The organism is Bradyrhizobium sp. 76 (assembly GCF_023073025.1).
Lineage (GTDB): Bacteria > Pseudomonadota > Alphaproteobacteria > Rhizobiales > Xanthobacteraceae > Bradyrhizobium.
In genome coordinates, this window is record NZ_JADPIS010000059.1 from 1 (window position 1) to 112,309 (window position 112,309).

At 62.1% G+C, this 112,309-nt stretch carries 113 protein-coding genes; 55 read left to right on the forward strand and 58 right to left on the reverse strand.

Annotated features, from left to right (window positions below):
- Positions 1 to 497 precede the first annotated feature (497 nt).
- Together IVB48_RS12315 and IVB48_RS12320 are read left to right on the forward strand one after the other, a co-directional pair.
- Entirely contained in the window at positions 498 to 908 is a 411-nt protein-coding gene (locus IVB48_RS12315; protein WP_247400143.1) for a hypothetical protein, read from the forward strand.
- Between the two features lie 111 nt (positions 909 to 1,019).
- A complete protein-coding gene (locus tag IVB48_RS12320; protein ID WP_247400144.1) occupies positions 1,020 to 1,514 on the forward strand; it encodes a MarR family transcriptional regulator in 495 nt (164 codons plus the stop codon).
- 151 nt (positions 1,515 to 1,665) lie between these two features.
- Here IVB48_RS12320 and IVB48_RS12325 read toward each other — a convergent pair whose 3' ends face one another.
- The 7 genes from IVB48_RS12325 to IVB48_RS12355 all read right to left on the reverse strand — a co-directional run bounded on the left by IVB48_RS12325 (position 1,666) and on the right by IVB48_RS12355 (position 7,639).
- Positions 1,666 to 1,857: a hypothetical protein gene (locus tag IVB48_RS12325; RefSeq protein ID WP_247400145.1), complete on the reverse strand. Its 192-nt coding sequence runs from the start codon at positions 1,855 to 1,857 to the stop codon at positions 1,666 to 1,668.
- Positions 1,858 to 1,989: 132 nt separating this feature from the next.
- Entirely contained in the window at positions 1,990 to 4,224 is a 2,235-nt protein-coding gene (locus IVB48_RS12330; protein ID WP_247400146.1) for a trehalose-6-phosphate synthase, read from the reverse strand.
- Positions 4,225 to 4,875: 651 nt separating this feature from the next.
- A complete protein-coding gene (locus IVB48_RS12335; RefSeq protein WP_247345243.1) occupies positions 4,876 to 5,151 on the reverse strand; it encodes a DUF5985 family protein in 276 nt (91 codons plus the stop codon).
- Positions 5,151 to 5,408, reverse strand: a complete 258-nt coding sequence (locus tag IVB48_RS12340) for a DUF5985 family protein (RefSeq protein ID WP_247400148.1) — start codon at positions 5,406 to 5,408, stop codon at positions 5,151 to 5,153. Before IVB48_RS12340 ends, IVB48_RS12335 begins: the two co-directional genes overlap by 1 nt.
- Positions 5,409 to 5,410: 2 nt before the next feature.
- Positions 5,411 to 5,782 (reverse strand): hypothetical protein, encoded by a 372-nt coding sequence (locus IVB48_RS12345; RefSeq protein ID WP_247400150.1) that lies wholly within the window; start codon positions 5,780 to 5,782, stop codon positions 5,411 to 5,413.
- A 165-nt stretch (positions 5,783 to 5,947) separates the two neighbouring features.
- A complete protein-coding gene (locus tag IVB48_RS12350) occupies positions 5,948 to 6,454 on the reverse strand; it encodes a PRC-barrel domain-containing protein (protein ID WP_247400151.1) in 507 nt (168 codons plus the stop codon).
- 387 nt (positions 6,455 to 6,841) lie between these two features.
- On the reverse strand, positions 6,842 to 7,639 hold the full coding sequence (locus IVB48_RS12355) for a Crp/Fnr family transcriptional regulator (protein ID WP_247400153.1): 798 nt from the start codon (positions 7,637 to 7,639) through the stop codon (positions 6,842 to 6,844).
- A 73-nt stretch (positions 7,640 to 7,712) separates the two neighbouring features.
- On the opposite strand from IVB48_RS12355, the gene IVB48_RS12360 reads away from it, so the two are divergent.
- The gene (locus IVB48_RS12360) at positions 7,713 to 9,869 is read left to right on the forward strand and encodes an ATP-binding protein (protein ID WP_247400155.1); all 2,157 of its coding nucleotides are present in this window, start codon (positions 7,713 to 7,715) and stop codon (positions 9,867 to 9,869) included.
- Positions 9,841 to 10,515: a response regulator transcription factor gene (locus tag IVB48_RS12365; protein WP_247400157.1), complete on the forward strand. Its 675-nt coding sequence runs from the start codon at positions 9,841 to 9,843 to the stop codon at positions 10,513 to 10,515. Before IVB48_RS12360 ends, IVB48_RS12365 begins: the two co-directional genes overlap by 29 nt.
- A gap of 679 nt (positions 10,516 to 11,194) precedes the next feature.
- On the opposite strand, the gene IVB48_RS12370 is transcribed toward IVB48_RS12365, so the two are convergent.
- The gene (locus IVB48_RS12370) at positions 11,195 to 11,425 is read right to left on the reverse strand and encodes a hypothetical protein (RefSeq protein ID WP_247400159.1); all 231 of its coding nucleotides are present in this window, start codon (positions 11,423 to 11,425) and stop codon (positions 11,195 to 11,197) included.
- A gap of 320 nt (positions 11,426 to 11,745) precedes the next feature.
- Here IVB48_RS12370 and IVB48_RS12375 point away from each other — a divergent pair, with 320 nt between their 5' ends.
- Complete coding sequence (locus IVB48_RS12375) at positions 11,746 to 12,993, forward strand: sodium:proton antiporter (protein WP_247400161.1); 1,248 nt, start codon at positions 11,746 to 11,748, stop codon at positions 12,991 to 12,993.
- Positions 12,994 to 13,045: 52 nt separating this feature from the next.
- Here the strand turns inward: IVB48_RS12375 and IVB48_RS12380 are convergent, their stop codons facing one another.
- Positions 13,046 to 14,863 (reverse strand): chloride channel protein, encoded by a 1,818-nt coding sequence (locus IVB48_RS12380; RefSeq protein ID WP_247400162.1) that lies wholly within the window; start codon positions 14,861 to 14,863, stop codon positions 13,046 to 13,048.
- A gap of 131 nt (positions 14,864 to 14,994) precedes the next feature.
- Positions 14,995 to 16,191 carry an FAD-binding domain gene (locus tag IVB48_RS12385; protein WP_247400163.1) on the reverse strand — a complete coding sequence of 399 codons (1,197 nt, stop codon included), beginning with the start codon at positions 16,189 to 16,191 and terminating at the stop codon, positions 14,995 to 14,997.
- A gap of 230 nt (positions 16,192 to 16,421) precedes the next feature.
- On the opposite strand from IVB48_RS12385, the gene IVB48_RS12390 reads away from it, so the two are divergent.
- Together IVB48_RS12390 and IVB48_RS12395 are read left to right on the forward strand one after the other, a co-directional pair.
- Entirely contained in the window at positions 16,422 to 17,480 is a 1,059-nt protein-coding gene (locus IVB48_RS12390; protein ID WP_247400164.1) for an AI-2E family transporter, read from the forward strand.
- 150 nt (positions 17,481 to 17,630) lie between these two features.
- Positions 17,631 to 18,140: a hypothetical protein gene (locus IVB48_RS12395; RefSeq protein ID WP_247400165.1), complete on the forward strand. Its 510-nt coding sequence runs from the start codon at positions 17,631 to 17,633 to the stop codon at positions 18,138 to 18,140.
- A gap of 484 nt (positions 18,141 to 18,624) precedes the next feature.
- Here IVB48_RS12395 and IVB48_RS12400 read toward each other — a convergent pair whose 3' ends face one another.
- From IVB48_RS12400 to fdhD, 14 genes are all read right to left on the reverse strand, one after another.
- Entirely contained in the window at positions 18,625 to 19,347 is a 723-nt protein-coding gene (locus IVB48_RS12400; RefSeq protein ID WP_247400166.1) for a DUF4396 domain-containing protein, read from the reverse strand.
- A 125-nt stretch (positions 19,348 to 19,472) separates the two neighbouring features.
- Positions 19,473 to 20,255: a Crp/Fnr family transcriptional regulator gene (locus tag IVB48_RS12405; RefSeq protein ID WP_247400167.1), complete on the reverse strand. Its 783-nt coding sequence runs from the start codon at positions 20,253 to 20,255 to the stop codon at positions 19,473 to 19,475.
- A gap of 99 nt (positions 20,256 to 20,354) precedes the next feature.
- Positions 20,355 to 20,564 (reverse strand): glycoside hydrolase family 15 protein, encoded by a 210-nt coding sequence (locus tag IVB48_RS41350; protein ID WP_346658986.1) that lies wholly within the window; start codon positions 20,562 to 20,564, stop codon positions 20,355 to 20,357.
- Positions 20,489 to 22,135 (reverse strand): glycoside hydrolase family 15 protein, encoded by a 1,647-nt coding sequence (locus tag IVB48_RS12410; RefSeq protein WP_247400168.1) that lies wholly within the window; start codon positions 22,133 to 22,135, stop codon positions 20,489 to 20,491. The genes IVB48_RS41350 and IVB48_RS12410 overlap by 76 nt, the downstream gene beginning before the upstream one ends.
- Before the next feature lie 9 nt (positions 22,136 to 22,144).
- Entirely contained in the window at positions 22,145 to 23,206 is a 1,062-nt protein-coding gene (locus tag IVB48_RS12415; protein ID WP_247400169.1) for an SDR family oxidoreductase, read from the reverse strand.
- A 28-nt stretch (positions 23,207 to 23,234) separates the two neighbouring features.
- On the reverse strand, positions 23,235 to 23,615 hold the full coding sequence (locus IVB48_RS12420) for a sensory rhodopsin transducer (RefSeq protein WP_247400171.1): 381 nt from the start codon (positions 23,613 to 23,615) through the stop codon (positions 23,235 to 23,237).
- Positions 23,616 to 23,617: 2 nt separating this feature from the next.
- Positions 23,618 to 24,058 carry a PPC domain-containing DNA-binding protein gene (locus tag IVB48_RS12425; protein WP_247400173.1) on the reverse strand — a complete coding sequence of 147 codons (441 nt, stop codon included), beginning with the start codon at positions 24,056 to 24,058 and terminating at the stop codon, positions 23,618 to 23,620.
- Between the two features lie 24 nt (positions 24,059 to 24,082).
- Entirely contained in the window at positions 24,083 to 25,735 is a 1,653-nt protein-coding gene (locus IVB48_RS12430) for a GMC family oxidoreductase (RefSeq protein ID WP_247400175.1), read from the reverse strand.
- Complete coding sequence (locus IVB48_RS12435) at positions 25,725 to 26,393, reverse strand: gluconate 2-dehydrogenase subunit 3 family protein (protein ID WP_247400177.1); 669 nt, start codon at positions 26,391 to 26,393, stop codon at positions 25,725 to 25,727. Before IVB48_RS12435 ends, IVB48_RS12430 begins: the two co-directional genes overlap by 11 nt.
- Positions 26,386 to 27,195 (reverse strand): hypothetical protein, encoded by an 810-nt coding sequence (locus tag IVB48_RS12440; RefSeq protein ID WP_247400179.1) that lies wholly within the window; start codon positions 27,193 to 27,195, stop codon positions 26,386 to 26,388. Before IVB48_RS12440 ends, IVB48_RS12435 begins: the two co-directional genes overlap by 8 nt.
- Before the next feature lie 136 nt (positions 27,196 to 27,331).
- The gene (locus tag IVB48_RS12445; RefSeq protein ID WP_247400182.1) at positions 27,332 to 28,429 is read right to left on the reverse strand and encodes an enolase C-terminal domain-like protein; all 1,098 of its coding nucleotides are present in this window, start codon (positions 28,427 to 28,429) and stop codon (positions 27,332 to 27,334) included.
- Entirely contained in the window at positions 28,426 to 30,201 is a 1,776-nt protein-coding gene (locus IVB48_RS12450; protein WP_247400184.1) for a thiamine pyrophosphate-requiring protein, read from the reverse strand. Before IVB48_RS12450 ends, IVB48_RS12445 begins: the two co-directional genes overlap by 4 nt.
- Positions 30,202 to 30,381: 180 nt before the next feature.
- Positions 30,382 to 30,741: a hypothetical protein gene (locus IVB48_RS12455; RefSeq protein ID WP_247400186.1), complete on the reverse strand. Its 360-nt coding sequence runs from the start codon at positions 30,739 to 30,741 to the stop codon at positions 30,382 to 30,384.
- 159 nt (positions 30,742 to 30,900) lie between these two features.
- On the reverse strand, positions 30,901 to 31,740 hold the full coding sequence (gene fdhD, locus IVB48_RS12460) for a formate dehydrogenase accessory sulfurtransferase FdhD (RefSeq protein WP_247400188.1): 840 nt from the start codon (positions 31,738 to 31,740) through the stop codon (positions 30,901 to 30,903).
- 261 nt (positions 31,741 to 32,001) lie between these two features.
- Here fdhD and IVB48_RS12465 point away from each other — a divergent pair, with 261 nt between their 5' ends.
- The 13 genes from IVB48_RS12465 to IVB48_RS12525 all read left to right on the forward strand — a co-directional run bounded on the left by IVB48_RS12465 (position 32,002) and on the right by IVB48_RS12525 (position 46,001).
- Positions 32,002 to 34,299, forward strand: coding sequence for an FdhF/YdeP family oxidoreductase (locus tag IVB48_RS12465; RefSeq protein ID WP_247400190.1), 2,298 nt, complete (start codon positions 32,002 to 32,004; stop codon positions 34,297 to 34,299).
- A 27-nt stretch (positions 34,300 to 34,326) separates the two neighbouring features.
- Complete coding sequence (locus tag IVB48_RS12470; protein ID WP_247400192.1) at positions 34,327 to 34,980, forward strand: cytochrome c3 family protein; 654 nt, start codon at positions 34,327 to 34,329, stop codon at positions 34,978 to 34,980.
- Entirely contained in the window at positions 34,968 to 37,823 is a 2,856-nt protein-coding gene (locus IVB48_RS12475) for a 4Fe-4S dicluster domain-containing protein (protein WP_247400194.1), read from the forward strand. Before IVB48_RS12470 ends, IVB48_RS12475 begins: the two co-directional genes overlap by 13 nt.
- A complete protein-coding gene (nrfD, locus tag IVB48_RS12480) occupies positions 37,820 to 39,187 on the forward strand; it encodes an NrfD/PsrC family molybdoenzyme membrane anchor subunit (RefSeq protein ID WP_247400196.1) in 1,368 nt (455 codons plus the stop codon). Before IVB48_RS12475 ends, nrfD begins: the two co-directional genes overlap by 4 nt.
- Entirely contained in the window at positions 39,184 to 39,702 is a 519-nt protein-coding gene (locus IVB48_RS12485) for a DUF3341 domain-containing protein (protein ID WP_247400199.1), read from the forward strand. Before nrfD ends, IVB48_RS12485 begins: the two co-directional genes overlap by 4 nt.
- The gene (locus IVB48_RS12490) at positions 39,699 to 40,229 is read left to right on the forward strand and encodes a cytochrome c (protein ID WP_247400201.1); all 531 of its coding nucleotides are present in this window, start codon (positions 39,699 to 39,701) and stop codon (positions 40,227 to 40,229) included. The genes IVB48_RS12485 and IVB48_RS12490 overlap by 4 nt, the downstream gene beginning before the upstream one ends.
- A gap of 143 nt (positions 40,230 to 40,372) precedes the next feature.
- Positions 40,373 to 41,296, forward strand: coding sequence for a hypothetical protein (locus tag IVB48_RS12495; RefSeq protein WP_247400202.1), 924 nt, complete (start codon positions 40,373 to 40,375; stop codon positions 41,294 to 41,296).
- Complete coding sequence (locus tag IVB48_RS12500) at positions 41,286 to 41,690, forward strand: hypothetical protein (protein WP_247327381.1); 405 nt, start codon at positions 41,286 to 41,288, stop codon at positions 41,688 to 41,690. Before IVB48_RS12495 ends, IVB48_RS12500 begins: the two co-directional genes overlap by 11 nt.
- A 17-nt stretch (positions 41,691 to 41,707) precedes the next feature.
- Entirely contained in the window at positions 41,708 to 42,460 is a 753-nt protein-coding gene (locus IVB48_RS12505) for an SCO family protein (protein ID WP_247400203.1), read from the forward strand.
- A complete protein-coding gene (coxB, locus tag IVB48_RS12510) occupies positions 42,457 to 43,398 on the forward strand; it encodes a cytochrome c oxidase subunit II (RefSeq protein ID WP_247327375.1) in 942 nt (313 codons plus the stop codon). Before IVB48_RS12505 ends, coxB begins: the two co-directional genes overlap by 4 nt.
- Positions 43,391 to 45,064, forward strand: coding sequence for a cbb3-type cytochrome c oxidase subunit I (locus tag IVB48_RS12515; protein WP_247327372.1), 1,674 nt, complete (start codon positions 43,391 to 43,393; stop codon positions 45,062 to 45,064). Before coxB ends, IVB48_RS12515 begins: the two co-directional genes overlap by 8 nt.
- Positions 45,061 to 45,705 carry a cytochrome c oxidase subunit 3 family protein gene (locus IVB48_RS12520; RefSeq protein ID WP_247400204.1) on the forward strand — a complete coding sequence of 215 codons (645 nt, stop codon included), beginning with the start codon at positions 45,061 to 45,063 and terminating at the stop codon, positions 45,703 to 45,705. The genes IVB48_RS12515 and IVB48_RS12520 overlap by 4 nt, the downstream gene beginning before the upstream one ends.
- Positions 45,706 to 45,758: 53 nt before the next feature.
- Entirely contained in the window at positions 45,759 to 46,001 is a 243-nt protein-coding gene (locus IVB48_RS12525) for a cytochrome C oxidase subunit IV family protein (protein ID WP_247400205.1), read from the forward strand.
- A 360-nt stretch (positions 46,002 to 46,361) separates the two neighbouring features.
- On the opposite strand, the gene IVB48_RS12530 is transcribed toward IVB48_RS12525, so the two are convergent.
- Entirely contained in the window at positions 46,362 to 46,712 is a 351-nt protein-coding gene (locus IVB48_RS12530) for a hypothetical protein (protein WP_247400206.1), read from the reverse strand.
- Between the two features lie 538 nt (positions 46,713 to 47,250).
- On the opposite strand from IVB48_RS12530, the gene IVB48_RS12535 reads away from it, so the two are divergent.
- A complete protein-coding gene (locus IVB48_RS12535) occupies positions 47,251 to 48,063 on the forward strand; it encodes a Crp/Fnr family transcriptional regulator (protein ID WP_247400207.1) in 813 nt (270 codons plus the stop codon).
- A gap of 248 nt (positions 48,064 to 48,311) precedes the next feature.
- Positions 48,312 to 49,427, forward strand: coding sequence for a calcium/proton exchanger (cax, locus tag IVB48_RS12540; protein WP_247400208.1), 1,116 nt, complete (start codon positions 48,312 to 48,314; stop codon positions 49,425 to 49,427).
- Between the two features lie 177 nt (positions 49,428 to 49,604).
- Here the strand turns inward: cax and IVB48_RS12545 are convergent, their stop codons facing one another.
- Positions 49,605 to 49,778: a DUF1328 domain-containing protein gene (locus IVB48_RS12545; protein ID WP_247391914.1), complete on the reverse strand. Its 174-nt coding sequence runs from the start codon at positions 49,776 to 49,778 to the stop codon at positions 49,605 to 49,607.
- A 262-nt stretch (positions 49,779 to 50,040) separates the two neighbouring features.
- Between IVB48_RS12545 and IVB48_RS12550 the strand changes: the two genes are divergently transcribed.
- From IVB48_RS12550 to IVB48_RS12570, 5 genes are all read left to right on the forward strand, one after another.
- Positions 50,041 to 50,457 carry a hypothetical protein gene (locus IVB48_RS12550; protein WP_247400210.1) on the forward strand — a complete coding sequence of 139 codons (417 nt, stop codon included), beginning with the start codon at positions 50,041 to 50,043 and terminating at the stop codon, positions 50,455 to 50,457.
- A gap of 337 nt (positions 50,458 to 50,794) precedes the next feature.
- Positions 50,795 to 50,998 carry a hypothetical protein gene (locus IVB48_RS12555; RefSeq protein ID WP_247400212.1) on the forward strand — a complete coding sequence of 68 codons (204 nt, stop codon included), beginning with the start codon at positions 50,795 to 50,797 and terminating at the stop codon, positions 50,996 to 50,998.
- Between the two features lie 218 nt (positions 50,999 to 51,216).
- Complete coding sequence (locus IVB48_RS12560; protein ID WP_346658989.1) at positions 51,217 to 51,519, forward strand: BA14K family protein; 303 nt, start codon at positions 51,217 to 51,219, stop codon at positions 51,517 to 51,519.
- A 68-nt stretch (positions 51,520 to 51,587) separates the two neighbouring features.
- Positions 51,588 to 52,340 (forward strand): PRC-barrel domain-containing protein, encoded by a 753-nt coding sequence (locus IVB48_RS12565; protein ID WP_247400216.1) that lies wholly within the window; start codon positions 51,588 to 51,590, stop codon positions 52,338 to 52,340.
- Positions 52,341 to 52,424: 84 nt separating this feature from the next.
- The gene (locus IVB48_RS12570) at positions 52,425 to 53,807 is read left to right on the forward strand and encodes a DUF2254 domain-containing protein (protein ID WP_247400217.1); all 1,383 of its coding nucleotides are present in this window, start codon (positions 52,425 to 52,427) and stop codon (positions 53,805 to 53,807) included.
- Here IVB48_RS12570 and IVB48_RS12575 read toward each other — a convergent pair.
- Complete coding sequence (locus IVB48_RS12575) at positions 53,770 to 54,771, reverse strand: YihY/virulence factor BrkB family protein (RefSeq protein ID WP_247400218.1); 1,002 nt, start codon at positions 54,769 to 54,771, stop codon at positions 53,770 to 53,772. The genes IVB48_RS12570 and IVB48_RS12575 overlap by 38 nt on opposite strands.
- Positions 54,772 to 54,870: 99 nt before the next feature.
- Between IVB48_RS12575 and IVB48_RS12580 the strand changes: the two genes are divergently transcribed.
- Both IVB48_RS12580 and IVB48_RS12585 read left to right on the forward strand, forming a co-directional pair.
- Positions 54,871 to 57,279, forward strand: a complete 2,409-nt coding sequence (locus IVB48_RS12580) for a membrane-bound PQQ-dependent dehydrogenase, glucose/quinate/shikimate family (protein WP_256468892.1) — start codon at positions 54,871 to 54,873, stop codon at positions 57,277 to 57,279.
- A gap of 93 nt (positions 57,280 to 57,372) precedes the next feature.
- Positions 57,373 to 57,636 (forward strand): ABC transporter permease subunit, encoded by a 264-nt coding sequence (locus IVB48_RS12585; protein ID WP_247400220.1) that lies wholly within the window; start codon positions 57,373 to 57,375, stop codon positions 57,634 to 57,636.
- A 41-nt stretch (positions 57,637 to 57,677) separates the two neighbouring features.
- Here IVB48_RS12585 and IVB48_RS12590 read toward each other — a convergent pair whose 3' ends face one another.
- Together IVB48_RS12590 and IVB48_RS12595 are read right to left on the reverse strand one after the other, a co-directional pair.
- A complete protein-coding gene (locus IVB48_RS12590; RefSeq protein ID WP_247400221.1) occupies positions 57,678 to 58,043 on the reverse strand; it encodes a hypothetical protein in 366 nt (121 codons plus the stop codon).
- A gap of 321 nt (positions 58,044 to 58,364) precedes the next feature.
- Positions 58,365 to 58,649, reverse strand: a complete 285-nt coding sequence (locus IVB48_RS12595) for a helix-turn-helix transcriptional regulator (RefSeq protein WP_247400222.1) — start codon at positions 58,647 to 58,649, stop codon at positions 58,365 to 58,367.
- A gap of 72 nt (positions 58,650 to 58,721) precedes the next feature.
- On the opposite strand from IVB48_RS12595, the gene IVB48_RS12600 reads away from it, so the two are divergent.
- Positions 58,722 to 59,174: a hypothetical protein gene (locus IVB48_RS12600; protein ID WP_247400223.1), complete on the forward strand. Its 453-nt coding sequence runs from the start codon at positions 58,722 to 58,724 to the stop codon at positions 59,172 to 59,174.
- A complete protein-coding gene (locus tag IVB48_RS12605) occupies positions 59,174 to 59,752 on the forward strand; it encodes a hypothetical protein (protein WP_247400225.1) in 579 nt (192 codons plus the stop codon). The genes IVB48_RS12600 and IVB48_RS12605 overlap by 1 nt, the downstream gene beginning before the upstream one ends.
- An 80-nt stretch (positions 59,753 to 59,832) precedes the next feature.
- Here IVB48_RS12605 and IVB48_RS12610 read toward each other — a convergent pair whose 3' ends face one another.
- Positions 59,833 to 60,090 (reverse strand): hypothetical protein, encoded by a 258-nt coding sequence (locus IVB48_RS12610; protein ID WP_247400227.1) that lies wholly within the window; start codon positions 60,088 to 60,090, stop codon positions 59,833 to 59,835.
- Positions 60,091 to 60,436: 346 nt separating this feature from the next.
- Here IVB48_RS12610 and IVB48_RS12615 point away from each other — a divergent pair, with 346 nt between their 5' ends.
- The 3 genes from IVB48_RS12615 to IVB48_RS12625 all read left to right on the forward strand — a co-directional run bounded on the left by IVB48_RS12615 (position 60,437) and on the right by IVB48_RS12625 (position 65,714).
- A complete protein-coding gene (locus IVB48_RS12615) occupies positions 60,437 to 62,713 on the forward strand; it encodes an AAA family ATPase (RefSeq protein ID WP_247400229.1) in 2,277 nt (758 codons plus the stop codon).
- Positions 62,710 to 63,723 (forward strand): 3'-5' exonuclease, encoded by a 1,014-nt coding sequence (locus IVB48_RS12620; RefSeq protein WP_247400231.1) that lies wholly within the window; start codon positions 62,710 to 62,712, stop codon positions 63,721 to 63,723. The genes IVB48_RS12615 and IVB48_RS12620 overlap by 4 nt, the downstream gene beginning before the upstream one ends.
- Positions 63,724 to 65,237: 1,514 nt before the next feature.
- Entirely contained in the window at positions 65,238 to 65,714 is a 477-nt protein-coding gene (locus tag IVB48_RS12625) for a hypothetical protein (RefSeq protein WP_247400233.1), read from the forward strand.
- Between the two features lie 1,056 nt (positions 65,715 to 66,770).
- Here IVB48_RS12625 and IVB48_RS12630 read toward each other — a convergent pair.
- From IVB48_RS12630 to IVB48_RS12655, 6 genes are all read right to left on the reverse strand, one after another.
- Positions 66,771 to 68,405, reverse strand: coding sequence for a hypothetical protein (locus IVB48_RS12630; protein WP_247400235.1), 1,635 nt, complete (start codon positions 68,403 to 68,405; stop codon positions 66,771 to 66,773).
- Between the two features lie 284 nt (positions 68,406 to 68,689).
- On the reverse strand, positions 68,690 to 68,917 hold the full coding sequence (locus IVB48_RS12635; RefSeq protein WP_027568432.1) for a hypothetical protein: 228 nt from the start codon (positions 68,915 to 68,917) through the stop codon (positions 68,690 to 68,692).
- Positions 68,918 to 68,920: 3 nt separating this feature from the next.
- Entirely contained in the window at positions 68,921 to 69,652 is a 732-nt protein-coding gene (locus IVB48_RS12640) for a Crp/Fnr family transcriptional regulator (protein WP_027568433.1), read from the reverse strand.
- 178 nt (positions 69,653 to 69,830) lie between these two features.
- Positions 69,831 to 70,244, reverse strand: a complete 414-nt coding sequence (locus IVB48_RS12645; RefSeq protein WP_027568434.1) for a GFA family protein — start codon at positions 70,242 to 70,244, stop codon at positions 69,831 to 69,833.
- A 58-nt stretch (positions 70,245 to 70,302) separates the two neighbouring features.
- The gene (locus IVB48_RS12650) at positions 70,303 to 70,986 is read right to left on the reverse strand and encodes a class I SAM-dependent methyltransferase (RefSeq protein ID WP_027568435.1); all 684 of its coding nucleotides are present in this window, start codon (positions 70,984 to 70,986) and stop codon (positions 70,303 to 70,305) included.
- A 257-nt stretch (positions 70,987 to 71,243) separates the two neighbouring features.
- Complete coding sequence (locus tag IVB48_RS12655) at positions 71,244 to 72,941, reverse strand: HAMP domain-containing methyl-accepting chemotaxis protein (RefSeq protein ID WP_247400237.1); 1,698 nt, start codon at positions 72,939 to 72,941, stop codon at positions 71,244 to 71,246.
- A gap of 246 nt (positions 72,942 to 73,187) precedes the next feature.
- Here IVB48_RS12655 and IVB48_RS12660 point away from each other — a divergent pair, with 246 nt between their 5' ends.
- Complete coding sequence (locus IVB48_RS12660; protein WP_027568437.1) at positions 73,188 to 73,367, forward strand: hypothetical protein; 180 nt, start codon at positions 73,188 to 73,190, stop codon at positions 73,365 to 73,367.
- Between the two features lie 3 nt (positions 73,368 to 73,370).
- On the opposite strand, the gene IVB48_RS12665 is transcribed toward IVB48_RS12660, so the two are convergent.
- Positions 73,371 to 73,535, reverse strand: coding sequence for a hypothetical protein (locus IVB48_RS12665; protein ID WP_197031174.1), 165 nt, complete (start codon positions 73,533 to 73,535; stop codon positions 73,371 to 73,373).
- 102 nt (positions 73,536 to 73,637) lie between these two features.
- On the opposite strand from IVB48_RS12665, the gene IVB48_RS12670 reads away from it, so the two are divergent.
- Both IVB48_RS12670 and IVB48_RS12675 read left to right on the forward strand, forming a co-directional pair.
- Positions 73,638 to 74,003: a hypothetical protein gene (locus IVB48_RS12670; RefSeq protein WP_027568438.1), complete on the forward strand. Its 366-nt coding sequence runs from the start codon at positions 73,638 to 73,640 to the stop codon at positions 74,001 to 74,003.
- A 303-nt stretch (positions 74,004 to 74,306) separates the two neighbouring features.
- The gene (locus IVB48_RS12675) at positions 74,307 to 74,561 is read left to right on the forward strand and encodes a hypothetical protein (RefSeq protein ID WP_018455390.1); all 255 of its coding nucleotides are present in this window, start codon (positions 74,307 to 74,309) and stop codon (positions 74,559 to 74,561) included.
- Positions 74,562 to 74,600: 39 nt separating this feature from the next.
- On the opposite strand, the gene IVB48_RS41355 is transcribed toward IVB48_RS12675, so the two are convergent.
- From IVB48_RS41355 to IVB48_RS12690, 3 genes are all read right to left on the reverse strand, one after another.
- Entirely contained in the window at positions 74,601 to 74,843 is a 243-nt protein-coding gene (locus tag IVB48_RS41355; RefSeq protein ID WP_018455389.1) for a hypothetical protein, read from the reverse strand.
- A 253-nt stretch (positions 74,844 to 75,096) separates the two neighbouring features.
- Positions 75,097 to 75,804: an outer membrane protein gene (locus tag IVB48_RS12685; protein ID WP_247400239.1), complete on the reverse strand. Its 708-nt coding sequence runs from the start codon at positions 75,802 to 75,804 to the stop codon at positions 75,097 to 75,099.
- Positions 75,805 to 76,094: 290 nt separating this feature from the next.
- Positions 76,095 to 76,490 (reverse strand): hypothetical protein, encoded by a 396-nt coding sequence (locus IVB48_RS12690; protein WP_035961651.1) that lies wholly within the window; start codon positions 76,488 to 76,490, stop codon positions 76,095 to 76,097.
- 100 nt (positions 76,491 to 76,590) lie between these two features.
- Here IVB48_RS12690 and IVB48_RS12695 point away from each other — a divergent pair, with 100 nt between their 5' ends.
- A complete protein-coding gene (locus IVB48_RS12695; protein WP_247287103.1) occupies positions 76,591 to 76,806 on the forward strand; it encodes a hypothetical protein in 216 nt (71 codons plus the stop codon).
- A 72-nt stretch (positions 76,807 to 76,878) separates the two neighbouring features.
- Here IVB48_RS12695 and IVB48_RS12700 read toward each other — a convergent pair whose 3' ends face one another.
- Complete coding sequence (locus IVB48_RS12700; protein ID WP_247287105.1) at positions 76,879 to 77,277, reverse strand: hypothetical protein; 399 nt, start codon at positions 77,275 to 77,277, stop codon at positions 76,879 to 76,881.
- 252 nt (positions 77,278 to 77,529) lie between these two features.
- Between IVB48_RS12700 and IVB48_RS12705 the strand changes: the two genes are divergently transcribed.
- Both IVB48_RS12705 and IVB48_RS12710 read left to right on the forward strand, forming a co-directional pair.
- Positions 77,530 to 78,072 (forward strand): tetratricopeptide repeat protein, encoded by a 543-nt coding sequence (locus IVB48_RS12705; RefSeq protein ID WP_027568442.1) that lies wholly within the window; start codon positions 77,530 to 77,532, stop codon positions 78,070 to 78,072.
- 108 nt (positions 78,073 to 78,180) lie between these two features.
- A complete protein-coding gene (locus tag IVB48_RS12710) occupies positions 78,181 to 79,569 on the forward strand; it encodes a serine hydrolase domain-containing protein (protein ID WP_247400242.1) in 1,389 nt (462 codons plus the stop codon).
- On the opposite strand, the gene IVB48_RS12715 is transcribed toward IVB48_RS12710, so the two are convergent.
- Positions 79,556 to 81,121, reverse strand: coding sequence for a peptidase S10 (locus tag IVB48_RS12715; RefSeq protein WP_247400243.1), 1,566 nt, complete (start codon positions 81,119 to 81,121; stop codon positions 79,556 to 79,558). The genes IVB48_RS12710 and IVB48_RS12715 overlap by 14 nt on opposite strands.
- Positions 81,122 to 81,375: 254 nt before the next feature.
- On the opposite strand from IVB48_RS12715, the gene IVB48_RS12720 reads away from it, so the two are divergent.
- From IVB48_RS12720 to IVB48_RS12730, 3 genes are all read left to right on the forward strand, one after another.
- Positions 81,376 to 82,155: an NAD kinase gene (locus IVB48_RS12720; protein ID WP_007602648.1), complete on the forward strand. Its 780-nt coding sequence runs from the start codon at positions 81,376 to 81,378 to the stop codon at positions 82,153 to 82,155.
- An 88-nt stretch (positions 82,156 to 82,243) separates the two neighbouring features.
- Complete coding sequence (locus IVB48_RS12725; protein WP_027567831.1) at positions 82,244 to 82,789, forward strand: response regulator; 546 nt, start codon at positions 82,244 to 82,246, stop codon at positions 82,787 to 82,789.
- Positions 82,790 to 82,821: 32 nt separating this feature from the next.
- Entirely contained in the window at positions 82,822 to 83,400 is a 579-nt protein-coding gene (locus IVB48_RS12730) for an Hpt domain-containing protein (RefSeq protein WP_027518674.1), read from the forward strand.
- A gap of 138 nt (positions 83,401 to 83,538) precedes the next feature.
- Here the strand turns inward: IVB48_RS12730 and IVB48_RS12735 are convergent, their stop codons facing one another.
- From IVB48_RS12735 to folE, 4 genes are all read right to left on the reverse strand, one after another.
- Complete coding sequence (locus IVB48_RS12735) at positions 83,539 to 84,714, reverse strand: DUF2336 domain-containing protein (protein ID WP_247400245.1); 1,176 nt, start codon at positions 84,712 to 84,714, stop codon at positions 83,539 to 83,541.
- Positions 84,715 to 84,920: 206 nt separating this feature from the next.
- On the reverse strand, positions 84,921 to 85,958 hold the full coding sequence (locus IVB48_RS12740; RefSeq protein WP_247400247.1) for a lytic transglycosylase domain-containing protein: 1,038 nt from the start codon (positions 85,956 to 85,958) through the stop codon (positions 84,921 to 84,923).
- A 130-nt stretch (positions 85,959 to 86,088) separates the two neighbouring features.
- Positions 86,089 to 86,511: a phosphoribosyl-AMP cyclohydrolase gene (gene hisI, locus IVB48_RS12745; protein WP_247400249.1), complete on the reverse strand. Its 423-nt coding sequence runs from the start codon at positions 86,509 to 86,511 to the stop codon at positions 86,089 to 86,091.
- Between the two features lie 26 nt (positions 86,512 to 86,537).
- Positions 86,538 to 87,230: a GTP cyclohydrolase I FolE gene (gene folE, locus IVB48_RS12750; protein WP_247287114.1), complete on the reverse strand. Its 693-nt coding sequence runs from the start codon at positions 87,228 to 87,230 to the stop codon at positions 86,538 to 86,540.
- A 229-nt stretch (positions 87,231 to 87,459) separates the two neighbouring features.
- Here folE and IVB48_RS12755 point away from each other — a divergent pair, with 229 nt between their 5' ends.
- Positions 87,460 to 87,915 (forward strand): iron-sulfur cluster assembly scaffold protein, encoded by a 456-nt coding sequence (locus tag IVB48_RS12755; RefSeq protein ID WP_247362161.1) that lies wholly within the window; start codon positions 87,460 to 87,462, stop codon positions 87,913 to 87,915.
- A 58-nt stretch (positions 87,916 to 87,973) separates the two neighbouring features.
- Here IVB48_RS12755 and IVB48_RS12760 read toward each other — a convergent pair whose 3' ends face one another.
- Complete coding sequence (locus tag IVB48_RS12760) at positions 87,974 to 88,873, reverse strand: hypothetical protein (protein ID WP_247362163.1); 900 nt, start codon at positions 88,871 to 88,873, stop codon at positions 87,974 to 87,976.
- A gap of 253 nt (positions 88,874 to 89,126) precedes the next feature.
- Between IVB48_RS12760 and yidD the strand changes: the two genes are divergently transcribed.
- Both yidD and IVB48_RS12770 read left to right on the forward strand, forming a co-directional pair.
- Complete coding sequence (gene yidD / locus IVB48_RS12765) at positions 89,127 to 89,465, forward strand: membrane protein insertion efficiency factor YidD (protein ID WP_247362164.1); 339 nt, start codon at positions 89,127 to 89,129, stop codon at positions 89,463 to 89,465.
- 91 nt (positions 89,466 to 89,556) lie between these two features.
- Complete coding sequence (locus IVB48_RS12770) at positions 89,557 to 89,769, forward strand: hypothetical protein (protein ID WP_247362168.1); 213 nt, start codon at positions 89,557 to 89,559, stop codon at positions 89,767 to 89,769.
- Here the strand turns inward: IVB48_RS12770 and IVB48_RS12775 are convergent, their stop codons facing one another.
- Positions 89,770 to 90,984, reverse strand: coding sequence for a hypothetical protein (locus IVB48_RS12775; protein WP_027567822.1), 1,215 nt, complete (start codon positions 90,982 to 90,984; stop codon positions 89,770 to 89,772).
- Positions 90,985 to 90,986: 2 nt separating this feature from the next.
- Complete coding sequence (locus IVB48_RS12780) at positions 90,987 to 92,354, reverse strand: amino acid permease (protein WP_027567821.1); 1,368 nt, start codon at positions 92,352 to 92,354, stop codon at positions 90,987 to 90,989.
- Positions 92,355 to 92,683: 329 nt separating this feature from the next.
- Here IVB48_RS12780 and IVB48_RS12785 point away from each other — a divergent pair, with 329 nt between their 5' ends.
- Both IVB48_RS12785 and IVB48_RS12790 read left to right on the forward strand, forming a co-directional pair.
- Positions 92,684 to 94,027, forward strand: a complete 1,344-nt coding sequence (locus IVB48_RS12785) for an alpha/beta hydrolase (RefSeq protein WP_247400251.1) — start codon at positions 92,684 to 92,686, stop codon at positions 94,025 to 94,027.
- 72 nt (positions 94,028 to 94,099) lie between these two features.
- The gene (locus tag IVB48_RS12790) at positions 94,100 to 94,522 is read left to right on the forward strand and encodes a hypothetical protein (RefSeq protein ID WP_247400253.1); all 423 of its coding nucleotides are present in this window, start codon (positions 94,100 to 94,102) and stop codon (positions 94,520 to 94,522) included.
- 35 nt (positions 94,523 to 94,557) lie between these two features.
- Here IVB48_RS12790 and IVB48_RS12795 read toward each other — a convergent pair whose 3' ends face one another.
- Both IVB48_RS12795 and IVB48_RS12800 read right to left on the reverse strand, forming a co-directional pair.
- The gene (locus IVB48_RS12795) at positions 94,558 to 94,947 is read right to left on the reverse strand and encodes a hypothetical protein (RefSeq protein ID WP_247400255.1); all 390 of its coding nucleotides are present in this window, start codon (positions 94,945 to 94,947) and stop codon (positions 94,558 to 94,560) included.
- Positions 94,948 to 95,039: 92 nt separating this feature from the next.
- Positions 95,040 to 96,212: an MFS transporter gene (locus IVB48_RS12800; protein ID WP_247400257.1), complete on the reverse strand. Its 1,173-nt coding sequence runs from the start codon at positions 96,210 to 96,212 to the stop codon at positions 95,040 to 95,042.
- A gap of 186 nt (positions 96,213 to 96,398) precedes the next feature.
- On the opposite strand from IVB48_RS12800, the gene thrS reads away from it, so the two are divergent.
- The 3 genes from thrS (at position 96,399) to IVB48_RS12815 (ending at position 100,469) form a co-directional block, all read left to right on the forward strand.
- Positions 96,399 to 98,480, forward strand: coding sequence for a threonine--tRNA ligase (gene thrS, locus IVB48_RS12805; RefSeq protein WP_247400259.1), 2,082 nt, complete (start codon positions 96,399 to 96,401; stop codon positions 98,478 to 98,480).
- Between the two features lie 93 nt (positions 98,481 to 98,573).
- Positions 98,574 to 99,137 (forward strand): nitroreductase, encoded by a 564-nt coding sequence (locus IVB48_RS12810; protein WP_247400261.1) that lies wholly within the window; start codon positions 98,574 to 98,576, stop codon positions 99,135 to 99,137.
- A gap of 63 nt (positions 99,138 to 99,200) precedes the next feature.
- Positions 99,201 to 100,469, forward strand: coding sequence for a serine hydrolase domain-containing protein (locus tag IVB48_RS12815; RefSeq protein ID WP_247400263.1), 1,269 nt, complete (start codon positions 99,201 to 99,203; stop codon positions 100,467 to 100,469).
- Positions 100,470 to 101,357: 888 nt separating this feature from the next.
- On the opposite strand, the gene IVB48_RS12820 is transcribed toward IVB48_RS12815, so the two are convergent.
- Positions 101,358 to 102,209: a LysR family transcriptional regulator gene (locus IVB48_RS12820; RefSeq protein WP_247400265.1), complete on the reverse strand. Its 852-nt coding sequence runs from the start codon at positions 102,207 to 102,209 to the stop codon at positions 101,358 to 101,360.
- 104 nt (positions 102,210 to 102,313) lie between these two features.
- Between IVB48_RS12820 and IVB48_RS12825 the strand changes: the two genes are divergently transcribed.
- Positions 102,314 to 103,306, forward strand: a complete 993-nt coding sequence (locus IVB48_RS12825) for a zinc-dependent alcohol dehydrogenase family protein (protein WP_247362193.1) — start codon at positions 102,314 to 102,316, stop codon at positions 103,304 to 103,306.
- 79 nt (positions 103,307 to 103,385) lie between these two features.
- Here IVB48_RS12825 and IVB48_RS12830 read toward each other — a convergent pair whose 3' ends face one another.
- Positions 103,386 to 103,967 carry a hypothetical protein gene (locus IVB48_RS12830; RefSeq protein WP_247400267.1) on the reverse strand — a complete coding sequence of 194 codons (582 nt, stop codon included), beginning with the start codon at positions 103,965 to 103,967 and terminating at the stop codon, positions 103,386 to 103,388.
- 3 nt (positions 103,968 to 103,970) lie between these two features.
- Complete coding sequence (locus IVB48_RS12835) at positions 103,971 to 105,044, reverse strand: hypothetical protein (protein ID WP_247362197.1); 1,074 nt, start codon at positions 105,042 to 105,044, stop codon at positions 103,971 to 103,973.
- 242 nt (positions 105,045 to 105,286) lie between these two features.
- Between IVB48_RS12835 and IVB48_RS12840 the strand changes: the two genes are divergently transcribed.
- Positions 105,287 to 106,327, forward strand: coding sequence for a patatin-like phospholipase family protein (locus IVB48_RS12840; RefSeq protein ID WP_247400268.1), 1,041 nt, complete (start codon positions 105,287 to 105,289; stop codon positions 106,325 to 106,327).
- Here IVB48_RS12840 and IVB48_RS12845 read toward each other — a convergent pair whose 3' ends face one another.
- Both IVB48_RS12845 and IVB48_RS12850 read right to left on the reverse strand, forming a co-directional pair.
- Positions 106,328 to 106,756 carry a CBS domain-containing protein gene (locus IVB48_RS12845; protein ID WP_007611784.1) on the reverse strand — a complete coding sequence of 143 codons (429 nt, stop codon included), beginning with the start codon at positions 106,754 to 106,756 and terminating at the stop codon, positions 106,328 to 106,330. It lies immediately after the preceding gene.
- A 189-nt stretch (positions 106,757 to 106,945) separates the two neighbouring features.
- Positions 106,946 to 107,722 carry a rhomboid family intramembrane serine protease gene (locus IVB48_RS12850; RefSeq protein WP_247400269.1) on the reverse strand — a complete coding sequence of 259 codons (777 nt, stop codon included), beginning with the start codon at positions 107,720 to 107,722 and terminating at the stop codon, positions 106,946 to 106,948.
- 525 nt (positions 107,723 to 108,247) lie between these two features.
- On the opposite strand from IVB48_RS12850, the gene IVB48_RS12855 reads away from it, so the two are divergent.
- The gene (locus IVB48_RS12855) at positions 108,248 to 108,802 is read left to right on the forward strand and encodes a PAS domain-containing protein (protein WP_247400270.1); all 555 of its coding nucleotides are present in this window, start codon (positions 108,248 to 108,250) and stop codon (positions 108,800 to 108,802) included.
- Between the two features lie 13 nt (positions 108,803 to 108,815).
- Here the strand turns inward: IVB48_RS12855 and IVB48_RS12860 are convergent, their stop codons facing one another.
- Positions 108,816 to 109,205, reverse strand: a complete 390-nt coding sequence (locus IVB48_RS12860) for a hypothetical protein (protein ID WP_027567806.1) — start codon at positions 109,203 to 109,205, stop codon at positions 108,816 to 108,818.
- 146 nt (positions 109,206 to 109,351) lie between these two features.
- Here IVB48_RS12860 and IVB48_RS12865 point away from each other — a divergent pair, with 146 nt between their 5' ends.
- Positions 109,352 to 109,858 carry a GNAT family N-acetyltransferase gene (locus IVB48_RS12865; protein WP_247400271.1) on the forward strand — a complete coding sequence of 169 codons (507 nt, stop codon included), beginning with the start codon at positions 109,352 to 109,354 and terminating at the stop codon, positions 109,856 to 109,858.
- 32 nt (positions 109,859 to 109,890) lie between these two features.
- On the opposite strand, the gene IVB48_RS12870 is transcribed toward IVB48_RS12865, so the two are convergent.
- Positions 109,891 to 111,876 (reverse strand): DEAD/DEAH box helicase, encoded by a 1,986-nt coding sequence (locus IVB48_RS12870; protein ID WP_247400526.1) that lies wholly within the window; start codon positions 111,874 to 111,876, stop codon positions 109,891 to 109,893.
- Positions 111,877 to 112,309 lie beyond the last annotated feature (433 nt).

Sequence of the window (112,309 nt, forward strand, 5' to 3'; positions counted from 1 at the left end):
ACGGCGCGAGAGGCCGCGGCGGATGAGATTGTCAGTCATGATCGTTTCCTCCGAACATCGTTCTTGTTTGCAGGCAAAGCACGACCTGTCCGGCGGCAGTCGGCCTCGAGGGCCTGCCCGCGCCGGGCACGTCACATCCGCGTGTAGCTCTTGGACGCAAGCATTGCTTGTGAACGCCTTCTGTCAATTTCGTCTTTGGTCGAACGACTAAAATTATCTCGTGAAACCAGATCGTATCCCGACATATATTAGCCTTTGTGAGTACGAGACTGGCGGGTTCGGCGAGAGAAATGGCGCGGCGAACGAGAGTGGCGGGTACCCGGAAGCGACGGTCATGGCCGCAAGGTTCGGAGCGGCAGGACGCGGCGTGGTCGGTGGAAGAGGTGAACGGACAGGGGGCGACACCACAGTCCGGCGATGCCTCGCGCATGCCCGAGCCTCGCAATCGAACGACAGGTGAGCGGGGACCGGCAGTCGGCTCTGTTCAGGCGAAGCGTGTGCCCGGGCCGATGAAGCGGCTGAGCGTGCGTGCCCAGAACGTTCTGAAGGAGCTCGCAGTCGAGCTCAACGGCGAGCAGCCGCCGAAAGGGAACTGGTCGCCATCGCGCGAGTTGCTGCGGGCGCTCACGGCTGAACGTCTCGCGACGGCGCGCAATTGCGGGCCGCATACGATGCGGGAGATCGTGGAATGGGCGCACGGCTGCGGCGTGACTATCAAGCCGGTAATCCCGCCCGGCGGTTCGCTGTCGCAGATGTGGAGCGAGCTGATCGCCAATGCCTCGGCAGGCAGCCTGACCAGCGCCGAGATCGCCGGTGCGCTGCAGCGCTCGATCCGGCGGAAAAGCGTCCGCATCCCGATCGCGTTTCAAATCATCCTGGTGAAGATCCTGCTGTCGAGCTTCGAGTAGGGGCGCAATAGCTGTGCATCCGGAATTCCCGCTGCTTGGTCCGGGCGCTCCTGCTTGGTACTTTGGCTAACGGCTCGCGTTGCCGGGTAGGAAGCACGGAGGCGGCACGGCATGGTTCAGATGAAGAGGACGCAACGGGCGACTGCGGCCAGGTCCGGGCGGTCCTCAGCCACCGAGCCGATGCGTGACTCCGACTATGCTGCGCTTGCGCAGTTCCGGTACGAGATCCGGAGCTTTCTGGCCTTCAGCGAGGCAGCCGCGGCAAAGCAGGGATTGACGCCGACGCAGCATCAGGCGCTGCTTGGGATCAAGGGCTTCGTGCGCCCGGGTCCTGCGACAGTCGGTGATGTTGCGCGCTTTCTGCTGATTCGGCCTCACTCGGCGGTTGAATTGATCAATCGTTTGGCCAAGCTTGGGCTAGTAGGCCGGGTTGCCGACCCGCAGGATGCCAGACGTGTGCACCTCAAACTGACCGGGAGAGGTGAACAGAAACTGCGGGCACTATCGCAGAGAAATCTTCAGGAGCTCCGCCGCGCCGCGAGCCCGGCACTGAATCGCCTGCTGAGGTCGTTTCGGCACTCTGGCGGGCCGAATTCCAACGGCTAAGCCCGCGAGACCAACTCTACTCCTCTTGACTGATGCCTGGATTGCCGGCATGGGCCACGCATCCGCCTCCTGGACGATGGTTTCCAAGCCACGCCGTGACTGATTGCATTTTGGGCCGTTTGGAGGGCCGTCTCTATGTCTCGAAAGGCGACTATCTGGTGAGCATGCCTGAAATCAGGGCCGCAGCGCCGAGGCCAATGAACGACAAGATCATTGGAGGATACAGAACCAGCGCTGCTTCAAAGCGCAGGAACTTCGGTTGCTCGCCGATCCGATTGGGAAGCCCAATGAAGATCAGGATGCCTGCTACCGCAAGCATAGCAGCTCCAATCAGGATGTTCATATTCGCCTTCCTCCACATCACGGAGCAAAAAGTCGCAAGCACGAGAGTGCGACCGAGCTATTCGTTTTGGAAAGAGCGGACAGTACGCTTTCGTACCGATTTTCTTGGAAGACCGCTTTTAAAGAGACTCGCTCAGATCGGCTTCACGCCGTGAGGGGCCTTAGCGGCCAGACCAAGAACCCGCTCGCGGGTGCGACTTCTCGCTGCGTCCACTAGCATCGCGCCCGCCCAGCGATAGACGTTATGTTCCTTCACCTGCTGCCGCATGAGCTTCATGCGCTCGGCCTGCTCCTCCGCCGGCATAGTAAGTGCAAGCTTGATCGCCGATGCCATTTCTCCAATGTCATAGGGATTGACAATGAGAGCCTCGGACAATTCTCGTGACGCCCCAGTGAAGCTCGATAAGATAAGGACCCCAGCATCGTCCTCTCGCGAGCTAACGAACTCCTTTGCGACAAGGTTCATTCCATCGTGCAGGCTGCTGACGATGCAGACATCGGCTCCTCTAAACAGCTGGAACACATCTGACGGCTCGTAGTGCCGCGCGACCAAGTGCATCACGGGTTGGCGACCGTGGTGCCGCTCGTTTATTTCGGCAGCAAGCACTTCCGCTTCCGCCTGGAGCTTCGAATATGAGCTGAGTTTGCTGCGTGTCGGCGCTGCAACCTGGATGAATGCAAGCCGATCTGTCCAGGCCGGATCTCGCGCCAAAAGCGCGTCTACGGCCCGCATGCGATCAAGAATGCCTTTGGTGTAATCGAAGCGTTCAACGCCTACGATCAGCCTCGTATTCTCCGCCAATCCGAACTGGGCAAGGATGCTAGATCGGCATTCCCCGGGAGGTGGTAGCTTTTCCAGTTCTCTTGGCGGCCACTCGATAGAGATTGGATAAGCACGTATTCTGGTCTCATGTCCTCCAAGGCTGACCGCTTGCACTTCGCGATCGATCCTGCTCTCCACGAAGCGATCCACACCCTCGATGAAGTTGTTGCAGTGAAACTGGGTATGAAATCCAACAATGGTGCTGCCGAGCAATCCTTCGATAATCTCCGCCTTCCATGGGCAGATGCTGAATGTTTCCGCATTCGGCCATGGAATGTGCCAGAAGGTTATGATCGTCGCCCTCGGCAGGCGCTCACGGATCATTCTTGGAGCAAGCGCGAAGTGATAGTCCTGGACCAGCACGATGGGGTCCGCGGTCCGCGCCTCGGCAACGACTGCATCGGCAAAGCGCTGGTTGATCTGCCGATACATCTGCCAGTCGCTGGACCTGAACGTAGGGCGCACGAAAACGATATGGCACACGGGCCAGAGCCCTTCGTTGGCAAAACCGTAATAATATCCGTCCTGTTCCTCCTCGGAGATCCAGATGCGCCGAAGCGTGTAGGCCGGACTTGCCTCGGGCACGCGGATCCTATCGTTGTCGTCGACCGTCTCCCGATCGGCGCTGCCGCTGCCGTGTGCGATCCAAGTGCCACCGCAGGCACGCATGATCGGCTCCAGGGCCGAGACCAATCCACTCGCCGGCCGCTGCACTACAGTCCCCGCTTCCGAAGTGTTGTGAATGTAGGGCTCCCGATTGGAAAGGACGAGAACTTCGGCCCCCGGAAGGACGCTTTGCAGCACCTCCTGAAGCGATTTTGGCGTCCACTCGATCTGGCGTGTAAACGTAACTTGTTCGGCGCTACGCAACAGCTTGTGAATTTCTCGATCAATAGACGAGCCACCGAATCGGAGTGGCACTCCCTGAGCACCTCGACGGACCTCTTCGACCGCGCGTCGCAACGCCTTCATCCAGCCGCGCATCATGAGGACGGCGAAAATGATCGTGCCAACGGTCAGGACCAGAACGACGCCGGCAAGCGCTGCAAGCAGATACGCCAGCACCTGGCTAGACCTGGCCGCCGCGAAGCTGAGGTCGGTTAGAATGACGAGGTAGGAACGACCTCGGCTACTCGAGATCGGAAACGCAGCTACAAGAATTCGTCGCCCCCCGCTGGTGATGCTTGCGAAACTGTCGTTCTCGGATTTGGCCGACTTTTCGCAGGAGAAGCTCGCCGGCATCTCCGGTGTTGGCGCGAGCAACGAGCCTCCCGGATCACAAAATCCAACCGCGAGAATCTTCTTGTCAAGCGCCACTCTCTTGAAAAGGTCCGAGAGCCGGTCCCACGCCTGGTCTTCCACATCACGACTAAGCAACGGCTGGATGGCGTTGAAGACCAGCTTGGATCTGGCTTCAACATCGCTGCGCGACCATTGCTGTACGATTCCTCCGGTAAATGGTGAGATACCGAACGCCACGACTGCGGCTACCGCCAGGCCGAAAATGCCATAGCGGAAGAACTCCTTGTACGATATCGGGGTCACTCTGGAGCTACGCCGGCTGGATGGAGATGATTGTTCGAGCCATCGAGCAGACGCAGCCCTCGCAGCGAATTTGGAAACTCTGCCGATTTCGTAAGCAATAATACGCGAACATGCACCAAAGGACGGCGGCTCCTAGATCGGATTGGCGAGCCGCTTCCCCTTCTCAAAGCCCGTACGCTGGTTGTTGCAGGCGAGACAAATCGCGCGTGCCACTTGCGTGCCGTGGATTGCCAGCCGTTCATGCCGATGCGGCGTCTTTTCCTCGCAAGACAGGCAGTATGCTTGCGGAAACACATTGAGTGTCGTTTGACTCGAATTTCTGATCATGAAAGCCCCCTTGCGCAATATCCTTCCGAGGTCGCCCGCGAGCAAGCGGCAGCGGGGCAGATCGGCTGTCTATTGTACGGAAGTGTACCGTGTTTCGTCAGGTAGCAAGCTGTGCGCGCTCCGCTCAAGATCACTCCTGTCCCACACAGCAGCCCACCAAGGTCCGGGTGAATTGGCGCGCGGCGGAGCTGGGACCCCATCGTTCCTCGGCTGGGGTCCGCCTCTCCTGACGGCATGACCTGTCCAAGGTATCTTCGTTCAAGGCGCGAAAGCGGTTGTTCGTGCACAGCATTTTTGCAAGTCAGCGCCTCTTGAATTCGTGCGTCACTTGCGATTCTTCGGCAGCGCGTTCTTCCCGACAATCGAAAGTGCGATCAGACCGAATGTGATCAGGCGCGGGATGAAGTAGACCGGCTCGCTCGCATTCGTCACTTGCACCACCGCCAGGACAAATCTCGCAACGGCGTCGATCACAAAAGCAGCGGCAAAGAACAGGAAAAAGGTGTCGCCCGTCTTACGCCAAAACTTCAGGAAATATATGCTCGCCAGGAGCGATGCGAATGCCGTCGCACCTGAAAGAACGGGATTCAAATGGTCCATCACTCGGCCTCCCAGATCATGCCTATAAGCAGGACCGTCATGGCGAACAGGCCGATCGACAGACGCACGGCGGAGAGATCAATTTGAGGAAACACGATCTTATCGATCCACAGAGCAGCATTTTCGAAAGTCAGACCCGCGAAGCAGACCGCGCTCCAGAGGAGCAATCTCGACCTGTTATCGATATATGCCCGAACGAGCAGCCAGGCACAAAAGCCGCTCGTGATCGCGCAAAGCGTGTAAATCACCGCAGCCATGACTAATCCTTTCGAATCCTGAAGGCGTCTGAAAATGCCTGGATACGGTGTGGGCTGTTGTGGATGATATGTGTGATCGGGATCAGATGCCGCGAATACGCCAAGGCCAAGCGATCGATCACAGCCCGCAATTCGGGCCGCGGCGCAAACGCATAGATCCCTGCCGCGCCGTCCAGGAAGCCATCCCTCGCGAGGGACGCGAGAGCATCGGCCGTCTCGGTCTTGCCCGCGTAAAGGCGTGCAGCGAGCGTTTCTGCGTCAAAACGCTCGCCCGGCCGCTTATGGAAGAACAAAAGGGCTTCGAGCTGCGCCACAGAGCGAATGTAGCGCCGGACAAGCTCCTCTACCTGTTCCGGCAGTGCTTCATCGGACATCGTCGACCTCAGCCAGCGGCACGCAAGCTGATCGATTCAATGCGGAAATTCAAGGCTGCTTTTCCTGCTACTAAATCTAAGCCGACCGGATCCAAGACAACTGCGGCGGCGTCATCTCCGATGACACCGCCGATAAGCATGCTGGAAATACAGACCGAAATCGGCTCAGTACTTGAATTCGGGCATCTTCTTCAGCTGATCCTTGTTGGCGTTCAGCACCACGTGGTCCGGATACCAATTGTCGCTTCGCCGGGCCGACGTTGATGCACTTCCCGTTGTGCTCGTAGAACTTGTAGTGCCGGCCTTTCCAGCGCCATCGTTGGACGCCGTCTTTACCGGTTCCTTGGCGAATTTGAGCTGATCGAACGCCACGGCGACGTTGTGCTCACCCATCCCAAGAAATCCTCCCACTCCGATCACCACGTTGGCAACCCGCCCGCTGGCATCCAGAATCAGATCGTTGACATCCCCGATCTTCTCGTTGCTGTTGTTATAGACGTTCACACCAACGAGTTTCGATGCACGCCATTCGCCTTCCTTGTGCATGGAGGCGGTCGAGGCAGCCGGCTGCATGTTGGGCGCGGCGGTCGTCGCGTTGTTGTGGGGTGACTGCGCCATGGCCGGCGTAGCCAGCAGCATCGCAGAGGCAAGAATGCAAACTGATGTCTTCATGACGATTGCTCCTAGTTCTGTTGATCATCGTCAACTCATCGCACGCCCGCAAGTTTCGTTTCCTGCATGCGAAGGTACGCTGCCGCACGAGACTTATCCTACCAGCTTGAGACGGCCGCGCATCTTCTGACGAAGCATTGCACGTGTCACGGAAGGGTTACATATGATGAACTCGACCATAGCGATAATGTCGTCCCTGGTACGATTGCAGCAAGGGTTCTCGTAAACGGCAAGAAGCCTTTGGGCCTCCTCCAAGGCTCCCACCAGAACTTCGGTATCGGTTCGGATCCGGCTTTCTTGCGATGACATCTCCGCCTCTATCGCTTCAAGAATATCTGGACTCTGTTCGCTGCCGGACACTTGACTTAACGCAGTCGGGAATCGCGTTCACGAATATGCAATGCGGAGGGGCGGCACCGCACAAGGACGGTTGTGGGCCGCCAGGATGATACCCTGACAATCGCAAGACATCGCTTTCAGCCTGGCTTCGTCCGTGACAACGATCCCTGCCCTGCGACATCCAATCACCCCGTCGCGCACCATACTGCCGAGAGCGACCGTAACGCCGGCGCGCCGGACCGCGAGAGCGTTGGCTATGTAACTATGCGTGAAAGGTACCTCGCGAGATCCGAGCCTGTCGCTGGCAACTAGGAGCCACCGCGCGAGGCGCTGGTGCAGCGTGTGCCTGGAGTTGCAGGCTGATAGTTGCGAACTGTGAATTAGGATCGCCTGAACATAGCCTAAAAGCATCTTTTCAAGCTCGACGTCGCTCTTGATCAAAGCAATCAGCTGATCGGACTGGATCCGACTCGCTTGACCCGGCACTCTCACGCTGCAGCGGTGCGGCGACACTTGCATGCCCAGGACCAACGGCACGCCGACGAAATCCTTCATCCCGAGCGTATGGATCTCTACCGGCAGGCAGTCGCCCGCACGGGTCGTGACAGAACACCCGCCGGACTCGATGAAGTACGCGTAGCGAAGAGGAGTGCCGCGATCGTAGAGAATTTGTCCTTTGTTCAGAGACACTGTCTCGCAGCTTTCGAGCAACCGGCACTGCGATGAGGCCGACAGTCGGGAGACGAGTTCGTTGCGGCTAGTGCCGCAGAAGGGCTCGTCAAGGCCGAGCCGCTTCGGGTTGAATTGGTTTTCGATCAACCGCAGCGGCGATGAGGAATGTTCCATGTCAAGCCCAATTCTAGACCGCTACAATGATTGCCTGTACGATGGGATGTATCGAGCGATCCTGGGAGTCAGGGTGACCGATAGTACCGTCGGGAAAAACCTGACAAGAACCAGAAACATCGAGAAAGTGCCAGACGTGGGCGTTTTGCTGTCTCATTTGATACCCACCCGCATGGAGGCGCCCACCTCAATCTCCCGGCGCGCAGCCCGCCGCCCCTTGATCCTCGTCTTCATCGCGGCAGCGATGCCTCTTGCGCTTTTCGCGGGTTGGGTCGTTTTCCTGAACGCCCAGCAGCAGCGCAGGGGTTCTCAGGCTGCCGCCGTGGAGACGCTCGATAGCGTCGTCAACCGGCTTGCCTCCGAGATCAGTCTCCAGCTCGAGATCGCCGAGACCGTCGCGGCTTCCGCAACACTCGACAAGCCGGACCTCGACGCGTTCTATCGAGAAGCGACGCGTATCAACGAAGCACGTCCTCTTTGGCAGACGATTCAGCTCGTCGATCCCGAGGGAAATCAGGTGCTTGATGTCAGCCGTCCACTCGGAGATGGGATGCGCGCCACCGCCGATCGAGAGAATTTCGAACAGATCCTGAAAACGAGAAAGCCGGCGATCGGCGGAATTGGGCCACGTGGTCCCATCACCGGCAAACGCGTGGTGGCCGTCAGGGCCCCCGTTGAGCGCGATGGGCAACTGAAGTTTGTACTCACGGTGGCCCTGGTGCCCGATGCAATAAGCCAGATTTTGAAGAGCGCAGGAGCCCCGGCCGGCTGGGTGGGTTTCGTGGTCGATGCCAAGGGGAACATCGTCGCCCGCACCTTCGGTGAACAATCCGAACTCGGACAATCTGCCAGCGCTACGGTCCGCCAGGCGATAGCCTCAGCGCCAGAAGGAGGCTACCTCAAAACCACGCCCGCCGGCGAACAAGTCGACTCGATCTACAAAGTCATCCCCGGAACCAGCGGATGGTCGGTCCATTTCGGAATACCGACGCAGGAACTGAATGGTCCCGTCCAGCGCTCAGCCATTTTCCTTGCCGGGGGTGGGGTATTGAGCTTCATCTTGGCTCTGACTTTGGCCTGGTACACCATACGCGACATTTCGCTTCGCCGGCGCGAGCAAGAGGCGCAGGCTGCATTGGCACTCAGCGCAAGTGAAGAGCGACGGAGGCTGACGATCGATGCCGCAGATCTCGGCGTGTTCAGCTGTGATTTTGCGAGCAGAGAAGCGATCGTGTCGCCCCGCGCCCGGGAGATGCTCCGGATAGACGGTTCGCGCTCCGAAGGAGATACGATCCTTCCGATAGATCGGATACTGAGTTGTATTGATCCCGCCGACCAGCGGAACTTTGAGGCTTCCTTGCTGAGTTGCCGTTCGGGAAACGTGGCGATTGCTGATTTCCGGACCGCTCCCCCTCACAGCCGATGGCTGCGGGCCAGCGGACGGCTGTCTCGCATCGATGATAAGAACTTGGACGTCGTATATGGCGTCATTCTGGATATCGACGAGACCAAGCGAGCTGAGCTGGAGCGACAACAACTGCTTCGACGCCTTTCCGAAGCGGAAGAAAATGAACGCCGTAGAATCGCAAGAGAGCTTCACGATCAGATCGGCCAGACGGTCACAGGTCTACTTCTCGGTCTGAAGAACCTGGAGCCGCTTCTGGGCACGAGCGCCAAACGCAAGCTCGGATTGGAGAGGCTCAATTGGCTGCAAGGACTCGCGAGAGGGATTGGGCGCGATATCCATCAAATCGCCTCTGACCTGCGCCCGACCGCCCTTGATGACCTGGGACTTTACAAGGCGCTGGAGGCATTCTGCGCGGAGATCCGGCGCCGGTTCGGGATCAGCGTTGATTTTCAGCCTCTGGGCAGAAGAGATCGTCTCGGCCAGGACGTCGAAATCGCGGTTTACCGCGCCGTCCAGGAGGCCGTAAACAACGTGGTCAAACACGCGCAAGCTCGAAACGTCAGCGTGGTCATCGACCGACGCACAACTGAGCTTAGGATCGTCGTCGAAGACGACGGGAACGGCTTCGACTTTCAGGAATTCTCGCAGGGCGAGAGCCGCCACGCAAAATTGGGCCTGTCCGTCATCGAGGAGCGCCTCACGCTGCTCGGTGGATCTTTGGCGATTGAATCTGAACCCGGCCACGGCACCTCTCTTTTCATGAGAATACCGGTGCCAATAGAGGAGATGGGCTATGTGCCCGATCCGGATCACGTTGACTGACGATCATCCGCTTGTTCTGGCCGGAATGAAGGCGTTGCTTCAGGACGTGCATGACATTGAGATCGTCGGGGAAGCAACGGATGGACAGGCCGCCCTAGACATCATTCGCCAGGCCACACCGGACATTGCCATCCTGGACATTTCACTTCCCGGTATCAGTGGCCTCGAAGTTGCTCGCACCCTAGCGACGCAGCTTCCTCAAGTTCGTCTTCTGGCGCTGACCGTGCACGAGGATCACGCCTACGTTCAGCCGATGCTGCAAGCGGGAGCTCGCGGCTATCTGCTGAAGCGCTCTGCGGCCGACGAGCTCGAGCGCGCAGTTCGCGCGATCGCTGGAGGTGGTTTGTATCTGGATCCAGCAATAGCGGAGAAAGCACTACCATCCGCGCAGGGCGCCCACTCGTCTTCCGGCGCTTCCACAGCCGGCGAGCTGACACCGCGCGAGAGTGAGGTTCTCAGATTCATCGCACAAGGCTTCAGCAACAAGGAAATTGCCAATCAGCTAAGCATCAGCATCAAGACCGTCGAAACTTACAAGGCCAGGGCGGTCGAAAAGCTCGGGCTGTTCACGCGTGCCGACATAGTGCGCTACGGCGTGGCCCTTGGCTGGTTGGGCCATTCGGGAAAGAGTGCCGATCAAGTTTGAGCGGGCAGTAGGTGGGCCAAACGGCCCTGCGCCCGGCATGCCGACGTCAGGATTATCCCGACAAGCCCCGCTCATCTCCTGACTGCCCGATGGGACGCCGTCCACTATCTTCGGTGAAGCGGACGAGAGAACCAATGCGGATCGCCAGCCAAAACACCGTTCTTTGCGGCTTCTGCACTCCGCACCTTGTTGGATCGGATCAGGTTTGTGTGGAGGCACACATGAGAAATGTACTTTTTCGAGGACGTGCCGGTCGCCAGCTCTTTGCACAGTATGAGAAACTGCCCGGGCTCGCCACTCGGACGAGCTCGCGGCTAGATGCCCGCACGGCGAGAACCGCGGGCATTTGCCTCGCTTGCATCTATCTCACTTGCCTTCTGTTCTCGGCATACGCGATTGCTTGACCTAGGCGTGTGGCAACCGACATCGAGAAATGACGAAGTCGGATTCATCGTCCCGATCCTTTGCAGGAACTCGCTCGATCATGGATACAGTCGTTGTGCTCCTGGTCCCCGGTATGTTGTTCACGGCTCTTTGTGTCGCGGCGCTTGAGATCGCGGCACGTCGATTTTCCCGGACTGTTGAGCGTCAGCTTCAGATGTAAAGTGCGGCGCACCCATCTCACTGCGCAAAGACTGCTCTTGGTGAGGGCCGCCTCGATCGACGGCCCTCCAAGCGCTTATCGGCAGACACGCACGTGCTTGACGATACGCCGACCATGATAGCCGCGCTTGACTACGGTCCGCACGGTGCAGACCCTCCGATGATGATGATAGTGATAGCCAGCCTGCCTCGTCTCGGATGTTGCCGCGGCGCCGACCGGTGGCGCCATCATCGCATTGGCAGGAACCAAGAACTGAGTGCCAGCAAGCAGAGCAGCGGCCGCAAATCCATAGGCGATTTTCTTCATAGTTTTTCCTTGTCGTACGCCCCCTCCGCACTTCTAGATCGGTCCAATGAATGCGGAGTGAACGATGATACTGACAAACGTCGTCGCGATCTTTCGCCGCAGATGCAGAAAATGGATAGCTGCCCCCGCCGCTGAGAGGAGCTTGGAATTGAGGCTTATCCCAATCCGCTTAGATGTCCCGCAGGAACTGCCGAAGTTGCTTTTGCTTATTCACGTCTCAAAGTCGCTATCTCGAACGCTCTACCGTCACCGGTTAGAGCGAACAGCGGCATCGGAAGGGAGTGAACAGGCACTCTCGCCAGAGCACAAGGGAGCCTGTCGTGCTTTCGCTGATGGATATTGCTACCGTTCTACTCACATTGTCTGCCGCCTTTGGTTGGCTGAATCACAAGTTCCTGCCGCTCTCCCGCAGCGTAGGTCTTCTTTTGATGAGTGTCCTGACGTCGCTGTTGATGATCGGTTTGGATGCAGCGGTTCCCACAGTTCATCTGCTAAACCAACTTGCCGACGGACTCCGACAGATCGACTTTGCCGAAGTCGTCGTCAACGGAATGCTTGCATTTCTGCTGTTCGCCGGCGCGTTGCACGTAGATCTGGACACACTCAGAAGCCGCGCCATTCCGGTATTTATTCTGGCCGTTCTCGGCACCTCAATTTCAACCGTCCTCGTAGGCCTGATGTTCTGGTTCATCTGCGGCCTTGTGAACTTACCCGTATCATTGGGTTGGGCATTCGTGTTCGGCGCATTGATCAGCCCGACTGACCCCGTTGCTGTCCTGAGTACGCTTCGCAACACCAAAGTGCCGAAAGAGCTGCAGATCGAGACGGAAGGCGAGGCATTGTTCAACGACGGCGTCGGGATTGTTCTGTTCACGATCATGCTTCGCTTTGCGAGCACCGGAGACGGCGCTCAAGTTTCGGCTGCCGATGTCACTGAGTTGCTCGTTCGCGAAGCTGGCGGTGGAATAGTGCTGGGCTTGTTGACTGGCTATATCGCGTATCGCGCGATGCGACTCATCGACGACTACGCCATAGAGGTACTGATCTCTCTCGCGCTCGTCACCGGAACATACGCACTTGCGTTACATCTGCACGTCAGCGGACCGCTCTCCATGCTCGCCGCAGGCCTCCTCATCGGCGACCGAGGACCGCGATATGCGATGAGCGAGCGGACACAAGGATATCTCTTCGCACTCTGGAGCCTCATCGACGAAATCCTCAACTCGGTCCTTTTTCTGCTTATCGGGCTCGAGACCTTGATACTGCGCTTTGATCTTCGCAGCCTTGGCCTGGCAGCAGCGTCGATTCCACTCGTTCTCTTCGCCCGGTTTGTCTCTGTTTCAGTCCAACCGTTTTTGTTCGGATGGACTCAACTGCTTTCCCTGCGCAACGCGCCCTTTCTCACCTGGGCGGGCGTTCGAGGCGGGATTTCAGTTGCACTCGCCCTATCAATGCCGGATAGCCCGGCCAAGGCCGCCATGCTCGCGTCAACCTATGGGGTCGTCCTGTTCAGCATCATCATTCAAGGCTCGACCCTAGGCTGGGTGGCAAGGCGGACTGTCGGATAATAAGTCTCGTCTCGAGTTGTCGTTCAAGCGACAAGCCCTCACTTTATCCGTTTCAATCCTCGTAGCTGTCGATGACGGCATCTGCGATAACGCGTTTGGTGAGGACGCCGACGACATCGTTCACGCGCGGGCGGGAGGCAGAGCGGACAACGATTGCCGCGCCGGCCCGATGACGCTTCAACCTAGCAAACACCAAACTCAAGAGGTCCTGATCGCGGCAAATCACCATCCGCCGCTCGACGAATTGCTCGACCGCGACAACTGGGTTGGATTGCGACTCCGCCCATAAGCCGGAACGTGGCGGGATCAGCCCAACAATCCGGCCTTCGCGCTCAACCACGATAGGAAGTGCATCATTGATATCTTCCGCAGCCATAGCCTGTCTTAGTGTCGTACCTACCCCGGCGACGATAAAGCGCCTTTCCATGATGTCCTGGGCCTGCTTCACCAGATAGAGGTTGATATGCCGTTCCTTTGGAATGCGGTGCCCGCGGTGGCGCAACTTGACCGTGTAAATCGTTTCGTTGACGAGTGCACGCCTCACGCCTGCAGCCAACGCTACCGCAACGATAACTGGAACGATGATTGCGTAATCGCGCGTCATTTCGAACACCATCACGATCGCCGTCATGACGCCGCCCGTACCTGCACCAACAATGGCCGCCATTCCAATGATCGCGGCCGAAGATGGCGTCAGCCCTGAGTAAGGCAGGATTGAATTGGTTGCAGCGGCAAAGGCGGCCCCCAAGCTGGCCCCAAGGTAAAGCGATGGCGAGAATATTCCGCCCGACGCCCCGCAACCGAGGCTGACCGTCGTTGCCAACAGCTTCAGCACGAACAGCAGCGCCAGGAGCCCCGCCGCTGTCATCTTTTGGTCCAGTATCTCCTGAATGACGGAGTAGCCCACTCCGTCGACGTAGGAGTGACCAAAGGCATGCGTGAGCATCACCATCAGCAGGCCGATGGACGACATGCCAATGATGTTCTGAACATACTCGTTACCAGACAGCTTCGGAAAGCCATCTTCCATAAAGACGAGCAGACGGATGAACGCCCAAGCTGCCGCTCCAGACACCAGGCCGAGCAGGACGAATGCGACAGCTTCCTGCGCATTGAAGGATGCAACCATGCTGAACTGCATATCCGGAACCGAAAAGGCCGGATCCGGACCGATCAGGATGCGCCCGATCGTCGTCGCAGCGCCCGTGGCCACGACGACTGGAAGGAATGTTCGATTTGAAACTTCCGGCAGAAGAATTTCCAGAGCAAACAGCACGCCGCCCAGCGGAGTATTGAAGGTTGCGGCAATGCCTGCGCCGGCGCCCGCGGAGAGCAGCGTGATCCTCTGCCGGGTCGAAAGCCCGATGAATTGGGCAAAGGCAGAGCCGAGAGCTGAGCCTATCTGAATGATAGGCCCTTCGCGCCCGACCGCGGCGCCGCTCCCGATCGATACTGCGGATGCCAGCGCCTTTACCAAGGCCACCGCGCCGCGAATTTTGCCGCGCTTGTAAAATATCGAGTCCATCACTTCAGGGACGCCATGACCCTTGGCCTCGGGAGCGAAGCGCCGAACGAGGAAGACGACAATGAGGCCGCCGATCACAGGTGCGAGTAGAATAAAGTCGCCAAAAGGGCTGGGACCCTCACTGATGTTCGCGTCATAAGCGACACTCAGCGTGCCCCTGTAAAACAAATTGTGCACTAGCGCGATCAGAACGCGAAAGACGACGGCACCAAGCCCGGTCAGGACACCGATCATCAACGCAAGCGCGCAAAGCACGAGAAGGCTGACCTTCCGCTCTTCAGCAAACCGCTCAACGCTGCTGCCGATCAGGGCTTTTCTTGTGCCGTAAGACAGGACTGAGGCCATTTGGTCACCCGGGCGTACGATACGAGGATACGAACTCCCGGTTCCGAAAAGTGGTTCCTGCGACAAGTTGGGGACAACCACGTCAATCGAGCGTCCACATCCCCACGATCGCACCTCCCTTCTGGTGGGCGTTACTTCATGGCACCCGGCGCCAAGTAGTCAGGAAGTTCCAATTCGTCGGCGATGTCCCGCCCAATTGCGAGCCTCGCCACGCCTGGTATCGAGAAACTTCTGACCACGACGTTGCGGAAGAGCATTCCCCAGCGCGTTCTCGGCGCCAGCGCCCCAGCAAAGCGCTCGGCACCCCGCTGTTTCCGGCCTATATAACTCTTCAACCGCGCCTCGTACGTGGCAAACGCCTCGGAATATCGTCCACCGGCCATGGCAAGCTCGCCGGCCAAAACATAGGCTGAAATCATCGCCAGCGCCGTCCCCTGACCTGCCAGGAGCGAGACGCAGAAGGCGGCATCACCAATGAGTGCTATCCGCCCTCGTGACCAGTTGGGCATCCTGATCTGACTGACGGTGTCGAAGTAGAGTTCACCAGTGCGCTCCAGTTCGGCGAGCATCTGATCGCACTCCCAGCCATCTCCGCCATAGATTTCACGAAGGAGCGCCTTTTGCGAGGCCGGCGTTTCCGGCAACACTGAGTGATGCTCAGCAAATATCAAGAGAAACAACGTACGATCATCACGCAGCGTAAAGCGGCCTACCATGCGGCCCGGTTGACCGTAGATCAAATACACATCCTCGTCACGCGGCCGATAGCCCGGAGCTTCGAAGGCGGCCACGATATACCCCAGATGTCGCTCGAACTGCGTCGGCGGTCCAAAAGCCAACTTCCGAACGGCCGAATGCAGGCCGTCTGCCCCAATGAGAAGGTCAAACCTGCGCCTGCCGCCGTGCTTCAGTTGGACTTCGACGCCATCCGGTTTCTCTTCGACGAGAATGATCTCGTCTCCGAAAATGGCTTCAACGCAGCCGCTGATCCGTTCGAACAGCATGCGCGAGAGGTCACTGCGCTGAAGAGTAACGTATTTTCCATTCGTCAACTCGGCGAAAACGTCGATACCGAAGCCGGCCAGCCGATGGCCAGCTTCATCTGCGATCCGAAATTCCTGAGCGTGGTAGCCGTCGCGGTTGATCGCCGGGATCAATCCCATCCGTTCGGCGATGGTGTAGCCCAGCCCCCAGAAATCGATGACATAGCCTCCGCTCCGCAGCGTGGAGGCGCGCTCGACGAGCGTCGGTTGAAAGCCCGCTGCTTTCAGCCAATAGGCAAGCGTGGGCCCGGCAATTCCAACCCCGGAGATTAGAACGCTGTTCATGCCATCTCCTCAAAAACGAACGACGATCGGCACACGATCCCCGAGCTCGCTCTGGTGCTTCGGTGGTCTTGGGATGAGAATTATTCGCTTGCGTACAAGAACATTTGAGGCCGCGACAGAGTATTACATTCATCGCGACGGGATCGCCGCGATGATGTTCCGAGCACTCTCGCCTGCGCAACTTCAATCTCGAGCTTCGGAGACTGGACTGCTCCGACAAAGGAGACGACTTGGAAAACAAGTTGACTGTTCATGTCCGGCATATCGAGCGCACCCTTCGTGTAAGCGCAATCGCTCTATTCTTCGCTCTTTCGGTCTGGCTGCTTCGCGACATACTGTTGCTCTTGTTCAGCGCCGTGGTCATCGCTTGCGTCTTGCGGGGCGCCAGCGACGCGGTCCGTCGCGTAACGCGCCTCGGGCCATACACGGCTTTGATTTCCGTCGTTCTCGTGACAGGCCTCGCACTCGGTGCGCTGCTGTGGTGGAGGGGCAGCGCCATTTTCAATCAAGCCGACGAAATCAGCCGGCAACTGAGAACCCAACTATCGCGGATATGGGACGAACTGCAAAACAGCTCGTGGGGCTCGATCTTAGCTCAACAGTTGCAGATCGCCGGAAAGTCTCTGCGCACTGGCCTGACCGGCTACGTCACAGGCGTCGTTGGCTCCGTTCTCGGCATAGGTGGCACTCTCGTCGTTACGGCGGCGACAGCCGTATTTCTCGCTGCCTCGCCCCAACTCTATCTTGAAGGCTCGCTTCGTTTGCTTCCAATGGCTTGGCGACCACGCGGCCGCCACGTCGCCGGAGAGCTCGGTGCTACGCTTAGGCTCTGGTTTCTCGGCCAACTCGTCGACATGCTGATCGTGGGCGTGCTGCTCGGATTGGGCCTTCTCCTCATTGGCTCGCCTTTGCCACTATCACTGGCCCTACTGGCGGCCCTTCTGAACTTCGTACCATACATCGGGGCACTTGCAGGAGCAGTGCCGGCGATCCTTGTCGCTCTGGCACAGTCTCCTGTCCTTGCCGCTTGGGTCGCTCTCTTGTTTTTGACGATCCAGCTGTTGGAGGGAAATGTCATCGCACCATGGATTCAGAAACGAACCGTCTCGCTGCCGCCCGCACTTACGATACTTTCCCAAACCGTTCTCGGCACTCTCTTCGGTTTGATCGGATTGATCGTTGCCACGCCTTTGATCGCTGTCCTGCTCGTTGCCGTCCGCATGATCTATGTTGAAGCGTTCCTGGAGCGCGAGAGTAGACCGGCTTCCCTCGTTGAAGAACACCACTAAAAGAGCGGAGGCTGTGTAGTTTGTACGGTGTCGTACACTCGCGACTCCGGCCGGGCACTCGGCGCGACAAAGTGTCCCGAACTCTTGACGCGAGAAACCAACATAGCAGGCTCAAGTTGAGACCGCATTCTGAAGCTAGAGGAGCCACAGATGCGGAGACTTACACTTGCCCTTTCTCTCACCGGCCTCATCGCGATTTCTCCCGTCGGCAGTACCCAAGCTGCACCTTTGACCGCGCTCTCGGCTGCCGCGAGCCCGACGCAGCACACGTCGGCGGTGCAGGATAATCTCACCCAGATTCGCTGGCGTGGCGGCTGGGGGATCGGCGCCGGCCTGCTGGCAGGAGCCTTGATCGGCTCCGCCATTGCGACCCCGTACTATGAGGAATATCCGCCATACTATGGTTACAGATACCCCTACGGCTACCGTGGGTACTATCCGGCTTACGCCTATACACCTTACTGGGGTGGCTATGGTTGGGGGCCGCGACCATACGCCTGGGGCCCGCGCCCCTTGCGCTATAGCTACGGCTGGTCCGCGCCGAGGCCGTGGGGATATACGGTCCGGCGCGCGCACCCCTGGCGTCATAGCTACGGCTGGGCGCCGCGGCACTATCGGCACCACCATCACGGCGTGATCCGTGCGCACCATCGGTGGTGACGCTGCGCCTGTAGCAAAGTGCCCGGCCGCATTCAGTCAGTGGAGAAGCGCGCCGGGCGACGACGAACATTTCGTTGGAGAGGCTGCTGTCGACGTCGGGACAGAACCACCGATCGCAGAACAGGATGTCCGTCAGCCATTCGTAAGACTTCGAGAGGGCAATCACGGTGCAAGATTGGCTGTGTTGACGTCCTGCTTCCGAGTGACGTGCGTACCTACGGCTCGTTCCGCCGAGTATCAAAGCTCGTGCTTCCACAATGCGGGCATTTCGGAATCTTGTGTCCTTTTGTGACGTGAGTGGCCTGATGACATCGCTCACACCTGAAGTCTCCAGTCTCTTGCTGTCTCACCTGCATGCGCCGCCATGATACTTCTCCCTGTTGAGCGCGGGCGCCCCGTTTGGTCAAAGGGTCGCGAGCGGAAAGAGTTGCTAATTGTGTTCGGGGTCGTCAAAGCAACACCCTCAACCGATCGGAGCTTGCTCCTACATGCGTTCTTTGACGCCTGCCTCTACAAGCCACCAATTCACCGGGTAGCTCGTGAAAAATCCCGCGATCATCGCAATCTGCATCATGAACCAAAACTCCGGCATCGACGGCTCGAGCCTCACCCCGAAGAGATTCCTGAAGATCGCGAACTGCGCGATCGCCATAAAGCCGTACATGCCGATCTGCCAAGCAGTTAGGGAGAGAGTGTCTGCCTTCACAGCCTGGACGATTCCTGCGCCGGGTGACAAGTCGCGCATCGGTTTGATCGTGAAGTACTGAAATGCGACGCCGAGCACGAACGCGAACAGGTAATCCACAACCCAGATCGCGAACATCTTCTCTGAAAAAACGCTTTTCCATCCGGCCCAGATCGCAATCACCGGAAATGCAAGCGCAAGGCTTTCAGCGATGATGTCCCCGAGAGTACATCCGGCTCCGCAGTGCATGGCACCTTTTGCCACCATGACAGGAAAAGGAGTGCCCTTCTTGCTATCGGAGTGCTCATTTATCTCAGTCGCATCACGCGCTGCAAGCCGCCCAAACTGGTAGTACATCCACAGGGTCAGTACGGTGCCGAACAGACCGTTGACTGGCCAGACGACGTTCATGATCCACATGCGCTGTGGATGGCGGATCAGGTCGATCGCGATTACGATCGCGCAGACAAGTCCGACAGCCAAACTAGCCAGCGCCATATCTCTAAGCCAAACTGGAATCATGGCTCCTCCGTTGCTCGGAGAAGGAAACGTTCTGAAGATCGCTTTCGTTCAACTCGCGCCTTGGAGTTGGCCAAGATCAAGAGCTTTATCGCGGGCGAGCTCTCTGCAGAACTCGTATTCGACGTTCAATCATCACCACGCAGACGGCGGCCGATCTGCCGATCATACTCGCGCTGTATCAATCCAGAGCACGAACAAGCCGAGTGCTCGAGCTGATCCCGGTCGTGCAGTGTTATCGCGGCCCGGCTGTTGCGGATGATGCCGGCCCGTTCGAAAACTTCGAGACACTCGCTGACGCTTGCTCGACGAATCCCGAGCAATTGAGCCAAGACGGCATGCGTGATCGGCAGCTCGCTGGAACCCATAGCGTTCGCCGCAACGAGAAGCCACCGAGCAAGTCGCTGCTTGACGGAATGGAGCGAATTGCAGGCTCCCGCCTGTGACGTCTGAAACAGGACAAGATTGATGTAAGAGAGGATCACGCCGCGGAGCACCCCAAGATCGTCGAGCGCGGCGAGAAAGGCCCGCGCCGGAATTCGCAGTGCCGTTCCGCCCACCTGAACGACCCGCCGGTGCGGCGGCATCGGATCCTCTGGCGCCAATACGCAAGGCGCCCCGATCATTCCCTCCGAGCCGACCAGCCAAGCCTCCACGAAGCGCCCAGCCTCGACCTTGGCTGAGACGGATACTAGGCCGCTGCCAAGAAAGTAGACGTACTCCATCGGCAAGCGCCAATGGTGGAGGACCTGACGCGGCTTGAGCTCGACATCCGTCCCCATCGACTGAAGCACTGCCAGTTCCGTCTCTGGAATGCAGCGCAACAGCTTGTTACGTGAACCCAGGGGCCGAACGGTGTCTTTAAGCACAATCGACGCCAAATCCGGGCCTGTCGCCTGACCATCCCGCATTGCACTGCTCCCCTAGTCCGGAGACTGATTAGAAAGCGTCCGCCAGTCTTGAGAGAGTACGCGCTCCGGTCGGCAGCGGTTCCCTTTTCGTGCGTGCTACTATTTTCCCTGTGCCTCGCCCCTGTTTAAGGCGCTTCCCTCGAAGCGAAGGGCGGCGCGTACCAAAGCCAAATGGCTCAATCCTTGGGGGAAGTTGCCAGCAAGGCGTCGATCACGAACGTTGAACTCCTCAGCTAGAAGCCCCAGTTCATTTCGCGCATGCAACAGGTGCTCGAAGGTTCTCTCCGCTTCAGCCCGCCTCCCCTGCATAAGCTGGCATTCCGCGAGCCACCCGCTGCACGCCAGGAAAGCTCCTTGACGGATCGCCCCTGATGACCTGCGGTGAACGTAGCCTTCGTGCACGAGGTCGCGCTCGATCCTTTGATGGTGTTGCGGATGCGTTCGTCGGCTACGGGCAAAAAGCCCAGGAGAGGAAGGTTCAGAAGGCTGGCGTCAACCCCATCAGCTCCATAGTACTCCACGAACGTTTCACGCCTGCTGTCGAAAGCTTTTTCGCATATTTCGCGATGCATCCGGTCGCGCAACGCGGCCATCTGCTGGAGAAACGGGCGATCGGCTGCCCGATGCAGATCTGTGCAACTGACGAAACGATCCACTGCAGCCCAGGCTGAGACCTTGGAATAGGTGTAGTGACGCGAATCCCCCCTCAGCTCCCATAAACCGTGGTCAGGTTGCTCCCATACGCGCTCAACGTGATCGACGACAGCTGTGATCAGCTCGCTTTCCCGTTCCGTAGGCGCAATCCCGGCCTTGGCTGCGCCAGCTATGGAGTTCAGAAGTTCGCCATACACGTCAAGCTGACGCTGGGAAGCGGCCGCATTTCCGATCCGCACGGGTCCAACGCCCGCATATCCGGGCAACCAGGACGCGGTCCATTCCTCCAACCGGCGCGAGCCGTCGACCCGGTACATGATCCTGATCTTCTCCGGTTCGGCGCCGGCGGCCCTGAGAAGCCAGTCCCGGAACGCCTTGGCTTCATCACGATAGCCAGCCCCCAGCAGAGCGCTGAGTGTAAAGGTCGCATCGCGCAGCCAGCAATAACGGTAGTCCCAATTCAGGTGCGAACCCTGCGCTTCCGGAAGCGAGGTGGTGGGAGCGGCGATGATGGCGCCTGAAGCTCGAAAGATCATAGCCTTGAGCGTCAAGAGCGAGCGCCTGACAGCCTCAGGCCACCGCGTCTCGATGTCGAACTTCGCAATCCAACCGCGCCAATAGTCTTCTGTCGCATGCAGCGCGGCGCCCGGCGCCAGCGGCGGGGGCGGCAGCGCTGTGGCGCTGCCATAGCGAAGGCAAAAGGCGACCTGCTCGCCTTCTCGCACTTCCACTTCGCCAAGGATGCACGATCCCTGGCGAGAAAGCTTCGCGGGAGAATGCAGCACCACGAGATCCGGTCCCACGAACGCAACCGCCCGATCGTCGCCGACTTCCAGCGCGGGTCTCAAGGACCCATAGTCGAAGCGCAGATCCAGCTCGCTCCGCAGCTCGACTGTTCCAGCGAGGCCCAGCACGATCCGAATCACAGCGCATGCGCCGTCATGAATGGGCATGAAGTCGATCAGCCGGACGCGGCCCGTCGGCACCTCGAAATCGGTCTCCAGAATGAGCGTATCGGCGCGATAGCGGCGGCTGCAGGAAGTGCTGCCACCGGCCGGTGCGAGCTTCCAATAGCCGTGTGACCTCGTGCCGAGCAAAGCCGCAAAACATGCATCCGAATCGAAGCGCGGCCAGCACAGCCAATCAATTGAACCGTTGCGGTGAACCAGGGCGGCTGTCTGGCCGTCCGCGATCATCCCATAATCTTCGATGAGCTTTTCCGCCACCGCCCGTGCTCACCTGGATCGCTGGTTCCGTGCACGGTGTCGTTCGATCCCAGTGTGTCTGCGTTCAGAAGCGCTCGCTTGGGCGGCCAGCGCGACCGCGACGATCCCGATCAATGCCGCAACAGGCCCAAGCCGCAGCAGGCTCGCAGGCGCGACGAAGGCCTGATCGACCGCTTCCGAACCGAAGCTGCCTCGGGTGCGATGCAGGCCGTGCAGTGGCTTGACAAGATTGTCCGGGCGGATGGCATCGATGGCGTGCTCGGTCTGTTGGCCGGCGATACAGGTTCGGGCGAGATAGCGATCCAGCAAAGCCGGCGCGAGCATATTCCCGAAAATGACCTTGAGCGTGCTGAGACCGATCCAGTACTCCCTGGCAGGCTTTTGCACGGCCTTGTAGACCGCATTCGCGATCACCTCGGGCTCCACGACGGGGGCGACCGGCCGGGGCGAATGGGGCATATGCGCTCGTGCCCAATCGAATTGCGGCGTGTTCACCGCCGGCAGCTGAAGCATGGACAGATTGATCCTGCTCCGCTCGTGAATGAGCTCGCTTCGTAGCGAATCCGTGAAGCCGCGAATGGCGTGCTTGGCGCCGCAATAGGCCGACTGCAGCGGGATCCCGCGATAGGCCAAGGCCGATCCGATCTGGATGATGGTTCCCCGGTTGACCGGCCGCATGTGACGGAGAGCAGCCATCGTTCCATGCACGAACCCGAGATAGGTCACCTCGGTGACGCGACGGAATTCGTCCGGCGTCACGCGCCAAACCGGCGAGAACACCGTCACCATCGCATCATTGACCCACACGTCGATCCGTCCGAACGCCCCGGCGATGCGGTCAGCAGCGGCGAACATCGCGGCGGCATCTGCCACGTCGAGCGGCATGGCGATGGCTCGTCCACCCAGATCCTCGACCTCTCGCCTCACCTCCTCGAGCGCTTCGGCGTCGCGCGCGATGAGACCGATCGAGCAGCCCGCGCGCGCGAAACGGTGAGCCGTCGCCCGTCCGACGCCGGCGGATGCCCCGGTGATCACGGCAACAAGAGGCGAGGGTGCAGGCTTCTCGGGCACGTTCCTACTCCGTGGACTCGGTGTTATTTCATGGCTGCGCAGCCGGGTAGGCGATGGTCGACAGCAGCGCCATCGCCGGCTGCCGTGAGTCGAGCCTGGTGTGCTGGACGACAACCGGAGCGCTTGCTTCGATCAAAGACGCGTAGCTGGTGTCGCGCGGAACCGGTGCAGGGTCGCTCAAATCGTTGAAGCGCAGGTGAAGGGTGCGGCGAGCCGGCACTTTCAGGCGATATGGACCGACCGGCTCCCTGTTCTCGAAAAACAGCGTGATCTCGACCTGCACCTCGCGATCCCCGGCGTTCAGGAAGCAGGCCGCCTCGTGAGAGACAAGGTCGTGAGCATCGCTAACGCTGTCGCTTGGGATGTAACCTTCGGGGATCGCCCATACCGTCGAACCGAGACTTGTCATCGTCATTGCTCCAGTTTGATCAGCGCCAGCCCGGTGTCGGGATCGTGCATCTTGTGGAGATGCGCCGGGCTTTCGGTGACGATCATTTCAAGCGTCGGGCGCACCACTCCCGAGCCCAAGTGCCCTGCGAGCGCTGTGCCATCGCGCCGGCCAACGACCAGATGAATGTGAACGGAAGGATCGCCTGAAGGCGCAAGCGCGACATCCCCGACGAGTGATGCAACCTCGACCTGTTCATCGACCCGGTTTTCCAGGTAGGCCTTCTTCTCCCAATCGAAATATTTCAGCGTGAGACTGCTGAATGCCCCAATACCGGTGATTTGAGCTGCAGCAAGCTGCTGCGCTGCTGCGAAGGAACGGATGCTCGCCATCGCCTCATCACCGGTGTCCAGGACAACAGCAAAGGTTCGCTGAGCATCGTCGTTGAGAAGCTTGTGCTGCATCGAGTCCTCTCCCATGCCTGGTGGCTAAAACCTGATCTCTCCCAGCCGCGCCAGCGAGCGGATCCGGTCGGCCGTGCGGCATGCGATCGCCTGAATCGTGAGCGACGGATTCGCGCCGCCAACGGTCGGGAATACCGAGCCGTCACATATCCATAGGTTGGGAATGTCCCAGCTGCGGCAATCCGCGTTGACCACGCTGTTGTCCGGGCGACTGCCCATTCGCGCTGTTCCGTTAAGGTGACAGGTATCGTCGTGCTGGACCCAGATGTCCTTGGCGCCGGCGGCGGTCAGGGCCCGGCTCATGAAGCCGATCGAATGATCGATGAGGCGCTTGTCGTTGTCGCCCCAGGAGTACGTGACGCGGGGAATTCTGATCCCGTATTGGTCTACCTCGTCGGCGAGCGTGACCCGATTTTTCTCCTGAGGCAGCATTTCACCGACGATCTTCAGGCCAACCACGTGGTTGTAGCGCTTCATTTCTTCGACCAGCCGGGCTCCCCACAGTCCATGCGCGCTGGCCTGCGTGTTGGCCCAGAGTTGCGGCAGAGGGCCTTGACTCATGTAGGAGTAGCCGCCGAAGAAGTCCTTGCCTTCGTCCTTATAATTCCAGTGCTCGGTGATCGCGAGAGATGGAGGTCCCTTGTATGAGCGAACCTCCTCGTCCATGACGCCCCAAACCGCCTGGTTCGCCTGAGCCATCAGATTCTTGCCCAGGAGGCCGGAACTGTTGGCCAGTCCCTCCGGAAACTTATCGGTTGCAGAATTCAGCAACAGCCGGGGCGTCTCGATCGCATAACCGGCCACCACCACATTGCGAGCCTTCTGGAAGTGCCACTTATCCTCACGGTGATAGTGCACCCCGATCGCGAGCCCGTTGTCGTCGGTCTCGATCCGTCCGACCATCGCCAGGTCCCTGATTTCGGCACCTGCCGAGAGGGCGCGGGGAATCCAGGTCACGAGCGCGCTCTGCTTCGCGTTGGTCGAACAGCCCGCGACACAGAAGCCGCGATAGACGCAGGGATGCGCCAGCCCGCGCGGAGCAGAAAGGGTGGCGAGCGGCGTTTCCGTCCACGCGATGCCCATCGCCTCGCAGCCGCGGGCCAGCGCGCGGGCTGCAGCATTGAGCGGATGGGCGCGGTAGGGGTAGCGCGGGCGCGGAGGTCCCCACGGATAGTTGATCGGTCCGGATATTTTGAGGGCCTGCTCGACCTCCGTGTAGTAAGCCCACATCTCGCGCCAATCGATCGGCCAATCCGCACCGTAGCCGAGCTTGGTTCGAGCTTTGAACCATTCCGGGCGGAAGCGGAGCGACACCATGGCAAAATGCACCGTCGAGCCGCCAACGGCCTTGCCGCTGTTGTTGCTCCCGAGTCGCAGCGGGTTGTCCCCGTCGACGATGCGATCGTCGGTCCAATAGAGCTTGGTTTGCTCGGATTCGTCGGAGGCGAAGTCCTCCAGAGGACGGAAGTAAGGGCCGGCGTCGAGTGCGACGACCGAGAAGCCGTGTTCGGCCAGCTTGCAGGCCAGCGTTCCTCCACCCGCGCCCGTCCCGACGATGACGAAATCCACCGCTTCGTTGTCGGCGTATTCCCTCATGCTGACCCAGCGGCCCGGCCGGAAAACGTCGGGCGCGCGACCGTTGCGGGCACGGGGACTGTGCCGGGGATCATCGGACATGGCGGTTGATCCTCAAAGCGGTAACCTCATCTCCGGGCTTGGCTTCGGCGGCCTCCCAGGGGTCGCGATCGTCGAAATCGAGACGCACATAACCGCGCGGACTGGCCGGTCCGCCCCAGCCGATCTCATTCCAGGCGGCCGGGTGCGAGTAATATGCCAGAACCAGATCGTGGAGCAGGCGGTGCTTGAAGAACGCGCCGGACGGCATGCCGACCCATTCGCGCGCGTGCAATTCACCGGCCTCGCAGCGTTGCAGCAACGCGTCTTGATCAGGCCCGGCGATCTCGGCGAACCGCAAACCATAGAAACTTCGCGCCTCCGCATTGAAGGCATTGAGCCCAACTCGCCACGCCTCACCATCTCGCGGCATACCGGCTGGGCGATAGCCGTCGAGGACGCCATCTTGCAGCTTTCTATCAAGGAGTGCCGCAACCGGAATACGCGAAGGCCAGCGGGCCTGCGGAACTATTCGGTTCGCCATCGCCGTGACGGATTCGAATTCTTCCGCCGTGAAAAAACGCGGCTCGTTCGCGACCGCAAGCCGATGCGAGATGACGTCCCGCGTCTTGTCATTCCAGGACGGACTGTTCCACTTCGCAAGGACGTCATAGCCGGGGTAAACATTCCCTGGGCCGCGCTGAGAGGTCCTGTCAGCCATCGGACGACTCTTTCATGAGCTCGAGCGCGGCAAGCCCGGCCAGCGCAAGTCCTGCGAAGCTTGGTGGGGCGGGCAGCGGCGGACCATTGAGAATGTTCTGGCTCCAGTTGCGCCAGCCACCCATGTTTCGTGAGATCCCATAGGCGTGCAAGCCGACACCAGCGAATCCCATTACGACGAGCAGCCGCATCCACCACCTGGTGGCGCGGTGCCCGCTCTTTCCGCTCCCGGCGGCGGTGGCGCCGAGCAACCCGGCGCCGATTGGAGGAAGGGTGACCGGAATGGCCATGAGCGGGTTGTGAAAGGCACCGCGAAAGTGCAGCAGACCCGCCTCCCCGCTCGTGCCCAGCAGGCCGAGCGCTGCAACCGTCGCAACGGTCTTGCCGGCCGGAAGGCTGAGCACGCGAGGACGGCGCCGCGGCCCATTGGCGCGCAGCCGCTCCGAGCAGAAGCCCAGCAGGCCTGACAGCAGAATAGCCATGGGGGCCCCGAGTGGGGCGCCATAGAAGAGGTTTTGCCAGCTGAACCCGCCCACCTTCTTGGTGACGTTGTAGATGTGAAAGCCCGTGCCAAGCAGGCCTGTTCCAGCTGCCAGTAGGTAGGAGGTGTCGCGCGCGTTGTGAGCGACGGGGCGCTTGTCGGCCGTGCCATGCAGGCTCATTGCCAAAGTCAGGCCCGCGACGACGATCGGCGTCAGCATGGCTTTGTTCTTGAAAGAGCCGCGGTAGTGCTCCACGGCACTGTCGGCAAGGACCGATGCGGCGAGCGTGCCCGCTGCCCGATTGAGCCGTCGCGCCGCCAACACGTTGTCGGACTCGCGGCGGTCAGGACGTGACAGCGAACGGCCCCCAGGCAATGACCCCCCCTGTGTCAGCGTGCTCCTCTCCTCCGCCACTCTGTTCGGGGTGAGGCCGTGGGCTCTTTGTATTCTCGCGTGCTCAGACCGCATAACGTGCAGCATCCGCTTCCTTGAAGATCAAACCATTGCCCGGCCGGGTCAGGTCGGGCTCGATCGCGCCATTGCGCGCCAGCGGAGCACCATCGAACAACAGGTGCTCGATGCGAACATGGTCGTGAAACCATTCGAGGTGGCGGAGCCGGGGCACCGCGCAAGCTGCATGCAAATGCAATGCAGGCGCGCAGTGGCCAGAGAGGTCGACGTGGTACGCGTCGCAAATCGCGGCGGCCTGCAGAAACCCGGTGACGCCGCCGCAACGTGTGAGGTCCGCCTGCTGCACGTCGACCGCGGACGCTTCCAGCATCCTCCGCACATAGTCGGTCGTATAAGCATATTCTCCGGCAGCCACGTCCATACCTGCGGGCGCGCGCTCGCGGATGGCCCTGAGCCCTCGCAGATCATCCGACGATACCGGCTCCTCGAACCATGTCACGCCCTGCCTTGTGAAAACGCCGGCAAGCTGCAGCGCTTGCTTCACGCCGTAGGCACCGTTTGCATCAACGAAAAGCTCCGCCCGCTCGCCGATCGCGCGCCTCGCGACGTCGACGCGGTGAGGATCGAGCTCCGGCTCCGAGCCAACTTTCATTTTGACATATCTACAGCCTTGCTCCGCGACCCAGCCGGACAGCTGGCGAGTGAGCCCGTCATCGGAATAGGAGGTGAACCCGCCGCTCCCATAGATCGGGACGGCCGGGCGGGAGCTTCCCAGCAATTGAACCAGCGGCACTTGCATAAGGCGCGCCTTCAGATCGTAGAGCGCCGCATCGACGGCCGAAATAGCTGTTGCCGCAAGACCTTCGCGGCCCAGATTACGCACCGACCGCTGCATGGCCAGCCACGCCGCCTGGGGTGCAAAGGCATCCTTGCCCTGGACCGTGCCAGCGAGCTTGCCCGCGACCAGCCCGACCGCACTTCGATCGGTGTAAGTGTAGCCGATCCCGGATTTGCCGCCGCCGACGGCTTCCACAAGCACGAGAGTGGTGGAGCTCCAGCTGATCGTGCCGTCCGCCTCAAGCCGATCGGTCGGGACCTCGAACGCCCGCGCCTGCAACGTTTCGATCGGCACCTCTGGCATCATCCCTTCCCCGGCATCACGCTCGTCAGCAGCTCCTTGGCGCTGTTCTTCAGGACGCTTCCAAGCTCGGGCTCGGAAGGAATCATGCTGACGAAGTTCTTGGCATCCTTCAGGGTGATGTGCGGAGGAAGCGGCGGCACGTTCGGGTCGGTATATGCTTCGAGGACCACAGGACAATCCGCGGACAGCGCCTCATCCCAAGCAGCACCCACGCGGTCCGGATTATCGACAAAGATGCCCTTCAGGCCAATAAGCTCCGCATATCGGTGGTAGGGGAAATCCGGAATGCTCTGCGTTGATAGCGTCTTGCCCGAGCCGAGCTGAATCCGCTCCTCCCATGTGACCTGATTGAGATCGCGGTTGTTGAGAACCAGTACGATCAGCCGAGGGTTCGACCAGTTCTTCCAGTATTTTGAGATCGTGATCAACACGTTGAGGCCGTTCATCTGCATGGCGCCATCGCCCATGCACGCGACCACGGTGCGGTCAGGGTAAGCCATCTTTGCCGCAACAGCGTAAGGTGTTCCCGCGCCCAATGAAGCCAGACCACCGGACAGCGAGGCTTTCATACCGCGCCGCATCTTCAGATCGCGCGCGTACCAGTTGGCGACAGAGCCGGAATCCGCGGTGATGATCGCATTCTCCGGCAAACGCGGCGACAGCTCCCAAAATACGCGCTGTGGATTGAGAGGCTCTGCTGAATCCATTGCCCGCCGTTCGAGGGTCTGCCACCATTCCCGCACCCCCTCTTCGATCTCTTGCCGCCATGCTGAATCCTGCTTCTGCTGCAGAAGGGGCAGCAGCGCCTGCAAGGTCGCCGAGCTGTCCCCGACGATATTGACCTCCATGGGATAGCGAAGACTCAAACGTGCGCCGTCGATGTCGATCTGAACGCCCCGCGCCGAGCCTGGTTTCGGCAGGAACTCGCTGTACGGGAACGACGACCCCACCATCAGAAAGGTGTCGCAGTTCTTCATGAGGTCCCAGCTCGGCTTGGTACCAAGCAAGCCGATCGAACCCGTGACAAAGGGCAGCTCGTCAGGAAGCGCGGCTTTGCCGAGCAGGGCCTTGGCGACTCCGGCCTGAAGGCGCTCTGCGACTGCGATCACGTGGTCGGTCGCGGTCAGAGCACCCGCTCCGACCAGCATCGCGACTTTGCTGCCCTTGTTCAGCACCTCGGCCGCCGCGCGTAGCGAAGCTTCATCGGGACGTTTCGCGGGATCGGCGTAACCGGTCCCGGTATGTGTTGCCCCATGCGCCAGCGGCGGATCCCGGTAGTCCAGTTCCTGCACGTCCTTAGGAAGGATCACGCAAGTGACGGCGCGCTTGTTGTGGGCAATGCGCACGGCGCGATCAATCAGGTGGCGCACCTGCTCGGGTACGCTTGCCTGTCCGACGTATTCTGCCACGTCCTGAAACAGGACCTGCAGATCGACTTCCTGCTGGTAGCTCGCCCCGATCGCGCTCCTCGCCTGCTGGCCGACGAGAGCGACCACAGGTACATGATCCATCTTGGCGTCGTACAGACCATTGAGGAGATGGATCGCGCCGGGCCCCGAGGTCGCGTAACAAAGCCCGACCTGCCCTGTAAACTTGGCATGGGCGGAAGCCATGAAGGCGGCCATCTCCTCATGCCGGACCTGCACGTATTCCATCTTGTCTTTCGCGCCTTCCAGAGCGACGTCCAATCCTCCGACCCCGTCCCCAGGATAGCCAAACACCCTGCTCAAGCCCCACTCGGAGAGCCGGTGCCAAACAAATTCGCTGACGTTCATTGGATTACTCGCTTTCGCGCAGCCGACGTAGCTCAAACGCTTCTGCTATTGGCCGGTTCTCGCGGATCTCTGTACGCTCGCGTACGTCTCCGAGCCTTTATTGGCTCACCATCCCGCGCCAGCAAGCGAAAAACGCCGGCCCGCTATGGACCAGGAGCGATGTTCGTCTAAGATGGAGGACTACTTCGGCGCCGCGTTGTTGTTCGAAGAGCTGGCCCCGGTCGTGCCCTGAGAGTTGGTTGTGGAGCCGGTCGTGGCCGTGTTCATGGCTTCGAACACGGACATGCCATGTGGACCGATCGTCATCACCATCGGATTGCCGTCCTTCGTCTTGGCCTGGACGACGAAGGATTCGGCAACGATCTTGATGTCGGTGAAACCTGCCTTCTTCAGATCATCCTGGATTTTCTGCACCACCGTGTTCTGGCCCGAGTTGGGGGCAGATTGAGAGGATGTCGCCGAATTAGTGCCACCTTGCGCGAATGCAGGACTGGAAGCCGCCGCGGTAAGCAAGACGGCCGCCAAAAGCGTGTTCTTCATTGCTGTCTCCTTTAGTTTTGATGAACACAGCTACAGCGCTGGCCAGCCCCAGACGTTCCGACTGGAGCCCTTTCGGTCACCCGAAGTCGGTACGAGAGCGAACAAACCCCCGGACTAGGATTCCCCAAGGCTCTCCGATGAATTCGGCAGGAAAGTAATTCAGGCGCGGACGGGCACGGCTTTTGAAACCAAGTCTCCCTCTCCGAACCCCAGTCGGCTGGCGTGGCTGAATATCTCGTAGCCATCGTCACGCGCGATCGCGACGAGCGTGACGCCGGCCCTCTCAGCGGTCTCGATCGCCAGCGAAGTCGGCGCCGATACGGCGACGAGGAGCGGCGCGCCCATTCTTGCTGTCTTTTGCACCAGTTCGACGGAGACTCGACTGGTGATGAGTACAGCTCCCGGTGACGTCTCCAGGCCGGCCCTGGCGACCGCTCCCGCGAGTTTGTCCAAGGCGTTATGGCGGCCGACATCTTCCTTTATCGATCGAATAGCATTGCCGTCCCAAAACGCCGCAGCGTGCATGGCCCCTGTCGCCTGGTTGTGATGCTGGAGCGGGCGCAGGGCGCGCATCGCTGACAGGATGTCGAAGGGGCGAAATCCACCCCGGCTGACGATGCGCGGCGGCGGCGGGCAAGCTTGCTCCAGGCTTTCAATTCCGCACAGGCCGCAGCCGACCGGCCCGACCATCGCTCTTCGCCTGGTGGCAAGGCGATCACAATGGGAGTCGTCAAGCCAGATCCGCAACTCGCAACCGAGCTCGAGCTCGACGACGTCAACGCTGATGATGTCGTTGCAACGTTCGACAATGCCCTCGTTTAAGCTGAAGCCGATACCGAAATCCAGGAGGTCGGCGGGCGAGGCCATCATCACCGCATAAGTCGAGCCGTTGTAAGTGAGCGCGATCGGCCGCTCCTCTGCCACCCTGCGCCAGGACCGGATTGGTCGGCTGCCTCGCCAAACCAGCTCCGGCTTGTCCAGTGTGCAGCGATCATCCACGTCCCGCTCCCGATCTGCGTCTGGCAACCTCTTCCGGCGAGCCCGGTTCCAGCTCGAGATTTCTTTGTACGGCAGCGCGCAAACTATCGTCGGCCCGGGGAGACAGAGGCTCAGTTCCGTCCATGGTGTTGAGCACACTGCAAATTTCGCTCGAGCGCAGCTGTGCTTCCTCTGATGTCAAAAACGCGGACCGAGGAACCCGCCTCACCAACATACGTTGCCGAGGCACAGGCCAGCCGGTTCCCGAAGAGAAGCAAGATCATGACGCGAGCACGCGAAACTGGTGACGAGAACACCGAGAAGACGGTGGAATACGACGGTCCAGCTGGCGGATGGGGGTCGCTCAAGGGAATAGCCCGAATCTTCGGCAAGGAGTGGGACTCGCCGGGAGCGTTGAATACGCTCCGTCGCCAAAACAAGCCTAAAGGCTTTATGTGCGTTTCCTGCTCGTGGGCCAAGCCGGCCGACTATCACGCCTTCGAGTTCTGCGAGAATGGCGCCAAGGCTACTCTTTGGGAGCTCACCACGCGTCGGTGCAAGCCCGATTTCTTCGCCAAGCATACACTGACTGAGCTGCGCTCATGGACCGACTACGATCTCGAACAACAGGGCCGCCTGACCGAACCACTGCGCTATGACGGTGCTACTGACTGTTATGTGCCATGCAGCTGGGACGAAGCATTTCAAGCCATCGGCGCGCAGCTGAAGGCACTCGATCCGAAATCCGTAATTTTCTATTCGTCCGGGCGGGCGAGCCTCGAGACATCGTACCTGTACGCGCTGTTCGCGCGGGTCTACGGCAACAACAATCTGCCTGACAGTTCCAACATGTGTCACGAGACGACGTCCGTCGCGCTCAAGAAGCTGATCGGCGCGGGCGTAGGCACTGTGGTCTTCGACGATCTCAGCAACTGTGACGCGATGTTCTTCTTTGGTCAGAATACCGGGTCGAACAGTCCGCGGTTTTTGCATCCGTTGCAGGACGCAGCCAGGCGCGGCGTCCAGATCATCACCTTCAATCCGGTCCGCGAGAAAGGCCTCGAAACTTTCGTCAATCCACAGAATCCGACGGAGATGCTGACCGGCAAGGCGACTCAGATCAGCAGTCAGTATCACCAGGTGAAGGCCGGCGGCGACATTGCCGTCATCATGGGAATTTGCAAGCACGTCTTCGCCGCGGACGACGCAGCCAAACAGCAGGGCAAGAGAGTTCTCGACGCCCCCTTCATCGAACAGCACACCCACGGCTTCGAAGCGTTCGAGGCCAAGGTCCGGGCAACGGACTGGAGCGAGATCGAGACCGCATCCGGTCTTAGCCGGTCGGCCATCGAAGGCGCAGCTCAGGTCTATGTCGAGGCTGATCGCGTGATCGGGATCTACGGCATGGGCCTGACCCAGCACGTGCACGGTTTCGAGAACGTGGCGATGCTGGTGAACATGCTGCTCCTGAAGGGCAACATCGGACGAGATGGCACCGGCATCTCGCCCGTGCGTGGACACTCGAACGTCCAGGGCCAGCGTACCGTCGGCATCTCCGAGAAGCCTGAATTGGTCCCTCTCGACAAATACGCCAAGCAATTCGGATTCGAGCCGCCACGCGACAAGGGCATGAACACCGTTGAGACCTGCGAAGGCGTCCTCGCCGGCAAGGTCAAGGCGTTCATCGGGCTCGGCGGTAATTTCGTCCGTGCCATTCCCGAGCGATCGAAGATGGAACAAGCTTGGCGCGGACTGGAGCTGACGGTCCAGATTGCCACCAAGCTCAACCGCAGCCACCTCGTGCAGGGCAAGGCCGCCTATCTTTTGCCGTGCCTCGGCCGCACCGAAGAAGACGTCCAGGCAAGCGGGCAGCAAGCCGTCAGCATGGAGGATACTTTCAGCTGCATCCAGGGCTCGATCGGGTTGCGCAAGCCTGCGAGCGAGCACCTGAAATCGGAAGTGGCCATCGTCGCAGGTCTCGCCACGGCGACCTTGCCCACGAACCCGAAGCTGAAATGGGACGAATGGGTCGGCAACTACGATCTCATTCGCAACGAGATCGCGGAGACCTACCCGGACCAATTCCACGCTTTCAATGAACGGATGTTCACGCCCGGCGGGTTTTATCGCGGCAACTCCGCGCGCGAGCGGATCTGGAAGACGGAAACCGGCAAGGCGGAATTTACTGCTCCGGAGACTCTCAGCTCCACCGGCTTCGCGGACGCCCCCGGCCGATTCCGGCTGCTCACGATGCGCAGCAATGACCAGTTCAATACCACGATCTACGGGTACAGCGATCGCCTGCGGGGGATCGAGGGCACACGGGATGTGCTGCTGATGAACCCCGAAGAGATTGCACGTGCCGGACTCCAGGATGGGCAGATGGTCTATCTCGTCAGCGACGCAGAAGACGGCATCGAGCGTGAGGTTGGGCCGCTTAAAGTGACGCCGTTCAAGCTGCCGGACGGATGCCTTGGAGCCTACTATCCGGAAATGAATCCCCTGATCCCGCTGTCGCACCACGACATCCATTCGAAGACGCCGGCCGCAAAGTCGGTACCGGTCCGAATCCGCGCGTGAGCAAGGCGTGCGGCAGGGGGTCGATGAATGCAGCTTTTTCGTCCCGGCGCGAACACGATTGCGACGGTGGTGATCGCAGCGATTGGAGCGATGCCGGTGCTTGCGGTGGGACTGTCCTATGAGGTGATGCGATCCCCTTACATCACCAACCAAAACGTCACGCGGAACCAGCCGGTGCCGTTCAGTCACGAGCATCACGTTTCCGGTCTCGGCCTGGACTGCCGGTATTGCCACACCTCGGTGGAGAACGCGCGCTTTGCCGGCATCCCGCCGACCGAGACCTGCATGACCTGCCATTCGCAGATATGGACCAACGCGCAGATGCTCGCGCCGGTGCGCGAGAGTCTTGGCAAGAACCAGCCAATGGCCTGGGAGCGCGTGCACCGCCTCCCCGGCTACGTCTATTTTGATCATTCGGTCCATGTCGCAAAAGGGGTTGGATGCACCACCTGTCACGGCGACGTGGGCGGGATGCGGCTGATGCGCCAAGCCGCGCCGCTGACGATGCAATGGTGTCTCGATTGTCACCGCGCTCCTGAACGTTACCTGCGTCCACGCGAAGCGGTTTTCGATCCAACCTGGCAGACCCCGAAGAACCAGGCCGAGGTCGGGCCCAAGCTTGCCGCACGCTATCACATCAACACGAGGCATTTGACGGACTGCACGATATGCCACCGCTGAAGGAATTGCCGACGCGGCCAAATCCTGCCGGGCGCAGCAAGCTCAATCGCCGTCAGGCGCTCAGCTTGCTGGCGACCGGCATGGCGGGTGGGCTCGCGGCTTGCAGCAAACCCGACGAGCAGATCCTGCCCTATGTCAGGATGCCAGAGCGCATCGTTCCCGGGGAACCGCTGAAATTCGCAACGACACTTCCGTTGGCGGGGATCGGTCGCGGCGTGATCGTGACTTCTATTGACGGCAGGCCGATCAAAGTGGAAGGCAACCCGCGTCATCCGGGCAGCCTGGGTGCCACGGACGTTTTCGCTGAAGCAGCCGTTCTTTCGCTGTATGATCCCGACCGCTCGCGCACGATCCTGCACAATGGCGCGATTGCGCCCCGCGAAGCGTTGAACCGAGCGCTGGTGACCGAACTCTCCGAGACCCGCAGCAGCCAGGGTAAAGGCCTGCGCTTGTTGACCGGGCGAACCACCTCCCCGACTCTGCTGCGCCAGATCGATGGCCTGCTTCAGGCGTTCCCGGCCGCTTCGTGGCACGCGTACGATCCAACGGACGACGATAACGGGCATGAAGGTGGGCAGCTCGCTTATGGCCAGCCTGTGCGCAGCATTGCCGATTTCGCAAAGGCCCGGGTGATCGTCGCGCTCGATGCCGATCCGCTCGGGCATGGCCCCGATCAGATACGGATTGGCCGCGGCTACGCAATTAGCCGCGGCGAGCCGAATGCCTTCTCGCGTCTCTATTGTCTTGAGAGCGCACTCACGCTCACCGGAGCAAAGGCGGACGAACGTCTGGCGCTTCGTCCCGAGGCGATCGAACGATTCGCGGCGAGCCTCGCGCGGGAGCTCGGCGCGAATGCAAGCGCCACCGAACTTGCCGACCGCGAACGTCTGCTGCTTCGGAAGATCACAGCCGACTTGAACTCCCACAAGGGCGAGGCGCTCGTCATCGCGGGCCCGGCAATGTCCAGGGAAGTCCACGCATTGGTGCATTGGATCAATGCCCAGCTCGATGCGCCCGTTCGGCTCATCGATCCCATTGATCGCACGCCATCCGGCAAGCAGGCGGGAACGCTTGAACAGCTCGCTGGCGATCTGGACTCCGGCCGCGTGCGTCAGCTCGTCATGATCGGCGTCAATCCCGCTTATGACGCACCATCCGATCTGCACTTCGGGGCCCGGGCGCAGAAAGCAGCCTTTCGCCTTCATATGGGCGAGTACGCGGACGAAACCGCGGCAATCGCCAACTGGCATGTCCCGCAAAGCCATCGGCTGGAAACGTGGTCGGATCTGCGGGCTGGTGACGGGACGGCCAGCATCATCCAGCCTCTGATCAAGCCGCTCTACGAGAGCTTCAGCGAGCACGAGCTTCTCGCCTGGCTGAGCGGCGCAGAAGACGCGGGCGCTTACGAATTGGTGCGGCAGACCTGGCCGACCGCGGCCGCCGCGGATTTCGAGGCATGGTGGCGGCGCGTGCTGCACGACGGGATCATTGCAGGAAACGGCGCCACTGCTTTTTCCCTCGCTGCTCCGCTCCTGCCGCCACTCGCGGATCCCGAGCCTCACGACAAGCGCGATGACGAGATCAGCCTGGTTCTGCGCCCTGATCCTTGCCTCTGGGATGGCTCATACGCCAACAACGCCTGGCTCCAGGAATGTCCGAAACCGCTGAGCAAGCAGGTCTGGGGCAATGCGCTCGCGCTGCATCCGGATGAGGCAACCCGCCTCGGTGTCACGTCCGGCGACGTCGTCACGGTCGCCGCGAACGGCCGAACGATCGAGGTGCCCGTGATGACTGAACCTGGGATGGCCATGGGCGTCGGCGCGCTCACACTCGGCGGGGGGCGGCAGAATGCCGGCGCGATCGGCAATGGCGTCGGTGCCAACGCCTATACACTCCGGACAGCCGGGAACCGATGGCACCTTCCGCAGGTCTCGATCCAGCCGACGGGGCGCCGTGAGCCGGTCCTTACGACGCAGAACATCGTCCGGACGCCGGAAGATGTGCGCGAACTCTATCCGCTGTCTCAGCTCGGCCAGCCGCTGCCAGGGCCAGTCGACCCGGATCCACCCAGCCTGATGCCGCCGAGCGTGAAGCCCGGCGACGAGCATGCCTGGGCGATGGTGATCGATACTTCGGTCTGCATCGGCTGCAATGCCTGCGTGGTCTCCTGCCAGGCGGAGAACAACGTCCCTGTGGTCGGTCCCGAGCAGGTCGCGATGGGGCGCGACATGCACTGGATGCGCGTCGATGGCTATGATCTTGGCTCGGCGGACAGTCCGCAGATCGGCTTTCAGCCGGTGCCCTGCATGCATTGCGAGCACGCCCCGTGCGAGCCCGTCTGTCCTGTTGCCGCATCCGTTCACGACAGTGAGGGCCTCAACGCGCAGGTCTATAATCGCTGCATCGGCACCCGCTTCTGCGAGGCGAACTGCCCTTACAAGGTTCGTCGCTTCAACTTCTTCGGTTATGCCGATGGCGAGGAATACGGCAATCTCGGCGCGGAATCCTATCGCGGCCAGAAGAACCCGGAGGTGACCGTTCGCGCCCGTGGCGTCATGGAAAAATGCACCTACTGTGTCCAGCGCATCAGCGGCGCACGTCGCGCCGCGGAACGCGAGAACCGGCCGCTCGGTCCAGACGAGGTGCAGACAGCCTGTCAGAACGCGTGTCCGACCCGCGCCATCAGCTTCGGAGACCTGAACCAGGCTGACGCAGAGATCAACCACAAGAAGGCCGACCCGCGCCACTATGCCTTGCTCGGCCACCTCGGCACGCGGCCGCGCACCACTTATCTTGCCGATGTGCGCAATCCCGCACCTTTGAACCCGGAGGGGCGGACATGAGCGAAGTTCTCCTTCCCCAGCATCCACCGGCGCACCGCTGGATCTCGGCCGCGCGGGCGGGCGACGCCTCAGTTACCCAGGCGGTGGCTGATCCGCTCTTCACCGGGTTCGGCAAAACATGGTGGCTGGCCCTCCTGATCACCCTGCCGTTCGTGCTCTGGCTGTTCGTTGCAATCGCGTGGCTGTTCTACCAGGGCATCGGCATCTGGGGCATCAACTCCACCATCGTCTGGGGAGTCGCGATCGCCAACTACGTCTGGTGGATCGGAATCGGCAATGCAGGCACATTGATTTCGGCGATGCTGCTGTTGACCCGACAAAGATGGCGCGCCTCGATCAATCGCTTCGCGGAAGCCATGACGCTGTTCGCGGTTGCGATCGCCGGGCTGATGCCCATCGTTCACCTCGGTCGACCAATCTACGCCTATTGGCTCGCGCCATATCCGAACACCATGGCGCTTTGGCCGCAATGGCGCAGTGCCCTGGTGTGGGACTTCTGGGCCATCGTCAGCTACCTGCTGTTCTCCATTCTGTTCTGGTATGTCAGCCTGATCCCCGACCTCGCGACTATGCGCGACCGCACGCCCCGCCGTGCCGGCCAGCTGCTCTACGGCGCATTTGCGCTGGGATGGCGCGGCTCGGCGCGCGAGTGGTCCCGGTTGCAGACACTGCATACCACGATGGCTGCCCTCGGCGTGCCTTTGGTCTGCTCGGTGCACTCGATCGTCGGTCTCGACTTCGCGGCGAGTCTGATGCCCGGTTGGCAGGAGAGCATCTTCCCACCCTACTTCGTCGTCGGCGCGATGTACTCCGGATTCGCGATGGTCGTGGTGCTGGCGGCGGCGATCCGCTGGGGCCTCAGCCTTCAGGCGATTATCAACCGCCGCCACTTCGAGGTGATGGCCCGCATCCTGCTGATGGCCTCGATCGTCATGTTCTATTCTTATGCGACGGAGTGGTTCATGGGCTGGTACGGCGGTGAGCATGCCGACCGTGACGTGGTTCGCTTCGAGTTCACTGGAACCTACGCGCCGCTGTACTGGGCCTTGCTGGCCTGCAACTGCCTGATCCCGCAGTTGCTATGGTGGCCCTTCGCGCGACGGTCGCTCTTCATTCTGATTCCTGTTGCTGTCGCGATCAACATAGGAATGTGGCTCGAGCGCATCCTCATCGTCTGGAACACGCTTTCGCACGGTTACATGCCGTCCCTGTGGCGGACGTTTCACTTCACGTTCTGGGACTGGAGCTTTCTTGTCGCGCCGCTCGGCCTTTTCGCCTTTCTGTTCCTGATCTTCATCAGGCTGATACCGAGCGTGTCGATGTTCGACATGCGCGAGCTCGCCCATCAGGAGGCCGCGGCATGACGGCTAAGCTTGTGGCGGAATTCCTCGACGGTGAAGCGCTGAAGGCGGCGCTAGAGCGCGTGCGTACCGCGGGACACGCCGCACTCGAAGCATTCGCGCCTTATCCGATCGCAGGGCTCGCCGAACAGCTTGGGCAGGGCCGATCCGCAATTCGCGGTGTGATGCTTGCCGGCGGCCTCGGAGCTGCAGCATTCGCTTTCGCACTGCAATGGTACAGCGCGGTGATCGACTATCCCATCAACAGCGGCGGCCGGCCACTGAACTCCTGGCAGGTGTTCCTGCTGGTGCCGTTTGAGGTCGGTGTCCTCGCGGCCGCGCTCGCCGGCGCCATCACCTTTTTTTGGTCGTGCCGCCTGCCTCGTCTCCACGATGCAATGTTCGAGATTCCGGGCTTCGAACGCGCAACGCAGGATCGCTACTTCCTGCTGGCCGCTTCTGACGGCGACCCGAACGAGCTGAGGACGGTCCTCCGCGACGCCGGCGCCGTCGCGGTCACGGAGCTGCGCACGCCATGACCGCCCGCGCGCTGCCATGGCTGCTGTTGCTATCATCGGCGCTCACCGGCTGTGGCGATCATTCCATGTCTCAGCAGAATCGCTACGGCACGTTCTCGAAGGCTGCGCTGTTCAAGGATGGCACCGAAGCCCAGACCTTACCGCAAGGGGTCGTTGCACAGGGCGATCTCGACCGTTTGCAGCAGATCACCAAGCCGCCCGCGGTCGACATGGCGCTGCTGGCCCGCGGCCGCGAGCGCTACGATATCTATTGCTCCCCGTGTCACGGGTTGTCCGGCCACGGCGATGGCATGATCGTGCAGCGTGGCTTTCCCGCACCCCCGTCCTACCATTCCGCGCGCCTCCGCTCGGCCGATGCTCAACACCTCTTCGACGTGATCACTCATGGCTACGGCGTGATGTATTCCTACGCTGCGCGCGTCGAGCCGCGCGACCGCTGGGCGATCACCGCCTATATCCGCGCGCTGCAGCAGTCGCAACACGCCGACGTCGTCGACGTCCCGGAGCTGAGGAGCAAGCTGCCGTGACCGCCGTGCTCCGCCGCCCTGCCCTCAGAGCAATTTGGACGCCGCGAATTGCAGCGGGCCTCGTGGTGATCTTGCTCGCTTCTGGCCTCGTGCTCGCGGCCGGGAGACTCGGCCCCTATCCGAGCCTGCTCCAGGGCTGGCTCTTGGGATTTGCGATCTGGAGCTGCGCCCCCATCGGCAGCATGACGCTGCTGCTGATTCATCGCTTGACCGGCGGCCGCTGGGGCTTTGCGGCCGGACCGGTGCTGCGACCCCTCGCACTTATGGTGCCCCTCGTCGCCATCGCCTTCGTCCCCGTTCTCGCCGGACTGACTGACATCTACCCCTGGGCCGCGGATGCCAGCCAGATCAGGCCCGACATTGCGCGCTGGTACCTCGGCCAGCCGTGGTTTGTCCTGCGTGCCGTGATCGCATTGATCGGATGGTCCGTGCTCGGAGTGACTTTCGGTCTTAAACTAGGTGGACGGCTACTGGCCGCGCTCGGACTTGCGTTCTTCGGGCTTACCATCAGCATGGTTGCGGTCGATTGGTTCCTCTCCGTCGAACCGCATTACGTTTCCACCGCCTTCGCCTCCATGATTGCAATACAGCAGCTGCTCGCCGCGCTGGCCGTTGTCGCCGTGCTTGCAACGTCGAACGTCGATGGCAAAGCGCTGAGCGATATCGGCAGCCTTTTGATCGCAACGCTGCTGGGCGTCGTCTACCTCGAATACATGACATATGTGGTGGCCTGGTACGGCGATCTACCTCACAAGGCCGAGTGGTTCCTGAGGCGCAGCACGGACGTATGGACCAACATTCTCCTCGTGGCATTCGTCACCGGAGCCGTGCTTCCGTTTGCGATGTTGCTGTTGGAGGACGTGCGCCGCAGCCCTGCAGGCTTGCGCATAGTCGGCTTGTTGCTGTTCTTCGGCACTGTCATGCACTTCGCTTGGCTCCTGGTGCCGGCATTTTCCGCGCAAGTTCATGTTGCACTCACCGCTCTCGGCGCCCTCCTCACCTTGACCGTGGCTTCGGTCCTCTTTGGGCAGGGCACCGCATCCGCAGAGGTGCGCCATGCCGAATGAGGAGATGGGCAGCCGCGCGCTGCCAGAAACGGCCGGCATAGACAACCGCGCCGTTCTCGCCATCGTCGGCAGCTTCTTGCTCTTCGTGGGCGCCGCGATTGCGGGAATTCTGCTGTTCCTGAATAGCGAGGCGCCGGGCGCATTCACGCCCCGCCTAGAAAACCGGTTTCCCTCGCCCGAGCTCCAGACCTCGCCGGAGGACGACCTGACCCGGTTCGAGGCCGCCCAGCGAGCGAGGCTCACCACTTATGCCTGGGTCGATCGCGACCACAACATCGCCCGCATCCCGATCGATCAGGCGATGCAGCTGGTCGCAGGACGGGGCCAGCACGCCTACGACGCCCTTCGACCCGCACCCGCACCTCCGCCAGGTGCGAGTGGAGGCAATCCATGAGGCGGTCCATCTTCATCATGGCCCTTGCGCTCTGGCCGGGGCTCGCGCATGCCGGTTTGACCGAGGAGCAGATCGGGCGCGTCGGGTTCGATCCTCCTCAGGGCGCCCGCGTTCCGTTATCCCTGCAGTTTAGGGCCGTCGGCGGTTACACCGTCACCCTTGGCGATGCGATCGACGGACATCCGACCCTGCTCCTTCCAGCGGACTTCACCTGCAAGCAGATTTGCGGGCCTGCGCTGACGATCGCAAGCTCGGCGCTGCAGCAGACCGGGTTTATCGCAGGACGCGACTACAGCCTCGTCGTTGTCGGCATCGATCCGCGCGACACCATTGACGACGCCCGCCGCTTTACCCAGGGACAGATCGGGGGCACGGGAACATCGGTCCTGACAGGATCGCAGGAGACTGTTGCCGCGCTGCTCGGTGCAATCGGATACCATACCGAAACCGACGATAAGCATAACGCGATTGCGCATCCGGCAGCCTTCGTCACGCTCGCGCCCGACGGACGGGTCGTCCGCGCGCTGTCCAGCCTCGCGCTGCAGCCCGGTGACCTTCGCCTCGCTCTGTTGGATGCCGGTGACGGGCGGATCGGTGGACTCTCCGGACGCATCGCGCTGCTCTGCTATGGATTTGACGCGGTACACGGACTCTACACCCGCAGGATCACAACGGTCCTGCAGATTTTCGGAGCATCCACGGTTGCCATCATGGCCGCCCTCGTCGGGCTGATGCTGGTCCGCAGCAGGCGTCGGGGAGCCTCGGCATGAATTCGTTATTCAGGCTGCCGGAAGCGAGCACACACGCCGTCACGGTTGATCACATCTTCTATCTTCTGCTCTTCCTTTCCGGGGCGACCGTGGTCCTCGTCTTCGGGCTCATCCTGCTGTTTGCCGTTCGATATCGGCGCGGATCTCCCGCCAAGCGCGGCCCGATGCCTGAGATTCTCAGCCGCGAGTTCGAAATCGGTTGGACGGTCGCGACGTTGCTGACGTTCGCCTTCCTATTCTGGTGGGCATCTTCCGCTGACCTCAGCAGCCTTGCCGCGCCCACGGGCGCACTTGAAATCCACGTCATCGCCAAGCAGTGGATGTGGAAGACGCAACATCCGAACGGCGCGCGTGAGATCAATGCCCTTCACGTGCCGCTGGATAAGCCCGTCCATCTCCTGATGAGCTCGCAGGACGTGATCCATTCCTTCTTCGTCCCCGCGTTTCGGGTCAAGAAGGACGTGCTGCCTGGCCGCGACACTGACATCTGGTTTCAGGCCAGCAAAACCGGCACCTTTCCACTGCTCTGCGCTGAGTATTGCGGCACGAACCATTCCATGATGCGCGGCAAGATCGTGATCATGCGACAGGATGACTATGCCAAATGGCTGGTCCAGCAGCCGGAGGGCGACGATCTTGCCCATGAGGGCGCCAGGCTGTTCGTGTCGCAGGGATGCTCGGGCTGCCACGCCGTCTCCTCGAACGTCCACGCGCCGCGCCTGACGGGTCTCTACGGCCGCGCGGTGCAGCTGGCGGATGGACGCACCGTTTCCGCGGACGATGCCTACATCCGCGATTCGATGCTGCAGCCGAACCGCGACGTCGTGGCCGGATTTGAGCCGATCATGCCGAGCTTCAAAGGGCTGCTCGACGACGGAGAGATCCAGAGCCTGACCGCCTACATCCGCTCGCTCAGGGAGGAGCAGCAAAATGACTGACGCCCTGCTCGCAGGGGAGCTGCCGCTTCCGCCACGCCCCGATTATCTCCGCCACGGCTCGACGATCTCGTCCTGGCTTGCCACGACCGACCACAAGCGCATCGCAATCCTTTATGCGATCACCATTACGTTCTTCTTTTTCATGGGAGGAGCCGCAATCACCGCCGTTCGGCTCGAGCTGTTCCAGCCGAACGGATGGCTGTTGACGTCGGACACTTACAACAAGCTGTTCTCGTTCCACGGGATCATCATGGTCTGGTTCTTCCTGGTGCCGTCGATCCCGAATACGTTCGGCAATTTCCTGCTGCCGCTGATGATCGGCGCGCCCGATGTCGCGTTTCCGCGCCTCAATCTTTTCAGCTGGTATTTGACCGTCGCTGCCGGGGCTTTCACCGTTTATGCCCTCGTCGCCGGAGGCGTCGACACCGGCTGGACGTTCTATACGCCTTATTCGTCGATGTTCTCCAACAGCCACGTCTTCGCTGCGGCCGCGGGCGTGTTCGTTGTCGGCTTTGCCAGCATCGCCACGGGAGTGAACTTCATCGCGACCACCCACATGCTTCGTGCTCCCGGCATGACCTGGTTCCGGCTGCCGCTGTTCGTCTGGGCGATCTACGCGACGTCGCTGATCATGGTGCTTGCCACCCCGGTGCTCGCCATCTCGCTCCTGCTCGTGATCGCGGAGCGCGTGCTGGGCTTGCCGATCTTCGATCCGGCTCGCGGCGGCGATCCGATCCTGTTCCAGCACCTGTTCTGGTTCTACTCGCATCCGGCGGTTTACATCATGGTCCTGCCGGCGATGGGCGTCGTGTCCGAAATAATCCCATGCTTCGCGAGGCGGCGAATTTTCGGATACGACTTCATGGTCTATGCCATGCTTGCGATTGCGGGCGTCGGATTCTTCGTCTGGGGCCACCACATGTTCGTCTCCGGACAGTCAGCCCTGGCCAGCCTCGTGTTCTCCTTCCTCTCCTTCATCATCGCCGTGCCGTCGGCAATCAAGGTTTTCAACTGGACCGCTTCGCTGTATCGCGGTCAGATCAGCTTCGAATCGCCGATGCTGTATGCGCTTGGCTTCGTTGGTCTGTTTACGACCGGCGGGCTCTCCGGGCTGTTCCTCGCCTCGATCCCGGTGGACATCCATGTCACCGACACCTACTTCGTCGTCGCGCACTTCCACTACATCATGGTGGGCGGATCGGTGTCCGCCTTCTTTGCCGGGCTCCACTTCTGGTGGCCCAAGGTCACAGGCAAGCTCTATCCGGAGAGCTGGGCGAAGTTCGCGGCCATCCTCATGTATGCCGGCTTCAACATGACATTTCTGCCGCAATTCTTCGCCGGGTACCTCGGCATGCCGCGCCGCTACCATACCTATCCGGCGGAGTTTCAGATCTACAATGTCATGTCGTCTGCGGGAGCGGCGGTCCTTGCCATCGCCTACCTGTTGCCTCTGGGATATCTCACCTGGTCCCTGTTCTACGGCGGAAAGGCCGCGAAGAACCCTTGGGGCGCGACAGGGCTGGAGTGGACCACGGGTTCTCCGCCTCCCCCGAAGAATTTTGACAGGCAGCCCCGAGTAGATCGCGCGCCGTATGACTACCACGCCGAAGGCATGTCGGCTGGAACCGATCCCCCCGAAATGCAAAACGCAAGAGAAACGCGATGAGCGACGAAAGCGCACTGCTGAGAGAACCCTGGTTGGATTTCGGCCGGCAGCGCGAGGCAGGCAAGTTCGGCATATGGGTTTTCCTCGCCAGCGAGACGCTGTTCTTCGGGGCGCTGATGCTGACTTACACGGTTTGTCGAATCGAGCATCCAGAGGCGTTCGCTGCAGCCGGGAGGGAGACAAATATCTGGTACGGCACGATCAATACCGCCGTGCTGTTGACGAGCAGCCTCACCATGGCCATGGCTTCGCAAGCGTCCGAAACGTCTTCGCGACTGCGACGGCTCGTCCTCGTGTGCCTCATGCTCACCGCGTTGCTCGGGCTCGCGTTCATCGTCATCAAGGGCTTCGAGTACAAGGAGGACATCGATAAGCAGCTCGTACCGGGAGCCGGGTTTGCATTGTCTCTGCCAGGAGCGCAGCTGTTTTATGGATTTTATTGGCTGGTCACGGGCGTCCACGCGATCCACCTTTCCATCGGGATTGCTCTCGTGAGCCGCTTGTTCTGGGTGCTGCTCCGGCGCCAACTCCCGGCGAAAGACAATCCCGAGATCGAGGTCACAGCCCTCTACTGGCATCTGGTCGATATCGTTTGGATCTTCCTCTATCCGCTGATCTATTTGCCGGGGCGTGCATCATGAACAGGCAAGGTGAATCAGGCGGTATTGTGCGCCGCCTATGGGCGAGGAACCTCTTGATCTGGGCAGCGCTCCTCGCACTCCTCCTGCTCAGCCTCGTCGTCGCCTATGTTCCCATGGGCCGAATGACGACAGCCAGCGGCATCATCATTGCGGGGGTGAAATCGACCCTCGTCGTCTTGCTCTTCATGCAACTCGCCTCAGCGAAGCCGCTGATCCGGATCGCGGCGATCTCGGGGCTTGTTTTCGTGATCGCGATGTTCGCATTGATCTTCGCTGATGTTCTCGTACGCATCTAACGCACGCACTTTTGGGTACCTTCTGCTACCCCGCACGCATTGAAGCGCTCTGATGCAGCCACCTTCGAACGCAAGCTTGGGAGAGGAGAACTTTCGCTGCGCTCAAAAAGGTGACTGCACCAGTTCGCTCGTGAAGCCATGCGCCTCTCCGTGAGGCACACCGCCGGGGACCATCAGGCGGACGTTGGTGGTTCACGAGTTCTGAAACTCCTTCATATCGAGCCACAGACCGGCTTTGTTTGCTTGCTCTGCTGTGACGTAAGGCAGACCATGATAGCTTAGGTTCGGGCTCCATCGCCCCGTTTGGCCCGGGTAAGGGAAGGCATAGGTGCCCCCCGCCAACGGACGCCTCGCAGGATATCACAACCGCCGCGAGCTTTCCGCCGCTGTCGAAAACGAGGTCGGAGACATAGCCATAGCCTTGACCTGCCTGCGGCCGATGACCTTGGAGACCGAGAATTCGTGCGGCTCTGCTTGGGCCTGATCAGTGTCAACAAAGAGGCCGTATTCTCGCGACCTCAAATCGGAAAAGTCGGCCACGATAGCTCCTTCGTGAAGCGGGCGCAGCACCCGGTTGAAAGGAATTCGGGAGATGAACTCCGGCTCATCCTTCGTTCTGAAGCCTTCGACGAGCAAAGAATCAATCTGCCCGTCGTCTGCCAAGGTCACGTTCCGGACAGCTCCCAAATACTCACCTTTCAACGAGAACACCGCGCTCCCAAGCAGTCGCGAAGCACGGAGCCATTATAGACCGTGTTGACGAACTGCTCGGACTGCGCCGACTGTTCCGTGGCAGTCTGCGTCGCCGTCTCTGCCCATGAGGGACCCAACAGAACGGAGGTCGGGATTGTACCTACGACAATTGCAAGGGTGATCCTGCTCTTTGCGTCCATTCAACGCTCCTGCGATCCACGTGCCAACGATATCATTGCTCGTATAATCATTTCCGAAGCTCGAAGTTCTGGCCGGCCATCAAGCGAATGGTCCGCTGCCGTGTCAACGAAAAGGTGCAGCGATCAATCGGCCTTGGAAAACGCACCGCAGATCCACGCGTGCACATCCTGGCAACGCTATTACATGCCTCGGCCGACGTACTTCGTTCGTTGCTCGCGCATCAGAGGCAGCTCACGATCGAGGCCTTGAGGACCTGGTCAGGCTTCTCCTGACGGGTCTTCACCTAAGCCCGACTGTGAGGAGGCCCGCGCGCGCCCCACATCTTGGTGAATAGCCGTTTCCAAGGAGACGCGAAATGCTCAGCAACGAACTCGAAATCGTCGTGCGGACGCACAGTGCGACGCCGTCTCTGCAACGGTCACGAGAGAGCGATCAAACGCCGCACGCGCACCACGCAAACAACGATCTGATCCGCCGCCTCCCGCAATCATCACGCCGCCGGCTAGTCGAACTCTGCGAGGAGGTAACACTGAGACCAAGGCAAATGCTGCAGGAGCGCAATCAAGCACTGCAGTATGCCTATTTTGTGGAACATGGCGCGGCCTCGCTGACCGCTAGGGCTGGCGACTGCCTCCCCGTCGAGATACAGATTGTTGGAGCGAAGGACTTCATCGGCATCCCCTTGATCCTTGGCATGCGCGTTTCCCCTCACCGTTGCATGGTTCAGGTTGCCGGGAGAGCCTTGCGCATCCAGGTCGATGCTTTGATCGAGTTGGTGAGGGGGGATGTCGAGATCCAGAAGCTGTTGCTACGGTACGTGCAGGCCACCCTGATCCAAAGCTCGCAGTTGGCTGCATGTAACTCGCGTCACAGCTTGCAGCAACGATTGGCGCGGTGGCTTCTCGTTGCAGCGGATAAGTTGTTCTCCCGCGAAATCCCGCTCACGCATCGATGCATCGCACAGGCCCTTGGAGTTCGCCGCGCAGGTATCACGTCGACAATGGGCGAAATGGAAGCGCGAGGCATCATCAAGCAAGGCCGCGCTCAAGTCGCGATTCTGGATCAGTCGCGACTCGAGCAATTGTCCTGCAGCTGCTATCGCGTGATTTTATCCGCACATGAGAACTCCCTTGGTGCAGCCAATGCCCGATACACAAGCAATTGGTGAATGATGGCTCAAGAGAATGAGGGCCTGGGCATCGCAATGCGCTTCCCTTGCCCGGTTGCGTACCGAGTTCAGGCCGGCGCAGCGAACCCTAAGTGTCTCACCTCGTTGCTCGTCGCAAGCTGCCCGGGATTCGGATGCGACGCGCTTTGGGTACAGAAGCCACGCTCTGTCGGCGGCGGAATGGCCCGATCTGTCCGCTAAAATCGAAGGTAGGAGCCTTGCGGGATCGACAGGAGCCAAACGCCAGCTTGCCGAAGTCCAACGTCTCCAGAGCAACGACTATCTTAGGGCAGTACGGTACCATCGCGCGCGTTGCGCCGCTGGTCTTGGTTCTGCTCACCCCGATGGGCGAGTACGTTTTTCACCTTTCTCCGATCTGGATATTCGGATCCGGCGTTCTCGCAACAGCTGTGCTCGCTGAATGGATTCGCGTAGCAACCGACCAGCTATCCTCCCACACCGGTCCTGCCATAGGCGGTCTCCTGACCGTCAGTCTTGGAAGCTTCGCCGAACTCATTCTTGCTCTATTTGTTCTCGCGCGCGGTCATGTCGAGGTGGTCCACGCCCAGATCACCGGGTCCATAGCGGCGACCTGCTTGTTGGGGTTGGGTCTGGCCATCGTCGCCGGCGGGTTCAATCGCGAGCGCCAGAGCTTCACCCAAGCGCGCGCTGGGTTGTTGTCGAGCATGCTCGTCCTGTCGGTGATCGCTCTCATTCTGCCCGCAGTGTTCGACTACGCGGGTCGCAACATCCGTCATGTCAATCACGTGAATGCCTCCGACGAATTGCTTAGCCTGGCTGTGTCCATGGTGCTGCTAGTTCTCTACTCCGGGAATCTTGTCTTCACCCTCATCACTCACCGGAATGTCTTCGCGACCAATGAGGAGGCTTCAGCTAGATCGGCGTGGTCTACAACCACATGCTTGATCGTGTTATTGGCATGCACCGGCGCGGCGGCCCTTCAGAGCGAATTTGTCTCCGGCGCCCTGACCGAAGCGGCCAAATCAACGGGTCTGACACCACTCTTTCTTGGCGTCGTCGTGCTCGCTCTTGTGGGCACCAGCTCGGACATCTTTGCGGCCGTTTGGTTCGCTCGGCGCGACAGGATGGGACTTGTGATGACGCTCTGCATCGGATCCGCCATTCATCTTGCGCTGGTTGTTGCCCCGCTTCTCGTCATTTTCTCATGGGTGATCGGGAAGCCGATGACCCTTGTCTTCCGGAATCCCGTCGACCTCTTTTCAATCGCCGGCACCGCGTTCATCGTGAATGCCATCACGAGAGACGCCGAGACGACCTGGTTCGAGGGCGTAATGCTCATTGGAGTTTACGTCGTGTTGGCCCTTGCATACTTCTTTTCTTGAAATGCAACGCCAGGCGGGCTCAACAGTGGCAACCGTTCAAGCTCCAAAGTAGTTGCGTCTTGGCAGATCGGAGGCGCCGCCGCCCATCGCCCCGCCGTGTCTCCAAGATCGAAGTGGGACCCCTTTCGGAGCAGACCGTCGCGGTTACCGGCCGCGCCGAGCCCCCGTCGATCAGCGCTAAAAAATCACCTCCCCCGCGAAAAAAGCGAGGAGCACGAGCACCAGAAAAATCGCAACAGCTGCGAAAAATAGCCACTTGGCGATAGTGGACGCACCGGCGGCGATTCCGCTGAATCCGAGCAATCCGGCTACGATCGATATCACAAAGAAGATCAACGCCCACTTCAGCATGCCAAGCTCCTGCGGCCTTATCTACAGTTGAGGTATGCACAAGTCTGCAATCCCACCCACTTCGAAGGTGCTCTCGGACTTGCCGAGCGACAATCGTTCTGCCGACAATTGTTCTGGGCATTCGGCGTTCCGATCAGAACGTTCTATGTCCGACAGAAAGTCGGCACGCCTGCGTACGCGCTGCGCCAGAAGCCAAGCGAACTGAAATGTTTGTTCGCGACCGGACAGTCTCCGGGGTGTCGACGTCTTTTTTGATCAGTGAATGGGAATTATCTTCTTAGCTTCAGCAGCGAGGCAGTCCCAGATGCGGTTTCGTTCTGATTGCGTTCTTCCCTGGTTGGCCCTCGCCACCGCACTCCTGCTCGGCCACCCAATCCCAGCTTCCGCACTCGAATGCCCCGTTTACCATCCGAGCGATACCGACGCCGCGATCAAGGAAACAAGAGCACAAACGGAGACCTTCGAAGCTATGCTTGCAGCGCGCGGCGATCGTGCAACACGCAGCATTGTCAGCAGCGTGCGCATGGCTCATCCGAATGCGTCGGCAGCACAGATCACCAATTTTGTATTAACCCTCTACTGCCCTCTGGTGCGACACAACGCAGTTTTGTCCGAGGATCAGAAGCGAGCGCGCCTCAAGTCCTTTTCAGCTGAACTCATGAAGCAAGTCTCGCCGTAGCGTTGCTGCACCCAACCCTACCGGCTGATGTCTGGGCAATCACGGACGACGTACCGGTCCTAGCGAGCCGTGTACAAGCACATGGCGACATAGTCTATCAACCACATCGCGAGCTGGAATCGGCTTTTCAACCACGTATGGGGCAAATCGGCCGGGTATGACTTCGCGGCTGTATCCCGTGTAAATCAGAAACGGGATGCTTCTTTTCAAAAGGATATCTGCGAATTCGAAGGACGCCCGCCCGTGCAGGTCGACGTCGAGAGACGCGGCAGTCGATAGCTGCGCTACCCGCTGCATGGAAAGCAGGGCCCAGCTCGGCAAATGGGCCAATTGTTTCATGACCGCTGCGCCGGATCTCGGTCGCGAGATCGTCGGCGATGAAGTATTCGTCTTCGATTATGGCTATTCGCATTGGGACTCCAATGACGTAGCAGCAAGCCCCTGCGAGATTTTCGCTTATCCTATCGGTGATGCCGCGGTGATCAACCCGGATCCGAATCGTAGACGCATAACTTGGTCCGCTGCCGCACGGGGCCAGTAGTACTTTGACCGCAGCGTTACTCCTGCTGCAGTAAACAGGTGCTCCCGGCCGGGGTACACTTATGTACCAACTGTCTCTGCAACGGCACCGCAGCTCGCGCATTTCCTTCAGGCAAATGAAAACGAGGAGATGAGTTTATGAAAACAAGCGGATGGCACGTCGCCGTGGCCGTATTGGCGCTCGCGATTCCGGTCGGAACTACTGCGCAAGCCGCACCCATGTTGGCTGCGAGCGGGATAGCCAAAAACGACCCGAGCCTGGTGGAAGTTCAATGGAGGCATGACCGTCACCATGCTTGGCATCGTCATAACTGGCGCGACGGCTACAGGCACCGCTATGGCGGCGGCTGGGGTCCAGCGTTAGGCGGCTTCGTGGCAGGTGCGGCGATTGGAAGCGCCGTCGCCAACAGCCGGGCGCAAGCTGCCGAGAACAACGCCTACTGCTCCCAGCGATACAAGTCGTACGACCCGAGCTCCGGGACTTACATGGGTTACGACGGCATACGGCATCCATGTCCCTGAGCAACACGGCGTTCTGCCGGCGCCGGCCATTACGAACGCCATTTGAACTCGAGCAAGGAGATCCATACATGAAAGCGACCTCATTCTTGGCGGTGGCAGCTCTCGTCGGCGCATCATCGCTTGCGATGGCACAAAGCGCTCCGCAAGCTACCGGTCCTGGGGACCATAGCGTCGTGCAGAGCTCGAGCCGCAATCGGTCGGCCGACCAACGCACGGAAAACAGCATGGCAAACAAGGGGGGCAACAAGGGCGACGCGGTCCAGTCCGACGCTAGTCAAGCGAGCGTTCGGCAGCAGATGGTCAGCGACCTGCAGCAGGCAGGTTTCACCGACGTCAAGGTACGGCCGGAGTCGTTCCTGGTGGAGGCCAGAGATCGGTCAGGAAATCCGGTGACAATGTTCGTTGGTCCAAATACTTTCGCCGAGGTGAAAACGATCGGCGCTAACGCGCAGAAGTCTTCTTCGAATACAAACTCGTCCAGCAACAGCGCTAACGCAACTTCGGATCACCCGGGCGGAGCCTTCACTTCGGTGCCGCCGAAGGACGGCCTGAGCTCGCAGTTGATGGGTCTGCAGGTGTACAACAACACCAAACAGGACATTGGCACGATCAAGGACGTCGCGCTAAACGAGAACGGCATCGACGGCTATATCCTCTCGGTCGGAGGGTTCCTTGGCATTGGCGACCACTACGTTGCGGTGCGGCCTTCGGCAATCAATCTGAAGTTCGATCATGCGGCCAACAAGTGGAGCGCGACCATGGACACGACGGCCGACCAATTGAAGTCGGCGCCTGAATTCAAGTACCCCAGCAACGGATAATCCTCTGAGGTGGAGCGGTTCGGCGGAACCGCTCCAGCCTCCCGGCTGTTAGGTCCAGGTTCGACTCGGTCATGCGGCTCAAATATGCTCGCCCGCGCTGAAAAACTGCTGGCCGACCTTGGCGAGACATTCTGGCTGGTGCCCATGCTCATGGTGCTTTCCAGCCTGATCGGCGCCTTCACTCTCGTTCATATTGACCAAAGCGACGCGGTCTCGCTATCAAATCTACAGGGCTGGTTGTACGACGGCGGCGCGACCGGTGCTCGCACCCTGCTCGGCACCGTAGCCGGCGCGACGATCGGCGTAGCGGGAACCGTGTTTTCTATTACAATTGCCGCGTTGTCTCTCGCTGCGGGTCAGATGGGGCCGCGGCTGCTGCGTAATTTCACGCGCGATCGTGGCAATCAATTCACGCTGGGGATGCTGCTCGGCACCTTCTGTTACGCTCTCGTCGTGCTGAGAAGCATCCGGACAGAGCCGGAAGGCGGCTTCGTCCCTCATCTATCATTGAGCGTTGGAATTCTGCTCGCATTGGCTTGCGTGGCGATGCTCGTCTACTTCGTCGGTCACGTCGCCGGCCGGATCAACGTTGAAACCGTCGTCGAACTCGTCAGCGAAGACCTTCGCAGCGCTATGCGCCAGCTAACCGTGCAGGATCCGCAGCCGAAGCCTCCGCCGGGTGAGTACTGGATCGGCTCCCTGCCCCTGAAGGACTCGCGGCGCGGTTATCTGCAGCATCTGGACGAAGAGGGCCTGGCCACCTGGGCGGCCAAGCATAGAGTCACCATTCGGCTGTTGATCGGTCCCGGCGACTATGTTTTTCCGGGGGCGACCGTCGCTCTGGTTAATCCTCCCGTCGACGGTGCCGAAGCGGCTATCCGGAATGCGACGGCGCTGGGCGCAACGAATAGCATTTCTTCCGATCTGCGCTTTGCCGTTCGCCAGCTCGTTGAGGTCGCAGTAAGGGCACTTTCTCCCGGCATCAATGACCCCCACACCGCCCTAGCGGTCCTCGACCGGCTGGGAGCGGCTCTGTGCGATCTTGTACCCCTGCATTTCCCGACGGGAGTGTCAATCAGGGGAAGTCAGCCAGTCCTGGTGGTGCCGCATGTGCAATATGATCAATTGCTCGGAACGATGTTCCATATGATCCGGCAAAGCGCAGGCGCCCAACCTGCAATATCGATCCGGATGATCGAGGTGATGACTCAGGTCGCAAGCTGCGAGCGCGATCCCAACAGGCTTTCGGCACTAGCCCACCACGCTGAGCTCGTCCTTGCGGACGCTCGTCGCATGATTGGCGCTACCAGCGATAGGGAGGATGTCGAACGCCGACATCAGCTGTTTACCCAGATGGTCCGGGCAGGTCCGATGGGGCGATTCACCGAACAGCTCTTGCCTCTGCCGGGCGACGATGATCCGCCAAAAGCTATCGCCGAGACAGCCGCCTTCCGATCTCGGCGTTGAGCTCGGCGCCCGCCAAGATGGAATAGGCCGCGACCCAGAGCCATGTCATCAACACGGCGACTGCGCCGAGCGAACCGTAGGTCTTCTGGTAGGCGGCGAACGTGCTCACATTCGCCGAGAAAGCATATGAACCGGCAATCAATCCGGTCGTCGCCAAAAGCCCGCCGGCCGAAGCAAGGTCCCATCTTGGTTCAGTTCGATTGGGTGCGTAACGGTAGAGCAGAGCGACGATGGCGATGATCATGCCCACGAGCAGCGGCCACCGTATCCGCATCGCGGTAGCCTGCCAGCCGGTCGGTATCGGCAGGTAGCTGAGCAGGAGCGGCATCACCGCGATCAGGATCACGGCCCCACCGGCCAGGACGATCAACGCCACGGTCAGCGACAGAGCAACAACATTGAAGAGAACGATCCCCCTCTCCTCCGGGACCGCGTAAGTTACGTTCAGAGCGGTCATGAGCCTGCCGGTCGCGTACCGCGCACTCCAGATCGAAATCCCGACACTCACCAACAGCCCGACGCTGAAAGGCGGGTGCACGCCCTGCTCGAGCGCCTTCAACCGTTCTGATATGAGCGCGGTCGCTTCCCCCGGCAGGATCACCTGGAGCGCGTTGAGCTGCCGCACGATGTCATTAGTGTCGGCGACAAGCCCATAGAGTGACACCAGCGCGGCTATGGCGGGGAAGATCGAGAGAAAGGAGTAAAACGCAACGGCGGCGGATAGGACCGAAATATTGTGGTCGCCTAGCCTGTGCCAAACGGCCATTGCGACGGAGATGAACCTGTGCACAGGCCCGGAGCTAACGGGGCTCGCCCTGTCGACATTGCGGCTTGCATTTTCGCTCACGTTGATCCCTAGCCAGCCTTCAGGACACCAAAACCCTGGATTACGGCTGACGTTCCCGTGCGGATAATCAAAAGAGCAAATCTGAGGGGCCCCTAAGTCCACTGCTTCCTGAGTCAAAGGGCTCACCCTGGTCCGGAAGCGTACCTGCAAATGCAGGAACCAAAGCGGCGGACGCACCTTGGATCTGAGCAACGAACACGTGACGAGTACCCCGGCATGGCTCAGACATATCGCGCAGCAGATTGGGCGGCATTCATTCTTGGAACCGTCATGATTCTCATCGGCCTCGTGCTCGGGGCCGGCGGTGCGTGGCTACTGTGGCTCGGAGGCTCCTTCTATTACTTCCCCAGCGGAATCATCCTGATCGTCTCGGGTATTCTGTTGACCCGCCGGCGCGTTGAAGGCGCATGGCTTTATCTTCTCCTCTTCCTGCTCACCCTCGCTTGGGCGTTCTGGGAAGTTGGCGCCAATGGTTGGGCGCTGGTGCCTCGGACTGTCGGGCCGGCCATTTTGCTGATCGCCGTCCTGGCGCTCACGCCGAAGCTTCGCCCCATTCGCCACCAGTATGAAGCTGCGGCTACAATCGCTGCCGGGCTTGTACTGCTGGTGGCCACCAGCTTGTTGATGACGGGAGCTTTCCGGCCGGCAAGCGCCGCACCGTCTGTGATGCCGTCGCCGACAGGCGCGATGGCCGATCCTTCGCCTCTGAAGGCGGGCGCAGATTGGCCCGCCTATGGCGGCAGCTACAGCGCGCGCCGCTATTCGGCGCTCGACCAAATTAAGGCGAGCAACGTAGGCAAGCTCACCAAGGTCTGGACTTTCCATACCGGCGACCTGCCGACCAAGAACACGAAAGGCACCTACGGCGCGGAGAACACGCCGCTCAAGGTGGGGGATACACTGTACGTGTGTACCCCCAAGAACCTCGTTCTTGCCGTCGACGCCAAGAGCGGCAAGCAGATCTGGCGATTTGACCCGCGTGTCCCGGACGAGTTCATTCCGTACACCGCGGCTTGTCGGGGTCTCGCCTATTACGAGCTTCCCAATGCCGATCAGGGCGCCGCCTGCGCCAAGCGCATCGTCGAAGGCACGCTTGATGCGCGCCTCATCACGATCGATGCGAGGACCGGCAAGCGATGCGAGGGCTTCGGGTATGACGGACAGGTCGACACCGCGACGGGCGTTGGCCGGCACGATCCCGGCATGTTTGCGATCACCTCGGCGCCGACGATCGTTCGCGGCATCATCGTCATCGGGCACGAAGTGCTCGACGGACAAAAGCGGGACGCGCCCTCGGGTGTGATTCAGGGATACGACGCGCAAACGGGCGCGTTGCGTTGGGCATGGGACATGGTCAAGCCGGATGCAAGCGCGCCGCCGGCGGTTGGACAAACCTTTACCAGGGGCACGCCCAACATGTGGACGACCGCCTCCGGCGACGAGGAACTGGGACTCGTCTATCTGCCGCTTGGGGTTTCGGCCGTGGACTACTGGAGCAGCAGCCGCTCGGACCGCGAGAAAGAGTTCGCGACATCGCTGGTCGCGCTAGATGTTACGACCGGCAAGCCCGCCTGGCATTTCCAGACCGTGCACAATGACGTCTGGGACTACGATCTCGGCTCTCAAGCGACGCTGGTCGACTTCCCGACGGACAAAGGCGAGCCGGTGCCGGCGCTGGTGCTGCCGAGCAAGCGCGGCGATATTTTCGTGCTCGACAGACGCACGGGCAAGCCGCTCGTCGGCGTCGAAGAGCGGCCGGTGCCGCAAGGCGGCGTGGAGCCTGCGCAGCGCGCCAAAACCCAGCCATTCTCGCTTTACCACACCCTGCGAAAGGCCGATCTCACCGAGCAGGACATGTGGGGCATGTCGCCCATCGACCAGATGATCTGCCGTATCCAGTTTCGTCAGGCGAGCTACAAGGGTATCTTCACGCCACCCACGGCCAGCCCGCACTGGATTGAATATCCAGGCTATAATGGCGGCTCCGATTGGGGCGGCATCGCCATCGATCCCGTACGCGACATCATCGTTGCCAATTACAATGACATGCCGAACTATAATCGGCTGGTGCCGCGCGACGAGGCCAATCGTCTTGGTTGGGCGCCGCGGGACCAGGCGCGCGGCGAAATCGGCGGGCAGGAAGGCGCCGGCGATCCGCAGCTCGGTTCCCCGTATGCGATCAACGTCAATGCCGGCTGGCGGCTGCCGGGCACCGGATTGTTGTGCAAGCAGCCGCCCTATGGCGGAATTCGCGCTATCGATCTGAAGACCGGCAGGACGCTGTGGGATCGTCCGTTGGGTGAAGCCCGGACGAACGGCCCGTTCGGGATCCCGTCGATGCTGCCGATCAGAATTGGGACGCCAAATAATGGCGGTGCCGTCGTGACCGCCGGCGGCCTGATCTTCATCGCAGCGACGACCGACAATCTGATCCGTGCCATCGACGTTAAGACCGGAAAAACCGTCTGGAAGGACGTGCTTCCTGCCGGCGGCCAGGCCACGCCGATCACCTATGAGGCCGACGGCCGCCAATACCTCGTGATCATGGCCGGCGGTCATCATTTCATGGAGACGCCGATCGGTGATTCCTTGATCGCCTACTCGTTGCCGAGCACCGGCCGCTGACCGCTGGTCGGCAGAGGCAGCCTCGAGAAAATACGACTTGCGAGGGGCAAGGGCCACTAAGAACGGGGAGAACAGTGCGAAGCTCTCCGCATCATGATCTTCCTAACCTACTTGGTTCCTCCAACCCTGCTGTTCCTGCCATTGTCCCGGATCATCGCCGTGCTCGGTCTGCAAAACTCGATGTGGTCGCTGGTGTTGGTCTACCCGACGTACACGATCCCATTTTGCTCCTGCCTGTTGATCGGATTCTTCAAGGCGCTGCCGGTCGAGATCGAGGAGGCCGCAATCGTCGACGGCTGCAGTCTTTTCGGAGCTTTCGTCAAGATGGCGATCCCGCTGTCGGTGCCGGCAATCTGACGGGGTGATCTTTACGTTCACCTCAGGCTGCAGGAATTTGTCTACGCGCTGACCTTCGTCTCGTCATCCGACCAAAACCCGATCACGTTGGGTGTCTCGACCGACTTGATCCGCGGCGATGTGTTCTTCTGGGGTGAGATCATGGCCGTGCCCTGATCGCCGCGGTGCCGCTGGCTATCGCTTACAATCTGTTTCTCGATCGCTTTATCGCCGGTATCACAGGAGGAGCCGTTAAATTCGCTGACTTCGTACGTCGGATCGACGGTCCTGAGATCACTCGTTTGAGGATGAATATGTGGCCTGCGCGTGGACAAGCTTCTTCGGAAGCTCCGACGGAACGCCTGCAGATCTGCACGTTCGACCAACAAAATACACATCGGCTGTCCGATCCGGCTCGCCTCGCCCATGGCCGCGTTGAGGAGACCAACGCGTTGGCCGCTTGTTTGCCGACGCACAAACCGCAAAAGACGGCAAGAGAACTTGCACGCTCGGGTCGACTTAGCGAAGTTGGGTCAGGTCTGTCGGAGGTCCGCTCATCGCGGTAAAGCGCATCAGATTTACTCGACCCGAGCTGTCGCACTTTGACGCGCAGCGGCCTCCCTTCGACGGCTAACAATTGTGGCAGTACGCAGCCACAAGCTGAATTTTCGACGACCTCGCCGCCAAGGCGACGGATACTAGGAACTCGTGGGCTTGGGCGTCGTGCTTAACGCCTCAACCCGCAAAGGTCACGACGGCGCCTCGTCGCGGCTTTCCTGGATTAAAGGATGCAGCTTGGCGTCCCTCACGCGGATGCCGACGCCCCGCTCGGCGTTGTGTTCGTCCATCAGAAACTCGACACCCATCTCCTGCAGACAATCGACGAGTGCCTTGAGAGTACGGTCGTGGGGAATGCGACCACCATTCTCGATGTGCGCGATCGTTCGCTTCGCCACCTTAGATGCGAGTGCAAGTTCAGCCTGAGAGATCTCCAGCCAGACGCGCGCTGACGCAATTTGCCTTCCGTTAACCATTATTGTGCATTCCTGGTGCACTTGTGCGCCAAATGCGCTAGGGTCCTGTCAACGCAACGAACGAGGACCCTGATGACCTTCCCCCACGCCGACGGCCAGCCGAACGTGATCACCTCTGCGGAGCCCGCTTCCGCCGACGACATGCCCATCACCACCCCCTGCTCCGAGGCTCCTGCCGAATCCGCCGATCGCGCTTCGGTCTACGGACGCTACATCAGCAGCGCGGCCTGGCAAACCAGCCCGGCCCGCCTGGCGGAGCTCGAGGCCTCCGGACACCGGTGCCGGCTGTGCTTTGCCTCACGCCGGGAGGCGAGGCTGGAGGTGCACCACCGCACCTACCGGAACTTCCGCTGCGAACTCGCCGAGGACCTGACGACCCTCTGCCATCCCTGTCACCTCGGCGTCACCGGCATGGAGCGCTTCCGCAAGTACGCGCGGTCACCCTTCAAGCCGCCGCCGCCCACGCCGGCGGCGCCGCCGCCTCCGGCCCTCTTCGACTACCGCTCGCCCCTGGAGATCGCCTAATGAGCATCGAGCACATTTCCCTCCGCCTCGTCGGCATCGGCCCCATGCTGATGCGCAACTCGCGCCTTGGCGATCCTCTCGATCCCTTGGCCAAGCAGATCGCGGCCGTGACCGACAAGCGCGAGAGGACCGAAGCCGACCATCTGAGAGTGGCGGAGTTGGAATTCCACGGTTCGCTGTACCTGCACAACGGTGCCCCTTGCCTGCCGGCAAACATGATCAAGAGCGTCTGCGTGGACGGTGCCAAGGCGACGAAGATGGGCAACACCACCAAGGCCGCCTTCCGTGCCGACGGCCCGGCCCTCCTCGACTACGACGGCCCCAAGACCGCGCCGCAGTTGTGGAAGGACGAACGGTTCCGGTATCGCACGACCGTCCGGATCCGCAGCAGCGGTTCACTCACCGTCAGGACGCGGCCCATGTTCGACGGCTGGAGCGCCGTCATCCACGGCACGTTCCTGCCCTCGCTGCTCGACCGCGAAGACATCGCCGCGTTCTACCGCGTGGCTGGCTTGTACGGCCTCGGCGACTACACCCCCGAGTTCGGCCGCTTCCAGGTCGAGGAAGTGGTCAAATAGCTGCCCGTGCCGGGGCGTGGCCCGGCGAGGCATGGCATGGCCCGCCGTGGATCTTCAGCAGAATGATCCGCGCAACATCATCAATCGCAACGAACGCGCAGCTGGCTCCGCGATCGGTGGAGGTCGACCTGAAGAACTACGACGACAACGAACGGCACGATCCAGCCCGCCGCCACGGCTCCGGCCGAAGAGTTCGACGACGCCTTCAAGGCGGAGGTGACGGCCTTCGTGCACGGTACGACCACCACGATCCCGGAGTGGCGCCGCGCGATCGCCGGCGACACCGCCGCCGCCCTCGCCATGGTGATCGACTGCAAGTCGCCCGACACCATCGGCATCAAGGTCGACTTCGCGAATGACGGTTCTACTGGCCTGCGCCTTCGAGCGACCCGGCTGCAGCGCTCGTGCTCTACATCAAGCTTCGGTAGATGCCGCTCGCGGCCCGGCTTCGCGAGCAGCTCGCCATCTCGTGGCTGGTGGCGAACATGCTGTCGTGCCTCAAGCGGTCCGCGCCGCCTCGGAAGGGGCATGAGGTCTGAGCTTCAGCAGGGCTTGCGACCAGCGCCTCCCCGTTCGCGTCGTCGGTGACTTGGACGCCCCGGCGTCGGGCTGCAAGTCGTTGGCCATCGCCGGCGAACCACACCGACCTCAACCTCAGCCGAACCCCAAGGTGATGACCTGACGATGTCTCCTACCCTGCCGAAGATCGCCGTGGCGCCGGACAGCGTGACCGCCTCCAGCGACACGACGCCGTCCAAAGACGTCGCGGGCATGGGTCCGCTGGAGCTCGAGGTCTATCGGGATGACTGGCGCGCTGCGCAATTCAGGCTGCGCGCCGCCTTCGTGAAGGCGATGAAACGGCGCGGGGCGGTTCCGAAGAAGGCCGGCAAGGCCCGGAAGAAGTCGTCCGAGGCGCCGCCCGACACGTTCTCGCAACTCAGCCGCCGCAGGTTGGTCGAGATGCTGGAGGACGACGAAGTGGAGACGTTGCCGGAGAAGCCCAAGCCCGGTCCTGCGTACCCGGTGATCGCCGCCAAGGTCGCCGCGCGTCTCCTCCTCGCCCGTCTGTTCGACGGTCGCAAAGAGGTGCTCGATCGGTTGAAGCTTGCGGCGCCGGTGGTCACCATCGATGTCGCCGAGCGCGACCTGCTGCACGGAGTGATCGGCAGCTGGCAGGACGTCCTCTTTCCGGAGGGCGTGCGGGTGATGAATACCGGCAACCAGGGCCGGCGGGAAGATTTCGACATGGTCTGCCTGACCATGACGCAGCCTCGCCAGACCAAGGACACGAGCGAATCCGAGAAGAAGGCGCTCTCCGCTCTGTGTTTGGGGCTTCCGTTCATCGCGATCTCGCCCGATGCGGAATCGCACCTGCCGGCCGTGGTGCTGAAGTCGGACCCGATCCGGCTCGTGTTGCCGTCCATCGACGCCCGCATCGTCGCGCTTGCGATCCGCGTGGTCACCGGCAAACCTTGTGGCGAACTTATGGAGGAAGATGCCGCACGGCTGCTAACCGCCACCGATCTCTCGATCGGCATCCGATTCGACCGGTCGCCGGAGGAATGCCTCGCACAGCTCCAACGCCTCGTCGTCCTGAAGCGGGTGCCGGCATCCGTCCGAGACATCTCGCTCGACGACCTGCACGGCATGAGCGAGGCGGTGAGCTGGGCAAAATCCGTGATCACGGATCTGAAGATGTGGAAAGCCGGTATGCCCTGGTCGGCGATCGATGCCGGCGCGTGCCTGGAGGGACCGCCCGGCGTCGGCAAGACGACGCTCCCGATGGCCATGCAACGCTCGGCCGCCGAGCAGGGCATCAAGCTCGAGCTGGCGTCTTGCTCGCACAGCCAGTTTCAGGGCGCAGGCGAAGGTCACCTTGGCCACTTTTTACGTGAGATGACCAATTTTTTTGCTTCCGCCAGGGCAAAACCGCGGCCGATTCTGGTTTTTATCGACGAATGTGATTCTTTCGCCGATAGATCCAAATTGCGACATTCTCACGCGGATTACGTTACTGCTTGCATAAACGGGCTGATTTCGGAGCTAGACGGAATCTCAAGCGGCCGCGAAGGCGCGGCGTCCAGTCGCGAGGGCCTGATACTGCTTGGAGCGTCAAACGATCTCAGCAGATGCGATCCCGCGATCCTCCGTTCGGGTCGGCTAAACCGCATCATCAGGATCGGTTTGCCCGACCTGAACGATCTGGAAAAGATGTACCGCTTCAGGCTCGGCGGGCGGCTCGTCCACGAGGACCTGCAGGAGATCTGCATGCTGTCGCTCGGCAGCACCGGCGCAGACGTCGAACGCATCGTCAAGGATGCGCTGCGCATCGCGCGCCATGCCTCGCGAGATATGATGTTATCGGACCTGCGCGCCGTAGTCTCGCCCGAGGAGGACCGCGACTTCGATACGCAACGGCGGGTCGCGATCCACGAAGCCGGCCACATCCTCATGGACGTGCTCAATTTCGGCGCGCCGGAAGGCGTGTTCGCGAACATCGCGGCCGTCGGCCAGCGCGGCGGCGCCACGGTGCGCACCAAGTCTCCGCCGTTCGCAGGCACCTACTCGGACTATCGTCTTCGGCTGGAAACTCTGATCGCAGGACGCACCGCGGAGAGCTTGCTGCTGTCCGAACATTCGCACGGCTCCGGCGGTCGCAGGGGATCGGATATCCACCTCCTGACCACCACCGCCGCTGCCATGGTCGGCTCCCTTGGGCTGGCCGGTCCTGCACCGCTGCTGTTCTTCGGATCGCTCGACGATACCGAGGAGCTCATGAGCTATCCCGAAGTCAGACGGGCGGCGCACGAAGAACTTCAGAAGGCGGCCGAGAGCTGTCTCGCCAAGCTGACCGCGCATCGTCCCGTACTCGAAGAGATCGTGAAGATCCTGCTGCAAGCGCGCCGCATCGACGGGCTCGCTGTCGCCGATCTCCTCGCAAGGTCGAGGATTCGGTCATGAGCCAGCATTTTCCGATCGACATAAGCGACGGCGACCTGGAGGAGATCGCTGCCTTGCTGGAATCCTCGGGCCGGTTTCGGGTTCTGAGGCGGCTGGCGGAGCCCGCCCCCGCTCCGGCGCCGGCCGACCTCTTTCGACGGGGGCTGTTCGTCGACGTGGAGACGACGGGGCTCGACGCAGGCAAGGATACCGTCATCGAACTCGCCATGGTGCCTTTCGGCTACCGCACCGACGGCGAGATTGTCTGGGTCGGCCAAGCGTACTCGGGCTTGCGCGATCCCGGTTTTCCCATCCCAGAGGCCGTGTCGCGCCTTACGGGCATTACCGACGCCGCCGTGAAGGGCATGTCGATCGACGCCGCCACCGTCGAGGCCGCCGCGAGCGAGTGCGCCGTTGTCGTCGCACATAACTGCGCTTTCGACCGATCCTTTTGCGAGCGACTTTGGCCCGTCTTCAGAGACAAGCCCTGGGCCTGCACGCTCAAGGAGATCGACTGGTCCGCCGAGGGGTTTGAAGGAGCGAAGCTAGGACAGATCGCCGCCGGCTTCGGGTTCTACTTCGATTCGCACAGGGCCGCGGACGACTGCTACGCCGGCGTCGAGATCCTCCGACGGAAGCTGCCAAGGAGCGGCTCGGCGGCGTTCCCGACGCTGCTCGCGTCGGCGCGGAGGACGACCGCACGCATATCGGCCGGCGACACCCCGTTCGCCGCACGGGAAGTTCTTAAGCAACGAGGGTACAGATGGCATCCCGGCTCGCCCGATCGACCGAAATGCTGGTTCGTCGAGCTTGGCGAAGAAGACGTCGTGGCGGAGATCGCCTTCCTTCGGGAGCGCGTCTACAGAAAACCGAATCCCGACATCTCTTTTGTCAAGTTGACCGCCTACGAACGCTACTCGGAGCGGATGCTGAGCGACGATCAGAAAGTCGGTGATCGGGTGAGAAGCCTCTCCGCGAGATCCGGAAAGGCACATCATGGAACCGGACTTCTGGCCAGCGACTTTTTGTAGAAAACAATTGCCGTGAGCACCGCGGCCGGCGGTGAGCTGGAGCAGAACCGCTGAAGGAAAGGCGGCCTCAAACGCGCGCGCGTGGCCCGAGACAAACGTCTCCATTGCGCAAATGCAGCCCCAGCGATACGTCGATGCGTGCTGCTTGCTTGCCCCCCTAACGAGCTACCCGCGAGCAGCCACATCGCCCCTTCCAGGCGGCGAGGATCACGTTCGCACAGACCTTTCATGACGGTCCGGACGGCGAGAGCCTGGCTCTCTGTGGCATTAGCGAGGCGCCGAGGTGAGGCCCACCGCTATTCGCGGGCGCAGCTTGTGGTGTCGAGGACCATATCTGAGTGTTTGGCACGTTAGCGCACCTTCCCTGTGCGGAACGGTTGCCACACGAGGCGATTACCTTCACGCCGGTCGCCACGCGACCGGCAAAAGCGGCCCCGGCCTCAAGTCCCCCGATTGCCCCAGCCGGGGCCGCTCCAGTCGGACAGCACTACAGGACAAAACGATATTTGCCTGATTGTCCGTGCCCCCCTGGTCGACAGTTGGATTGTTGCGCGCGGACGCCTATCACCCCGCAAAAGCAAACGGCTTGAAATTGGTATGCCGATCGAGCCAACATCGGCGCCCAATTTTGTTATGACAATGAAAAAGCGAAAACGGCATTCGCTCCATTCTGCGAAAACTTTGGTATTTAGTACCAAGACGGATAGCGGCAAAGATAAACCGCCAGCCAGAACCGGCAATGCACGCACCACTGACCCAGATCCTCCGGTGCTGCGAGGCCGAACATCAAGCCGTTTCATTCGCAAAGTAGGCCCTAACCTCCCTCCGACCTTCAGCTTGGCCTCTCACGGCATAGCCGCTCGATCATCTGCAGGTCCCGCTTCATGTGCCCGTGACCCGGAACGGCTTCCGCAACAGGTTCGTTGAACAGGCCTGGGTCAGGTGCCGCGATTCACCCGGGATTTAGTCATACAGTCGCTCAACGCTGACCTCCCAACCTGCCGCTACTCTGAGAGCCGTGGGCCAGCACCAACGACCGCTGGGAGCGTCGAAATGTGTTCGGACCGATACCAGTATTGCTTCTCGATTTGTGTCGGGAATTTCCCGACCGGCGGGGTTCGATTGCCCGACTCGCGCCTATAGAAAATCAAAGCCACATTAGTACATGGAGACTCCGAGGGAGGCGGCCAATGCTGTTGATGACAGCTAGTTTGAAAAAGTCGGATAGCCGAGATAACCATGTCCTGCGGACAGTAGTCGTTCAGTCGGAACGGCTCTCTGATGCCAATCAAATGCGACGCGACGTATCCAGTCCAAGGCAACATGTCGCTGGGGGCTTTCAACGATTGCTTGATCTAGCCTGGGAGCAGACATTATTAAACTACACCTCGCGCAAGCGAAAGGCACTGTGGCGAGTGAACCTTTCACGGAAGTAGATCTTCTAGGACGCGGACTCATTGACGCGAGGCCATCACTCTGAAGCAGCCGTTTGCGGTCAACCAAAGGAGCCTTTTATGAGGCAGCTTGGAAGGTATTGCGACTTAGCTACGCTCGGTATCGGCGCTAGTTTATTCTTATCTCCGTGGTTGCTGGGTTTCGGCGCCCCCAAACCGAATTTGCCCACGCAGATTGTTAGTGTGATGGGCGCGGTCATAGGAGTAACCGGAATTGCAGCCGTGATTGCGTTTGAGGTTTGGGAGCTGTACATCGTCATTGCATTCGCCATCGCTTCGATCGCCTCACCTTGGCTGTTCGGCATCACCGAACACAGCGCTTTTCTTGTGCTCATTCTCGCCGGCCTGTTGGCACTTGCAACCTCCGGCGCGCACATCCTTATTATTCGCCGCACGCGCGCAACGACGGATCAGGTCGATTCAAAACTTAGGCCGCGCGGTGAGCGACACAGGACCTCACGCGGTAGGTCAGCTTCTGAGAGCAGCGCTAGGCGACGCGCTATTCTTCACCCGAACTCTCCAGCGGCACAAAAGTGACAAGATTTGACCGGTTCGTTTTGGGACTAATAACTGTTGCCGCAATAATTGCCCCTCCTTCCTATCAACAAAAGATGGGGTCTGTGCCGCTGTAGGTTCGAGAGCGAAGCTGCGTAGGGCTTGCAATCGGTTGTCAACAGTGACCGCCGGCGGGACTCTTCAACATACCTCGAAGCCTCTTATGCAATTTCGCACGCTTTCGTTCCTCCACCTCCGCATGCGAGCGATATGGAAGTGTGCGATAGGCTGTCCTCGAGCACGCGTAGATCGCTGTTGCATCTGGGCACGGCAGAAACGGCTACCCCTGTCCTTCCGATCGATCGTTCTTCGATCTTAGTGGAGGATTTCAATGAAAACCGGCGACCAGTCGAGCTGCTTCTGCAGATCGGCAAGAGCAAGTTGCTCGCAAAAGGCATCGAAGCGATTAATGCGGTCAAGTAGCCTCTCAGGTTGGTGATTGCTTGCCGCTTCTGGCCGTCTCATACGGCTGCCCGCTGTGATCCGCGCTTATATCGCAATCTACTGAAACAGCGCGGTGTCCAGTGCAAAAGCTCCAGCCCCCGCAGCATCCGCCTCGTCTTCGCCCAACTCCGCCCCAGCGGGGCCGTCGCCGCAGCCTGCATGTCAGGCTTCTTCGCGTTTACCTTTGCCGGTGGCGTGGATCTTCAGTTTGTTGAGGTGGATCGCCGACCATGGGAGCCTCGCCAGCTCGCAGGCGAGTACGGCAGCTCCGAGGTGGGGGAGAGAGCTTTAACGCTGGAGCACTGCCCGGAGAAAGGTTCTTCGATACAGACGCCGATGCAGTCCGGCCCGACAAACCTCTGGACGCCCCCGTGAACGCCGACCGTTCGGCTGCCGATGTTGCCTTCAAACCGAAGTGCCTGGGCATCGGGTCCTCGCACGCCTCAGTGATAACGGTGCCGATAGGCAGAGGCTTGACCACTCTTCCGGATGTATCAATGAGACATCCCTCGCGTTGAAGCTTCGATCGGCCAAGTCTGGGAGATCAAGGGGTTACGCTGGATCTGGTAGCGGGGAAGGGACTCGCCCCCGCTCCTAAAGCGAGGCAAGCCCGCCGGCGGCACGTGCCTTGGATCGCCCGTTCGTCTTCTCATCCGACAACCCATTCGCCAAAGCGGCCTTTCGCATTTCAACCGCCTTCGCCAAGCGCGCGTCCCTCTTTGCAGCTTCGTAGGCCGGCAAGACCGCTTCCATCCAGATCAGCATGCCTTCGGCCTTGAACACCACCCGGTCGGCGGCGCTGTAGACGCTCTGGGTAATCGCAGCGACCTCGCGCGACATCTTGTCTGCACCGCTCACGCGATGATCCAAGAGCGCGGATGCATATGCACCTTCACCGAAATTCTCAAAGAAACTCGTGACAGACCGACGCTCATCATGCGGACCAATCCTGTTGGGCAGCCCGACGACGGTGAGCAGATCCGGCCATCCCGGTTTGCGGCCCGCCAAGGCATCAAGCGCATGATTGAGGGAAGAAGGGGTAATCGCCTTATCTAGATGGGCCGGTACGCGATTATCGTTACGTTGTTTGGCGGCGAGAGCGCGCACAAGATACTTGTTGCGATCCTGCGGAAACGCCCAGGTTGAGACCGCGCCCAACTGTTGCTTCGAGTACCGCGCCACTCTCTCGAGGATCTCGATAGCAATAGGCGGAATGCTCAGTTTGATTTCGCGCTTGTTTTTGACCTCATCCGGCTTCCAGGAATAGACGCGCCAACCGACACGTTCCGGCGCGGGATCAGGAACCCAGCGATCGGAGCCCAGGGCGAGCATGTTCACCAGAGCGGAGCTCCGTTGGGGGATCATCCACGAAACCTGCAAGGCACCGAGGACTGCATCGTTATTGTTGCCTCCCAACGGCCTGACGGCCTCCAGAAGCGCAATGAGCATCCCGATCTGCGCCGGCGTCAGATAGCGCCCCGAGCGATCCTCCATTTCGTACTCGTGGGACAACGCCTCCCACCAGGTCGCGGTCGGCTCGAGACCGGTGAAGCGCCGCTTTTGCTTGAGCCCCCAGCGCAGCACCCGTTTTGCGAGATCGACAAATTTCGCTCCAGCCGAGGGACCTGAACCGCTGGCGTCAATTAGATCGCGGACCTCTTCAAGATGCTCAAGGCGAAGCTCCTTTACGAAGCGCTTCTTGAGCTCGGCATTTTCCGGCCGATCTCGCAATCGTGTCTCAAGCTCGGTGATGGACGAAGGCGCAAGCCGCAACTTGGGAGCTTCATTGCGGCCACCGTCTTTCGTGCTTTTCGTTCGCTGCGCATATTGAGTGATCAGCGTCTCGAAGGTCCACAGTTCACCCTTCGAGGCCTCGGCGCGGTCAAGGGCAATAGCGACGGACTTTTCGTCGCCACCCATCAGCCTGGTTTCGATTACCGCGTCCGGATCGCGCCCGTTCTTGATCGCGAATATTGCCTCGGTGGCGATCTTCTTCACCTGGGCGAAAGTGAAGTCTCCCACCGCCCCAAGCCGCCGCTTTACGACGGTGGACTTATGGCCTCGGACACGCGTGCGGGCCTGAACATAATACGCGACCTCCCCGCGCCTGACTCGGATGCTGAGGCCCCTGGGATTATCGATGGCGAACTGACATTCGGCGTCGGCATCGCGCTTTGCGCCGGCCTCGCTCAGCAAATCCTTCGTAAGCGCGTATCGCTTGTTTGCCATTTCCCTGGCCTTTTGGGGATACAAGGGGATACACTAATATGAAGACCCAACGCCCGTCCTATAAGCGTTCAATTTTCGATATCCCAATAACCCATTATACTGTCAACAAATTTGGCGTTTTACATGCCCTTTGGCGATATCTTGTTTACAGACAAGGGGTTTTGTAAACCGAAGGTCGGGGGTTCAATCCCCTCAGCCGGCACCACCGATTTAGCCGACACCGCGGCCTTATAGATCGGGGCACTCCTCAGTCGGACGACGGCTACAATCGATTTCCAAGGCAATCACGTCAGAGTTTTCCGAGCGACCGTTACACTCAACTCGAGCAGCGGGTGCTTCTCGTTCCTGACTGTAATGAGGACCTGCGCCCCCTTTGCCGACGCGACGTCTCTGGCAATCGAGGTCGCCATTGCGATCGCCTCTTTTTCGGCGGCTTCCGGGCCGGGCAAATCCACCCCATCCTCATCGACCGCAGCGAAAAAGTCGTCCTTGATGTCGAAGTAGAACTTCATGGCTCAGAGCGACGGATTGAGATGCAGATAAAGCACGTCGAAGTCTGCTATTTCGCGCAACCTGGCTTCATCAAGGATCGATATTCTTCCCCGCTCCAGGTCCAACACGCGCTGAGCACGCAACTGCTGAACGACGCGATTCATGTGAACCACACTGGTGCCGACGGCGTCGGCGAGGAGTGCCTGAGAGGCCGGAAAATCGAAGGACAAGCCGTCCGCTCGGCCGATCGCCTTCAATCTGGTGTAAAGCTCAAGCACGAGATGTGCCACGCGGCTCGTGGCTTCGCGTTGACCAACGTTGCAAATCCACTCCCGGAAGATCGCGGCGTCGGTCAGTGTATCGCGCCAAAGCGCTTCGGCCACGTTGGGCCGCTTTCTTATAAGTGAGCGCACCGCTGCATGCGGAATGAAGCCGAGAACGCTATCGCCAAGCGTGCTGACGTCATGGTCCATCACATGCAGAAAGAGCCCCTGCAGATCGGGAATGTCGCCGGGTTGGTGAAAGGCCATGATTTGGCGGTGGCCATTGCCGACGATCTTTGATCTCAGGATAAAGCCATCAACGACAAGGCAGCATGCGGAAGGTCGATCTCCGAGAGAAACGACCGGTTGACCGCCAGCCATCCGCTTCACCGTGATTGGCAGATGACGGATAGCGACCTCGTCCTCTTCGTCAATTTCGGTGCTAACCCGCAACCGCGCCAAGAAAGGTTCGAAAATTTCAGCGTTATTCATCGTTTACTCCGATCGGCAAACGAGTTTTTGTCACGTTCGTTCCAACCCGGGATCGCCAGCTATTGTCTCACGCGAAGCAGAGGGACTGCCGCAAATTCCAACCCTCGGCGGAACCAGACGGGAACGGCGTCAATTCATCTCGCCGCGAAGCCTTGGCGCGAAGTTTGACGCGCAACTCTCACTTCGAATGCTTCGGTGCGCTGCTTTGCTGGAAGTGCTCAGCGCCCGGTATTTCCACCCAGTCATGTTTCGACTGTTCGAAAACCGAGCGGATGGGCGCCGGGTAGTTCGGAAGCCCGATCGCGCCAACGGCAACGCCGATCATCGCAGGCAGATTGTCCGCCTTCCAATAGACCGTCGAACCGCACTCGGGGCAAAAATGGCTGCGGACCTTACCGCCGCTTGCGGCTGTCCGGACGTACTCCTTCGACGTTCCCGAGATCGCGACGCCCTCCGCCGGATAGAACGCACCGACGCCGAACGGCGCGCCCGTTCGACGCTGGCAGTCGACGCAATGACAGGCGACGACGAGGCTGGAAGGTCCTGGAAGCGACAGCGCGAGAGCGCCGCACCTGCATTGGGCATCGATCATCGGGATTCACTCCTCCCTCGTTGGTCCTGCTGTTCGGATGGAGCGCAGCGCGATCCCGCTACAATTGATCGAGCCGCCACAGCCCGAGGCTCTTGTCGCGCCAGCCACCACCGCCCTCTTCGCAACGCTCGTTGATCAGCGCGCGCGGTGCCGGCCAATCGAACGGTGCCTTCTCCATGTTCAGCGCCCGCCAGTCGCCGTCCTCGCAATCGCGATTGCCGTCCCATTCGGGGAACGTCGTGACCAGCAGGAAATGCGCGCCGCTGGCGCGAAAGTTCGCGATGGCGCGAACGATGTTGTCGAAGCTCAAATGCACCAGGCAGTCCCGGCACAGAACGATATCCGCGCGCGGCAGTGCATCGCGCGTGATGTCGGCAACGAGAAACCGGCCTGACAACTCGCCGGCCGCGACGCGCTGGCGATTGGCTTCGATCAATGACGGCACGATGTCGATGCCGGTGTAGTCGAGATCCAGCTTCATGCGGCCGATCCAGCCCGCGTCCCCGCAGGGCGCGTCGAGCAGCGAGCGCGCGCCGAGCCGTTGCAACAGCGGAGGAAGCACCTCACGGATCGCGGCGGTCGCGTGATCCTCCGAGCCGAGGCCGGACACCGAGGTCGCCGCACCCCACAGGTTCGTCTTTTCGATGCGCTCGAACCGCGCGGCCAGATCGAGGCCCGCGAAATTATCGCGGTCGGCCACGAACCGCTCATGGGCGAGCACGGGTGGACGCTTGGAGATCATGGACGGGATGTGAATTCCGACGCAGCCACAGTATACAGGCAAAGCGAGCGGTCCGAAACGGTCCGTAAGCGAACCTGCTTACGTCATCGGTCGCGTCTCGCCCCCATGCGCCCCACCACAGCCAAAGAGAAGGCCAGGATCGCCGCCGGCGCGGCGGCGGCCGTCGTCATGACGGCCGTGCTGTTCGCGATCGCAATGGGATTTCTGCTGGCGCTGTAACCGCTAACCGCGCGATCGACGAAAGCCGCCGCGCTGACTTAGGCGGTGCGCACCGTTCGGAGGAATTTTCCGACTTCGTCCTTCAGCCGGTTGCTGTCGGTCGCCAGCATCTTGGCGGTGGAAAGCACCTGCGAGGAGGCCGAGCCGGTCTCGGCCGCACCGCGCTGTACGTCGGCGATGTTGGTGGAGACCTGCTGGGTGCCGTGGGCGGCCTGCTGCACGTTGCGCGAGATCTCCTGGGTCGCGGCGCCCTGCTCCTCGACGGCTGCGGCAATGGTCGACGACACCTCCGACAGCCGCTCGATCGTCGTGGAGATGTCGCGGATCGCGTTGACGGATTCCTGGGTCGCGGTCTGGATGCCGGAAATCTGCTGGCTGATCTCGCCGGTCGCCTTGGCCGTCTGCTCGGCCAGCGTCTTCACCTCGGAGGCGACGACCGCGAAGCCGCGGCCGGCCTCGCCGGCACGTGCCGCCTCGATCGTGGCGTTGAGCGCCAGGAGGTTGGTCTGGCCGGCAATGGTGTTGATCAGCTCGACGACGTCGCCGATGCGCGTCGCCGCAACCGAGAGCTCGCTGACGCGCACCGTCGTGGTGCGGGCCTGGGTGACGGCCTCGCCAGCCATCCGTGCGGATTCCTGCACCTGGCGGCTGATCTCGTTGACCGAGGAGGACAGCTCCTCCGTGGCGGTCGCAACCGACTGCACGTTGCTGGTGGCTTCACCCGAGGCGACCGCGACGACCGAGGTGAGCTCCTGCGCACGCTGCGCAGTGGTGGCCAACGTCGAGGACGACGCTTCGAGCTCGGTGGACGCCGAGCCTACTGTCTCGATGATCTCGCCGACCGCGCGCTCAAAGCCGTCGGCAAGGTTGACCATATCGCGCTTGCGCTGATCAGAGGCCTGCTTCTCCACTTCGACCTGCGAAGCCTTGAGGCGCTCGACCTCGATCCCATTGGTTTTGAAGATTTCGACCGTCCTGGCCATGTCGCCGATCTCGTCGCGGCGGTCCGTCTCAGGCACCTCGGTCTTGAGATCGTTGCGGGCAAGGCCCTCCATGGCGAGCTTGAGGCGGGCAATCGGCCGTGACATCGCATTAAGGCCGATGAACAGCGCGATCGCGATCCCCAGGATCAGGCCGCCGGCGCTGACGCCGATCACGGTCCAGGTCGCGGATCTGGCATCGCGGTTGATGGCGTCCTTGCGCTTGGCGACCGCCTGTGCGGTCTCGCCCACGAACTGGGCAATGCGCCCCAGGGCCGCATCCATCACCGGGTCGCACTCCTTGTGCGCGCGTTCGGATGCCTTGGCGTTCTCTTCCGGGCTGCTTGCGAGTGAGCCTGCCTTCAGCACCGGATCGCAGCCGGCGAACACGGCTTTCAACTGGTCGCCGATGCTCTTGATTTGGCTCGCGCGCGCGGGATCGTCCTGCTCGGCTGCCTCGAGGTATTGGCGGATTTCATCGCGGTTCTGGGTCGCGGTCTTGAGACGGTTGGCGTTGCCCGCCTCCGTCGCCTCGGTGAAGACCGCATAGAGCGCGGCATGATAGGTCTCTGCGCGGCGCTGGGCCCGCGTCAGGTTGAGCGCTGAGGATTGTGCTGCGGAAAGCTCGGCGAAGCCGTCGACCGTTGCCGAGAGCTCGCGCGTGCCGAAGCCCGCGACGGCGACCATGGCAAAGCCCATCACGGCGACGATCAGCGCGACCTTCCACACGATTTTCAGATTGTTCAAAACGCTCATTGCAGCCGCCCCAGTGATTTTCTGCCGATACATATTCCCAGCACCGTGCATTGGAACCAGCTGACGTTAAGATTTGATGCCAGATGTTCCGGGTAGTCTTACGGAAAACTAACTATTTGGGCTTCCGCCGTAAGCTTGGTGTAAGCTTCAGCCTATTCCGGGGTGTGAGCTGGGCTTGGAAAACCGGAACCGGTCGGTGGCGTCGTCCGTTGTCGGCCCATGCGGATCAGGGAAGAAAACCGAAACATGTTTCTGCTGGCGACGGTGACGCTGTGCTGTAGCGCCTTGGCTGGAGCAATTGCGCTGTTCGAACCGGCTCCGGCAAAGCAGCAGGCCCAACGGGCAATGATCGATGTGACCGCTCCGACGCCGGTTCGGGTGGTCGGGGCTCCGTTCGAGCCCAACCTCAATCCGCGGGAGCGCTAGCCCTCACCCCGGCGAGACGTCGGCGCCCTCCTCGGGACGGCGTTTGGCCCGGGCCAACTCCTCAACGAAGGCGATCACCTCCGCCCGTTTGTCGGGCGGCAGCGACAGGAACGCGCGGACGAGCCTCAAGCCCTCGGCTTCGGCTGAATGGTCTGCTTTGACATCCATTCCCCACTGTCGGGCGGCCGGGAAAAATATGCAATCCCCCACCCAACACCTTCTTGATTCGGCCGGCCAGCTTTGCTGGAATGACCCCGACAGGGGTGCACCATGAAGTGGATCACGGAACGCGACGCGCTGATCGCGCAGACAATGGCCTTCGTCCAATCGGTAACCGGCAAAAAGGATGACTTGCATCCACCGGAGATCCCGATGGCGACAGTGGCCGCGTCAGTGCAGATCGTCCCCGTCAACACCGTCGTCGAGAGCAAGCCACTTCCGCCCCAACCCTTGCCTCTCCCATCGCAGCGCGCGGCGAGCCACGACGTCCGCACCGAGATGCAGGCCCGCATCGCCAATTTCCGCAAGCATCAGGAGCGGTTCGAGCGCGAGCGCGAGGAGTATTGCGCGGCCACCCTGACTAAACTGCGCGCCGCTATTCGCGACGCCTCCCCCCGGCCACCGGCTGAAAAGTAGAGCCGGGGCCTCCCGTCGCGGGCTACAGCCAGGACCACACCAGCCAGAGATTGGCCGCGCAGGCGCCGATCAGGGCCAGCGTGAGGGGCAGCAGCATGTGCCCGCAAGAGGTTTTCAGGTCGGTCGTCATGACCGAAAACATCCCCTGATTCCGCCAAATGAGTCCCGGGGATTCTTTTTTTCGGGATTCAGGACTCGTTAAGGACTCAGGCCCCGGCGACCCTGATCACGGCCGCGTGATCGACCGGCAATCGGAACCCCTCCCGCGCAAAATCGTTAACGCGCTTTCCGGGAGCGGGAACAATGCCCTACGCCCTGTTCTGCAACGACGCCCAGATCAGCAAGGCCTATCCTGATGAGTCCGACGTCTGGAGGCTCGCGCAACGAAGTGGCCTCGTCGTGGACGTAACCGCGGATGACAACCGCCCCGGGCCACGCCGGGTGCTCGACAACGATTACGAGATCAAGCCGTGCCGGGCCGCACAGGGCGAGGACCCGGCCCGGAACAAGGCCGAGGCCGATCGCCAAGCGAGGATGGAGCTTGAGCTGAATTCCTGAAGACGGATCAAGGATGGGAAGCCGGAGCTCACAAAAAGCTCAGGGCGTCGCGGTCGCGAGCGAGGCCTGCTCGCCCGCCAGAGCCACGCAGGCCTTCCGGCGATGCAGCCCACGGATCGCGCCGGTGACCTTCAGCACCTTGCCGGAGGAGCACGAGGCGTCCTTGACGAAGGCCACCTCGTAGGGTGCCAGCATCAGAGGCTCGGATTTGAGGATTGTTTGGGCAGCGCACGGCAAACTGACGAAGCACGAGAGCACCACAGCCGACACCAAGATACGCATGTCCGTCGTCCCACCAGCCCGGTAATTCTCATATAACGCGTTCCGGCGCGCGAGTTCCCTAAGCTGCAAAAATTATTTTTGCTTTACCCGAGCTCCATGACGCGCGTGAGAAAGCGCGCGCCAAAACGTTTGCTTGCAAATGACGCGCCAGATGGTTGACGCAATGCAAACAGAAGGCTGGCAACCAGAGCCCGGCAAACGAAAGGCCGGCGGGGGAGCCGGCCTTTGTCAGATCGTGATCGTTGGTGGCGCGTCAGTAGCGCGAGGCTGCCGGACCGCCCCAGCCGAAGCGATAGTTCACGCCGACCTTGACGGTATGCTCGTCCTCCCGGCCGCGGACGCCCACGACGTCAGCCGGACCGGAGGTGATCGTCGTGCTGCCGAAGTTGTAGTACTGGTACTCGGCCTTGGCCGACCAGTTCGGCGCGAACATATATTCGAGGCCAGCGCCGACAGTGTAGCCGTCCTTGCTGTTCCCGGTCGCGGTGAAGGGCTGCGGCACGCCGGCGACATTCACGCCAAGACCGCCATTGCGCCAGGCATAACCGCCCTTGGCGTAAAGCAGCGCCGGTCCCCAGGTGTAGCCGATGCGACCGGTCACCGAGCCGAGCTGGTCGGTATTGGAGGTCACCTGCGTGCCCAGCGGGAACGTGGCACCGCCGTTGTTGGTCGGCAGCCAGGAATACTGCGCCTCGATACCCATGACCCAATTGGGCGCGAACTGGTAGTCGAAGCCGCCCTGGACACCGCCGAGGAAGCGCGCGTCGCTCGACTGGAAGCTGCTGTCGCCGGCAAAGGCGCCGCCGACATGGCCGCCGATGTAGAAGCCGGTCCAGTTGTAGATCACCTGCGGCGGCGTGTAGGCCGGAGCCTTGGTGTAGGTGCGCGCCTGCAGGTCGGCTGCGGCAGCCGGCGCGGCCAGCGCAAGCAGGGCAACCGCACCCAGCAAAATCCTTTTCATGATCATCCCCGTTCTTTCAAATTCGACACTCAGGAAACAACGTGGCGTGAATTGGGTTGCTTCGCGGCGATGCCGGAACGTTGATCGTTCGTTACTGTGACGGAGCGGCAACAGCGCGATTTTGTTCCGTCCCGCAGGCTCATACCGACGGTTTTTTTCCGCTGGAAAACAGAACCTGCTGTAGCGATTAGTCGCAACACAAAACCACTCCGTTCAAGGCTCCCCGAAATGTGATCCGGCAGCTCCGGTTGGCTCTGTCCTATCACCAAGCGATGAAGGTGGGCTTTGCGCTACCGCGTCATCTTTTCAAGTTCCGGAAAGGGTACGTAAACCGCGCCCGCGCACAGCTCGCTGGCGCGATCGACGACGCGGTCCGCCCGGCCGTTGACGAAAATCACGGCGCGTTCCCTCATGGCCTTGTAGGTGCCGTCGGTCTCGCGTGGGGTGAAGTGCAGGCAGCTGACGTAGAACTGCCGACCGCCGACCTCGCGCTGCACCGGCTCGGCCATGCTGGCGTCACGCACGCCGACGGGGTTGTTCAGATAGCTGCGCATCAAGGCCAGCGTGTCGCCGCGGAAATTATCCGGGAACGGTTGTGGACCTCCGGCCTGGGTCCCGTCCATCAGGGTCGGACGGTCACCGTCGCTGCCGAAGCATCCCGTGAGCGCCAGCGGCAGTGCCAGCATCAACGCCAAGCTCACTGCGCGTTCCGCTAGTCGCCGCACCGCTTACGCTCTCCGCTCGATCAGTCTCGGAGACGTTCCAGCCCCAAGGTTGCAATGATGCATGTCTACAGGTGTTTTGCCCGACGAGTCAAACGGCTTCGTAAAATCCGCAGATGAGCCACCGATCAAACCATTGATTTATCTACCACCGGCTACTGTGCATGGGGTTGTTTTCGAGGTTTTGTTTGCGGCCGCCAAACGTGGGACGTTGCTCGCGGGCTTCAGCATGGCCGTACCGGCCCGCCGCCAGCACCTCGAGCTTTCGCGCAAGGCGTGACGAACGGGCCGGGCCTGAATTCCTCACGCGGCGGCTGGGCAATGCTAGAACGCCGCCGCGCAGGATCAGTCGTTAGCTGCGCTTCTCCATCGTCGCCGGCTTGGTCACGTCCGGCTGCGTCGTCAGCGACTTCTTCGCTGAGAGATGCTTGTGGTGGTGGCGATGCGTGCGCACGGTCTTGTGCGCGTCCGGCGTGACCGCGGCGTTGGCGTTCATCGCCTTCGACTTGGCATCCACCTTGGCGTCGGCCTTGACGTCCGAAGCCTTGACGTCCGAAGTCTTGACATCCGAAGTCTTGGCATCGGCCTTGAGGCCGGCGTCGGGTTTCGCGGCGGTGGTGGACACCTTGGTCTGGGCCTGGTCCGCCTTGATCACCGGCGTGGTCGTGGTGGTCTTGCCGGTCTCGGCTGCGAAGGCCGGGGCTGCGATCACGGAAGCTGCAAGCAAGGCTGCGGAAATGGTCTTCAACATGGTTGGTCTCCTCTTGGAAGGATCTTGAGGCGGGCGCCCTCTCGCCAACCCTTTGATCGTAGGTTGGAGCCTAGGGGACGCGCACTGAACCCAATCTGAAGCCCGCCGCAGGCTCCCGTTCATCTGGATGACAAGTTTGTCATCTGCCCGCAGGGCGAATAGACCAGGATGCCGGGAATGTTTTTGCCTGATGGGTGTTCCGGTCTTTGGGCAATCGTGTAGGATCGCCACGTTCCATACGGGAGAACTTAGATGCGAAAACTCTCAACGCTTCTTGTGCCGGGACTTGTCGCCATGACATTGGCGGCCGGGCCGGCTCTGACCAGCGCCTATGCCGCAGGTGGCGACACCCCCTCGTCGCCGCCGGCCTCGGACACCTCGACCAAAAAGGGCAAGAAGAAGAGCTCCTCCGTCAACGATCCGAAATTCCTTGCTGCCTATCGCACCGCCTACACCACGATCTACGACAATCACGACTACACCGGCGCGATCGGCCAGCTGAAGTCGCTCAAGCGCGACGACGTCGCCGACGTCGCCAATCTGATCGGCTACTCCTATCGCAAGCTCGGCGACTACCAGTCGTCGAAGGTCTATTACGAGCTGGCGCTGAAGGACGATCCGAACCACGTCCGCACCTGGCAGTATTACGGCCTCTGGCAGCTCGAGCAGGGCAACCGCGAGCAGGCGCAGTATCACCTGAACAAGCTCGCCTCGCTCGCCGGCACCGACAGCTCCGAATATCGTTCGCTCGCCACCGCGCTCGACAAGCCGACCGGAGCGACTCTCGTCTATTAAGAACATCGCATCTCCGAATGGGACGAACGGGCACAACCTCAGGGTTGTGCCCGTTCTGCGTTCTCGGCTAGCTTTCCCACCAATCTTCCCCTCGCAAATCGGTGCGCAATGGACAATTGGCTGCGATCCGCAATCGAGTACATCGGCTCCTGGATCGAATTCCAGCACACCACAATCCAGCAGCCGGGCGTGATCGTCGCATTCGCCCATCGCGGCGAAATCGTCGCCGAGCACGCGTTCGGCCTCGCCAATCTCGACACCGGCGAGAAGCTCACCCCGCGCCACCGCTTCCGCATCGCCTCGCATTCGAAGAGCTTTACCTCGGCCGGCATCATGAAGCTGCGCGAGCAGCGCAAGCTCCGGCTCGACGATCCCATCGGCCAATATGTCGCCGGCCTGCATCCGCGCGTCGCCGGAACGACGATTGCGCAAGTGCTCTCGCACAGCGCAGGACTGACGCGCGACGGCGCCGATTCCGGCCAGTTCATCGACAGCCGTCCCTATCTCGACGCTAGCGAGCTGCTCGCGGAATTGAAGCTGCCGACCGCGATCGAGCCGGGCACACGCTTCAAATATTCCAACCACGGCTTTGGGCTGATCGGTCTCGTCATCGAAGCCGTGACCAAGGAGCCTTACCGCACCTGGATCAAGCGCGAGATCATCGAACCTGCGGACCTGCGCGAGACCGAGCCGGACGCGCCGCTTCCCAAGGGCGCATCGTTCGCGCGCGGCCACACCCGCAAGCTGCCGTATGGGGAGCGATGCGTGATCCCCGGCGACAATCCCGCGCACGCGATGGCCTCCGCCGCCGGCTTCATCGCGACCGCCGCCGATACCGCCCGCTTCTACGCACAGCTCGCGCCCAATGCGAAAAAGAGCATGCTATCGGTCGCGAGCCGCCGCGAGATGACGCGAAACCATTGGCGCGTGCCGCAAAGCTTCGAGGCCTATTACGGCCTCGGCGTCAACGCCGGCAAAACCGACGGCTGGGATTGGTTCGGCCATGGCGGCGGCTTTCAAGGTTACATCTCGCGGACCTGCTGCATCCCCGCTTGCGAGCTCGCGATCAGCATCCTCAGCAACTCCATCGACGGCGCGGCGCCGTTCTGGATGGACGGCGCAATGCAGATCCTCCGCGTCTTCCAGGCCCGTGGCGCACCCGACAGGCGCGTGCGCGACTGGACCGGCCGCTGGTGGACGATCTGGGGCGCGAACGACCTCGTGCCGCTCGGCAACCGCGTGCTGGTCGCCAATCCCCAGTTCAACAACCCGTTCATGGACGCCGCCGAGATCGAGGTGACCGGTCGCGACACCGGCAAGCTCGCCTGGGCAGCCGGCTACTCCAGCCATGGCGAGCCGGTGCGCCGCGTCCGCAACAAGCGTGGCAAGGTCAGCGACATCTGGATCGCGGGCGCCAACATCAAGCCTGCGGCCGTCGTGGCCCGCGAGATCGCGCGGAGATACAAGCCGCGCAAGCGACGGCCTACTCCCGAATGAGCGTCTCGACCTCGCTCCGAAGCGCCTGTCGCGAGCCGTCGCGCGAATAGAACATGTGGCCGCCGGGATAGACCACGAACTTGACACGCTGTGTTGCGAAGGCCGGCAACTGGTCGAGCACCCGCTTCGATCCGAAATAGGGCGTGGCGAGATCGAACAGTCCGTGCGCGACCAGCACGTTCAGCTTCGCATCCGTGGCGAGGATCTGGCGCAGCTCGGAGACCGACTGCGGCGGGTTGATGCCGCGGCCGAAATCCCAGTGACCCTCGACGGCGCCGTTCAGCACCTCGTAGGAGCCATCGGGCCGCCAATTGAGCTTGTGTGTCAACAGATCGACCGCGGCACTCGTCAGCGGCGCCTGCAGCGCATCGCCGGACGGATCACCGAACCGCGAGCTGCTCGAATCCGGATAGGGATCGAAGCCGCGTACCGAGCCATCGTAGCGCCCCGTCACCTTGCCGTTCTTGCGGTCGAATTCGCGGCGGAATTCGCCGACGTCGAAGCGGCCGGCAAGCCGGCGGCTCACCGCCTGGTCGATGCCGGTGAGCTCGGCGACCTTGTCGGCAAGACGATTGGTCGCCTCCTGGTCCGCCTCGCCCTTGACGAGGTCGGCCAGGAATTCGCCGCGCGCGTAAGCCTCGACGTCGGCGAGATCGGCGCGCTTGACCGGGCCTTTCGCCTCACGGGTCACCGCGACATAGCTCGGCAGCGTCGCGACATATTGCAGGAGGCTGGTGCCGGTGAACTCGCGGAAGTCCAGGAGCGGCGACACCAGGATCAATCCCCTGACGCCGACGCCGTGCTGAAGCTGCAACTGCCGCACTACCTTCGGCCCGCGAATGCCACCATAGCTTTCGCCGGCGACGTATTTTGGCGAGGTCAGCCGGTCGTGCTTCTCGAGCCAGCGGCGGATCACGAGCGCGATCGAATTGACGTCACCGTCAACGGAGTAGAACGATTTGCGCGCGTCATCGCCGGTCGCGACGAACCGGCTATAGCCAGTGCTGACGGGATCGATAAAGACGAGATCGGTGAAATCGAGCCAGGTCTCCGCGTTCGGCTTCACCTCGGGCGAGGCGGACGGCGACAGGGCTTCGCCATCGAGCGGCAGCCGCCACGGCCCCGCTGCGCCGAACTGGAGCCATGCCGACGACGCACCGGGTCCGCCATTGAACAGAAACGTCACGGGGCGCGTCGCCCGGTCGGCGCCGTCGAGCTCATAGGATGTATAGGCGATGTCCGCCACCGGCTCGCCCTTGCCGTCGAACACGCGGATCGATCCGGCGGTCGCTGCGAAATTGAGGGTGCGGCCGGGAAGATCGAGCGTCTGCTTCGTGGTCGAATCCGACGGAAGACGGTGCGGCTCGGCGGCTGACGATGAATTCTGCGACGCGCTTTGTGCGCCGCCGCGACCGCCCTTCTGTCCGGCTGCTGCCGCCGCCTCAGCGCGCGGCTGCGGCGGATCGTCGGCGCGCGCAAATCCTGCGAGCGCGAATGCCGACACCGCCAGCACCAGGGTCGCGCGGCGGAGCGCCGGCATATTCGTGGCCATGATCGTTCTCCCTGCCCGGCGACGACCACCGGTGCGGACCGCAAGGCTAGCGCGAAATTGCGACGGTTTGGGGGATCATGGCTCCAGCGGCGCCCGAAGAGCCCGGTTGGGCACAAATCGAGCCGGTTTCGTCCTCAAATCGGAATGGGCAGTTGCCGGTCTGGTGTGAAGGGCGGTCATCCTCGACAATCGGGGTCGAGATCGTTAGACGAGCCCGGCGGAACTTTCTCCAGCCAGCGGCCCTGCCCGAAGCCATGACCAAGCCAGCGCGATACGACCGGATCGCCTTCGTCGCCAGCCCGAGCAGCGAGGCGCAAGCCGCCTTCGGCCAGCTCACCAGAGACTTCGGCAATTGCGACCCGAAGGACGCCGACATCGTGGTCGCACTCGGCGGCGACGGGCTCATGCTCCAGACGCTGCATCAGCACATGCACACGGGTAAACCGATCTACGGCATGCACCGCGGCACCGTCGGCTTCCTGATGAACGAGTACTCGACGGTCGATCTTCGGGCCCGTCTCGAGGCCGCGCAGGAATCCGAGATCCACCCGCTCCTGATGCGCGCGACCGACGCCAACGACCGCGTTCACCTGCATCACGCCATCAACGAGGTCGCCCTGTTCCGGCAGACCTACCAGGCCGCGCGCCTGCGGATCCTGATCGACGAGCGCGAGCGCATGTCCGAGCTGATCGCCGACGGCATCATGGTGGCAACGCCGGCCGGCTCGACCGCCTACAATCTGTCCGCCCAGGGACCGATCCTGCCGATCAACGCTGCGCTGCTGGCGCTGACACCGATCAGCGCCTTCCGCCCGCGACGCTGGCGCGGCGCGCTGCTACCGAACACGGCTTATGTCGTGATCGAGGTGCTGGAGGGCGACAAGCGCCCCGTGGCGGCGGTCGCCGACCACGACGAGGTGCGCGACGTCCGCCGCGTCGAGGTGCTGTCCGACAGGACCATCTCAATGCGCATGCTGTTCGACCCCGGTCACAGCCTGGAAGAGCGCATTCTGCGCGAACAGTTCGGCTCCTGAGCCGCCTCGCCGGACTGCCGATCGCAACCCTTCATTAACCCCCGGCGAGATATGGTTAACGAAAGTTGACCGCTCCGGCCCGGGCTCCATGTTCCGCATCGATTTCAACAAGCTGCGTTTCCTCGTCTGCGACGACAATCCGCACATGCGCCGCATCCTGCGGACGCTGCTGCATTCCTTTGGCGCGCGTGAAGTCTACGAGGCCGAGGACGGCGCCACGGCGCTGGAAATGTACAGCCATTACGTGCCCGACATCGTCATCACCGACTGGGCGATGCCGATCTTCGACGGGCTCGAGCTGGCGCAGATGATCCGGCAGCCGGAATCCAAGGGCAATCCTTACGCGCCGATCATCATGCTGACCGGCCATTCCGAGAAGCGCCGCGTCACGGTGGCGCGCGATGCCGGCGTCACCGAATTCCTGGCCAAGCCGATCTCGGCCAAGGGGCTCTACCAGCGCATCCTCAACGTGGTCGCCAGTCCCCGACCCTTCATCAAGACCAAGACCTATTTCGGCCCGGACCGGCGCCGCAACATCACCTCCGCCTATATGGGCCCCGAGCGCCGCGTCGGCGAAAAGCACGAGGTGCTGCAGCAGCCCTCGTTGCTCGACAAGGCCCGCTCCTCCATCTAGCGCAACGTCTCTCACGATCGAGGCCGAATATCATGGCGAAGAACAGCGCAAGAGACATCGAGATCACGGCCTTCGCCACGCATCAAATCATCACGCAGCCCAACCCGCTGCGGTCGGTCCTGCGCCGCGTCGAAGACAAGGACATGGACGATCCGGTCGGCCGCGCCGAGCAGGCGCTCGCGGGCCTCGCCGGGGAGTTCAAGGACTGGATGGCGACCGAGATCAACCGGCTGTCGGCCGCCTACGTCGCCATCCGGCACGACGGCTTCACCAAGGACAGGCGCGACGAGTTGTTTCGCGCCGCGCACGACATCAAGGGCGATGCCGCGACCTTCGGCTATCCGGCGGCGGCGGGCGTAGCCGAGAGCCTGTGCCGTGTCATCGAGCACGCGCCCGATCTGGAAAAGGTGCCGGCCGAGCTGTTCACGCACCACATCAACGCCATCCTCGCCATCGTGCACGAGAACACCAAGCTCGACAGTATCAGCGTCTCCGCCGAGCTCAGCCGGCGCCTGCGCAAGGTCGCCGACGACTATCTCGCCGACGCCAACCGCGATCGCCCCGAGCATCTCGAGGTGATCCTGGCGCCGAGCATCGCGCCGGCGGGGTAAGGGCTCGCCTCTCTCCTCTTGTCATTGCGAGCGCAGCGAAGCCATCCAGATTGTCTCCGCGGTGGGATTCTGGATTGCTTCGCTGCGCTCGCAATGACGGAGTTTGCGGTTTCGACCTGCCCTATCTCGGATATCGAATTAGGCCGCGATCAGATCGTCATAGACAGGATCAACCATCTCCTCCGCGACCAGCTCGTCGCAGAACAGCCTTGCCTCTTCGCGCGCGGACTCGGTGGCGAAGCGGCGCAGCAGGACCATCAGCGGCTCGGTCGCGCCGCGGTCGGTCTCGCAATGGGTGAGCACGCGCTCGACCATGCGGCGGCGCAGCCGCACCGCATTGTCGTCGCTGTCGACGAAGCCTTGCTCGTGGCAGGCATCGAGCGCGACCTGGAAGGCCGCAAACGTCGCCTCGGGAAGCCCGGCGCGCCGGAGCAGCGCCTGCAGGCTATTGCCGCCGCGATCGTGCAGCAGCGCGGACACGCGCGCCAGCGGCAGCTCGGCGAGCTCAGCCAGCGCCGCATCGAACAGGCCCAGATTGCTCGACAGCAGCGCGCGCAGAATGAGACCCGCTGTGAGCTGGCCGGTGATGCGCAGGTGCCGAACAAGACCTTCCATGTCTTCGCCGCGTGAGCGCGCCGCGATATTCATGGTGGAGCGGTCGCGCGCCTCGGTCGCGATCCGCTCGGCGCGGTCGGCACTCAGCCAGTTCCGGGCCACGACGAATTGAGCCAGCGTCTCCGAGAGTTTTGCCACCAGCGCAGCGCGCGTGGCGGACGGCAGATCCTCCAGCACCAGCATCGCCTCGCGGATCGCGGCGAGATGGCCGTGACGCTCGACGATGCGATCCCAGGAGAATGGCGCAAGCTCGGCATGAGGATTTTCGATCAGCTCGAGCGCTGCCGCCGCGCAGCCGACTTCGGCAATGGCGGCGCAGACCGATACCGGCAGCGCGATGCGGCGCGCGACCGCGCACTGCACCTCGTCGTTGCCGGTCGCGACGATGTCGACGAGATCGGCGTCGATCAGCAGCGGAGAATGTTCGAGCACGGGCAGCGCGACGGTCGGCTGGTCCGCCGACAGCGCCCGCACGATCGACGCCGGCGCCTCGGTGCTGCGCGCAAACGCCTCGGCCATCGCCTGCCGCACCAGCGGCGAGGGATCGTCGAGCAGCATCAGAAGCGCGCCTTCAGCGGCAATACGGTCGTCATGGGAAAGGTCTGAGATCAGCCAGGCCCGGGCCAGCGCCCGCGTCGCCTCGGCCCGCTCGCCAGCGGGCGCCGTCCTGATCCAATTGATGAACTGCCGAACAATCATGGTGCTTCCGGCTTACGCAACGAAGACGAAGCGGTGACGGCTTGTCACCTGCAACACAAAATAAACCACGACGCTTAACAAAGCGTTCACCATAACTGGCTGGTTTTATTGACGTTTTGTTAAGGGAACAAAGGCGGCCCGTTCACGCGCGGCGACCTGCGCAGCAGCGTTCACGCTGCGACGTGTCCGAGACACGGGCGTGCGTATTAGCTTGAGAACGTTCCGCTGCGATCGCTGAAGAGATCAAGCGGCTGCGGCGGCCGGACGTCGGGCGTTGCCGATGCGACCGAGGTCGCGGGTGCGACCGAGGTGAGCGAGGCATTGTTGCCCCACAATTTCTGCACGGTCGTCGAGACCGGCTGGGTGGTGTCGCCAGGCTGATAGATCGAGCGAAACACCGGCGTGCCCGGTGCATTGTCCGCGACCGTCATTGGCGCTGTCGCGCTGACCGGCGTCACCGCGCGTGTGTTCGGAAAGGTCTGGAGATACGCAGCATTGTCGATCAGCGGCGCGGCAGGCTGTACGCCGTTCGCGCTCGCGACCTGCGTGGTCGATGGCGTGCCGCCATACATCGCCATCGCGCTGCGGGTGGTTTTCGAATTTGCCGCGCCGGCGTAGCGCGCATCCAGCATCGAATAGACCTCGGAGACGCTGCGCGCGCGGCCGTCCTTGGCATAGAAGATCGAGCGATTGGCGGACGCAGCGTTAGGAAACAACCGCGCGCCGACCGCTTGCGGATTGTCCTCGGCATTCGCGATCAGTTTCGCGGCGCCGCCGACGCCCATGAAATGCGCCATGTAGAGTTCGCTGTCGGATGGCCTGCGGCCGAGCAGGCCGGTGAGCTTGAAGCTGTTCGACTGCGTCAGCGCGGCCGCCATGCTGGAGGCGGCCTCCGGCTCGTCACGCAGCTTCATGATCGACCGCTTCATTGCGGGATCATCGACGGTGTAGGTGCCTGACGACGTCCTGGTGATGGCGTCGGAATAATTGCCATAGCCGAGCTGGGTGCCCGCTTCCTTCACCGTGCCGAGCCAGGTCTGGTCGATGAACTGGTAGAGCCCGTGCGCCGATGACGTCGTCGCCCCGGCCGTGGGATCGAAATCAGATTCCATCTTGGCGGTGGTCAGCATGTATTGGAAGCTGACGCCAGCGACGTTCGAGGCCTGCTTGATCGCACCGGCGACGCGTGCCCGCGACGGATCGAGAACCGCCGTCTGAGAGGCACTGGAATTGTCGACCGACATGATGAAGTGCCCGCACCGCACGGCGTTGAGTGCGCCGGAATTCAGCGCCCTGTCGTCTCACCGTGGGACAGGTATGGTTAATGCGAGGTTAATTCGGATCGCCAGCTCCGCCCTGCGCGTGACGGCAGGACTACTTCTTGTACACCGCGTCCGGATCGAACAGCCTGTCCGCATCGACGAAGACGAGCATAGCGCCGCCGTCTTGGGCCTCGACCTTGCGGTAGAAGCAGGACCGGCGGCCGGTGTGACACGCCGCGCCGATCTGCTCGACACGGAGCCAGACCGCATCCTGATCGCAATCGGTGCGGATCTCGACCACGCGCTGGGTCTGACCCGAGGTCTCACCTTTTCGCCACAAGGCCTTGCGCGAGCGGCTGAAGTACCAGGCCTCGCCGGTCGCGATGGTCTTGCGCAGCGCCTCGTCGTTCATGTGCGCGACCATCAGCACGTCGCCGGTGGCGACGTCGGTCGCGACGACGGTCACGAGCCCGGCCGCGTCGAACTTGGGAAGGAAGGCGAGACCTTCCTCGGTTTCATGGGAGTGAGCGGACACAATGCCCTCGCCGGTCTATCGCGAGGTCAGCGCTGCAGGCCTCGCACCAGGGACAGAAAACGAGCCTGCTCCGCCGGATTGTCGCGGAACATGCCGGTGAAGCGGCTGGTGAAGGTGGAGGCGCCATGCTTGGCGACGCCGCGCACCGACATGCAGGTATGCTCGGCCTCGATCAGCACGGCAACGCCGCGCGGCTTGAGGATCTCGTCGATCGCCGCCGCGATCTGCGCGGTCATGTGCTCCTGGGTCTGGAGCCGGCGGGCGAAGATGTCGGTGAGGCGCGCAAGCTTCGACAGGCCGACCACGCGTTCCACCGGCGTATAGGCGATGTGCGCCTTGCCGTAGAACGGCATCATGTGATGCTCGCATTGCGAGGTGAACTCGATGTCGCGCACAAGGACGAAATCATCATAGCCGGCGGTCTCGCCGAAGGTGCGATCGAGTACCTCGGCCGGGCACTGGTGGTAGCCCTGATAGAGTTCGTCGAAAGCCTCGACCACGCGGCGCGGCGTGTCGAGCAAGCCCTCGCGGTTGGTGTTCTCGCCGATATAGGCGAGCAGCGTCTTCACCGCCTGCTCGGCCTCGGCGCGCGCAGGGCGCGGCTGGTCGGCGCGGACGGCGGCGGCGAGGAATTCGGAAGGATCAAGCTCCGCCGGACGGCCATCGGGCTGCCGGTCGGAGGGCTTGTTGGGGCGGATGGATTTGATGGTAGCGTCCATGTCTACTCCGTTCGACGGCCTTGCGGCCGGAGTGTCACCGGCAGACGGGGCGGCGAGCCGCCGGACGCCTGAGAGAACAGTTTCGGCGAAAAGGTCTTCAAATTAACGCCGGCAGCACGGTTCTGGATCACACCACTGCTGCAGCGCTGGACTGTTTTTCCGCCAGTTCCGACCCTATATAGGGCCGTGGACGGCGCACGCCAAGGCCGATCCTGCTGGACTCCATCACATGCTGAACGACATTTATAACAAGCGGATCATCGAACTGGCCGGGAATATTCCGCGGCTCGGACGGTTGTCGGATCCCGATGCCACCGCCACCGCCCACTCCAAGCTGTGCGGCTCGACCGTCAAGATCGACCTCAAGATGGAGGGCGACAAGGTCACCGACTTCGCCCACGACGTGAAGGCCTGCGCGCTGGGACAAGCTTCTTCATCCATCATGGCAAGTCAGATCGTCGGATCGACTGCGAGCGAACTCCGTGAGTTACGCGAAACTGTTCGCAAGATGCTGAAGGAGAACGGCTCGCCTCCTGAAGGCAAATGGGCAGAGATCAAGTTCCTCGAGCCGGTCCGCGACTACAAGGCGCGCCACGCCTCGACGCTCCTGACCTTCGATGCCGTGGTCGATGCCATCGGCCAGATCGAGGCGAAAGCGAAGCAGCCGGCTGCGGCGCAAGGCTGAGTCCGGATGCCGATCCGGGCTCGTCGGTGGGCCCGGGAAATGAAACAGAAATTCGAGGCTACTTCTGCGCCGCCGCAACCGGCGTGGCGACGCCGCCCGTCGGCACCAGGGCTTCCGCCGTCTTGGTCGACTTGGCGGGCTGCGCCGGTTCTGCACCGAACCTTGCCTGGGTCTTCGGTGCAAGCTCCGCCATTGCCGGCGCGGAGATGTCGACATGCGGCAGCACGTCGGCCACGAGATCCGTCGTCACAAGATTGGTGAGCTGGAGCTCGCCTGCATCGAGCTCGTGCAAATCTTCCCAGGGCGGGACGCTAAGCGCGAGCGACAGCAGATCGCCGGCACCGCCCATGTCGAACGTGTATTTGGCGAGCCGGCCGATGTCGCGCTCCACGATCATCAGGTCCTGCGCGCTGTAGCTCGCTGCCTTGGCATCGTCGGCGCGATCGCCCATCCAGATCTGGTGGACCCGGACATGGGCCGCTTCCGGCACGTAGCGCTTCTTGCCGGCCAGCAACAGGAACACGCACATGGATTCGCAATAGGCCTCAGGCGCGACCGCCGGACGGGCCGACTGCCCACTACGGTTCTGAAGGCTGATGCCGACCGTGGTCAGAAGTCCGAGATTGCGGAAGCGCCGGCCGAGCGTGATCGCGTCGTTGACGGAACCACCGCTGGAATCGAGCACCACGGTGGCGCCGCCGAGCTGGCGTCCGCGGGAAAAATCTTCGAAGTCCCTCGGCGTATCGGCCGTGATGATGCCGACCGCACTGACCCACCCCCGGCAATTCGGCTCGCAGGCGACCCAATTGAACTTCATCGGCAGCTTGCGCTCTTCGAGGGCAACACCGGCCCGAGCCGACGACCCGAGCGTCGCGACGGCGCCAGCCAACACGACTCCACAAGCAGCGGTTCCCACCAGCAACCAGCCGCGAAGTTTGAGCGCCTTCAGAAGTTTCAAACTGGTCCCTTCCCCAAGTCCCAAGCTTTAGCCCAAGCCTTACGGCGAGCCGACTCAGCCAAGCCCCGTTCTGACGTTCCAATGAGTCTCACATGAACGTCACAAAAATGGTATCCGGGGGAATACAGCTCGTCCATAGGCACTTGCTGCACTGCTCCCAAAAAGCATGCAAAATATGACGCACAAACAACAGGTTACAGTTCCCTGCGTCGGAACCGCGCAGAACCTCGCCCACGATCTCAGCAAAGCGCCCATGAAGCAATCAACTTGCGAGCACTGTTTCAATCCCGTCGTGGGCGCGCGCCGGCTTCCACGCAGATTCGGCCGCGCGCTGATCTGGCTCTACCGCCACACGCTCTCGCCGCTGGTTGGCTACAATTGCCGGCACCTGCCGACCTGCTCGGTCTATGGCGACGAGGCGATCGAAAGATTCGGGCTGTGGGCCGGCGGCTGGATGACGCTGGCGCGCCTGCTCCGTTGCAACCCGTTCGGCACCTCGGGAATCGACAACGTGCCCCTCACCACACCGCAAGCTTCGCGCTGGTATCTGCCTTGGCGCTACGGCCGCTGGCGCGGCGTCAACGCACCCTGAGCATGATGCGGCGCCTCACCCGTCGCTGCCTTGAGTGGAACCGAAACTCTTTCCTCGCATTGAGGTGATGCTCCTGCGGGAGGAAACAACAATGCGCTGGAAAATCAGCCCTCATTTTCACTTCAGGTCTGGACGGGATTCGCGAGCTGGTTCGCGAGGTCACGATCCCAGAACCCTCGACATGCTCGCTATCATCGGCCTGCTTGTGCTTGTCGTCGGCTCGGGCTGGTATCTAGCGACGAGCACTGCCACGCCGCCCAGTACGACGGCGTTCATCGTGCCGAGCCAGAGCGTGCACTGGTAATCAGCGGGACCAGAAAAAGCGTCCGGGCGGCGGCGGGACCGGCTCGGGCGGACGTGGCCGCTTCGGACGCGGCGGTTTCGGCGGCGGCTCGGCGGACGAGGTGGTCTCCGCGCCCGGCGCCGTCTCGCTTCCCGGCACCTTCACCGACAGCAGCAAGTTCGACTCGTGCATCCGCCAGCGGTAACCGACGCCGAAGTCGATCGGCTGGGCGCGCGTGAACAATGCGGCGTAGCGCTCCTGATAGCGGCCGGGAAATTCGCCGATGGGTCCGAGATAGCGACCGAACGGGAAGAACCGCCATTGCCGCGAATTGTAGCTCGAAAGCGGAATGCCGGAATCGTCCTGGACGATGGTCGCGCTGTTGGCCAGCAACCAATCGCGCGCGACGGTAAAGTTGCCGGAGTGCAGCAGATAGGACGCACTCTTGATCAGGCTGTTGCCGGGGCCGAGCGTCTCGCAGAACTTCAGGAAGCCTGCCGCGCGTGCACCCGAATTGGAGAGATCGGTCGAGAAATAGTACAGCGTGCGCGCCTCGCCGTCGGGGCCTGCAAAGGTGATGCGGGCGCCGCGCGTCGCGTTCGGCCCTGGATTGTCGTTGCCGACATGCACGCCGCCCTTGTCGTCGAGTGCGACCATCTCGACATTGCGGATGGTCTTGCCGGAGCGGACGAGGAAAACATAGAGGATCGGCAAGGTGCCGTTGACCTGGTTGGTGTGCAGGTCGACCTTCATTTGCTTGGTGATGAAGAAGGAAAAACTCAGGATCGAGCCGAGTGAGCGCTCGACATTGTAGAGCGCGGCGCCGACCGAGCCGCGCGGCAATCGCGTCAGGTCAGCGACCGCACCGACCGGCTCCAGCGCGCCAAGCACGTAAGTGCTGGCCTTGGGATAGAAGGCGTTGGCATAGAGGAAGTCGGGACCGCTGAACAAATAAAACATGGTCGGCCTGGGCGCCGCCAGATTGACGTCGGCCCAGTTGCGGATCTTCGAGAGCTGGCGCTGCTCGAGCTGGGCGAAGGCGCCGTCGAAGAACTTTGCGTGGCGCTGCCAACCCGGGTCCTTGGTGAGCGGCACCAGCGGCGAATCCGCCGAAGGCTGCATGCCCGCGAGGAAGCGCGCGGTGTCGTCGAAGGTCGCCTCGGCGGCACGTGCGGACGAGACGGCCGCAGCCAGCAAGGCGATAGCGACGGCCGCAATTCTCATGGGTCGAAACATGTCTATTCGCAATGTGATGAAGTGCCAGCGGCGACCGGCCGCCTGCGGAAAACAGCATAAATCAACAGGCCCGAGAGCATGACGAGCATCCCCGACAGCGATTGCACGGGCCGCTCGGTCAACAAATAGTACATCATGAAGGCGGTCACGAGCAGGAAAACGAGCGGCGTGAACGGGTATCCCCAGGCACGATAGGGCCGCGGCAAATCGGGATCGGTGATACGCAGCTTGATGACGCCGGCGACCGTGAAGAACGAGCAGAACAAGAGCGCGAACTGGATGAAGTCGAGCACGGCCTCGAAACTGCGGGTGAACAGCAGCAGATTGGCGACGGCGAGCTGAAACAGGATGGCATAGGCCGGCGCGCCGCGGACCGATCTCTGCGAGAACACGCGCAGTGCCGGAATGTCCTCCCCCATCGTCATCATCACGCGCGGGCCGATCCACATCATCGCGCTGATCGATGAGATCAGGCCGAAGCAGATCATCGCGCCTACGATCCGGCCCCCGAGATTACCGAAGATCGCGCTGCCGGCGACGCTGGCGACGTCGAGCTGACCCGCGAGTGCGCCGACCGGGGTCGAATGGAGAAACACCGCATTCAGCGCGACGTACAGCACGAGCACGATCAGCGTGCCCGCGAGCAGCGCGCGCGGCAGGTCCCGCTGCGGCATGTTCATCTCGCCGATGATGTAGGTCGCGGCATTCCAGCCCGAGAACGAATACATCACGAACACGAGCCCGATCGCGAAAGGCGCGCTGACGATGTGCGCGAGATCGCCGGTCTGCGGCGTGAAGGCGATCGGCTGCGGCACGCCGACGATGAAGCCGGCAACCAGGAAGGCAACGATCAGCACGACCTTCAGGATGGTCGAGATCAATTGGAAGGTCGAGGAGTGCCTGACGCCGGTCAGTTGCACGAGCGAGACCAGCCACACGACGGCGATGGCAAGCGGGATCGGCGGCACACCGGGGACGACCGATTTGGCGTATTCGCCAAACGCCATCGCGGCGAGCGCGACGGGTGCTGCAAAACCAACCGTTGCCGACACCCAGCCGGCGAGAAAGCCGAAGGCGGGATGATAGGCACGGCCGAGAAAATTGTATTCGCCGCTCGAGCGCGGAAACATCGCGCCGAGCTCGCTGTAGGAGAATACCCCGCACAGCGCGACGATGCCGCCGACGGTCCACAGCAGGAGGATCGAGAAGCCCGAGGGGATGTCCTTGACCTGGAAGCCGAGGCTGGTGAAGACGCCGACCCCGATCATGTCGGCCACGACGATGGCGGTCGCGACCAGAACGGAGACCCCCGACCCGCTTCCGGTCAGCCGGCCGGTCCAGGGTGCAGTACCCGCATCTGATGCCGTCATCGCCGTCCTCAACCTCAGGCGTCACGCCTCGTTGGAAGCATCGTGCAGCTCGGTCCAGTCAATTCAAGCAGGGTTAACAAGGGTTAAATGAGGCGGGGCCACTTCGGTACTCTAGCACCATTAATCCACGATCCGGGCAATAAAGCTTCGTAAACACCGGGACATCCCGCTCCCGTCCCCCACAATCAGGACACGATTGCGTGGTCCCCTTGAGCGTTCCGGATGTGGGGAAGTTTCTCCGGACACTTAACGTCGCCTAAACGCCCATCGGCTCAATTGCCTTAATGATTGCCGATGGACTTGTGGTCATGACTTGGGGTCATGGGTGAATGGTCGGGGCCGTTCCGAAACCGAGAGCTGACATCCGCGCCGACCGGGCCAGGTCCGGCGCGCGCGGTCGTGCGCTCCGGCTTGCCCTGATCTCAGCCTTGGTGCCGTTGTCGCTGACCCTGGTTCAATGCGGCAAGGCGCCCAATCCGGCAGCGCTCGCGGCGAACTCGCAGGCCAACGTCCAAGGCAACGCCCAAGCCAACGTCCAGGTCGTTGCGAAGACAAACCAGCAAGTCGCGAGCAGCGACTCGTTCGAGGATCGCTTCCCGGCCCCCCAGTTCAGGGAGCGCTTCCCATCCGCGAGCGAGGGTTTTCTGCAACGGCAGATGTCGGACTTCTCACCCAAGCGTGCTGTGCAGCAGCAGCCGGAGCAGGCTCCCTACAAGGTCGCTTCGCTCGCGCCGCAGGCCCCCTACCAGCGTCCGCCGCGCGAGGACCTGACGACGCTCGTCAGCATGAAGTCGTCAGCCTTCCCCTATTTCGGCAACAACCCCGCCTCCGACGCGCCGTTCCTCAACATCTCCAAGGGCGACCGCCGCGGCCACCGCAGCTATTCCGGGCGCGTATTCTGGCAGGACGAGACTTACAACGATAATCGCGTCCTGATGCACGTGCCCGAACATTTCGACGTGCGGAAGCCAGGCGTGATCGTGGTGTTCTTCCACGGCAATGGCGCGACACTCGAGCGCGACGTGCGCGACCGCCAGCTGGTGCCGCAGCAGGTCACCGATTCCGGCGCCAATGCCATCCTGCTCGCACCGCAGATGGCGGTCGATGCCGCCGATTCCAGCGCAGGAAAATTCTGGCAGGCCGGCGGCCTCAAGCGCTTCATCGACGAGTCTGCGAACCATCTCGCCCGCCTCACCGGCGATCCCAACAGCGCCCGCGCCTTCGCCAACATGCCGATCGTGATCGTCGGCTACAGCGGCGGCTTCCTGCCGACGGCCTGGAGCCTCGAGGTCGGCGGCATCAGCGACCGTGTCCGCGGCGTCGTGTTGCTCGACGCCGTCTATGGCGAGATGGACAAGTTCGCCTCATGGATCGAGAGCCACCGCTCCGGCTTCTTCGTCAGCTCCTACACCCACTACACCGCGCGGCGCGACCGCGAACTGATGAGCACGCTGCGGCAGAAGGGCATCACGGTCTCCGAAGACATGGACGGCCCCTTACGTCCGGGCAGCGTGGTGTTCGTCGAAACCGGGGACGGCATTACCCATCGCGACTATGTGACGCGAGCGTGGACGCGGGACCCGCTCAAGGACGTCCTGGTGAAGATGTCGGCGACGCCATCACTCGCGCTCACGCGCGTGGCCTCCACCAATCCATCCGCATCGAGCCGGTAGCGATATTGCGCCCGTCGGCATTTGGCTGCACGGCCCGCAACTCTCTCAAGCCTTGATCAAAATGTGATGTTGATGGCCGACGGTCCCGGGGCCGACCGGATTGCTTCCACTGGCAACAATCATACTTTGCCGGCCAAGTCGTATTTGGGATTCTGCGGGGACATGCTGTGCGTCAGGGACTCTAACAAGGTCGACTTCCACACGGTTCACGGCACGGGTTGCGGCGTCGTCTATGTGACCGAGGGCAAGATGCGCGGCGGCAATTCCGCTTTCGCGTTCATCGGCACCTGCACGGGCGAAGGCGACAGCATCAGAGTCAAGATCTCGACTGAGCGCCACAATGACGACCCTTGCTTCAAGGCCTTGTTCGGTCTTGACCGGATCACGCTGACGCTCGCCGGCCGGGAGGATGGCGATAGTGCGGAATTCGAAGGTACCGCACTGCAACTGCCGGGCGTTGCCTTCAGGGCCGTGCTGAGCCGGATCAGCGACTAACCGTCCGGCTCCTGATCCTTCGGGTCTTAACTGCCTCAGGTTTTTGGCAGCTTCGGAATGCTCTCGGCAAAGCCGTTGAAGCAGGCCAGCCGCTCGTCCTCTTCCTTGAAGAAACGGCAATCGGCGTAGCCCTTAGCCTTCGCCGGCTTGGGCTTCGGCGTCGGCGCGATCACGGCGTCGTAGCAATTGAGCCGGTCTTTGGTGCCATCATCGAGGTCGAGGCAGGCCTGGAGCCGCGCCGCGATCGATTGCGGCTTGCCCTTCGCCGCCGCAGCCGGCTTGGCCGCAGCCTCCTTGGTCCCTGCCTTGGTGCCCTTGGGCTTGACCTGCACCAACGGCTTGTCCCCGATCATTGGTGGCTTGTCGGCTTGCGCGAAAGCGGAAGCTGAATAGAGCACCGCGGCAACCGCCAGAATCATCCTCATCTCAGTCAACCCTCTTTGGTCCCCATGACCGGCCTTCTAGCCTCCCGGCGCGCGGTTTGCCAAGCACCTTGCGCACACGGACACGCTTCCGCTCAGGCCGGGGCGGCAGTTGCCGGGCGGGGCCGGGTCAGGACCACCAGGATCAATGCCAGCACGACGAAACCGACCGCGACGAAGCCGAGCGTATGCAGGAGTTCGCGGGCGAACAGCAGTCCGCCGACGGCAGAGCCGACCGCCTGGCCGATGTAGAGGACCGAGGTGTTGAGTGCGACGGTCGCCGATGCCAGCGACGGTGCGGCCGAGACCAGCCGCACCTGCTGCATCGAATTGGTCGAGGCAAAGCCGAGGCCCCAGATCGCGACCGCACCCGCCATCAACGCGAGCGTGCCGGCGCCGAGCGCCCAGCCGGTGATTCCTGCAAGCAGCAGCCAGGTGAACAGCAGCGAGGTGCGATAGGGTCCCGAGGTGTCGACGATGCGGGTCGCGATGACAACGCCGAGGAAGCCGCAGACGCCATAGAGGGCGAACACCATGCCGATCGCATCAGGTCCTGCGCCGGTCAGCTTGTTGAGCAGCGGCCCCATGAAGGTGAACACCACGAACTGCCCGGACATCTGCAACATCGTGATCGCAAGCAGCAGCAGGATCGTCCTGTTGCGACCGACCGCGCTCCAGGTCTTCAGATCCACGGGCGTGCCCTTCAAGCCCGCCGGCAGTCGCATCAGCAACAGCAGGAAGCTGACGCAGCCGAGCGCGCCGATCCCGCCATAGGCCGCGCGCCAGCCATAGCGGCTGGCGATGAAGGTGATCAGCGGCAGGCCGACGGCGGCAGCGAGCGACCAGCCGAGAAAGATGTAGGCAATCGTGCTGCCGCGACGCTCCACCGGCACGATCAACGCCGCCGTACCAGCGGCCTGCGGCGTGTAGAGCGCGCCGACCGCGAGCATCACCAGGCGGATGACGAGGAGGCTTGCATAATCGGGCGCAAAGGCAGAGGCGAGATTGCCAAAAGCGAGCACCGCGAGCGTCGTGGTGAGCAGCGTCCGGCGTTCGATCCGGCTGGTGAGCCAGGCCGTCAGCGGCGAGCCGATGCACAGGATGACAGCCCCGAAGGTGATCAGGAGCGCGGCCGCATGGATGCTGACGTCGAGCCCCGTCGCCAATTCCGGCAGCATGCCCGCCGGTGCCAAGACCGAGCAGCCGGTGACGAGATTGCCGAGCATCAGGGCGGTTGGCGCGAAACGGCCGGCGCGTGCATTTTCCATGCAAACGCATGTAGAGCGGGCTTGCGACCAGTTAAAGGGCGTTGCCTGGAATAGTTCGTGCAGCGCCCCCGCTTTTGCGCGCCGGTTTCTTGGAAATGCCGGATTGCGCAGGCCGAATCGCCTGATATATCGCTCGTTCCCGCTTACCTGCGCTCGTTCGCAGGAGTGAGCCTCAGGAGACACGCCATGACCGACCAGCCCAACGACCAATCCAAGGACCAGTCCAAGTCCGAGCAGCCCAAATCCGAATCCGGCTTCCAGTACAGCCTCAGCAATTTGAGACCCGTGACCCCGCCGGAAAAAATCACCCTCACCTTCCCCGACGGCGCCCGGCGCGAATATGCCAAGAGCATCACCGGCCTCGAACTTGCCAAGGGCATTTCGCCGTCGCTGGCCAAGCGCACGGTCGCGATGGCGCTCGACGGCGTGGTCTCCGACCTCGACGATCCCATCGAAGCCGACGCCAGGATCGAGCTGATCAACCGCGACGATCCGCGCGCGCTCGAGCTGATCCGCCATGACTGCGCCCACGTACTTGCCGAAGCCGTGCAGACGCTGTGGCCGGGCACCCAGGTCACCATCGGTCCCGTGATCGAGAACGGCTTCTATTACGATTTCTTCCGCAACGAGCCGTTCACGCCGGAAGACTTTGCCGCGATCGAGAAAAAGATGCGCGAGCTCATCGCGCGCGACAAGCCTTTCACCAAGGAGGTTTGGGATCGCGAAAAGACGAAACAGGTGTTCCGCGACAAGGGCGAAGCGTTCAAGGTCGAGCTGGTCGACGCCATTCCCGGCAACGAGCCGATCAAGATCTATTACCAGGGCGACTGGTTCGATCTCTGCCGCGGCCCGCACATGACCTCGACCGGCAAGGTCGGCAACGCCTTCAAGCTGATGAAAGTGGCCGGCGCCTATTGGCGCGGCGACAGCAACAACCCGATGCTGACCCGCATCTACGGCACGGCGTTCGCCAAGCAGGAGGACCTCGACGCTTATCTGAAGCAGATCGAGGAAGCGGAAAAGCGCGACCATCGCAAGCTCGGGCGCGAGCTCGACCTCTTCCATTTCCAGGAGGAAGGCCCGGGCGTCGTGTTCTGGCACGCCAAGGGCTGGACCATCTTCCAGCAGCTGATCGCCTATATGCGCCGGCGCCTGGCCGGCGACTATAGCGAGGTCAACGCCCCGCAGATCCTCGACAAGTCGCTGTGGGAGACCTCCGGCCATTGGGGCTGGTACCGCGAGAACATGTTCGCGGCGCAGTCGGCCGGCGAGGAGGCCGAGGACAAGCGCTGGTTCGCGCTGAAGCCGATGAACTGCCCGGGCCACGTGCAGATCTTCAAGCATGGCCTGAAGAGCTACCGCGACCTGCCGCTGCGGCTCGCCGAGTTCGGCGTGGTGCACCGCTACGAGCCGTCCGGCGCGATGCATGGATTGATGCGCGTGCGCGGCTTCACCCAGGACGACGCGCACATCTTCTGCATGGAGGATCAGCTCGCCGACGAGTGCCTGAAGATCAACGAGCTGATCCTGTCGACCTACGCCGATTTCGGGTTCACCGGCGATCTCACCGTCAAACTGTCGACCCGGCCGGAAAAACGCGTCGGCACCGACGCGATGTGGGATCACGCCGAGCGCGTGATGGCGACGGTGTTGCGTGAGATCCAGTCGCAGAACAATCATATCAAGACCGAGATCAATCCGGGCGAAGGCGCCTTTTACGGGCCGAAGTTCGAATATGTGCTGCGCGACGCCATCGGCCGCGACTGGCAGTGCGGCACCACGCAGGTCGACTTCAACCTGCCGGAACGGTTCGGTGCGTTCTACATCGACCACGACAGCGGCAAGAAGCCGCCGGTCATGGTGCACCGCGCGATCTGCGGTTCGATGGAACGCTTCATCGGCATCCTGATCGAGCACTATGCCGGCAACTTCCCGCTCTGGCTGTCGCCGGTGCAGGTGGTGGTCACCACCATCACGTCGGAAGCCGACGAGTATGCCAAGCAGGTGCTGGAGCAGGTCCGGCGTGCGGGACTTCGGGCCGAGATCGACCTGCGCAACGAAAAGATCAACTACAAGGTCCGCGAGCATTCGCTGGCCAAGATTCCGGCACTGCTCGTGGTCGGCAAGAAAGAGGCCGAGACGCAGTCGGTCTCGATCCGCCGGCTCGGCAGCGACGGTCAGCAAGTGACGACGACGGTGGAGGCCATCGCCGCCCTCGTCGACGAGGCGACCCCGCCGGATGTGAAGCGGGCGCGCGGCGCGGCCTGACATCTGAAATCGGTCTAAACTCGCTTTCGGTTGCGGGCGTGCATTCCTATGTGGGGATTGCACGCCCGACGACCAGCCGAAGAGGAAACCGCAGTGCCCGACGCCATCGAACTCCTGAAGACCCGCCGCTCGGTCAAGCCGCGCGAGATGTCCGGACCCGGCCCCTCCCCGGCCGAGCTCGAGACCATCCTCACCATCGGCGCGCGCGTGCCCGACCATGGCAAGCTCGCGCCCTGGCGCTTCATCATCTTCGAGGGCGATGCGCGCCAGCGCGCCGGCGAGGTGATCGCAAAGGTGTTCGCCCGGAAGAATCCCGGCGCGGCGGCGGCCGATGTCGAGACCGAGCGCAAGCGCCTCACGGATGCGCCGCTGGTGATCGGCATCGTCAGCTTCACCAAGCCGCATCCGAAGGTGCCGGCCTTCGAGCAGGAATTGTCGGCCGGCGCCAGCGTCATGAACATTGTCACGGCCGCGACCGCGCTCGGCTACGGCGCCTGCTGGCTGACCGGCTGGTTCTCGTTCGATCGCGACGTGCTGGACGGCCTCGGCCTCAAGCCGGACGAGAAACTCGCCGGCTTCGTCCATATCGGCAAGCCGACCAGGCCGAGCGAGGACCGTCCGCGACCGGTCCTTTCTGAAATCGTGACGCGATTTTAACCGAAGGCGTGTTGACGCCTTCGACGTCTTGCGGCTTTGATCCCGGCAAGGGAGGAAGCCCGGATGAAGCGTCGTGAATTTCTGGTCGGAGCCGCGCTGCTGGCCGGCACGATGGCGCGAAGCCGCGCCGCCGACATCCCCGCGCCGTCGTCCGACGGGCTCGACCGTATCACCGCGTATTTTGACAACGAGGTGACGAGCGGCCGGCTGCCGGGCGTAGTGGTGCTGGTCCAGCAGCACGGCAAGCCGGTCTATCTGAAGACTTTTGGCGTGCGCGACACCAGGACGGGCCTCGCGATGACGTCCGATACGATCTTCGCCATCCACTCGATGACCAAGCCGGTCACGTGCCTTGGCGCGATGATGCTGATCGACGAGGGCAAGCTTGCGCTCACCGACTCCGTGTCGAAATACATTCCCCTCTTTGCCGACACTAAGGTGGGCCTCGAGGTCACCAATCCCGACGGCACGCTGAAGGTGGATCTCGTGGCCCCGGTCCGTCCCGTCAACATTGAGGATCTGCTGCGGCACACTTCGGGCATCAGCTACGACTATATCGGCGGCAAATGGGTTGAGCAGGCCTACAAGGCCGCCAACCTCTTCGGAGGTCAATTCGACAACAGGGAGTTCGCCCAACGAATCGCGAGACTGCCGCTGGCACGGCAACCGGGAACGCTGTGGCGCTACGGTCATTCCACCGACGTGCTCGGCAGCGTCATCGAGATCATCTCGGGCCAGACGCTGTACGCATTCCTCAAGCAGCGCATCTTCGATCCGCTCGGCATGAGCAGCACAAAATTCGCGCTGGCGACCGAGGACGAGCTCGCGCGGATGGCGCGGCCCCTGCCGAACGACAACATCCTGCTCGCCGCCGAGCGCGAGCGCCTCGACCATCCCGAATGGCAGTCCGGCGGCGGCGGCCTGCTCTCGACCGTCACCGACTATCAGCGCTTCTCGCAGATGCTGCTCAATGGCGGCGAGTTCGAGGGCAAGCGCTATCTCAGTCCTGCGGCCTTCAAGGCCATGACGACCGATCACGTCGGGCCGGGCTCGGGCGTCGGACGCGACTATTTCTATTTTCCGGGCGACGGTTTCGGCTATGGCTATGGCCTTGCGGTGCGGACCGATCCCGGCAACGCCAAACCGCCGCCGCCGGGCTCGCTCGGCGAGTTGAAATGGGACAGTGGCAGCGGCACCTATTTCGGCGTCGATCCCAAGCTCGATCTGGTCTACCTGCTGATGCAGCAGACCCAGAACGAGCGCAGCCGCATCACGCCCGCCTTCAAGGCGCTGGTCTATGACTGTTATCCGTCCGAGTTACGCCGCCCGTGAGGCGCGCTGGTCGAAATCAGTGAGCAGCTTTGCGATCTCGGCGGCGTACACTTCCATCATCCTCGTCATTGCGAGCGCAGCGAAGCAATCCAGAATTTTTCCGCGGCGGCAGACTGGATTGCTTCGCTCCGCTCGCAATGACGGAGTCTGTGGGTGGCAGGGTCGCGCGTCCATTCGCATTCCGGATCGCAGACACACCTTCGCATCCTCGCGGCGTGTTCGCCCGAGCTTTGCTTCGTCGTCTCACCCTCAATTGAAAGTGGGCGCAGGGAAGACCGGGTGCCGGCTGGCACCCGCGGTCCACTGTGCGAAGGTTGTCGTAAACAAGATTGCACAGCGGCATACAGGTGAAGCCAAAACATCCGGCCTTCCCTGCGCAGTGGCTTTACGGCTTATGTCGCGCTCTCCCCGGGGAGCGATGCACTATTGCCCCCGTCGCCTTGCGGATGGCTGATGCGTGTGCCCGGTTGGGCAGCCCACATCACCGCAACGCTTGACGCACAGACCCCGGGCGTCAGGACCACACGATTTCGCCGTACGCCGATCACACCGGTCGTGTGCGCGAGGCCTTCGCCCACGGTTGCCCGCCCCTGCGAAGCCGTTCGCGCCGATGTCACCCACGTCCACCGCCGTCCGGCCCGCGTTCGTGACGATCGCGATACGCCCCTCTTCCTTGGGCCGGGTTACGGCGAGACATACGCCGTTTCCGAATTTCGGTAAAGCGGAATATTTTTGAGGTCAGGAATTGACCGCCAGCTTTGGTGTTTCGCCTGACGGGCGCCGCAAGGTCTTGTAACCCGGATGAGCCCAGCGCAATCCGGCTCGCGCCGCACCGGTCCCGGGGGTATTGCTGCGAACGCCCTGGTCACAGCAGGGTATCAAAAGCAATCACCCCGCCAATCGCTCGATCACGAGATCGAGCAGCGCGCGCAGGCGAGCGAGGCGCCTGAGATCGCGGTGGTAGCCGACATAGGTGTCGCGGCCGGGTGGCGTCGCGCCGATGTCGAGTGCGACCAGCCGGCGGTCGCGGTCGCCGAGGGGACGCGGCAGCACTGCCAGCCCGCCACCGCTCGCGCAAAGCTCCGCCTGCGCCTGCCTATTATTGCTGCGCGAGGCGATTTGCATATTCGGCAGCGTGCGCTTCAACCAGAGGGCATCGGGCATGTCGGCGAATTCGGCGTTCATGGTCACAACACGGATACCGCTTCCGTCGCCGGCGCGTGGCGGCTTGCTGCCTTTCTTGCCGTAGAGCGCGTAGGGAATATGGAGCAGCTTCCGGGAGATCACTTCAGGCTCGTCGAACGGTTTGATGCGGAAGACGAGATCAGCCTCGCGGCGCGGCAGACTGTAGAGGCGCGCATCGGTCAGAAGCTCGACGGTCACCTTGGGATGGCGCTTGCCGAACGCGGCAATCAGCGGCGAGAGTATCACCGTCCCGAACCAGTCCGACGACGACAGACGCAGCAAGCCATCGAGCTGCGTCTCCGCGCCGGATGCACGCCGCTCCAAGGCGAGCGCCTCCTCTTCAATCCGCTCGGCATGGCGCAGCACAGCTGTGCCCTCGTCGGTCAGCACGAAGCCATCCGCCGTGCGCTGGAACAGCGTTTGTCCGAGCGACTTTTCGAGCGCCCGAAGTCTCCGTCCCATCGTCGGCTGGGTCTGGCCGATCTTCCGTGCGGCCGCGCCGAGAGTGCCTCCGCGCGCAATCGCCAGGAAGATGCGCAGATCGCTCCAGTCCACCGGAAGCCTCCTCATACAAAAACGCACGACAATCGTACATTCTCATTCCTTCCCATGCAAAAAATCATGGGCATATTGGAGGCCGACAACGGAGCAAGACGATCATGACGAGACAATCGACGATGCGCGCGGCCGTCCTGGAGACCCACAACGCGCCGCTGCGCCCCTCAACCGTCCCCACGCCCGAGATCGGTCCGCGCGAGGTGCTGGTGCAAATCCGCGCGAGCGGGGTCAATCCGCTCGACACCAAGATCCATGCGGGCGCGGCGGCGCATGCGCGCCATCCGCTGCCTGCAATCCTCGGGCTGGATCTCGCCGGTGTGATCGAACAGACCGGGCGTGACGTCTCGCGGTTCAAGCGGGGCGACGAGGTCTATGGCATGACGGGAGGCGTCGGCGGTGTGCAGGGATCGCTCGCCGAATTCGCCGCTGTCGACGCCGACCTGCTGGCGTTGAAGCCTGCCAATCTCAGCATGCGGGAGGCAGCCGCCCTGCCCCTCATCTTCATCACGGCCTGGGAAGGACTGATCGACCGCGCGGCGCTGAAGGCCGGACAAAAGGTGTTGATCCATGGCGGCGCAGGCGGCGTTGGGCACATGGCGATCCAGATCGCGCGCGCGTTCGGAGCAGAAATGTTCGCGACCGGCTCGGCATCGCAGCGCGCCACCATCGAAGGCTTTGGCGCGACCTTCATCGATCGCGATACCGCCATCGCGACTTATGTTGCAGAGCATACGGGCGGCCGCGGCTTTGACGTCGTCTACGACACCGTGGGCGGCCAGGTACTCGACGCTTCCTTCGAAGCCGTGCGCCGCTTCGGCCATGTCGTGAGCGCGCTCGGATGGGGTTCGCACGCGCTTGCGCCGCTCTCGTTCCGCGCAGCCACCTATTCCGGCGTGTTCACGCTGCTGCCGCTGCTCTCAGGGGAAGGCCGCGCGCATCACGGAGAGATCATGGCGGAGGCCACGCGCCTGGTTGAGGCCGGCAAGCTCTTGCCGATGCTCGATGCCCGGCACTTCACACTGGAGAACGTCGATGACGCCTATGCGCTGATCCGCGATCACGCGACGCAGGGCAAGCTCGTTGTGGACATCTGACAGCGGTCGCAGAGAAGTCTCGTCGCCGGATGAAGCGAAGCGTAAGCCGGGCTGCGGAGACCCGCACGCGCAGTCGCGACTAGTCCTCGCTGGACGTCGCCAAGCGATTGCGCAGATGGGCCTGCGACAACAGAAAGAACAATGCGCGCTCGCCATGATATTTCGCGGACGGCCGGGTGCGCTCGAAGCCATCGGCGAATTTCTTGCCGGATTGGTCGCACACCTGCCACCGCCAGCCGAACCGCTTACGCCTGGTGAGGATCACTTCGAACATACCGACGAGCTTGGTCCCCTGCTCCTTGCCGGTCTCGCAGACGCACGAGCCCGCTCCGGCCTCCTCCGTTGGAGGGATGCCCGACATATAACGCAGCAGGATGGAAAGCGAATAAAATTGATTATCGGAAATAGGTATCTTGCACTGGCTGTGAGGAAGTCGCGGCGCCGCTGGAATAAGCCGGCGATGCCGGTGTTTGTCGGTCCTGCTTGGTAGCGCTGACAAAGCTATTCGAATCGCAACACCAAACGGAGCAGCGGAGAGCATCCGCTTTCGCACACGTGACGAGATTGGCGGTAATAAGATATGGGAGATCCGTGCGCTGAATGAGACGTGTTCGCCAGACACGAAGACCAGCGTCAGGCCGCATGCGGTATCACCGCTCAAGCACTACCGCGCGACGACTTCCACTTCGCCGTCGACGCCGTTGACGACGTTGAAGCCGCGCTCGTAGACCTTGCCCTCGTTCTTGGCGATGGCGCGGTATTCGCCTTCGGAAAGCACGACGCGCGGGAAGGCGCCGATCGATTCCTTGATGACGTCGCCGCCCGGGGTCAGCACCGACCAGGCGGTGTTGGCGAGCGCCTCGCCGCCCCTGTCGCTGACCAGCTTGAGCGTGATGACGGCGGCGCGGTGGGTGATGGTGACGTCGGTGAGCTTGCTGGCCTGGACGCGGATGTCCGAGCGCACCACCGAATTGGCATCGCCGTAGTTCGAGATGATGTAGTAGGTGCCTTCCGGCAGCAGCACGACGTCACCGGCGGCGACGTTCGGCACCAAGGAGGCGCGCTCGCCGGATTCGAACTGGCTGCCCTTGTAGATCGCGAACGAGATCTGGTTCTGCGGAATGCGGCTGGTGCCGACGCGGCCCTCGATGCGCAAGCCGCCGGCGGGCAGCACGAAGGACTCGCGGTCGGTCTCGGCCTTCAGGCTGACGGTGCGCACCGCGCTGACGAGGCCAAAGGCGACATGCACGACGTAATTGCCGGGCGGTAGCACGATGTTCGGCGTGGCATTGCGGTCCTCGCGGATCAGCTTGAAGGTGCCGTTCTCGTCGGGACGATCGGCAAATACGCGCCAGACCAGGCCGCTGGTAATCGGCGGGGTGTCCTTGCCGTATTTCGCCGTCAGCGACAGCACGCCCTGTCCGGGCACGGCCGCGTTGAGCGGCGCGGCGGACGGCACGGTCGTGACCGCGGGCGGCGGCATGCTGGGCGTGGTCGGCTGCAACAGGGTCGGCGGCAGGCTCGGCGGTCCGGCACCCGGGCCGGAGGGCGGCGCCAGACTGACCGCGCCGCCGGGATCGGGCACCGAAGCGGGCGGCACCGGCGGTGGACGATCGGAGAAAAGCTGCGCCTGCGCAGCATTTTGGCCAAGGGCATAGAGGCAGGCAGCAAGGACCAGCGCCGGCAGCAGCGATGCGCTGCGCCGCCATCCGATGATGCCGTCACCCCCGAGAGTCATGCCATCTGCTTTTCACCGAAAACGCGGCAAATTCAAGCCTCCGAAACCCCGAGAAATACGGCCTGATACAGCTTTTGGAACCCGGTTGACGCCTGCGTGATTACCCCAGGGGCAACCGCGCCTCGCCATACTCCTGCCCCGTGCCCTTCCCAAACCGGCATAAACCATGCTTCGGCCCGGTTCTGGCGGAGCGCGACTGCGGTGCCTAGTCTGATGGCGGGTCCCGGCGTAGGAGAGTTTCGGTGCTGGACATATTGAAGGGTCGGGGTTCGAACAGCGACAAGGTCGCCGAGAAAGTCGGCCTGGGCAGCATCCGCCGGCCGGTCATCGGCCTTGCGCTTGGCGGCGGCGCGGCGCGCGGCTTCGCCCATATCGGCATTATCCGGACCCTGCTCGCCAACGGAATCGTGCCTGACGTCGTGGTCGGCACCTCGATCGGCGCGGTGGTCGGCGGCCTCTATGCGGCCGGCCGGCTCGATACGCTGGAAGAATGGGGCCGCAGCCTGCAAGGGATGCGCAACATTCTCGGCTACCTCGACATCCGCCTCAACGGCTCCGGCCTGATCGGCGGCGAGAAGCTGGCGACCCGGCTCGAGGCTGCCTGCGGCCAGAGCCAGATCGAGGACCTCCCGGTCAAGTTCGCCGCCGTCGCGACCGAGGTCCGCACCGGCCACGAGATCTGGCTGACGCGCGGCCGCGTGGTCGACGCGATGCGCGCCTCCTATGCGCTGCCCGGCATCTTCTCTCCGGTCCTGATCGGCGATCGCTGGCTGGTCGACGGCGCATTGGTGAACCCGGTGCCGGTCTCGGCCGCGCGCGCGCTCGGCGCGGAAATCGTCATCGCCGCAAATCTTTCCAGCGACATCTTCACCTATTCGACGACGGTCTATTCGCACGGCGCGATACCTGAACCGGTGATCCCCGCGGCCGAAGAGCCGGCGTCAAAGCGGCGCTTCCCGAGATTCTTCTCGCCTGAGAAGACGGTGAAGCGCGAGTTCTTCGGCGGCGGCAGCGCCCGGCCCGGCCTCTCTTCGGTGATGGTCGACGCCTTCAACATCATGCAGGACCGCATCACCCGGGCCCGCCTCGCCGGCGATCCGCCCGATATGCTGATCACACCGCGGATCGGTCAATTCGGCTGGTTCGATTTTCACCGCTCCGAGGACCTCATCGCCCTGGGCACCCGCGCTGCCGAGCGTGCGCTGGAGTCCATCCAGGAGGCAATCCACGAGCTGGCGCCCGCGCCGGAGGGCGCCGCGCCCAAAGCCGACCAGCAGGCCTGATCAGGCGGTCTTGATGTAATCGCGCAGAGCTTCCTGCTCGGACTCGTATTCCTGCACCCGACGCTTGACGATGTCGCCGATCGAGATCAGGCCGACCACCTTGCCGTTGTCGACCACGGGCAGATGGCGGAACTTGCCGGTGGTCATCATCTCCATGAGCTCGGCGACCGTGTCGGTCTCCTTGCAGGTGACGACCTTGCGGGTCATGACCTGCGAGACCGGCTCCTCCAGTGCGCCGGCGCCGCGTTCGCCGATCACCCGCACGATGTCGCGCTCCGACAGGATGCCTTCCAGCCGGCTCTGGTTCATCACCAGCACCGCGCCGATCTTCTTCTCACCGAGCAATTTGACCGCGACCGCCAGCTTGGCGTCCGGCTCGACGCTCATGATCTGGTGGCCCTTGGTGTTGAGAATCGAACGTACCGTCATTGTCGCCTCCCTGAATCGAAACCGTCCGCTGTTCGCGGTCCGGACTTGTTCTTCGAGTCTTCAACTAACAGTTTCAGCGCCGGTTTCACGCTCAGGCGCTTTGCGAAGCATCGCCGCTAGCGGCCTGTCGCTTCGGAACATTCTTCTCGGGAATGATGGATGAATTCGGGCGGCGCCGCAAGCGCCGCTTCAAATACGGTCTGAAATGTCCTGTGATGACGCATCCGCAGCATCGCTTCGCGCGCGCGGCACGGGATCGAACAGCGTGAACAGCAACAGGCCGGCAAGGAAGCCGCCGATATGCGCCTGCCAGGCAACGCTCGTGGTCTCGCTGTCAACGCCGATCGCGCCGACGCCGAAGACGATGTTGACGCCAAACCAAACCGCGAGGAAACCGAGCACTCGCCCGTCGCGCAACGCGCGCGACAGCGGCAGCGCCGGAACTCTTGCGGCGGTATCGGCATCCGATCGGCTGAAAGACAGGAAGCTGCCGCGAACGAAGGCGAAGCGGATCGCCGCCGCCATCGCGCCGGACACCGAGGCCGAGGCGCCGATCATCGGCGCCACCGCGTGCTCATGGGTGACGCGATGGGCGAGCGCGCCGGCCGCCGCCGTCACCGCCAGGAACAGGAAGAACCTGATGGCGCCAAAGCGCCGCGCCAGCGCGCTGCCGAACGGCAACAGCCACAGCACGTTGAAGCCGAGATGGGTGAGATTGGCGTGCAGCAGCGAATAAGTGACGAAGGTCCAGACCTTGGCGCCGGCCCCACCGGGAATCTCCAGATTGAGTAGCGAGGAATCGTAGCGCTTGGGGATGAAGCCGAAGACGTCGATGGTCCAGTTCTCGAGCTCCGGCGGCAGCAGCACCCGCAGATGGATCACCGCGAGCAAGAGGATATAGGCCGTCAGCGCGAACGGCAGCGTCAGGATCGGCTCGCGCGGAGCCTCCTCAACGACGGCCGGCACCTCCAGCGAAGCATCTTGCGACGGAGGATCTTGCGGCGGAGAATTTGGCGGGGAATCCAAGGCGGCTTCGCTTTCAGGCGCGATCGGAGCGACAGGCGTAACGACAGGCCTTGGAGATAGTCGCCTTTGCCCGCCCTGCGCAAGTGCACAAAAGGAAAAGGCAGGGCCCTGGGAAAGCCCTGCCTATCCGTGTCGGACTTCCGGTACCCAGAGAGACGGGAGTATCCCCACCCCTCCCCGCGGCCGGTGACCAAACTGTTTGACGCCTGTGTACAGGCCTCGCCGAGAACCTGGAGAAAAGCGGCGAAACTTGCGACCGCGATCACCATAGCAGCGGGGCGGCGCACGGAAAGGGCATAGTTAATTTAACGTTAACGACGCAAAGGCAGCGCCAGGGACGCCGAAAACGCCGCTGCGGCATGGACGCTGCAAAGCCCCTCCTGCACAACAACACAGGGATCGCGGCTGCACTGAAGCGGGACAGGTTTGTCCCGCAAGGTTGCGCCCCGGGGTAAGCGTTCAGTCATGAAACATCCGTCGAGCCGCGAGTTCTTCGCATATTGGAACGAGAAGCGCGGCACTGCGCGGGCGCCAGACCGGGCCGATATCGATCCGGCCGCCGTGCGCGGCCTGCTCGGTGACATCTTCGTGCTGTCCTGCGAGCCCAATCTCGGCTTCCCGTTCCGCGTCGCGGGCACGCGCGTCTGCGCGCTCGCCGGGTGCGACCTCAAGGATTCGAGCTTTGCGGCGCTGTTCAACGAAGCCAGCCGCCGCGAGATCGAAGAGATCACGACCATCGTCGCCGACGAGAGCCTCGGCGCAATCGCCGGCGTCACCGCCACACGCGAGGACGGCAGCAAGGCCTATCTCGAGCTGCTGCTGCTGCCGTTCAACGCCCGCCCGCATACACCAGTGAGCGTGACAGGCGTGCTCGCGCAGTTCGACGACGAATGCGGCGCGCTGGGCCCGTTCGCCCTCACCTCCTGGCGCTATCTGCACCAGCCGGAAAAACTGCTGCCGCGTGCGATCCGCAAGCTGCAGATCGCACGCGGGCTGATGGTGTATGAGGGACTGCGCTAGCAGTGCACCCTGCTCACGGCATCGCCAGATGCCACGCGCCGTTCAGAAAGCCGTCGCCAGTGACGTCGCCGGGCTTGGTGTCCTTGGCGAAGGTGTAGAGCGGCTTGCCCTTGTAGGCCCACTGCTTCGAGCCGTCGTCGCGCGTGATGACGGTGTAGCCGTCGGCGGCGGCATCGCTCGCCTCGGCCTTCAGCACCGGCCAGTTGGTCGCGCACGGACCATTGCAGGCCGACTTGCCGTCCGCATCCTTGTCGAAAGTGTAGAGCGACATGCCCTTGGCGTCGGTGAGCACGTTGCCCTTGTCGGTCTTGCCGGTCTTTGTCGGCGGCGCCGCGAAAGCGGCGGGAATCATCGCCAGCGATATTGCGAGCGTGAGCGCGAGGCGGATCGAGGATGTCGTCACGGTCTCTCCTGTCATGCAATGGGCTTGCATGGGTAGGACGCCGCGCGAGCCGCCGTATTCCTGAGATGGCGGCAAGGATTTTTTTCGCTGCACGCATCGTCACATCGGAATAAACTGGGATGATGGAGACGGAACGACGGGTCGACATGAGCAAGCCGCATTGGCGTCCCGCGCACGCCTCCGATCTGCCGGCGATCAGCACGATCGCAGCGCGGATCCATCCTGATCTGCCTGAACGCCCCACGGTGTTCGCGGAAAAGATGCGGCTCTATCCCGATGGTTGCCGCGTGCTTGCCATGGACGACGGGATCGTCGGCTACGGTCTCGCGCATCCCTGGATGCAGCACCGGATTCCGCCGCTCGACGGCTTGCTCGAGCAATTGCCCGGCGATGCGGACTGCCTCTATTTGCACGACGTCGCGGTGCTGCCCGACTTTCGCGGCGGCGCTGCGCGCGATTACGTGTTGGCGATCGAACAGCTCGCGCGCGCGTCAGGGATCGCGACGCTCGCATTGGTGTCGGTCTACGCCACGCGGCCGCTGTGGGAGCGTCTCGGCTTTCGGCCCGTCACGGCGGATGCGGAGCTGCGGGCAAAGCTTGCGACCTACGGCGACAGCGCAACCTACATGCTGCGCGACCTCGCTGCGACGTAACGCCCCTCCCCGGCGACGCCGGAAGGCGGCCGTCAGGTGCGATGCTTCTTTTTCGTCTTCGGCTTCTTTCCGGCGGCGCCCTTCTCAGACCACGACGTGACCGAGGGCTCGGCGTGGCCCGGCTTGTTCTTGTGCTTTTTCTTCTTTGCGAAGGAAGGAGCATCGTCGAATTTCGGTGTGCGCTCGCCGTACGGCTTTTCGTGCGGCTTGCCATGTGGCTTGCCTTGAGGTTTGCCTTGCGGCTTGAACCCGCTCGGCTCGCGCGCGCGGTCGCGATGATCGCTGTCGCCGCTGTCGCGCCGCGGCGCGTGGGACCGCTCTTCCGAAGCCGTTTGCCGCTGCGGCGCATCCGCCATCGGCTCGAGGCGGATATTGTCTTCCTTGTCCGGACGCTTGATCTTCACGGCGAAGGATTCCGCGACCCGCTCGGAAATTTCGAACTCGGTCGTGGTGTCCATGATCTTGATTGCGCCGATATCGTTCTTGTCGATGCCGCCACGACGGCAGATCATCGGCAACAGCCAGCGCGCTTCCGCATTCTTTTTTCGTCCGATGTTGGCCCGGAACCAGACGCTGCCATCCGCCATGCCATGCTTCGACGACGATTTTCCCGCTTTGGGTCGAGCCCTTTCGGGCCGATCGTCGCCACGCGAAGCGCGGACATCGTCGCGCGGTGCGCGCGTATCATTGCGGCCGCGATCCTCGCGCGGCCGGCTGCTCCGCTCGCCGGGATCCATAATGTCTTCGGGCGACGGCAGCCGCGCGCGATAGAGCCGTGCGAGTGAAGCGGCAATATCCTCAGCGGACCGCTCGGCCAATAGGGCCTGCGCCAGCGCCAGATCGTCGGCGGTGGTCTCTTCCGTGAACAGCACGTCCTTCATGCGCTCGTGATCGAGTTTGCGGATCTCATCCGGCTGCGGCGCCGTCCCCCAGACCGCGTCGATGCCCGAGACGTTGAGCAGCATTTCCGCACGCCGCCGCCGCACGGGCGGCACCAGCAGGATACTCGTCCCCTTGCGGCCCGCGCGGCCGGTGCGGCCGGAGCGATGCTGCATGACCTCGGCATCGTTGGGCAGGTCCGCATGAATGACGAGATCGAGGCTGGGCAGGTCGATGCCGCGGGCGGCGACGTCGGTCGCCACGCAGACGCGCGAACGTCCGTCCCGCAGCGACTGCAGCGCCGTGGTCCGCTCGTTCTGCGTCAATTCACCGGACAGAGCGACCACGGAGAAGCCGCGCTCCAGCAGCGCCGCCTGCAAATGCCGGACACCATCGCGCGTGCTGCAGAACACCAGCGCGCTCGGCGCCTCGTAGAAGCGCAACACGTTGACGACCGCGTGCTCGGCATCGCCGGGCGCGATCCGGATCGCGCGGTACTCGATATCGGCGTGACCGCCTTCGTCGCCAGCGACCTCGATCCGGAACGCCCGCTGCTGATACTGCTTGGCCAGCGCGACGATGCCGCGCGGGAATGTCGCCGAGAACATCAGGGTGCGGCGCGTGTCCGGCGTGGTCTTGAGGATGAACTCCATGTCCTCGCGAAAGCCGAGATTGAGCATCTCGTCGGCCTCGTCGAGCACGACCACCTTCAATTCCGAGATGTCGAGACGGCCGCGGCGCAAATGATCGCACAGCCGGCCGGGCGTGCCGACGACGATATGAGCGCCGGCCACAAGCTCGCGCTGTTCGCGCCTGGGATCCATGCCGCCGACGCAGGAGACGACGCGCCCACTCGCATGCTCGTACAGCCACGCCAGCTCGCGATGGACCTGCAGGGCAAGCTCGCGGGTCGGCGCCACGATCAGGGCGAGCGGTGCACCCGCCCGCTCGAACCGCTCGGCGTCGCCCAACAGGTCCTTGGCCATCGCCAGCCCATAGGCCAGGGTCTTGCCGGAGCCGGTCTGGGCCGAAACCAAGAGGTCGCGGTCTGCGGCCTCGTCCGTGAGCACGGCGAGCTGAACGGGGGTCGGACGGTCGTAGTTGCGCTCGGCCAAAGCTCGGGCGAGCGGCGCACTCATGGTCGGAAAAGACACGGGATAAACCTTGGTTGGTCCAGGCGCGGAACGTCGAGCCGCGCGACCTGAAGCTGCGTAGGCGGCAAATGGTCCAGCCGCACGCGTGGTGATTTGATTTGGACGCTCTTTACGCCAAGTGCGGGCAAATCACCATGCCTATGACGCATGGCTTTGGTGATGCCGAGAATAAGCTTACTGGCCAGCTCGACCCACTACATCCAGCGTTTCCGGGCCGTTTTGCTGCATATAGCGGGACTTTGCGCCGAAGCAGAGGGTTTCGCGGCCACCCGGCTCAATTTCACACCATTGGGCGTGCCGAGATGTGCACATGACCTCTCTCGGTCGAACGGCTTGTGTGGCGACTGCACGCCTTGCGACGAGACCACAGCCGTCGAGACGCAAGTCTTGTCGCCCCAGCGCGTCGCCCCCAAATCGT

Excerpts from the sequence above, each read along its gene's own strand:
- IVB48_RS12320 (WP_247400144.1), top strand. The coding sequence starts at position 1,020 with ATGGTTCAGATGAAGAGGACGCAACGGGCGACTGCGGCCAGGTCCGGG.
- IVB48_RS12325 (WP_247400145.1), bottom strand. The coding sequence starts at position 1,857 with ATGAACATCCTGATTGGAGCTGCTATGCTTGCGGTAGCAGGCATCCTG.
- IVB48_RS12335 (WP_247345243.1), bottom strand. The coding sequence starts at position 5,151 with ATGGACCATTTGAATCCCGTTCTTTCAGGTGCGACGGCATTCGCATCG.
- IVB48_RS12340 (WP_247400148.1), bottom strand. The coding sequence starts at position 5,408 with ATGGCTGCGGTGATTTACACGCTTTGCGCGATCACGAGCGGCTTTTGT.
- IVB48_RS12345 (WP_247400150.1), bottom strand. The coding sequence starts at position 5,782 with ATGTCCGATGAAGCACTGCCGGAACAGGTAGAGGAGCTTGTCCGGCGC.
- IVB48_RS12350 (WP_247400151.1), bottom strand. The coding sequence starts at position 6,454 with ATGAAGACATCAGTTTGCATTCTTGCCTCTGCGATGCTGCTGGCTACG.
- IVB48_RS12355 (WP_247400153.1), bottom strand. The coding sequence starts at position 7,639 with ATGGAACATTCCTCATCGCCGCTGCGGTTGATCGAAAACCAATTCAAC.
- IVB48_RS12365 (WP_247400157.1), top strand. The coding sequence starts at position 9,841 with ATGTGCCCGATCCGGATCACGTTGACTGACGATCATCCGCTTGTTCTG.
- IVB48_RS12370 (WP_247400159.1), bottom strand. The coding sequence starts at position 11,425 with ATGAAGAAAATCGCCTATGGATTTGCGGCCGCTGCTCTGCTTGCTGGC.
- IVB48_RS12380 (WP_247400162.1), bottom strand. The coding sequence starts at position 14,863 with ATGGCCTCAGTCCTGTCTTACGGCACAAGAAAAGCCCTGATCGGCAGC.
- IVB48_RS12385 (WP_247400163.1), bottom strand. The coding sequence starts at position 16,191 with ATGAACAGCGTTCTAATCTCCGGGGTTGGAATTGCCGGGCCCACGCTT.
- IVB48_RS12395 (WP_247400165.1), top strand. The coding sequence starts at position 17,631 with ATGCGGAGACTTACACTTGCCCTTTCTCTCACCGGCCTCATCGCGATT.
- IVB48_RS12400 (WP_247400166.1), bottom strand. The coding sequence starts at position 19,347 with ATGATTCCAGTTTGGCTTAGAGATATGGCGCTGGCTAGTTTGGCTGTC.
- IVB48_RS12405 (WP_247400167.1), bottom strand. The coding sequence starts at position 20,255 with ATGCGGGATGGTCAGGCGACAGGCCCGGATTTGGCGTCGATTGTGCTT.
- IVB48_RS41350 (WP_346658986.1), bottom strand. The coding sequence starts at position 20,564 with ATGCAGGGGAGGCGGGCTGAAGCGGAGAGAACCTTCGAGCACCTGTTG.
- IVB48_RS12420 (WP_247400171.1), bottom strand. The coding sequence starts at position 23,615 with ATGACAAGTCTCGGTTCGACGGTATGGGCGATCCCCGAAGGTTACATC.
- IVB48_RS12425 (WP_247400173.1), bottom strand. The coding sequence starts at position 24,058 with ATGCAGCACAAGCTTCTCAACGACGATGCTCAGCGAACCTTTGCTGTT.
- IVB48_RS12430 (WP_247400175.1), bottom strand. The coding sequence starts at position 25,735 with ATGTCCGATGATCCCCGGCACAGTCCCCGTGCCCGCAACGGTCGCGCG.
- IVB48_RS12435 (WP_247400177.1), bottom strand. The coding sequence starts at position 26,393 with ATGGCTGACAGGACCTCTCAGCGCGGCCCAGGGAATGTTTACCCCGGC.
- IVB48_RS12445 (WP_247400182.1), bottom strand. The coding sequence starts at position 28,429 with ATGATGCCAGAGGTGCCGATCGAAACGTTGCAGGCGCGGGCGTTCGAG.
- IVB48_RS12450 (WP_247400184.1), bottom strand. The coding sequence starts at position 30,201 with ATGAACGTCAGCGAATTTGTTTGGCACCGGCTCTCCGAGTGGGGCTTG.
- IVB48_RS12455 (WP_247400186.1), bottom strand. The coding sequence starts at position 30,741 with ATGAAGAACACGCTTTTGGCGGCCGTCTTGCTTACCGCGGCGGCTTCC.
- IVB48_RS12465 (WP_247400190.1), top strand. The coding sequence starts at position 32,002 with ATGACGCGAGCACGCGAAACTGGTGACGAGAACACCGAGAAGACGGTG.
- IVB48_RS12470 (WP_247400192.1), top strand. The coding sequence starts at position 34,327 with ATGCAGCTTTTTCGTCCCGGCGCGAACACGATTGCGACGGTGGTGATC.
- IVB48_RS12475 (WP_247400194.1), top strand. The coding sequence starts at position 34,968 with ATGCCACCGCTGAAGGAATTGCCGACGCGGCCAAATCCTGCCGGGCGC.
- nrfD (WP_247400196.1), top strand. The coding sequence starts at position 37,820 with ATGAGCGAAGTTCTCCTTCCCCAGCATCCACCGGCGCACCGCTGGATC.
- IVB48_RS12485 (WP_247400199.1), top strand. The coding sequence starts at position 39,184 with ATGACGGCTAAGCTTGTGGCGGAATTCCTCGACGGTGAAGCGCTGAAG.
- IVB48_RS12490 (WP_247400201.1), top strand. The coding sequence starts at position 39,699 with ATGACCGCCCGCGCGCTGCCATGGCTGCTGTTGCTATCATCGGCGCTC.
- IVB48_RS12500 (WP_247327381.1), top strand. The coding sequence starts at position 41,286 with ATGCCGAATGAGGAGATGGGCAGCCGCGCGCTGCCAGAAACGGCCGGC.
- IVB48_RS12505 (WP_247400203.1), top strand. The coding sequence starts at position 41,708 with ATGGCCCTTGCGCTCTGGCCGGGGCTCGCGCATGCCGGTTTGACCGAG.
- coxB (WP_247327375.1), top strand. The coding sequence starts at position 42,457 with ATGAATTCGTTATTCAGGCTGCCGGAAGCGAGCACACACGCCGTCACG.
- IVB48_RS12515 (WP_247327372.1), top strand. The coding sequence starts at position 43,391 with ATGACTGACGCCCTGCTCGCAGGGGAGCTGCCGCTTCCGCCACGCCCC.
- IVB48_RS12520 (WP_247400204.1), top strand. The coding sequence starts at position 45,061 with ATGAGCGACGAAAGCGCACTGCTGAGAGAACCCTGGTTGGATTTCGGC.
- IVB48_RS12535 (WP_247400207.1), top strand. The coding sequence starts at position 47,251 with ATGCTCAGCAACGAACTCGAAATCGTCGTGCGGACGCACAGTGCGACG.
- IVB48_RS12545 (WP_247391914.1), bottom strand. The coding sequence starts at position 49,778 with ATGCTGAAGTGGGCGTTGATCTTCTTTGTGATATCGATCGTAGCCGGA.
- IVB48_RS12550 (WP_247400210.1), top strand. The coding sequence starts at position 50,041 with ATGGGAATTATCTTCTTAGCTTCAGCAGCGAGGCAGTCCCAGATGCGG.
- IVB48_RS12555 (WP_247400212.1), top strand. The coding sequence starts at position 50,795 with ATGACCGCTGCGCCGGATCTCGGTCGCGAGATCGTCGGCGATGAAGTA.
- IVB48_RS12560 (WP_346658989.1), top strand. The coding sequence starts at position 51,217 with ATGTTGGCTGCGAGCGGGATAGCCAAAAACGACCCGAGCCTGGTGGAA.
- IVB48_RS12565 (WP_247400216.1), top strand. The coding sequence starts at position 51,588 with ATGAAAGCGACCTCATTCTTGGCGGTGGCAGCTCTCGTCGGCGCATCA.
- IVB48_RS12570 (WP_247400217.1), top strand. The coding sequence starts at position 52,425 with ATGCTCGCCCGCGCTGAAAAACTGCTGGCCGACCTTGGCGAGACATTC.
- IVB48_RS12580 (WP_256468892.1), top strand. The coding sequence starts at position 54,871 with ATGGCTCAGACATATCGCGCAGCAGATTGGGCGGCATTCATTCTTGGA.
- IVB48_RS12585 (WP_247400220.1), top strand. The coding sequence starts at position 57,373 with ATGATCTTCCTAACCTACTTGGTTCCTCCAACCCTGCTGTTCCTGCCA.
- IVB48_RS12590 (WP_247400221.1), bottom strand. The coding sequence starts at position 58,043 with ATGGGCGAGGCGAGCCGGATCGGACAGCCGATGTGTATTTTGTTGGTC.
- IVB48_RS12595 (WP_247400222.1), bottom strand. The coding sequence starts at position 58,649 with ATGGTTAACGGAAGGCAAATTGCGTCAGCGCGCGTCTGGCTGGAGATC.
- IVB48_RS12600 (WP_247400223.1), top strand. The coding sequence starts at position 58,722 with ATGACCTTCCCCCACGCCGACGGCCAGCCGAACGTGATCACCTCTGCG.
- IVB48_RS12605 (WP_247400225.1), top strand. The coding sequence starts at position 59,174 with ATGAGCATCGAGCACATTTCCCTCCGCCTCGTCGGCATCGGCCCCATG.
- IVB48_RS12610 (WP_247400227.1), bottom strand. The coding sequence starts at position 60,090 with ATGCCGATGGTGTCGGGCGACTTGCAGTCGATCACCATGGCGAGGGCG.
- IVB48_RS12615 (WP_247400229.1), top strand. The coding sequence starts at position 60,437 with ATGTCTCCTACCCTGCCGAAGATCGCCGTGGCGCCGGACAGCGTGACC.
- IVB48_RS12620 (WP_247400231.1), top strand. The coding sequence starts at position 62,710 with ATGAGCCAGCATTTTCCGATCGACATAAGCGACGGCGACCTGGAGGAG.
- IVB48_RS12625 (WP_247400233.1), top strand. The coding sequence starts at position 65,238 with ATGAGGCAGCTTGGAAGGTATTGCGACTTAGCTACGCTCGGTATCGGC.
- IVB48_RS12630 (WP_247400235.1), bottom strand. The coding sequence starts at position 68,405 with ATGGCAAACAAGCGATACGCGCTTACGAAGGATTTGCTGAGCGAGGCC.
- IVB48_RS12635 (WP_027568432.1), bottom strand. The coding sequence starts at position 68,917 with ATGAAGTTCTACTTCGACATCAAGGACGACTTTTTCGCTGCGGTCGAT.
- IVB48_RS12640 (WP_027568433.1), bottom strand. The coding sequence starts at position 69,652 with ATGAATAACGCTGAAATTTTCGAACCTTTCTTGGCGCGGTTGCGGGTT.
- IVB48_RS12645 (WP_027568434.1), bottom strand. The coding sequence starts at position 70,244 with ATGATCGATGCCCAATGCAGGTGCGGCGCTCTCGCGCTGTCGCTTCCA.
- IVB48_RS12650 (WP_027568435.1), bottom strand. The coding sequence starts at position 70,986 with ATGATCTCCAAGCGTCCACCCGTGCTCGCCCATGAGCGGTTCGTGGCC.
- IVB48_RS12655 (WP_247400237.1), bottom strand. The coding sequence starts at position 72,941 with ATGAGCGTTTTGAACAATCTGAAAATCGTGTGGAAGGTCGCGCTGATC.
- IVB48_RS12660 (WP_027568437.1), top strand. The coding sequence starts at position 73,188 with ATGTTTCTGCTGGCGACGGTGACGCTGTGCTGTAGCGCCTTGGCTGGA.
- IVB48_RS12665 (WP_197031174.1), bottom strand. The coding sequence starts at position 73,535 with ATGGATGTCAAAGCAGACCATTCAGCCGAAGCCGAGGGCTTGAGGCTC.
- IVB48_RS12670 (WP_027568438.1), top strand. The coding sequence starts at position 73,638 with ATGAAGTGGATCACGGAACGCGACGCGCTGATCGCGCAGACAATGGCC.
- IVB48_RS12675 (WP_018455390.1), top strand. The coding sequence starts at position 74,307 with ATGCCCTACGCCCTGTTCTGCAACGACGCCCAGATCAGCAAGGCCTAT.
- IVB48_RS41355 (WP_018455389.1), bottom strand. The coding sequence starts at position 74,843 with ATGCGTATCTTGGTGTCGGCTGTGGTGCTCTCGTGCTTCGTCAGTTTG.
- IVB48_RS12685 (WP_247400239.1), bottom strand. The coding sequence starts at position 75,804 with ATGAAAAGGATTTTGCTGGGTGCGGTTGCCCTGCTTGCGCTGGCCGCG.
- IVB48_RS12690 (WP_035961651.1), bottom strand. The coding sequence starts at position 76,490 with ATGCTGGCACTGCCGCTGGCGCTCACGGGATGCTTCGGCAGCGACGGT.
- IVB48_RS12695 (WP_247287103.1), top strand. The coding sequence starts at position 76,591 with ATGTCTACAGGTGTTTTGCCCGACGAGTCAAACGGCTTCGTAAAATCC.
- IVB48_RS12700 (WP_247287105.1), bottom strand. The coding sequence starts at position 77,277 with ATGTTGAAGACCATTTCCGCAGCCTTGCTTGCAGCTTCCGTGATCGCA.
- IVB48_RS12705 (WP_027568442.1), top strand. The coding sequence starts at position 77,530 with ATGCGAAAACTCTCAACGCTTCTTGTGCCGGGACTTGTCGCCATGACA.
- IVB48_RS12710 (WP_247400242.1), top strand. The coding sequence starts at position 78,181 with ATGGACAATTGGCTGCGATCCGCAATCGAGTACATCGGCTCCTGGATC.
- IVB48_RS12715 (WP_247400243.1), bottom strand. The coding sequence starts at position 81,121 with ATGGCCACGAATATGCCGGCGCTCCGCCGCGCGACCCTGGTGCTGGCG.
- IVB48_RS12720 (WP_007602648.1), top strand. The coding sequence starts at position 81,376 with ATGACCAAGCCAGCGCGATACGACCGGATCGCCTTCGTCGCCAGCCCG.
- IVB48_RS12725 (WP_027567831.1), top strand. The coding sequence starts at position 82,244 with ATGTTCCGCATCGATTTCAACAAGCTGCGTTTCCTCGTCTGCGACGAC.
- IVB48_RS12730 (WP_027518674.1), top strand. The coding sequence starts at position 82,822 with ATGGCGAAGAACAGCGCAAGAGACATCGAGATCACGGCCTTCGCCACG.
- IVB48_RS12735 (WP_247400245.1), bottom strand. The coding sequence starts at position 84,714 with ATGATTGTTCGGCAGTTCATCAATTGGATCAGGACGGCGCCCGCTGGC.
- IVB48_RS12740 (WP_247400247.1), bottom strand. The coding sequence starts at position 85,958 with ATGTCGGTCGACAATTCCAGTGCCTCTCAGACGGCGGTTCTCGATCCG.
- folE (WP_247287114.1), bottom strand. The coding sequence starts at position 87,230 with ATGGACGCTACCATCAAATCCATCCGCCCCAACAAGCCCTCCGACCGG.
- IVB48_RS12755 (WP_247362161.1), top strand. The coding sequence starts at position 87,460 with ATGCTGAACGACATTTATAACAAGCGGATCATCGAACTGGCCGGGAAT.
- yidD (WP_247362164.1), top strand. The coding sequence starts at position 89,127 with ATGAAGCAATCAACTTGCGAGCACTGTTTCAATCCCGTCGTGGGCGCG.
- IVB48_RS12770 (WP_247362168.1), top strand. The coding sequence starts at position 89,557 with ATGCGCTGGAAAATCAGCCCTCATTTTCACTTCAGGTCTGGACGGGAT.
- IVB48_RS12775 (WP_027567822.1), bottom strand. The coding sequence starts at position 90,984 with ATGTTTCGACCCATGAGAATTGCGGCCGTCGCTATCGCCTTGCTGGCT.
- IVB48_RS12780 (WP_027567821.1), bottom strand. The coding sequence starts at position 92,354 with ATGACGGCATCAGATGCGGGTACTGCACCCTGGACCGGCCGGCTGACC.
- IVB48_RS12785 (WP_247400251.1), top strand. The coding sequence starts at position 92,684 with ATGGTCGGGGCCGTTCCGAAACCGAGAGCTGACATCCGCGCCGACCGG.
- IVB48_RS12790 (WP_247400253.1), top strand. The coding sequence starts at position 94,100 with ATGGCCGACGGTCCCGGGGCCGACCGGATTGCTTCCACTGGCAACAAT.
- IVB48_RS12795 (WP_247400255.1), bottom strand. The coding sequence starts at position 94,947 with ATGAGGATGATTCTGGCGGTTGCCGCGGTGCTCTATTCAGCTTCCGCT.
- IVB48_RS12800 (WP_247400257.1), bottom strand. The coding sequence starts at position 96,212 with ATGGAAAATGCACGCGCCGGCCGTTTCGCGCCAACCGCCCTGATGCTC.
- thrS (WP_247400259.1), top strand. The coding sequence starts at position 96,399 with ATGACCGACCAGCCCAACGACCAATCCAAGGACCAGTCCAAGTCCGAG.
- IVB48_RS12815 (WP_247400263.1), top strand. The coding sequence starts at position 99,201 with ATGAAGCGTCGTGAATTTCTGGTCGGAGCCGCGCTGCTGGCCGGCACG.
- IVB48_RS12825 (WP_247362193.1), top strand. The coding sequence starts at position 102,314 with ATGACGAGACAATCGACGATGCGCGCGGCCGTCCTGGAGACCCACAAC.
- IVB48_RS12835 (WP_247362197.1), bottom strand. The coding sequence starts at position 105,044 with ATGACTCTCGGGGGTGACGGCATCATCGGATGGCGGCGCAGCGCATCG.
- IVB48_RS12845 (WP_007611784.1), bottom strand. The coding sequence starts at position 106,756 with ATGACGGTACGTTCGATTCTCAACACCAAGGGCCACCAGATCATGAGC.
- IVB48_RS12855 (WP_247400270.1), top strand. The coding sequence starts at position 108,248 with ATGAAACATCCGTCGAGCCGCGAGTTCTTCGCATATTGGAACGAGAAG.
- IVB48_RS12865 (WP_247400271.1), top strand. The coding sequence starts at position 109,352 with ATGAGCAAGCCGCATTGGCGTCCCGCGCACGCCTCCGATCTGCCGGCG.
- IVB48_RS12870 (WP_247400526.1), bottom strand. The coding sequence starts at position 111,876 with ATGAGTGCGCCGCTCGCCCGAGCTTTGGCCGAGCGCAACTACGACCGT.